Consider the following 113,858-nt stretch of genomic DNA (forward strand, 5'->3'; position numbering starts at 1 on the left):
CGGCGACCGCGTCCTTCTTTGCATGATCGGCAGTGAAACCTATGTCCTCGCCGTCCTTGAACGGGAGAGCCAGCACGCGGCCGAAATTTCCGTTCCGGGAGCTCGCAAGGTTACCATCAGCGCCGGCCAAACGTTGGAGCTGAACGCGCCCTCGATGAATCTTGCCGCGCGGCAGTTGACCCTGCTCGCGCGCAACATGGCGCATACCGGTCAGTTTCTGACCAGCAATTTCAAGACGATCGTCGAAACCGTCATCGACAAGACGATCGGCGCCCGCAGCCTGACGACGAAAGCGGACGTACGAACCGCTGTCATTACCGAGGTGGAGATGCTGAATGCCGGCACGCTGGTGCAAAACATCGACACGGTCGCCACGCAGAACAGCGAGATCGCCCTTGTCACAGCCCAGCGCGATGTCAGGCTGGATGCGGAGCGCGTCAGTGTCGGCTGATTTGCTTGTTACCGGCGGCAAAGCCGCTGCGCTGTTTTCGTGGAACTTACGTGGTGCTACGGAATGTTGCTGATAGACGAACGACTCTCCGCCGCCAGGGGCCATCGGTCCGCCGGGCGCAATGACGACGCCAGCTTGCTCTATGAGAGCGTGCTGGATGTCAGTCCTGCGAACATCCCTGCCCTCAAGGAACTCGCGGCAATCCGGCTGACGGAAGGCCGGCTGGCGGAGGCGATGGATCTTGCCGTGCGCGCTGCCTCACGGGCTAACAATGATTGCGAGGCATTCGCGCTGCTTGCAAAGGTGGCACTTCTGTCGGACCGTTCGGATGTCGCGGCAGTTGCCATCGAGCAGGGCCTGGCGCAGGATCCCCATCATCCGGAAATCAACAAGCTCAAAGCAAGCACATTGCTGCAAGGCGGCGATCAGAAGGCTGCCGAACGGTTGCTCATCGCAGCCTTGAGGCATCATCCTGATGATGCCGGGCTGTTGACCGCTCTGTCGCAGATGTATCTGGAGGACGGGCTGCCGGAGCCGGCGCTGACCTACAGCCGCAAGGCCCTCGCGCAGGATCCGGACAATGCCGACCTGCTCGCACTCGTCGGCTCGCAGCTCTCCGTCCTCGGCAGTCACGCCGAAGCCCTACCCTACCTGGAGCGTGCGCATCTGCGGCAGCCTGCGAATGTGCCTCTTCTGAGCTACCTCGCCGAAACGCTTCTCAGTGTCGGCCAACTGACGGAGGCACATCGCCTCGCAAAGCGGGTGGTCACGCTGATGCCACACCTGCTCTCCGGCTGGCAGACCTATGTGAAGGTCATGGCCTACCGCGGCGAGGCGGAAGCAGCGCTTGCCGAATTCGTAGCGATCGCCAAGCAGCACCCCGAAAAAATCGAGGCGGCGCTGACGCTTGCCGGCGCCTACAGAATTGCCGGCAATCCGGCCCAGGCGCTACGCTTACTGCAGCCGCTGGCGACCAAATTCGCGACGCTGACCCCGACGCGCAAGATGTTGGCCATGGCTCTGATTCGCGATTGCTGCCTGACGCTGGGGCTCTTCGACAAGGTGGCGGCCACATTCCCGCAGACGGACCTGCATGCCATGCTCGGCTTGACGCGACAGGGCGAGAAACACGGCGAAACCGATGAGCTGTCTGCGGCGCTAGCCGAAACTAACCTCGTCATAGACGGCAATCTTTCCAGCCTGGATGCGATGGTCTTGCTGCGCTTCGGCCTCCGCCCGCCACAAACAGGCCTTCCTACGAGAGTGCTCGGGCACTCAAGCCTTGCCGATATCGTCGCGCTGATGCCGAACAAGCGTTTCGCAGCGAATGACATGCCCGAGGCCGACGACCGGGATGACATCGTCCGCGCCCTGCCGCTCTCCTATGCCCTGGCACTTCCCGAGGGTATTCGTGGCACAATGACCTCCGCCCTGCCCTATGCCAGAGCACCCGAGGAGCGGCGGGAAATCTGGCACCGCTCGCTCGCCGGACTGCCACGGCCCTTAATCGCGCTGGCATGGGACGCAACGCGCCCGGGGCTGCTTCTCGACGATTACCGGGCCGCTTTCAGCGGCTTTCAAGGCACCCTCGTCAGCGTCATGTGGGACGAGTCGCGCCATCAGCTTGCCGATTGGCCTCTCGTGATCGATGCCGGCGTTCACTTCACGTCGATGGCGGATCTTGCTGCTGTTATCGCCGAGACGGACGGGATCATTGGCCCGAACGGAGTTCCCATGCACATGGCCGGCGCCATGGGTGCCAAAGCCCTGCTGCTGGCGCTGCCTAACTGGCCATGGTACTGGCATAACCAAGACGGCGTGTCATCCTGGTATCCTTCCGTGAAGGTCCTGCAGACCGGGGCCATCGGCAGCTGGGCCACGGGGATCGAGGAGATTGCGCCGGCGATCGGGGAATTCCGCCGCTCTCTGCGCAACCCGGCCCTCGCGTCGAACGGTCGTGATCAAAACAATCTTTCCGCAGCCGAGGGAGGCAAGCCATGACATCCTGGCGTCCGCCAACGCGTGAACCCGATGCGCTTCGCGCCGCCCTTCATGATTATCTTCGCAACCGCGCAGCACAGGTGTACCTCAACAAAGCCGCGACGCTGCAATCGCTGGGGCGCGCGGATGTTGTCATGAGCAATGGCCGCAAGCTCGCCATCGACCTTCGCATATCGCCCGTCGACATCACGAAATTCGCCAATCGCGCCACGATCGTTTTCGCCGTCGAGGGGCATGCCGCCGAGAATGGAACAGGCTACGAGGTCAACGGACGGATCGTCCTCGACCGCAAAACACTGGCCTACCTCTCGATCGAGGTCAGCCCTACGGTCGTCAATGGCAGCATGCGAGCCGGCTAAGTTTAGGCTCGCCCATCGAGAGAGCTTTGCCGTACGCGCGCTTTGGGGGCTGGCAGAGGGGCTCCATGAGCCGATGCCTTCCTTTCACGGTGCCGCTCTGATCGACTCCCCAACCATTGGCAAACGGTTTTCAGGCTGCAAGCCGCAAGTCGGGTACGAAGGCGTATTTTACGGTAGGCTACATGAAATCTTACTCACATAATGGCCGGTGCGTAGGGGCCGGTCCTGCAATTTGGCAAGCTGAGCTCCTGCGGACTACATAGTGTGCAATCGACATTCGCGCGCGATGCAAACGTGCCTTTGGTAGCATTACCGTAACATACTTCCGCGCGCCTTAGCTTTCGGGCAGCTTTTGCCGGCACGCCGATCCCGGCGGGCAGATCTCCATGGGGGCCAAGGATGTCGAGGAGAAGCAATCTTTTCGCGGCGGTGACACTTGCCTGCATTGCCTATAGCGGGCTCGTGCAGGCCGAGACCATGAGCTATGCGGATGCGATAACGAAACTTGCGGGCGACTGCGGTTCCGACATCGGCAAATTTTGCAAGGGTTTGAACCTCGGCGGCGGCCGCATCGCCGACTGTCTGCAGCAGAACGCCGCGAAGGTGTCGCCGACCTGCAAGGCCTCCGTCGCCAGCGTCGTCCAATCGATCAGCCTGCGCGAGCAGGCGCAAGCGGCCTATAGCGATGTCTGCAGGGGCGACATCGCCCAGCGCTGCAGAGGCATCAAGGGCGACGGCAATATTCTGGCCTGCCTGGTCAAGAACAAGCTCACCACCGACAAGTGCAGCCAGACGATCACCGATGCAGGCTGGAGATAAGACATGTCAGCACGTTCCTTTAAGACACTCGCAGTTCTCCTTGCCGTCTCGGTCCTGCCGGCAAGCCTCACCTTCGCTCAGCAGGTGTCTCAGCAACGGATCATTTCGGGGCTGGGCAAACTCAAGGCGAATGCCCAAGCCGTCGATATCGAACTGTTGCGCCAGGAGGCGATGAAAGGGCCAGGCCAGCAGATGTCGGCGCTGCCCAATTGGAGCAAGATTGGCAAGCTGCCGCAGATGGTCGTCGAGATCAATTTCGAAAATGACTCGGTGGCTATCAAGCCGGAGTCCTACCGAACCCTGGGGATGATCGCGGACGCCCTGCACCATCCCAATTTGTGGGCATACAAGTTCCTCGTGATCGGTCATGCCAGCTCGACCGGCGACGAAAAACACAATCTCGACCTCAGCGAGCAACGCGCCGTCGCGATCAAGGAAGCGCTGGCAACGACGTTCGCCGTCGATCCCCAGCGACTATACGCAGTCGGTGTTGGCGAGGCGTTCCCGATTGAAGGCTCCAAGACTGACGCCGCCAACAACAGGCGCGTGCAACTCGTCAATCTCGGCGTATTCACGCATAAGAAGTGATGCGAGAACCGTCCGACACTTGGAGGACATGGGAATGACGACGACCGTTGCCGAAGAACTGCGCAGGCGCGAACTCGAGCGTTACATTCTCGAAATGGAATGGGAAGAACAGATTAGGACGCGCGAAGCGGGGAAGCATGCGGAGCTTGTTAACGACCTGCTTCGCAGGCATCTCGGCGCGGCGGAGCGCATGACGATCAAGCAACTTATAACCGGAGCCGCCGCCAAAGGGCGATGCGAAGCCATGGTATACAGTTTTCCTGCCCAAAGTTGCACGGACGGTGGACGAGCCATCGCGAAAAATCTGCCTCATTGGCAGAAGACGCTCCAGGGCAATGCCAAAGAACTCTACCACATCTTCATGGAGGTTGCGAAACCGCAGCACTACGGGCTCCGAGCCGCGGTCGTCGGCTACGCAGAAGGGTTTCCGGCAGCGATCGGCTTTTTCGTCACCTGGGAACCACTCTTCTTCAGGTCGGACGAAAACATCTTTTAGCATCTGAGCGGCCGGACACGCATTCTTATTTCGTAATTCAGCCAGTTGGCAGGACTGTCCGCCGAAAGGACGTCACGATCGTCTCATCCGGCCGGAAATCTTGCGAACTATGGGTTTCGACGAGCGTGCGGTCCGCAGCGAGAGGTCGGGATGTCAGCTCAATTGCCCGCCTCCGCGGGCGTAAGCAGCATCTGCGTTGGAGGCCGACCATATGCGCCAATGGGTGGGGTGCACTTCCAGCACTTCTCCGGTCTTCGCGTTGATCCAGCCGGCCGGTATTCGTCGACACGGAAAGACCAAACTATGGACCCCTTCGTCGTCGATTACAGCGAGTTCGATATCCTCTGCAAAAGGGGCCTCGACGATGACCTGCCACATCGACTGATACCTCACAGTAAAGCCACTCTTGCGCTCACCACGACAGCGGCTCAGCCGGACGGCAGGTGTGCCGCCGGGTCACAAGAAATAGCGTATGGCAAGGCAGAATTCCTTGATTCGGATCACTTCAACGTGCGCTTTTTTTTGCTACCTAACATGCTTATAATATCCTGAGTTGAGGGGCATTATCGGATGCGCGTGGGGACCGAAAAACTTTCTCTGGGCGTTTTGTTCTCGGCTTGGTCAAAAGCCAGATGGGAACGGTTTTGGTATGCACGCGAGACCGACCTGCCGCCGAACTCCGCCGATGTTCTCGGCCCACCCACAGCGATCCCAGGAATGGATGCAGAGAGCCTGCGGCAGCAGCATATCAAGCAGATTTTCGACATCATGCCCGAAGCAGTTCTCCTTCTGGACAAGAGCCAAAAGGTGACAGCGTGTAACAGGACCGCATTGTCCATGTTCGGCTGCATGGAGCAGGAGATCATCGGCAACGATATCGGCCTCCTCTGGGCGCCCCATACGATCAATTCTCGATTGAACGGACTTTGGGCCACACGTGGTTGGATGCGTAAGGGCATCGCTATGAGAAAGGACGGCACAACGTTCCCGGCTGCCTTAACCATGGTGATGACGGACGAAACCACGACCGGGGCCCTGCCGACGGCGATCATCCAAGACCTCCGCGAAGGCGAGGGTGCGGAGCGTCAAGTCCAGCAGCTTCAGAGCGAGCTGGCACGTCTGGCTCGGCTGAATGAACTTGGGGAAATGGCGTCGACGCTCGCTCACGAACTTACGCAACCGCTCGCCGCGATCGCAAACTATTCGCAAGGATGCGCCAGGCTGTTGGCAAGCAAGCGCCCGCAAACGAGCGAACAGGTGCAAGATGTCCTGTCGGAGATCACACATCATGCACTTCGCGCCGGCGATATCATAAGACATCTCCGGGAATTCATCACCCGGGGCGGCGGCGAGAAGAGAACGGAACATGTCCAGGAACTGACCGAAGAGGCGATGAAACTCGCCCTTATGGGATCGCGTCTGGCCGGCATCACCACCGAATTTTGCTTCCAGGCGAGACGCGACGTCGTGCTGGTCGACAGGATCCAGATCGAGCAGGTGTTAACGAACCTCATTCGCAACGCCATCGAGGCCATGGATTCAATCGATAATCCGAGGCTGACGGTCACGACGAGAAACGAGACGGACGATAGCGTCATTGTGGAAGTCTCGGACACCGGCTCCGGTATAGCAGCAGAGGTAGAGGCAACGCTGTTTCGTCCGTTTGTCAGCAGTAAGCCCCGGGGCCTCGGCATAGGGCTGGCCATGTCGAAGCGCATTATAGAAGCGCACGGAGGCCGCATAACCGCCCGGCGCAGGGCCTCCGGAGGCTCTACTTTCGCATTCTCGTTGCCTTTGATCGAGGGAGCGCCCGATGCCAAGTGATCTGACAGTTCACGTCGTCGACGACGAGGAGCCATTCCGAAAATCCCTGACCTTTCTGCTGGCTTCGGCTGGCTTTGCCGTGCGCGCCCACGAGTCCGCCTCTGCATTCCTGGCTCTGATGCCGCTGCCCCAAAGGGCCTGTCTCGTAACCGATCTTCGAATGCCGCATATGGACGGGGTCGAACTGTTGAAGCGGTTGCGAGGGATGAATATCGATATCCCGACCATTGTCATTACCGGCCTCGGCGACGTGGCGATGGCCGTTCAAGCCATGAAGGCCGGCGCCGCCGATTTCATCGAAAAGCCTTTCAAGGATGAGGTTCTGATAGCGGCAATCAAAGAGGCGGCAGGCCAGGACGAACCAACGGCAACCGACGAAAATGTCGCCGCCATCATGGCCCGCCTCAACCTGCTGACGGAACGCGAGCACCAGGTCCTGGACGGGATTGTCGACGGGCTTCAGAACAAAGTAATCGCCTTCAATCTGGGCATCAGTTCCAGGACCGTGGAAGTCCATCGCGCCAACGTAATGGCCAAGATGGACGCCCGTAATCTTGCTGAACTTGTCCGGATGGTCATGGCCCACGACTCGCTGTCGAGGCACCGTATTAGTACTTAGGGGTTGTTCCGAATTTTGCCGCTTCTCCCAATTTCGTATTGGTTTGAAAGTAAGCGGAGGAGATTCATATGACGACCCTGAACCAAGCCGTCGATCGCCATCTGCCTGCGTCTATGGGCATGGACTTTCCGGAGCAGCGAAAACTTGCTTCAAGCACTACCCTTGAGCTGCGGGCCGGCCAGGGTATCTACCGCGAAGGCCAGCGCGCGGCTGCAATCTATCAGGTCCAGTCGGGCGCCGTTCGTGTCTATCGGCTCATGCAAAACGGCCATCGCCACATCCTATCCTTTTATGGGCCAAATGAATGGTTTGGTCTGCAGGATGGGTTGTTCCATGACGATTTCGCGGAAGCGATTTGCGCGAGCCAGTTGCGGTCGTTTTCCATCAGCGGCCTACCAACACTGCCGGTGAATTTGCTGGGCATCGCACTGAACAGCCTTGCCTACGCGAATTCACGCCAACTCATGATCGTCCGCCAGAGCGCGCTTGAGCGTGTCGCCGTCTTCGTGAAGGAAATGGCTGACCGCCGTCCCGGCATAAGCGAGTTCGAGCTGATGATGTCGCGCGCCGATATTGCCGATTATTTGGGGCTGACAGTCGAGTCAGTCGCGCGCTCGTTTACCAAACTGCGGACGAGCGGTATTATCCGCCTTCACGGACGAGGCCAACGCTATGTTCGTATCGTCAATCCAGAGGCTCTTGCGGCGCTTAGCATGTAGGATTCGAGCCGGCCCGCCCGACGCCGCATCGAACCGCGATATCGATCCAGGCAAGTCCCGCGTCGCCACCCGTAATGCGAATGCGCAGGGCAGTGAAGCAGACGACGCCCTGTTGCAGGGGGCGGCGGCACAACAAGTTGCACAAAGAGCAGAGGCAGATCCCGAAGCCCGGAAGATATACGAGGAACTCGACCAAATCTTCGGAAGTATCGAATTTCAGGCATTAGATCGCGGTCGCAAATTCCTGGAATATGTTGTCGAGGAAACACTCGCAGGACGGCAGGAATCTCTCGACGCTCACAGCATTGCGCGGGCGGCCTTTGGTAGAGATGCGTCCTTCGACGCCGAAAGCGACCCAGTTGTTCGCATCGTGGCGGCCCGCACTCGGTTTGCGCTGCAGCGTTATTATCTGGCGGCCGGCCAAGATGACCCCGTGCAAATTATCATCCCAAGAAATGGATATATCCCGCACTTTCTTCAAAATAACTTGGCTGGTCCGTCGCAAGAAGACGAAGATCCGCGTAGCGCCCCACCTGCTCAGGTCCCACAAGCTCCGGAAGACAAACCACTCACCTATAACGACCTGCTATTGCCGATCGGCGTGCCCCTCGGTTTGGTCGTGATCATTATCCTTGGGCTTGTCCGGCCATTGGAATCCTATTTTTTGGAAACTGACCAATCCCCCGGATCTTCAGTTTCAAACAGCAACGAAAACAGGCTGAGGGTTATCGTCGAGCCTTTTGCAAACGCAACTGCTGGAAGCAGCGCACCCAATACCGCCCGAATGTTCACCGACGGAATCATCGGACAGCTCAACAAGATCAAGGGAATCGTCGTTGCTACGCCGGATGAGACATCAGCAATCCCGGCATTCAATGGACCACAAATCGTCATGCGGGGCACTTTTGGAGCGGAAGACGGCAGAATTCGCCTTCATGTGCGCCTGGTCAATCCTCTCGATGGAACGGTGACTTGGGCTGGCCAATACGAAAGCGATACTCGCGCTGAGAGTATAGTTGACACTGAAGATAAAGTTGCCCGGCAGATCGCCAATGTATTGGCAACGCGATATGCGAGGTGGAAAGCTAATACCGTCACCCGCTAGTTTGTCGTTCCCTGAAGGATCCAGCGTACTCTTCCTACGTGGAATTGCGTAGTGATTCATCACAATTTGCAGCAACCGGAAAGCGACATATCACTTCACCTGGGACGAAAACGTTTCGTTTTCGCTCAAACCTGTCCGTCACGCCCGTCCGCAAGCGTTTTTGGCCAGTTTGCTCGGCGGGGAGATTTTCCGCAGCATGGGGCGCGCGCAATCCTTGCGCTCGCGCACCCGCGCCCTTCTTTGGAGGTGACTTTTGATGGCTTGCCCGTCTATACTCAGAGCGCCCAAACTGGCGGCCGTAATGGTGGCCGCGACCTGCCTATCGCTTAATCTGTCGGTTTCGGCTGCCTATGCCCAGCACAGCCCGTTCGACGATTTCCCGATCGTCATCACCTGTGAACAGAAGGGCACGCAGCACGCCTATTATCTCTCGAGGGTAACGCAAGACGGCACAGCGACCTACGTCGCCTCAGAGAGAATTGCGGGAACTATTTCGCTCGGCGGTCACGCAAAGGCCGTCGGAGGCCCGGCGGCGGGGAGCTGCGTGGGCAAAACCCTTGAGGAACTCCGTGCCTCGGGGCAGGCACATGATCTTCGGCGCTAGCCGCTCCATCGAGCGGCCCGCATCATAGACGTATGTCAGCTGATCGAGTTCATGGGGGCCGTCGGTGAACAGGCTGGCGCTGCCCATGCCTGCGCCGTTCGACCATTTCCGCGAGAATCGACAGCGCGATCTCCTCCGGCGTGATCGCGCCGAGATCAAGCCCGGCCGGGGCCTTGATCTTAGCCAGCACGGCTGCGTCGATGCCGTCGGCGGCAAGCTTTTCCTTGAGCGCCGCTATTTTCCGCCGGCTGCCGACGAAGCCGAGATAGGCGGCATCGGCCTTCAGTGCGGCTCTCAACGCCGCTTCGTCGCCTTTGCCCTGTGTCGAAATGACGATGTAGCAGTTTGCGGGATGTGTCTCCGGAATAGCGAATCCGTCAAGAAGCAGATCGGCGTTCGGTCTCTCGGTAAAATCGGCAGGCGGGGCTGCTGCGGTTATGTGAAATCCAAACTGCCGGGCAAGGTCGGCCAATGCGATCGCAACGGGGCTCGCCCCCAGGATCACCAGGGACGGACGCGGCAGTACCGGTTCGACGAAGATGTCCATCGTACCCTTGCTCGGGCAAGTATTCTTGGCGAAGCGGATGCCCTCGCGACTTTCGCCCGGCTGAACGCCCAATTCGGCGAGAAGATTTTCAGGCTGGACAGAAACAAGCCGCGACTCGCCATCGAGAAGCGCATCCTGTGCAGCCCGCAGAACCGCGCCGCGGGCGCAGCCACCGCCGATCCATCCAGCCACAATCGTACCATCGGGCCGGATCACCGCCTTGGCTCCGGCTTTCGCGGCGGTCACCGAAACCGTGCGGACGACGGTCGCAAGCACGAAGGCTTCGTCCGCGGAGCGCATCCTTGATGCCAACTCCATCACATCGACATGGGCGGTCATGACATCCCTCCCTCAGAGTTTGGCAAGATAGGGTTCGAGTGCGGCCAGGCTCGCCAATGAATGAGCAGGCGCATGCAGGTCCACGTAGGGCAATGCCGCCTTGATACCTGAGGCTTCCGGGGCGTAGCCGTCCCACCCGATCATCGGGTTGAGCCAGACGATTCGTCGGCAGCGACGCGCGAGCGCCGCCATTTCCCGGCCGAGCATCGCCGCATCGCCGGTTTCGTAGCCGTCGGAGACGATCATCACGCAGGTCCGCGAATGGATCGCTCGTTCGGCGTAGGCGCGATTGAAGGTTTGCAGGCATTCGCCGATCCGCGTGCCGCCGCCGGCGCCCTGCACCATCATCGTGAGCCGATCTAGCGCACGGGCGGCATCCCGCTCCTTCATCGCATCGGAGACATGGGCAAGCCGCGTGTGGAAAAGAAAGGCTTCCGCTTCGCGAAACGCATCGAGAACGCCGTGGATAAAACGCAGGAAGATGCCGGTATACATGCTCATCGAACCGGAAGCATCGAGCAGCATGATGAGCCGCAGCGGCTTCGACTTGTGCCGGCGTCGCACAGGATTGATCGGAACGCCGCCATGGCTGACGTTGCGATGGATGGTACGCCTGAGGTCCAGGCGATACCCCTTGCGGCGCGCCACATCCCGGCGGGTCAAGCGGACCCGCATAGCAGCGGCAAGTCGGGCCGCGATCACATGTGCTCTTTCCATATCGACCGGATCGGACAGTTTGCGGAAATCCGTTTGCTCAAGGCTTTCGGCTCGCGATGCGCCTTCCATGCGGCCCTCGCTCCCCCCTGCCCGATCGTCCGTCCCGTCCGATTTCGGCAACTGGTCGCCAACGGCCGAGCCGCCCCTGGCATCATCGGCTGCCGCTAGAGCTCTTGGCCCAGTGGAAGGCTTGGAAGTGCCCGAGACGGTGCTACGGGAGCGCACATGCTTGCCAAGCCAGAAGGCGTCGAACACCCCGTCGAACCGGTCCCAATCGGCTTTGCGGGCACAAAAGAGATGCTTGAAAGCCGAACGCAGCAGGTCGGGCCTGGTCGCCATCTCCGTCTGCATCAGCGACGCGGCGTCCTGACCTTCCTTCAATCCGACGGCGAATGCATTATCCCGAAGCGTTCGCAGGAAAGCGGCGAGCCTCTTCGCAACGAGGCGCGAAAACTCGTTCATGTCGTCAGTCGTCAGAAGCGTATCGCAGCAGCTCATGCGACCCTCCCGAGCAGCCGCTCCGTCACCTCGCGGCTAATCCGCACCTTGTCCTCCCGCGTCTTCAAAAGACACATCAGCGTCTCATGGACCGCCTCCGGCTCCGCATGCAGATCGACAATATCAAGGCCGACAAGAACGGCCGCCCAGTCAAGCGTTTCAGCCACGCCGGGCACTTTCCGCAGGTCCTCCTTGCGGATCTTTTCGACCAAACGGGCAACCTGCAACGCCAGCGATGCCCCGGCACCGGCGACCCGCGCCATGATGATGCGCGCCTCACGATCGACGTCGGGATAGTCGACATAGTGATAGAGGCAGCGCCGCCGCAGCGCATCGGAAAGCTCGCGTGTACCGTTCGAGGTCAGGACCACATGCGGTATGGACATGGCCTGCACCGTTCCGAGCTCCGGAATGGAGATCTGGAAATCGGACAGCAATTCCAACAGGAAAGCTTCGAACTCCTCATCGGCGCGATCGATCTCGTCGACAAGCAGGACAGGCGCGCGCGGGCGCCGGATCGCCGCCAGCAGCGGTCTTTCGAGGAGATAGTCCTCAGAAAATATCCCCCGCTCGATCTCGGCTGCGTCCACGCCCTGCCGCGCCTGGATGGCCAGCAACTGCCGCTGATAGTTCCATTCATAGAGCGCCGCGGACTGGTCGAGGCCTTCATAACATTGCAGACGGATGAGCTCGGTGCCATGAGCGGTCGCGAGCGCCTTGGCCACCTCCGTCTTGCCGACACCGGCCTCTCCTTCCAACAGCAAAGGCCGGCCGAGCATCTGCATCAAGGCGATAGCAGTCGCAAGATCGCGGTCAGCGATGTATCCGGCCGCAACAAGCCGCTCGGTGATTACATGGCGCTGCAAAACCTCGCCACGTCCTGCCCCCTCTTCTTTTGCGGAGAGGGGGCTGTTCTTATCATGCGAAGCAGATTGAGTGGAGGACATGAGCCGAGGTTCCGATCAGGCGATCACCCCAAGATTTTTCGCCGCCTGCCAGTTGCGCCAGAAATCATGCGGCATCTGGATATGCGTCGAGCCGAGAAACGAGAAGGCATCGTTGACCGCGTTCGAAAAGGCGGGAACCCCGCCGACGTTCGGGCTTTCGCCGACACCCTTGGCGCCGATCGGGTGATGTGGCGAAGGCGTCACGGTAAAATCCGTTTCCCAATGCGGGGTTTCGACGGCCGTTGGCATGAAGAAATCCATGAAGGAGCCCGTGACGACGTTGCCGTCATTGTCGTAGCGGATCTCCTGGCCCATCGCGATCGCGAAGGCTTCGGTCAGCCCGCCATGCACTTGTCCTTCGATGATCATCGGATTGATGCGAGTGCCGCAATCGTCCAGAGCATAGAAGCGGCGAACCTTATAGACGCCGGTATCGACATCAATGTCCATGACGCAGAGATAGGCGCCGAAAGGATAGGTCATATTCGGCGGGTCGTAATAGCTGACGGCCTCAAGCCCGGGCTCCATTCCCGGCGGCGGTGCGTTATATGCGGCCCAGCAGAGGTCCTTCATCGACTTGAACTTCTCCGGCAGGCCCTTCACCCGGAAGCCGTCGATATCCCATTCGAGATCGTCCTCGTGAACTTCGAGCATATAGGCGGCGATCATCTGCGCCTTGGCCTTCACCTTACGTGCCGCCATGGCAATCGCGGCCCCCGCGACGGGGGTCGAGCGGGAACCATAGGTACCGAGGCCGTAGGGCGCTGTATCGGTATTGCCTTCCTCGACCATGATATCGTCGGCCGGGATGCCGAGTTCCGTGGCGATGATCTGCGCCCAGGTCGTCTCATGGCCCTGGCCCTGGCTCTTCGTTCCCATGCGGGCGATGCCGGCGCCGGTCGGATGCAGGCGGATTTCGCAACTGTCGAACATCGCAATGCCGAGAATATCGCAATTCTTGGATGGTCCCGCGCCCACGATTTCGGTGAAGAACGAAACGCCGAGACCCATGATCTCGCGGGTTTCGCCGCGCCTGAAGGCGTCGCGTTTTTCGGCCTGTTCGCGACGGAGGCCAGCATAGTCGACCGTCTCCATCATCTTCTGCATCGCCGTGTGGTAATCCCCGGAATCATATTCCCACCCGAGCGCCGAGTGATAGGGAAACTGCTCGGGCCGAATGAAGTTCTTCAGCCTGAGTTCCACCGGATCCATGCCGAGCTTCTGAGCGAGGATGTTCATCCCCCTCTCGATGCAATAGGCCGCCTCGGTTACCCGGAAAGAGCAGCGATAAGCGACGCCGCCAGGAGCCTTATTGGTATAGACGCCGTCGACGGCCAGATGCGCCGTCGGGAAGTCATAGGAGCCGGTGACGATGTTGAAGAAGCCGGCCGGCCATTTGGACGGATCGGCGCAGGCGTCGAAAGCGCCGTGATCGGCAAGCACATGCACGCGCAGACCGGTGACCTTCCCCTCCTTCGTCGCGGCGATTTCGGTGGTCATGTGATAATCGCGGGCAAAGGAGGTGCTGGTCAGGTTCTCGATTCGGTCTTCGACCCATTTCACCGGCTTTCCGGTGACGATCGAGGCGACGGCCGAGCAGATATAGCCCGGATACGCGCCGACTTTGTTGCCGAAGCCCCCGCCGATATCGGGGGAGATGATATGGATCTTATGTTCCGGGATCTTGGCGATCAGCGCCACCACCGTACGGATGACATGCGGCGCCTGGAATGTGCCCCATATCGTCAGCTCGCCTTTGACCTTGTCGAAGGAGCAAACGCACTGGCAGGTTTCGAGCGGCGACGGATGCGTGCGGTGGTAGGAGATCAGCTCCTTGATCGTTACTTCCGCCTTACGAAATGCCGCGTCTGTCAGATCCTTGTCGCCGACCGTCCATTCGAAGATGTGGTTGGGATGCTTGCGCGGCCCGTGCGCGCCGTCTTTCTTGTCCTTGATGTCTTCGCGCAGAACCGGCGCATCCGGGTCCATCGAATGGAAGGGATCGATGAGAACCGGCAATGCCTCATATTCCACTTCGACGGCATTGATGCCGTCGTCCGCGGCGTAACGGTCGGTTGCGACGACGAAAGCGACCTCCTGGTTCTGAAACAGCACCTTGCCGTCGGCAAGTACCATCTGGACGTCGCCCGCCAGCGTTGGCATCCAGGCGAGATTGACGCCCTTGAGGTCTTCCGCCGTCAGCACGGCGAGAACGCCCGGCACCTTCAGCGCCTTGTCCTTGTCGATCGATTTGATGCGCGCATGCGGATGCGGCGAGCGGACGAAATCCCCGTGCAGCATGCCCGCCAGCTTGACGTCGTCGACGTAATTGCCCTTGCCCTGGGTGAAGCGAATGTCCTCCACCCGCTTGCGCTTGCAGCCCATGCCCTCGAGCTTCGCTTCGCGCTCTTCGCGCGTGACCGTCATCTCGTTCATTCTGCGGCCTCCTTGAATTCAACGCCGTTGATTTTTGCGGCGGCGTATTGGATGGCCTTGACGATGTTCTGGTAACCCGTGCAGCGACAGAGATTGCCGGAGATACCAAAGCGGATTTCGTCCTCGGTGGGGTTCGGATTTTCCTGCAGCAGCCGGTGGGCACGCACGATCATGCCCGGCGTGCAGAAGCCGCATTGCAGGCCGTGCATCTGGCGAAAGCCCTCCTGTAGTGCCGACAGCGTGCCGTCGGGATTGGCCATCCCTTCGATCGTGGTGATCTCCGACCCTTGCGCCTGCACCGCAAAGATGGTGCAGCTCTTGACCGACATGCCGTCGAGATCGACGGTGCACGCGCCGCAATGGGTGGTCTCGCAGCCGATATGGGTGCCGGTCAGGCCCAAGGTCTCGCGGATGAAATGGACGAGAAGCGTTCGCGGCTCCACCAGGCCATCCACCTCGGTACCGTTCACCGTCATTGTCACATGTGTCTTCGCCATTGTTGCCTCCTCACACGGCGCGGGCTGCGGCGCGCTTCAACGCCCGCATGACCATGATGCCGCCCACATGTTTGCGGTACTCGACAGGTCCTCGCCCGTCCGCGGCCGGCTGCATGATCTGCTGCGCGAGCCCGGAAGCTTTCTGCAGTGTTGCTTCATCGAGGCTCGTCCCGATCACGGCGGCGGCAGCGTCTTCGGCCAGCAAAGCCGTTTCCGATAGATTGGTCAGGCCGATGCGGCAGCTTTCGATCTTGCCGCCGGAGATGGTGAGCATCACAGAGGCAGCCGCGGTCGCATAGTCCCCGACCTTGCGCTTCAGCTTCTCGTAGGCATAGCCGTGACCTTGGACGGGTTGCGGAATGACGATCTCGGTCAGCAATTCGCCGGGCTCCAGAGCGGTGAAATAGGCACCCTGATAGAAGTCGGTCGCGGGGATTTCGCGCATGCCGTTCGGCCCTTCGAGGCGGTAACGCGCATCCAGGGTCAACATGAGAGCCGGCATGTCGTTGCCGGGATCGCCATTAGCGACGTTGCCGCCGATCGTACCGCGATAGCGAACCTGCGGATCGGCGATCAGCAGCGCCGTCTCCTTGAGGATAGGCAGGGCCGTCGCGATTTCCGGCGAAACCACAAGGTCGTGCTGCGTGGTCATCACACCGATGACGATGTTGTCGCCCTCGTGCCTGATGCCTCTAAGGCTCGCAATGCCGTGAAGGTCGATTAGATGCTCGGGCGAAGCAAGCCTCAGCTTCATCATCGGGATAAGGCTGTGTCCGCCCGCAAGAGGCCTTGCTTCGTCTCCAAGCGTGGAGAGAAGTTTGATCGCATCGGCGACCGTGTTCGGCCGATAGAAATCGAATGCGCCCGGTATCATGATCTTCCTCCCGTTCGATCGGAACACGACGCTTTAGGGAAGAATTTCGTCGGTCGTCGGCGCTGGCAAGCTGACCGGCGGAACATCAATCACCAAGGGCGGAGTTTCGCACGAAAGGCGGTATTCGGCGCACGATTTGCGTCAATCTCGCTGACTTATCTGGCCGCTTTCGCAGCCTCGCCCTTCGCCAGTCCGAGGCGGACTTTCAGCTCCGCGATCTTGGCACGACTCACAGGCACCAGATGAGGCGCGGGGCCATCCAACTCCACCACGGCGCCGTCACCTTCCCTGCGCATGAAGGTTATATGCGGGACCGCCACGATATGGCTGCGGTGGACGCGCATGAAGATGTCGGGACAGAGCTGCGATTCCGCTTCCGAAATCGGCCAGGAGCACATGCGCTCGCGCTGGCCATCGTGAACGAGCGTATAGTGAGCATCGGCGCGAACGCTGCGAATCTCCGCCACATCGATGAACTGCGTACCGTTTGCCGCCTCGATCGGCACGCGCGTCGCCATTGGCCGCGATGGCGGCTGACCAAGACCCGCGAGCGGAGCTGCCCTCGTCCGCGCCCGGGCGGCGACCGCCGCGACGCGCCCCCCTGCTTCGGCCCCGCCGGCCGGAAGATCGGCGACTGGGTCCGAGACGAGCACATTCGGACGCTGGCGTGCATCTGGGACGAGAAACAGCAAGAAGCCCACGGCGACCAGGAAACACAGCAAAGCCACGATCAGCGCCAGCACCTGTGACGAGGCGGCAAGCCCATCCATTTCCATGGTATGATCCATGCCTCCCCCGGCACCAAAATGCATACCGTACATCGCCGTATAATGCATGCCGGAAACCGCGATACCGAAGGCTACCGCACTAAAAGCAAGCCGGAAACCGCCATGGCCTGCCAGAAAGATCCGAAGCCCGCCATAGGCGGCAACGACGGCAATCAGCACCGAGAGCAGCACCATGCCAGGATCATGCTCGATACTGAAATGACCGGCGAGGCCATGAATGCCGACATAGTGCATCGAGGCAATGCCGAGCCCAAGAAGCAGTGCCGAAGCAAGGATGCGTGAGCTGGACTGTTCGCCAATGCTGACGAAGAACAATGAAATGCCGACCACCAGCGCACAAATGAGGAAAGACACGACAGTCGGTAGCACAAGATAGACAGCGTCAGAGGGAATCGGCGCGGCAAGCATGCCGATAAAATGCATGGTCCAGATGCCAATAGCCAAAAAAGCCGCCGCACCGGCAAGCAGCAGCCTGCGGCTGGCCCCAGGCGAACTGCGGATGCGCGCGGCCAGGCCGAAGCCGGTGTAGCCGCCCATGATCGCAACCGCCACTGAGAGCGCTACGAGAAACGGATCGTGCTCAGCGAACATGCTGTCTATGGTCGCGTCCTTTCCTCCACGAACGCGACCTCTCCTCAAGAGAAGTTATATCCGCGATCGCCATATTGACAAGCGAGGATCACAAAAGGTCCGCTGCCGCCGGCAAGCAACCATCCTCAAGCAGGGCCGGGTTAATCCCGCCAGACTTGTTACTCCCGCTCCCGGCCGACCTGATCCTAGTCTTCCTGCGATCATCAGAGATCCTTCTGATGGCATGGTCAGCCCATAGGAGCACGTCTTGAATACCGAAAACAAAACGGTCCTGATTACCGGAGCCAATCGCGGCATCGGCCGAGCCCTCGTTGATGAAATGTTGAGGCGCGGCGCAAAACGCATCTATGCCGGTACACGCAGCGATCAGCATCATGATGACGAACGTGTCATCTTCATCAAACTGGATGTCACAAATGAAGGCGACATTCGGCGCGCAGCTGAGAAAATTGAAGGTCTCGATATCCTGATCAACAATGCCGGGATCTTCGCGCCAGATGATTTCAGCGATTTCGAAGTCATCAACCGTCACCTGGCTGTCAACTTCTTCGGCATGCTGAGGGTAACTCAGGCGTTTTTGCCGATGCTGGTGCGGTCGAAAGGAGTCATCGTCAACAATCTCTCTTTGTCGGCGCTCGTGCCGGTCGCCTCGACGCCCGCCTACTCGATTTCGAAAGCTGCGGCCCACAATGCTGCGCAGGCTTTCAGAGCCCTTCTGGCTGCTCGTGGTGTCAAGGTGCACACCTGCTTCACGGGGCCGGTCGACACTGACATGACGCGCGATTTCGACGTTCCGAAATCGGAGGTCAGCCTAGTGGCGGCGGGAATCGTCGGTGGGTTGGAAAGAGGCGAAGAGGACATCTTTCCCGATCCCTTCTCCGCACAGATTGCCGATGGCTGGCGAGCCGGCGTCGTAAAGGAACTGGAGCAGCAATTCGCCGCTTTCGTGCCGCCGCCGGCTTTGGACGAAGGGGGATGTTGCCACCATTGACGTCTGGCATTGCGAGCGAACGGCTCGGCAACGCCGTTTGCCGTCGGGATGAAGCGAAGGATCGTTGGTGACGTGATCTGCCAACGATCCGGGCTCTGCGGGAGGCAACCTTGACGACTTGATACCCAGGCACATGTTTCCGGCAAGTAACCTTTACCTATCTTTCCATTCACCTTATTCAATCGATCAAGAGTAGCCACCGGCCGCCGGAACGGCAGCCCCCACCGGAAAGCTCCCAAATGTCATCTCCGATCTTCATTCCCGAGTCGCTGAAATCGCTCCGTGTCGAGCCGCTCTTCGCCGTTGAAATGAACATCACATCCGCCCAAAAAGTGGGAGCTGAAGCCGGCCCCAGCGTGGTCGGCATCGTGGGCGGCGGGCGTTTTGAGGGGGAGCGGCTGAAGGGCCGTATCCTCGAAGGAGGCAGCGACTGGCAGCAGGTGCTCGCCGACGGAACCGTGCGACTGGACTGCCGCGTCGTGTTGGAAACGAACGATGGTGCCCTCATTGGCATGACATACCAGGGAATTCGCGCCGGGCCGGCAGACGTGCTCGCACGTCTTGCGCAAGGCGCGCCGGTGGAGGCCGACGAGTACTATTTTCGCATCAACCCGATCTTCCAGACGCGTTCAGACGACTACGGTTGGTTGAATCGCATCGTGGCGATCGGCGCCGGCTATCGACCGCCGACCGGGCCGATCTACAATATCTTCCAGATCCTTTGACGGAGGGGAGGCACAAAACCACAAGATTTTCACACCAGCGTCGGGTTACTTTTCGTCTGCTGGTGAACGATCATGCGCAGGCAGCGTTCCTCCGCCGTGTCGAGGCTGGTCAACCCAACGACGAGGAAGCAGCGCCGGTCGCGGGCTGGATTTCTCCTCGCTGTCGACATTGCATCCGCTCTGAGCCATCCCGGCTTCCGCCAGCCAATCGCGGAACTTCTCCCAAGTAAGACCTTCAAATCCCTTCATTGCGCCTCCTCCCAAAAGCGGCTGTCCATTGCCGACCTCTGTCGTGCCTCCAAGGTAGATGGAAAGTGCAACCCGGAGGCGGTACATCACGCCGTCGCGGCGTCGACCGATCCGGCATCTTTGATTGTTGGAGTCCACTGATAAATACTGACATCCGCATATACGCCGTGGATCACAAATGGATCCTGTGCACTAAACTGCCGCATCTCATCAAGCGAACCGACCTCGGCAACGACGATGCCACCGCTTGCGTCTCCGACTTCGTCCAGAATAGGTCCCGACTGTCTAATGCGAAGCAGACCAGATCGAAGGTAGTTCCTGTGATCTTCGAGATAGCGTGCACGAGCAGAGGCTTTCCCGGGATCCGAAAGTGCGACGCGTATTGCAAGCATCCTTTTGAACTCCTCAATGCAATTGAACGCTTATTTGAACGTCGTCATCGTCACCTCGGCGCCGGCGCATCGCCGCGATAGGCCAGCTCGAGCAATTCGCTCAGCGCTTTCTTTTCGAGCGCGCGCGGATTCCAGTAGGCATTCGACATGGCCTGTTCGACCGCGTCGCCGACACTGTTGGCGGGCATGCCGAGATCCTGCAGCGACATGACAGCCCCCAATCGCTTCGCGAGATCGTAGAGAGCCAAAGCAGGCTCGCCTCCACCAAGCGCCCGGCTGATACGTGCCATGGAGGCGGGGGCCGCTTTGCTGTTGTAAGCTACGGCATGGGGCAGGACCGCCGTGTGCATCGGCGCATGCGGGAGATTGAACATGCCGCCCAGCGTGTGGCAAAGCTTGTGATGCAGCGCCATTCCGACCGAGCCGAGGCAGACGCCGCAAAGCCAGGCTCCATAGAGAGCATCGGCACGGGCGCCCCTGTCCTGCGGGTTTGCCTGGATAAGCGGCAGAGCGCGGGCGATCGCCGCAATCCCCTCCTCCGCCATCATCGAGACGATGGGATTTGCTTCCCTGGCGTAGAGCGCCTCGACGGCATGGGCAATGGCGTTGATGCCGCTTGTCACCGATAACGCAACGGGCAGGCTCAACGTCAGATCGACGTCGTAGACGATGACCTCTGGAAGGATCCGTGGATCGGACTTGGTGACCTTGCGGCCACCTTCCGTTTCGCCGAGAATGGGAGTGGCCTCCGATCCCGCATAGGTCGTCGGCACGACAATCTGCGGCAGATCCGTGCGGTAGGCGATCGCCTTGCCGAGACCCGTTGTCGACCCGCCGCCGATCGACACAAGCGCATCGGCGTCAAGCCGCTCGACGGTCCGCATCGCGTCAGATGTCACGTCCACCGGCGTGTGCATTTGCGCTTTGGAATAAATGCCGGCGACGCGCGAGCCCAGATGGCGCGCAATGTCTTCCGCTTGGCCCGCCTGCTCCGGCGTGGAGAGAACCAGAACGCACTTTGCGCCCAGCCTCTCGGCTTCCTCCCCGAGGCGGGAAATCGTGCCGCTGCCAAAAATGACGCGGCCGGGGTTTGCGTTGTAGACGAAATTTTCCAATTGCTTCTCCTAGACCTTTTCCGGCCGCGCGAGGACGAAATCGAAATCCGAGCGCCAGAGCGTATTGCCGTGCTCGAGACGTTCAAAGGGCGCGACAAGTGTCCTCTTGACCCCGAAGACCGTGTCCGATTCGAGATAATGGTCCCCGCCGACGAAGGTGTGGGTCACGAGTTTCTGAAAGCCGTCTGCGCGGACCATGTAGTGCATGTGCGCCGGCCGATATGGATGCCGTCCCAGAGCAGCGAGCATCTTCCCCACCGGCCCGTCATCAGGGATCGGATAGGAAACCGGCTTGATGCCCACAAAACTGTACCGCCCATCCGGGCCGGTGATGAAGACGCCTCTGTTGTTCCATTTCGGTTGGATGCCAGGCTGCTGCACGTCATAGTAGCCTTCCGCATTGTCCGACCAGACGTCGATGCGGGCTCCTTCCACAGGATTGCCGTCGAGATCGAGCACGCGGCCGACAAACAGGCAGCTTTCTCCCTTGCCATCCAGGCAGATCTGGTCGCCCATCTGGCGCACAGGAGCACCCTCGACATGGAAGGGACCAAAGACGGTGTTCTCGGTCGCCCCTTCCGGCCTTCGATTGTTGATGGCGTCGACCAGCATGGAAAGGCCGAGCGTATCGGACAGGAGGATGAATTCCTGTCGTTCCTGCGTGCAGATCTGACCTGTCCGGGTCAGAAAATCGACACCGAACTCCCATTCCTCCTGCGTGAGGTTGATCTCGCGCGCGAAGCTATGGAGATGTTTTACAAGGCAGGCCATCACCTCGGCAAGACGTGGGCTGACGTCTTTTCCCATTCGGGCGTTGACGGTCTCGATGGAATTCTCTTCCGTGAAATAGCCGATTGACGTCGTCGTTTTAACGGTGTCCTTACTCATCCGATTCCTCCTTTGCTTCACGGAACGATGCGATCCGCCCGCAGGCGGTCAAAGGCATCGGTGAAGGATTGGGTTGTGTCCTGATAATCCAAGAAGCACAGTTTCCGGCTTCGCCCCATGTCGTTGAACGTCTCGACCTGTCGTCCAAGATCGGCGTCCGAATGCCAAAAGGAAGCGACGCGCGAGAGGGCATTGGGCTGAAGTCCGTATTTCTTGACCATGCCATCCCAGATCGGCGCGGCATCGTCCATCTGGCTTTCGAGAGGGTTCGGTTCTCCCGGGTACGCCGCAGCCTCGATACCAAAATAGCTCGCCAGCCGCGGCCAGAGCCACTTCCATCGGAAGACCTCGCCGTTGACCACGTTGAAAGCAAGATTGGCGGCGGTGTCGGTGGTCGACGCCCATTCGAGATGCCTTGCGAGCAGCCGGGTGTCCGTGACGTCGGTCGCGGCCTGCCATTGCTGCGGCGAACCGGGAAAGACGAATGGCCGGCCGGTCTCCTTGCAGATCGATGCATAGACGCCGAGGGTGGCGGCCATGTTCATCGCATTTCCGACGGCATAGCCGATCAGTGTATGTGGCCGATGAACGGACCAGGTAAAGCCATCGCGCGCTGCCGCGGCGAAGACCTCGTCTTCCTGGACGTAATAGAAGTTCTCTCCCGGTAGGCGCTTCTGCTCTTCGCGGAACGGCGTTTCCGGCTGCGTCTTGGCATAGGATTCGAACGGGCCGAGATAGTGCTTGGTGCCGGTCGTCAGAGCGACGTGTTTGACGCCGCGTCCTTTTAACGCATCGAGCACATTGCGGACGATGGCGCCGTTGACCTCGCAGTTCTTCGCCTCCGTTTCCTGGCGGGACCAGGCAGTAATGAAGACATGGGTGGGTTTCGCATCCGCCAGCGCTATCTGCACCGAACGCGCATCGACCAAATCGCATCGAAACGTCTCGACACCAGGGATCGGGCTCTGCGAGCGCGACAGTCCCGAAATGGTCCAGCCATTCTTCGAGAGAAGGTGTTCGGCGAGATTGCTTCCGGTAATGCCGGTGGCGCCGACGATCAAGGCGTGTTTATTCATGGGTTTAGCCGTTCAACAGGGTGATTTTGATGCTCTTTGTCGGATCCTGGCCGAAGGCGAAAGCCTGAACCGCATCGGTCAGATCAAAATCATGTGTCTGGATTGGCGACAGATCGATGCCGGTTCTTTCCAGGAACCGGATGGCTGCCGGCCAGACGCCTGGCGATCCGATGCAGCCGCGCACCGTCAGGTTCTTCATCTGGATCTGCCCGAGAACCGCCGGCACCTTACGGCCGATATTGATGCCGACCATCGACATGCGACCATCCTCGCGCGCATAGTCGAAGGCGGCAGCCAGCGATGCGTCGTGCCCGGATGCTTCGATGACAAGATCCGCGCCATTGCCGTCCGTGAGCTCGCGGATTTTTTCGGCCGCGCCGCCGCCCGTGGGATCGATCGCGACATCGGCCCCGAGCCTTTTCGCGACTTCGCGGCGCGAAGCCAGCGGGTCGACCACGATAACGCGAGCGCCCATGCCGATCGCCGCGGCCGCCGAGACCAACCCGATGGTGCCGCCGCCGGAGACCACGACGGTTTCGCTGGCATTCGTACCGCCCGAACGCAACACTGCGTAGAAGCCGCAGGTGAAGGGTTCGATCAGCGCCGCCTTCTTGTCGTCGACCGCATCGGGAAGTTTGTGCAGCCACTCGGGATTGACGGCGAAAAACTCGCGATCCGCCCCGCTCAGCGAGAAGCCGAAATGATGCAAGCGCTCGGGAGTGCGCACCACGCATTCGCCGACAACGCGATCACCTTTGTGGAATCCCGTCACGTTGCGTCCGACTTCGACGATCTCGCCGCTCCATTCATGGCCCGGCGTCACGGGATAGGAGATCGGGATGATGTAACGCCCTGCCAGCAATTCATAGTCGGAGTGGCAGATACCGACCGCCCGTGTGCGGACCAGCACCTCGTTCGGGGAGATTTCCGGCATGGCCGTATCCACGATAACAGGCTTTTCCGGTGCATCGAAAACCAGGGCCTTCATGTCTTCCTCCTCAAACCTGTTCCAGGGCGCCCGTTCGGGCCGAACGCACGATCGCCTCCAGCAAGGCGATGTTGTTGATCATGTCATCGCCGGTGATCGGGTAGTCCTGTTTACCGCGCACGGCTCGGGCAAAGGCTCGCAGGTTGTCGCGGACCGGTTCGGCGGGTGCGACTTCGCGCACTGTGATCGGCTTGTCCTTCCAGCCTTCCGTCACCACCCAGCCATCAGGCGCTTCGACATGCGCCTTGTCGCGGACTTCGATCCACCCTTGCGTGCCGTAGACGGCGTAACGGGAGATGAAGGGAGTAGCGAGCGTGGCGGCGACATAGGCTGACCCGCCGTTTCCGAAGCGGATGTGCGCACTCATCGTGTCGCCCTGCGGAATTTCGGAAGCGAGGTTTTCGCAAATCACCCTAACGTCCTTTGCCGGTCCCATCAGCTTGACGGCAAGATCTGTCAGATGAATTCCGGTCGCCGTCATGCCGCCGGCCGGTGCCTGGTCGGCCTTCAGCCGCCAGTTGGACCGATCGAGATTGAGAAACTTGTCGTGGCTGAAATTCGCCTCGATCTGCAGCAGGCGGCCAAGCCTTCCCTCCGCCGCCACTTTCAGTATCTCGGCGACCGGCGGCTCGAAACGGCGTTCGTGCCCCATTCCGAGGACTACGCCCGCCTTCCTGCAAAGCGCCACCGAAGCCTCTGCACCGGCGCGCGTCAGATCCAGCGGCTTTTCGCAGAAGACATGTTTGCCGGCCGCGACGACCTGAGCAATCTGCTGCCGATGCAGCGAATGCGGCGTGGCAAGCACGACAGCCTCGACGTTCGGATCAACGAGCGCCTCAGCGAGATCCGTGGAAAACTGCAGGCCGGCCTCCCTTGCGAAGGCTTCCGCTTCGAGGTTGGCATCTACGCCCCGAATGAAGTGCATTTCCACTCCGCCGGCATTGACGAGGCCCGCCATCTTCTTGCCCCACCAGCCGAGGCCGACCAAGGCAGCGATGACCGGCCTTTCCTCAATCACGGTCATCGATTATCCACCCGCTTGCTGAAGGGATGGATATTGACGGTCTTCCAGACACCCGCCTTCGTGAAGGGATCGGCCCTGTTGAACGCGACGACTTCGTCCTTGCTATCGGCCTCGAGAAGGAAGAGGGAGCCGATCATCGTCTCATTATCATCCGCCAGAAGCGGTCCGGAGATGACGGTCTTGGTCGCGGCGCTGGAAAGATACGCCTTGTGGGCATCGTAATTAGCCAGCCGCTTTTCGACGGCGCCTTCGTGATCGAGGCAGTGAACGATATAATGCATTGAATTTCCTTTCCAAAAATCAGGCGATTGAATAGCCGCCATCGACCATCAGCAGATGTCCGGTGACGCCGCTTGCCGCATCGGACAGAAGGAACGCTGCGGCTGAGGCGATTTCCTCCGGTTTGATCAGGCGGCCGACGGGAGTGTCGTCCAACCATTGTTTCATGACCGCGGGCTGGGTTCGGCCGACCTCGGCCAGCATGACGGTATCTGTGTAGCCAGGGCCGACGGCATTGACGCGAACGCCCGATTTTGCCCATTCGGCGGCAAGGACCCGGCACATATGGGCAACGCCGGCTTTGGAGACGTCGTAGCCGACGTGCAGCTCTGGCCGTACCGCCTTCACGCCGGCAATGGAGGCCGTCATCACAATCGCGCCCTTTCCCGCCTCCAGCATCGATCGGCCGAAGGCCTGGACGGTCCAGAACACGCCGTCGAGATTCACCGACATGACCGTGCGCCAATCCGCCTCGCTATGGTCCAGGGCGGGCCGTTCATAGGACATGCCGGCATTGGCGAATATCCCGTCCAAAGCCCCGAAGCTACGTTGCACGGCGGCAGCCGCCTCTTGGACGGAGTTCCTGTCGGCGACATTGAAGACGACACTCTCGGCCTTGCCTCCGCTGCTGCGGATATCGTCGCGAATCCTTTCGACCGAGGCGTCACGGTCGGCCGCAATGACCGTCGCGCCGAGCGAGGCCAGATAGCGGCAGGCGGCGCTGCCGATGCCGCCGGCGGCGCCCGTGACCAGTATCTTGCGTCCACTGATGTCCATCGGGTTCCGCATGATCAGGCCTTCATGTTCACGAGGATCTTCATGTGCGACGCCTTGGGATCGAGCAGTGCTTCAAAGCCCTTTTCCACCACATCTTCCGGTGCGATTTCGGCCGTTACGATCTTTTCGACCGGGAAAATGCCCGCTCCGATCATCGCGGCGATGCGTGGCCAGATCTGCACCGGATAGCACCAGGTTGCTTCCACGGTGATATCCTTAAGTGCCCATAGCATGGCGTCGATCGCCGCAGGCTTCACATGCAGGCCCACCTGAACGACGGTGCCTTGCCGGCGGACGGCCTTGGCGCAGAGATTGAGCGAGGCCTCGGCGCCAACGCACTCCAGCGCGACGTCGACACCGACGCCCTCCTCTGTCTGGTCGCGGAAGAGCTTTTCCGTATCCGTTTCGCGAGGATCGAAAACGATCGCTTCGGGAACGAGCTTTTGCGCCAGCGCGCGTCGGTTGGGATTGAGCTCGGACACGAAGATCTTCGCGGCGCCGGCAGCCTTGGCTGCCAGCAGGACCAGCGCGCCGATCGGACCGACACCCGAGACCAGAACGGTGCTGCCGCTGGTCACGCCACCGCGGTCGACGCCATAGAGGGCCACCGCTGCGGGCTCGATCATCGCGGCCTGAATATCGGAAACGGAATCGGGTACGGGGAAGACGTTGTAGCCGTTGACGACGGCGCGCTCGCCCATGCCGCCCCAATCCCACGACAGACCCACGCAGGCCATTTTTTCGCTGAGATGGAAGAGACCGCGGCGGCCGTAATAATCGTCCCGCGGCGAAATCAGCGGCTGGATGGAAACGCGCGAACCCGGCTGGACATGCGTGACGTTCTTGCCGACTTCGAGCACGCGCGCCGAAAACTCGTGGCCGAGGATCTGCGGCAAGGTCGCGCCGGAATATACATGCGGCGTGGCCGGAGTGACGATCGGGCCTGCAATATATTCGTGCAGGTCCGTTCCGCAGATGCCGCAGACCAGGGGCTCGATCAGAACCATGTCCTCCCCGAGCGGCCCGCTCGGCGCGGGTACGTCCTCAACGCGGATGTCTTTCTTCGAGTAGTATCGTACAGCCTTCATTGTCATGCCTTTCTCAGTTATTGCGCTGTGTAGCCGCCATCGCAGACCAAGCTGCTGCCCGTTACGAAACGGGCTTCATCGGAGGCCAGGAAGAGGACGCAATTGGCGACATCGATTGGCTCGCCAAGCGTCAGCGGATGCTTCGACTTCATCATTTCGAGATAGTGATCGAGGCCGCCGGGATAGGTTTCGCCAGCCTTCATGAACAAGGGCGTCTTCGTCGAGCCGGGATGAACGGCATTCACGCGAATTCCATGCGGCGCATAGCAGACGGCATCGGTCTTCGTCATCGCAAGGACCGCGCCCTTGGTCGCGTGGTAGGGAGGAAGGTCGTCATTGCCGATCAAGCCATAGATCGACGAGAAATTGACGATCGAGCCGGCCCTCGCCGTCATCATCGTTTTGACCGCGTGCTTGGTGCAGAGAAAAACACCGCGCACGTTGATGGCGAAGATGCGATCCCACTCGTCGACCGCCACCTCATGGGCGAGCTTATTGACGCCGGTGACGGCGGCATTGTTGACGAGGATGTCGAGCTTGCCCCACGCACGCACGACCTCCGCCACCGCCGGCGCGACCTCATCCTCGTTGGAGACGTCGACACGACGGAATACGGCCTCGCCGCCCTTTTCCTCTATTGCCCGTGCGACCCGTGCGCCCTGCTCGGCGCTGACGTCGAAGATCGCGACCTTTGCGCCCTCCTCTGCGAAACGATAGCAGGTTGCCTCGCCGATGCCGGTGCTCCCGCCGGTGATAACAGCGACTTTGTTGGCCAAGCGTACCATTGGTTCTCCTCCCTCATGCCTCTCTTAAATCAAGACCATGCCGCCATCGACCATAACGGTTTGGCCCGTGATGTAGTCCGAGGCGTCGGACGCCAGGAATGTCGTCACGCCGGCGATGTCCTTCGGAACGGATACGCGGCCGAGTAGAATCGACTGCGAGAACTCGTTGATCGCCTGCTCCGGCTTCGAGGTCAGCCCATGCTCCATGAATTCGCGGTCCAGTTGCTGCCACAGCTCGGTCGCCACGACGCCGGGGCCAAAGGAATTGACGGTGATCTTGTGCTCCGCAAGCGCACGGGCGGCAGCCTGCGTGATGGCCACAACGGCGAATTTCGAGGCACAATAATGCGCGAACAAGGGATAGCCCTGCTTGCCGGCGATCGAAGCCGTGTTGATGATCTTGCCGCCGTTGCCCTGCTTGATCATCTGCTTGGCCGCTTCCTGGGTGCCGATCAGGACGCCGAGGCCATTGATCTTCATGATCCGATCGAAGTCGGCTTCGGTCACTTCCAAAAACGGGCACGTCTGGCTGATACCCGCATTGTTGAACATGACATCCAGCCGGCCGAAACGGGACACGGTTTCACCGATGAGGGCCTGAACACTCTCGCGGTCGGAGACATCGACCGAGAGCGCGACAGCGTTTCCGCTGTCCGAGACAATTTTCGCGGCGGTCTGCTGCGCCGCCTCGGCATTCAGATCGGCGATGACGACCTTGGCGCCCTTTGCGGCCAGGTCGGCGGCGATACCTGCGCCGATGCCGCGGCCGGAACCGGTGACGATGACGACCTTGTTGTTGACTGATCCGCTCATTGGACCTCCCTTTCCCATTTTACTATCGAACGGTGCGAACGTAGAGGCTCGCTGCCACGATGATGACGACGCCCTTGACGATGATTTGCAGCTGGACGGGCATGCCGACCATGACCACCGCGTTTGAAAGGACAACCAGGATCGCTGCACCAGCGAGCGCCCCGGGGATCGTACCCCTTCCTCCCGAAAGGGCGACACCGCCCATGACCGCTGCGACGATCGAGTCGAGCTCAAAACCGCGTCCGACAAAGTTGTCGACGACCCCGACGAACCCGGAGAGGACGAGCCCCGCCACTGCTGCTAGGACGCCGCAAATCATGTAGCAAATGATCGTCACACGATCGGCCGCGATGCCGACCAGGCGCGCCGTGATCGGGTTCCCGCCGGTGATATAGACGCGACGGCCGAAAGCGGCGCGATGAAGCAGGACCGCAAAGATGATCGCCAGCACGACCATGACCATGAGGTTGTAAGGCACGCCGGAAAGCGTTGCGGAACCAATCAGTCGATAAATCGGCGGAACATTGCCGGAAGGCGCTCCTTGCGTCGCCGCGAAGCGAAAGCCCTGAAGGACGATCATGGTTGCGAGCGTTGCCAGGAACGGGGAGACGTTGCGTTTCGTCACCAACAGGCCGTTGGCAAGGCCGGTTGCCGCGCCCATTCCGATGCAGGCGAGCAAGATCAGCGCTGCGTCGCTGTTCTGGCCGTTGAAGCTGGTCGCAATGACCGCAGCCGTCGCCATGACGGACGCCACGGAAAGATCGAGCCCCCTCACGAGAATGACGAAGGTCTGGCCGATCACGACGATCGCCAGCGGCGCGAGCTGCATCAGCATGTTCGAGACATTGGCCGGGCTGAGGAAGGTCGGGCTTACGGCCGTGGTCACCAGGATGGCGACAAGGAGAAACAGATAGATTCCGTATTTCTTACCGATATCTCCTGCTCGCATCCCCGCGGAACTTGACGCGCTGACCGCCGCGTTGGCTTTCGCAATTGCCATCAGGCTATCCTCCTCTTTTCCACGTAGACGGAGACGGCGGCGATGATGACCAATCCTTGCGCGACGAGCTGGATGTGCGTCGAGACGCCGAGGAAGTTCAACAGGTTATTAAGAACCGACACGAGATAGACACCGAGCAGCGTGCCAAGTACGCCACCGCGGCCGCCCGCCAGTACGGTGCCGCCGATAACAACTGGCGTGATGGACGCAAGCGTATAGTTGGCGCCGGTATAGGGCTGGCCGACACCGAACCGGCTGACCAGGTAGACGCCAGTCAGGGCGGCAAACAGTCCCGATAGAGTGTAGACGAGCAAGATAATCCGTGTCTTGGGCAGACCCATCAAGGTTGCCGCCTGAGGGTCGTCGCCGACGGCATAAATGTGGCGTCCGGTCCGTGTTCTCGCGAGCAGAAACGCCGCCAGGATGAAGAGAAGCACAGTGACGGTGGCGCCGATGGAAAGGCCGCCGGCCAAGCGGCCGTAGGCGAAGTAATCGAAGCCTTTCGGAACCTTCCCGATAGGTCCGAGCGCGTAGAGCAAGGCGACACCCTGGATGACCGCCCCGGTGCCGAGCGTGACGATCAACGGATGCACGCCCGTCAGGATGATGACACCGCCATTCGCGGCGCCGATGACGATACCGAGAAGGAGAACGCCTGCGATCACCGGCACGACCGTGGCCTGGTCGCCATTGATCTGTCCCGACGTGAGCATCGAAGTGAGGCTAATGATCGAACCGACCGAAAGATCGATGCCACCAGTCAGAACCGCAAGCGTCTGGCCGAGGCTGACAAGTGCCAGGCCGGTCGATTGCTCGTAGATGTTGAGAATGTTTCTTGACGTACCGAACCGGTCCGAGACCAGGACGCCCGTCGCGAGGAGGACGACCAACAGGGCGATCACGACGATGATGCCGGCGCGCGAACTGCTGAAAATCGATCCGAGTTTGATGGTAGTGCCGTTCATCTTCCGCCTCACGCCGCCAGTTGATGGGTTGCAAGGGCGATCACGCTTTCTTCGGTGATCGCGTCCGCTTCGAGTGAACCGGTGATTTCGCCTTCCCGCATCACGAAGACATGATCCGACAGGCCGACGATTTCCGGCAATTCCGACGAGATCATCAGGATCGCGATGTCACGATCAGCGAGCTCCTGGATGATGCGGTAGATCTCCGTCTTGGCGCCGACGTCGACGCCGCGCGTCGGCTCGTCGAGAATGAGAACGCGCGTACTCGTGCGCGCCCAGCGCGCCAGGATGACCTTCTGCTGGTTGCCGCCCGACATCAGGGAGACAGCGGTTGATGGTCCGCGACAGGCTATGCGGTAGTTGTTGATCTCGCTTTTGGCGATTTCGTCTTCCTGCCTGCGGTCGACCAGCCCATACCGTGTCACGCTCGCTAACGTCGAAGCCGTGATATTCGCAGCGATATCAAGCTGCATGGCCAGCCCCTGACCCTTGCGGTCTTCCGTGACGAGGCCGATGCCCTCGGCAATTGCGTGCGCCGGCGTAATCCTGGAAATATCCTTGCCGTCCAGGATGACCTCACCGGACGACGTCTCCAGTGCGCCGAATATGGCGAATGCGAGTTCGGAACGACCAGCGCCGACCATGCCCGCGAGCCCGGTGATTTCACCAGCACGCAAGGTGATCGATGCATTGCGCACCCGACCGGGAACCGAGACGTTCTTCACGTCGAGGACCACCGGGCGATCGGCCAGCAATTGACGGCGGGGCGGAAAGAGCTCCACAAGCGAACGGCCGACCATCAGGGAAATCAGCTCGTCGCGATTGACGTCGGCGATATCGCGCGTCGCGACATATCGGCCGTCCTTCAACACGGTGACGCGATTGCAAAGCGCGAAGATCTCCTCCAGCCGATGCGAGATATAGATGATCGCGACACCGGCGTCGCGCAGCGACCGAAGACGGGCAAAGAGCACCTCGACTTCGTGTCCTGAAATGACGGCGGTAGGTTCGTCGAGGATCAGCAGCTTGACCTCGTGGACAAGCGCCTTGGCGATTTCGACCATCTGCTGGTCGGCAACGGACAGGTCTTTTACCAGCGCCTTCGGATCCAGATCCAGGCCGAAACGGGCAAGCAGTTCCCGAGCGTCGGCAGCCGCCTTGCGGTGATCAATCAGACCTAGGCGGTTGCGGCGTTCATGACCGATGAAGATGTTCTCGGCGACGCTCAGATGCGGGAAGAGGACGAATTCCTGATATATGACATGGATGCCGGCCTGCTTGGCCTCTCCGGGCTTGGCCCATTTGACCGCCTTGCCGTCAAAGGTGATGGTGCCTGTGTCGGGCTGGTGAACCCCGGCGATGACGCGCGTCAGCGTTGATTTGCCGGCGCCGTTTTCGCCCACGAGCGCATGAATCTCGCCGGCGTGAACATCGAGCCCCATGTCCGTGAGCGCATTGACGCCCGGAAAGGATTTGCAGATTCCCGTCAGTGACAACATATCCCGTCCTCGCAACTGTGAAGTCGGCGGGGCACCATTGCCCCGCCGTGTCCTGGGAGGACTTATTGCGGGTAGTCGATCTTGAAGGTCGACGGATTGTAGTCGGCGCCCATGCCGCCTGTGACCAGTGCGTCGGCGGGCGCGTTCGGCATCACCATGTCCTTGATGTGCAGGTCAGGGTGAATGGAGACCGTCTCATCACCGTCGGTCGTTGCGATCTGGGCATTGATTTCATAGGTGCAGGGCACCTTGGCGCCGGAAAGGACTTTCAGTGCAACGTCGATCGCGGTGCCGCCCATGGCCGGAGGATAGCCGACTTCAAGCATCGGCACCTTGTACTTGAGCGCCATCTGCATCGGGCCGTTGACGTCAGAGGTGGTGTGCGGCGGAATCTCGCCAGGCTTGAAACCGGCTTCGAGGAAAGCTTCGATGGAGCCCGGCGTCTGCAGACCATGGGTGGAGAGGACGGCATTGATGTTCTTGCCGTATTTGGCGATTACAGCTTGCATGACCTGCTTGCCCTTGACCGGGCTCCAGTCCGAATAGACCGTGTCGAGGATCTTGATATCGGGGTATTGGTCGAGAACCTGCATCGCGGCCTTGACGCGCGATTCATTCGGGCTCGAACCGGCCTGGCCGCCGAGGATCACGATATTGCCCTTGCCGTGAAGCTTCTCGACGATCCACTGGGCGAACAGCCGCCCCATCATGGCATCGGATGCTGTCACGAAGGTGACGAAGTTATCGGAGGAAACGCGCCGGTCGACCATGACAACCGGAATACCCTGCTCCATGGCCCGCGACACCGCCGGATCGACCGCCTGCTCGGTATTGGCACTGACGATCAGCAAATCGACACCCTGCGAAATCAGGTCCTGGATATCGGACACCTGTTTGGCGTCGTCATGACCGGCATCGGTAATGAGCAGATGCTTGATCTGATCCTTGTGCTCGGCGGCCGCCTTTTCCATGGCGTGCAGCATCACGACGCGCCAGCTGTCACCCAGACCGGCATTCGAGAACCCGATCGTGTAAGGTCCGGCTTTCTTGTACTGCGCGGTGTCCTTGAAGCAAACATCCAGCGACGGGTTGAACAGGAATGTTCTCGGCACGCCGGTGTAGGTATCCGCGAATGTCGTAACAGTGCTGGAGAGCAGAGCCAATGAAGCGATAATGCCAATAGCTTTGGTTTTCATTCTAAAATCCTCCTCCGTTAAATCGACTTAATCGCTCCGCAACAAAGTATCGTTCACGGAAAACGCTGCTTTCCGCGGCAATTCTGTTTTGCTGACGACTATATTCCTCCCGAGGGAACCGTCGTGCGATCCAAAAATGAGGCTAAAGGATGAACCTATGCTTCGACAAACCATTAATTATCCAAAATGGATATTTTAAATGCAGTAATCCGACTCCGATCGAAGATAGTATTCAACCGGGAGGATAGTGCGCATGCACGCAAACGAAGTCTTTGTTTGTCGTGCGGTCGGCCTTCCTCCCTGAGATAGCGGCATTGAAAATTTTCTGGCCGGCGATCGGTTGGCGGGAAAGGAAGGGTGTGTATGAGCGAGACACTGAGAGTGGGATGGGCCGGAATCGGAAAGATGGGTACGCCGATGAGCCGCCGCGTCCTGGAGAATGGATATGCGTTGTCGGTTTATGAGCCGCTTCCTGAAAATCGGGCTTCCATTGTAGCGCAAGGCGCCAATGTCGCGCATTCGCTTGAGGATCTTGCCGAAGCCGCCGACGTGATCATGCTGACCATTCCCAACGATATGGTCCTTCGCGAGCTGACTTTGTCGCCGGGAGCTCTTGCCGAACTGATGAAGCCCGGACAGATCCTCGTCGAAATGAGTACCGTCTCACCGGAACTGTCCGCCGAGGTCAATTCCGCCCTCAGCAGCAAAGGCATCTCCTACCTGCGTGCGCCCGTGTCCGGGAGTACGGTCACCGCCTCATCCGGCATGCTGTCTGTAATGGTTTCGGGGCCGGAAGAGGCCTATCGGAAGGTCGAGCCCATTTTGGCCTGCTTCTCTTCCCGCCGCTTTTATCTCGGCGCGGGTGAGGAAGCCCGCTATCTGAAGCTCGTGCTGAACGCCCTTGTTGGTGCGACGGCCGCCCTCCTTGGCGAAGCGCTAACCCTTGGGCTGAAGGGGAATCTCTCCGTCGAGACGATGCTCAACGTCATTTGCGAAAGCGCGGTGGCTTCACCGCTGATCGCCTACAAGCGAGACTTGCTCGTCAATCGCAATTTCGATCCGGCGTTCTCGGTCTCGCAGATGATGAAGGATTTTGACCTCATACTGGGTGCAGCCAAGTCAGATCATGTGCCAATGTACCTCGCATCGATGATCAGGCAGCAATATGAGGCTGCATTCGCGGACGGCTTGGCTGAAAAGGACTTCTTCGTTCTTTTCGAGCAGTACGAACGTCTGGCCGGCCTGACGCGAAATGGCATTGCCGGATCCCGTGATCTGAAGGCTGTCTGAGCATGCTGGCAAAGTTGGAATTTGCCGGCTAACCTGATCTTCGGCAGCGCGACGGTTGGGAGGTGCCGACGTGAACGAATATGAAATGCTGCGCGTCATCGACTTTATCGAGAAAACGCGCAGCCCCTTCAGGGAGGTTGTTGAGCCGGCAGATGATGACGCCGTCTGGCGCGTCGTCACCTACCTCATCAAATCCCATATCCTCAGCCAAACCGTTTCCATCTCGGCCCTGGGGCAAGAGTCCGGCTTGGCCTATGCGACGTCCATGCGATTGATAAACCGCCTTATCGATGGCGGCTATATCCAGAAAGTGGCCAAGGGCACCACCGGAAAAAGCTTCGCCTTGCAGCCTAGCGAGCAGCTTTTACAGTCATTCGAATCCTATGCGCGCAAGACCAAGTCGCTGCTGGCCCAGACGCTGGGCTTGCGTGCTGGCGAGCAGGAAGACGAGTATTATTTTGGCGGCACGCCGCTTGGATCGCAGATCATTCCGCCGATGCGCCTCGTGCAGAAGCGCGCGGAATCGCAGATCGAACTGCGCTTCCTCTTGAACGATGACAATTATTTCTCGGCGATGCGCAACATGTGGGCGGACTTCCGCAACAATCTCGCCTCGCGGAAGAATTTCGACCTGCTGCCGCTTCCGGAACTTTACCGGCGTGCCCGCGAGAACGGCGCTCTGCCGGTTTCCAAATACGATGTCATCGCCATCAATATGCCCTGGCTCGGGGAGTTCGCCGAAAGCGGCATCATCCGGCCCATCGACACTTACATCCAGACAACCGGCATCAACCCGCTCGATTTCCATCCTTCCATTTGGTCCACCGCGACATGGGAGGGAAAAGATTATGGCGTGCCCGGCTATTGCACGGTCGAGCTTCTCGCAGCCAGAAAAGACCTGTTCTCAGAGGCAGGACTTCCCTTTCCCAGGACCTTCGACGACGTGATCGCAGCCGGTCGCCGTTTCCATGCGCCGGATGACGGTATGTTCGGGGCGGTGTGGGACGGCGCGCGCGGCATGCCGATCGCATCCAGCTTCATGTTTTTCCTCGGAGCTTGCGGACAGCCGGCGATATCGCTGCGCAGAACGCGCTCGGGCTTCACCCTGGATGGGACCGACCTCGACGAACTGAGTTGCACGATCCTCTCGGATGCCGGCTTTGCCGCGCTTGAATATATGCGCCGGTTGATCGAAATCTCGCCGCCAAAGATCCTTGAAATGGCCTGGGATCAGACCCTCGAAGTATTCCTCAAGGGAAGGGCGAGCCTCGGCTATTTCTGGACGATGCGCACCGCCCGCTTCGAATACGACGTTCAATCCGTCGTGAAGCGGCGTGTGGAATATTTGCCGCAGCCGTCCGGCCCAGGCGGCACTCGTGCGTCGCCCATTGGCGGCTTCCTGTTCTGCATCCCGACCAACCTGCCGGAAGAGCGGGTGGAATTGGCGGCAGATGCGATTGCCTGGATGGCCTCGCGGGAAGCGATGAAGGCGCATGTCAAGAACGGGTTCCCGGTCGCCCCGCGCTTTTCGGTCAGCGCGGATCCGGAAGCGGCGGCTAGCTCGCCGATCGTCCGTTTCGTCGATCAGCTCGCGAAAAAGAACCTTCTGCATACGTGGCCGCGGCCGAATATCCCGCAGTACACGATGATCGAGAAAATACTGGGCGCGGAGATTCACAATGCGCTCACAGGTGACAAGCCGCCGCGACTTGCCCTCGAAGATGCTGCGCAGCAGATCGAATTCAGCTTGAAATCCGCTCGTGGACGGCGGGCCAGGCAGGGCGTGGTTTAGACGCCAATTTGGCGGCATTTCCGTTGGGCGACCTGAGCCACGGTCTGCTGCCTAAGGTTGCCGCGGCACTCAGCCAGGAGGCGCCATCATTTGATGATGCCGAGCTTGCTGCGGTCGGTCGTCAGGGCGACTGCCACCAGCGCCGTCAACCCGAATACGATGTTCTGGGCCGTGGGCTGCACGCCGATGATGACCGTGACGATCCTGAGCCAGGAGGTGATCAATCCCCCCACGACCGCCGGCAGCAGTCCGCCCACGCCGCCCGATATTGCCGTACCGCCCAGAACGACACCGACGATCGAGAGAAGCAGCAGATTGCCGGCAAGCGTCGGCGAGCTGAACGTCGTTACGGATATCAGGAACAATCCGGCAATCGACGCGCAACCGGCGGAAACGGCGAAGATGGTCGTACGCACGGCGATCACGTTGACCGCCGACATGATTGCGGCGCGCTCGCCGGTCCCCAGAGCATAGATGTCTCGCCCGAGGCGCAGATATCGCAGCAAAGTCCCCAAGACAGCGACGATGACGATAAGCGCGATCACGGTATTGGGAATTTGCGCAGTGTTGTCTGCAAGCCAGGTCACAAACAGATCATTGTCGGGGATCGGCTCTGCCGTGGCGTTCGAGAGAAGCAGCGCCAGACCGGACAGTATGCTGAGCGTCCCCAAGGTCACGATGAAAGAGGGCAGTTGCAGCCATGCATGGAACCATCCTTGCGCGGCCCCGAAACACATCGCGATCAGGACGACGGTAATCGACGTCCACGGGCCGAAGATCGGATTGAGGACGACGACCAGGACTCCGGTCAGGGATGCAACGCCGGCAACGGATAGGTCGATGCTGCCCGCCAGAATCGGCAACGTTCCGCCGATGACGAGAGCGATGACCGGCGCGGCGTCCGAAAGGAAACTCACCAAAGAATCCGTTTCCAGGACTCCCGGCGCGATTATGGCGCTCGCCAGCACGAGCGCAATCAATACGAGCATTGGGCCGAGAGCCCGCAAGATCGTCGACTGCTGCCCGCCAAGAGCACGGATAAGCGTGGTGTCGAGTGCGTTTTGCATCGTGGTGTTTCCCTGTGAAATTCAGTGTAGCGGCCCGTGCGACAGATGTCAGACCATGGCCGCCACGACATCCTCTTCCTTAGGCAAGTCGCCGGCTGTCAGATCGAAATGGGCGGTGATTTCTCCGTCACGCATGACGACGATACGGTCGGAAAGCTCCAGAAGCTCCGAAATCGTATCTCCGACGAAGATGATCGAAAGACCGTTTTGGGCCTGTTGCCGGATGACGGCGAACAGGTCGTCTCTCGCACCTGGATCGAGGCCCCTGCTTGGATGATCGAGCAGCAGAACCTTGAGGTCTTTCGCCATGAGCCATTTTGCCAGTATGGTTTTCTGCTGATTGCCACCACTGAGGCTGGAAATCGGAGCGAAAGGCGTGTGCATCTTCACTTTCAGGCGCCGCATCCAATCAAGCGCGACAGGCCGCTCCTTGCTTCGTCGCAGCATGAGCGAGCGCCAGCCATAATCAAGACCGAATGTCAGAACGGCGTTTTCGAAGAGAGAACGACTGGCCAACATGCCCTCCGAGCGCCGGTCGGCCGGAAGATAGCCTATGCCCTGGCGGACGGCCGTGCGAGGACTGCCCGGCGCGACAGCTTTGCCGCTCAAGGAAATCCTGCCGGTATCGACGCGCTCTGCGCCGAACACTGCCCGGCAAACTTCTTCAGCACCGGAGCCGAGAACCCCAGCTACCCCCAAGATCTCGCCGCGGCTGACTTCAAGGCTGACATTGCGGAAGTGTGTGCCACTGCTCAGCCGTTCCAGCTTAAGGACCGCCTTTGCATCCTGTTTCGCCAAACCACGGTCTCCACGGGGCTCCGTCACGCGTTGCCGCCCGACCATCAGTTCGTAGAGCTCGTTGCGGTCGACTGACCGGCTTTCCCTCTCCGCCACCTTTCGACCATCCGTCATGACGACGACACGGTCGCTGATTTCCAACACTTCCTCCAGCCGGTGCGAGACGAAGACGATCGTCGCATTTCCACGCAACCTGTTGATCTGCTTAAACAACAACTTGATCTCGTCGGGGGTGAGTACCGAAGTGGGCTCGTCGAAGAGGATGATGGGCGGTCGATCGACAAGCTCCTCGATTGCGAGCACCTTGGCGAGTTCGACCTGCTGGCGTTCCGCAAACCGCAAATCTTCCACCGGGATGTGGGTCGGCAGATCGACGGAAATCTTGTGCAACTGCGCGCGTGCCGCTTTGTTCAGCGCGGACCATCTATAGAGCCCGTTTCGCTTGGCAGGATGCGGCTTGTCCAGAAAGATGTTCTCGGCGACGGTCAGGTTCGGAATGAGCGACTGTTCCTGGTGAACCATCCCAATTCCATGGCTGCCCGCCGCGGCGGCGGAGCCCAGGACGATCGGCTTTCCGTCAAGCAGCAGCTGACCCTGGTCTGGCGTCGTGAGCCCCGCCAAAATCTTCAGCAAGGTCGACTTTCCGGAGCCGTTCTGGCCGATCAGGCCAAGGACTTGCCCGGCGGGAATCTGCAAATCTATGCCTTCGAGCGCAACAACGCTGCCATACGTTTTGCGTATGCCTTGGAGAACGAGCGAACCGATCATTTTACCACCCTCAATTTGCGGCGGCGATGCCATCCGCCGGCAGCAACCGCGACGACGATGACCGCGCCGCTGATGATGTGACGTGTATAGGGACCCGCCCCAATCTGTATCAGGCCGTTATTGAGAACCTCCAGGATCAAGGCGCCCAAGGCGGACTGTACTGCCCCGCCCCGACCGCCGGTCAGGACCGTTCCACCGAGCACCGAAGCGCTGATCGCCGGAAACAGCAGGCCGTTGCCGATATTGGCATTGCCGGTGCTGAGCTGGGCGGACAGCAGCACGCCGCATAGCCCTGCCAGCAGTCCACAGATCGAGAAGGCCGCTATCTTGATGTGCCGGACACGCAAGCCCGAAGCGACCAGCAGACCTTCGTCACCGCCGATCGCGTAGATCATCCGCCCAAGCCTCGTGTAGTTGAGGACAAGCTGGCTGACGACGATGATCGCCAGCGCAATATAGACGACCAGGCTCAAGTCGAAGATCCGCAGCCTTGCCAGGTTCAGGACAAGTGGATCGTTGATCTGCGGCACGCGCTCGGGAAAAAGCACGGCCGCAATCCCCAATCCGACAAACCAGGTGCCGAGGGTGACGATCAACGATGGCATCCGCAAGATTGCGTTGAGCACCGCGTTGAACAGACCGAAGGCGAGACCTGCCGCAAGCGCGGCAAGCAAGCCCACTAGTCCGTAATCATTGCCATTGACGCCATTGGCGACCAACAGGGCAACGATCATGCTCGTCGCGGCCATGATGCCCTCCAGCGACAGGTCGATGGAGCCCATGATGACCACGAAACTGATGGCAGCGGCGAGTATGGCCGGGACCGCCGCTGCCTCGACGACGGATTTGAGGTTGTCGATCGTGAAGAAGCTTCCGCTGACCAGCTGGAAGCCAACCGACAGCACGATGAGTGCCGCGATAGGGCCAGCGAACTGGGTCCAAGGCAACTTGCTTCTGATCTCTTCGAGAAACGTCGGCGAGCGTGCGACCGTTTTGGAGTTCATGCTGGTAGCGGCTTCCATCGACTCCTCCTTCCGATTAGTTGTTCTGGTTTGCGCCTTCAGGAATCTGACCGGCGGAATCCTTCCAGAAGTCCTGCTTGATTTGGGCGTAGGTGTATTTCGGCGCGTTCTTCTTGAGATCCAGGTACTTGTCGACGTTATCCTTCGTCACCACGTCCTGCTTCAGATAAAAGTCGCGCTGCGCATGCGACAGCTTCTCCGGATCGACGTCGCCGATCGCGGCTGCGTAGGCGAGCGACATGGAGACTGCGCCCTGCAGGACCGGGTCGTTCCAGACAGTGGCAAGCATGTCGCCGTTCTTGACCATCTCCAGACCGATATTCGATCCATCCGATCCGGTAACCAGTACCTTACCGTTCAGGCCCTTTTCCTTCAGCGCTGCGACCGCTCCGCGGCCCATTGCATCGTTGGATGCAAAAATGCCCTGCAGTTGATCGCCGTAACGCGCCAGCCAGGTACGGGTGATGTTCTGCGCCTTGGTTTCCTGCCAATCGCCGACTTGGGTGTCGACCAACTCCAGGCCGGGGCATTCCTTCAGCCCTTTCTTCAGGCCAGCGATACGCTGATAGGCCGGCGGTGTCGACGGGACACCCTCGATCGCAGCAATCTTGCCCTTGCCGTTCAGCGCCTTGCAAAGCGCCATGGCCTGATAGTAGCCGGACATCACGCCATCGAAAGACGTGTGGGCGACCCAGTATTTCGAATCCGTGTCCCAAGGATGGATGTCCTCGGGCCGGTTCCAGATCGTGACCACATGCACCTTCGACTTGGCCGACCTGTTGACCACAGCCTTCACAAAGGCATTGGACGACGGGTCAGTGGCAAGCGCGCATTGATTGCAGCCGGCCGCATAAGTCGCACCGAGCTGCGCGAGCAACTGGTCTCCCTGATAGTTGCTCGTAAGAACGGCCGGGTCCTTACCGAGCGACTCGGCGATATCCTTCACGCCCTGAAGATATTCAGACCAATATTCCGAAGCCGTCTCGTCGATACCTACGATCAAACGGCCGCCCTTGGCTTCGGCGGCGGTCGCCTGGGTCGTCGGGAGCGCAATGCCTGCACAGACGGTGGCGGTTGTCAGCAGCCACCCGGCGAACAGGCCGAATTTCAAATGCGATTTCATGTCATTCTCCTCCTCAGGTTAAATGCATATCGATAGGTGCGCCGTGCTCTCCGCGCGGTCATCGGCGGTCGGCAATGGCCTCATAGGCTTCGATCAGAAGCTTGGAGTTTTCTGGATGCGCCTCGAGCCTCCCGGCCTCGATGTCGAAGGCCATCTCCAAGACGCGCTGATTGATCGGAGCGGACTGGCCGTGCGTTCGCAGCATATCCACGACCCAACCGTTGACTTCCTGTATCTCCGCGCGCCGACCTTTGCGCCAGTCCTGGAGGGAAGTCGTCAGCGTGTCCGCCTGCGAAAACGTCGTCAGCACTTCCTCGAAAATGCGGTCGACATACCGCTCGGGATGATTGGTCGTGATCGGCGGCATGCCGATAATCGGGATGATTTTTGCGCCGTCGGCGAGCGCTGCCTGCATCGCCTCGTATCCGGCAGTCCGCATCACTTCGAGCATGCCGGGAGCGCGGGTGGCATCCGCCAGCGGCAGATTGACGATCGCCGACGGGATCAATTCGGCCGCGTTGACGACAAGCTTCATCCACTTGGCGGAACGAATATCGTCGACGACCTCCACCGTGCCGGAGTTGCGCAGCAGATCGGCAACGTCCTCGACCCGTTCCTGCGTCTTGGGATCAAGCGCGCCGAGGGCGAACCATGACGTGTCATGGTCGTTCTGCCGGTTGGTTATGCCCGGTACGAACATGTTGGAGGCGATTTCGATAACGGCGCCAATCGTGCGCTCCCGGCCGACGATGGCGGCAATGTCCTCATGCGTCATGCCGTTCTGAAGGCCGACAACCAGGCCGTCCGGAGCCAGGTACGGCTCGATCAGCTGACATGCCCACTTGGTGTCGTAGGCCTTGACGACGAGAAAAACGACATCGAATGGCTCCTTGATCTCCGCGACCTGGCAGAGATGGAGCGCCGGAACCTTGGTGTTGATGGTGCGTGTCGGCAAATTCACGGTGATACCGTGTTCACGTATCGCCATTACATGCTCGGGCCATTGTTCGATGAAGGTCACATCGAGACCGGCCAAGGCAAAGTCCGCGCCGATCGATGCCCCCTGCGCGCCGGTTCCGACGAATGCGATCCTCGGGCCGCGCGTTTTATCCCAAGTCATGTAGCTCTCCTTTGCAAATTGCGCGCCCTGCACGCGCGGTTCGAACATTTTCACCAGCTCAGCTGGTCTGCCTGGATTCCTCTTCCGTAGCGCAATGCGGATACATTCCTCATGTCCCCCGCCCGACGAGAAGCGAACTGTTCGAGGGCTCTGCCGGTAGAGCGCCTTTTTCGATCGCAAGCGCGACCTCCACGATCCTGCTGTTGACGGGGGCAGCCTGACCGGCCTTCTCCAGCGTCTTCACGACCTGCCCGTTGATATCGAGAACCTCGCCGCGCCGGCCTTTTCGCCAGTCCTGCAGGACGGTCGCCAGCGTATCGGGCATCATGAATGTCTTGAGAACCTCGTCGAAAATCTCATCGACATATCGCTCGGGGTCGTTTGCCTTTGTCGGCGGCATTCCGAGGATCGGAACGATTTTTGCCCCGTCGATCTGGGCAGCCCGCATCGCTTCATAACCGGCAGCTCGCATGACACCCATCATGCCAGGCATTCGCACCGCCTCGGCAAATGGAAGGTTCAGAATGGCCGACGGGACGAGCTGGGCGGCATTGACGATCAGTTTCATCCATTTGGCCGATCGGATGTCGTCGGAGACGTCCACACGACCGCTGTGGCGCAGCAGTTCGGCAATTCGCTCGACACGTTGCCGGTTTCTCGCATCGACGGCGCCGAGCGCGAACCAGGACGTATCGTGATCGTTCTGACGGTTGGTGACGCCGGGCGTGAACATGTTGGAGGCCATGTCGAATACGGCGCCTACACAGCGCTCATCACCGACCACGGAAGCGATGTCGTCGAGCGTCATTCCGTTCTGGAGCCCTACGACCAACCCGTCAGGCGCCAGAATGGGTTCGATCAACTGGCATGTCCAACGGGTGTCGTATGCCTTGACGACGAGAAAGACGATGTCGAAGGTTTCCCGAAGTTCGGCAACCTGACACAGATGCAGTGTGCGAACGTTTGCATTGATCGACCGCGAAGGCAGATTGACCGTTATCCCCCTCTCCCGCATGGCGAAGACATGCTCCGGCCACTGCTCGATGAAGGTCACATCCAGGCCGGCGATGATGAAATCGGCACCGATCGAGGCGCCCTGAGCGCCTGTCCCGACGAACGCGATCTTCAAATCACTCCCCGTATCCCAGGTCATCGCGTGTTCCTCTCTATGTCCCGCCGGGACCCGATGTTTGCCGCCACCGAACGCAGAGATAAAAGGCAATAACGGTCAGAGTCAAGGGCAAACGTTTGCTCTCATTTGTCTTGGATTTTTGCACATCTCATCCACAATGTGCCTAAAATGCTGCAAATCAAGGAAGACTTGACAATCCTCTGGACGCGCAACCGTTTGCTTTCAATCTAAAAATAAGGATGAGATATGCCACGAAAGGATCAAAACGCTGTCGGAAATGCCTGCTTGTCTCAGATGTCAAAAAACTCAGCGGCGCTCCAAGCAGGCGCCATTTTCAAAACGAAATGGTCGGTCGAGCCGCCTGGGACGGGCCGGAGTTGCCAAGATTTTCATTTTGATGCCTCGCTTTTGGCCTCACGGCAATCCGTGCTTTCAAATAGGCTCGCTTGTGCGCAAAGGTTTGATCGCTTATTTTCCCTAGACTGAATCACTATGATGCGGCTGGGGTAAGATGAGTGACACTATTCACGAAGATCAGAAGAAGCGTTCGCGCGTCACCATTGTCGACGTCGCAAATAGTGCGGGTGTGCACGTTTCGACCGCGTCACGGGCACTTAACCCGAAGGCAAGCCATCGGATTTCCAGCAAGGTCGTCCGGAAGATCGAAAAGGTCGCGGAGCAGCTCGGCTACAGACCCAACACGCTGGCCTCCAGCCTGCGCACGCAGAAAACCGGCACGATCGGACTTGTCGTCCCCAATCTGAGCGACCCGCTATTCTCGCCGATTATCGCGGCCATTGAAGAGCGCGTCGCGGAGGAAGGCTACGTGACTTTCGTCGCGAACTCGGACTACAGCCCCGCAAAGCTGCGCTCGATTATCGAGCGGATGTCCAGTCAGTTTGTCGCCGGCCTAATCGTGGCGAGCTTCGAACTCAACGACCCGTCGGCCGACCTGTGCCTGCAGCTTGGGATCCCGACGGTTGCTGTCCTGCGTGATCCCCGGCACAACCGCATCTCCTCCGTCTCGATGGATGATGCCGTCGGGGTTCAAGCGCTCGTCGAACATGTGCTCGACCTCGGGCATCGGGACATTACCTATGTAACGCCCCCATTGGCCGCATCGACGGCGCAAAACAGGCTCATGGGCTTTAACGCAGGAGCGCGATTGGAAAAAGCTGCCGGCTGTCGCTTCGACGTGATCGAGGCACGAGCCTACGACGTGGCGGAGGGCGAACGCATCATGGGACAAATGCTCGCGAACGGGCTGTCGAGCACCGCCGTGCTCGCCTTCAATGACCTTCTGGCAGTGGGGTGCCTCATGGCTCTTAGATCCGCCGGAGTCGCTTGCCCTGAACAGATTTCGATCTCCGGCGTCAACGATCTACCGTTCATGAACATGCTCTCGCCGCCCTTGACGACCTTGCACAATGCGGGCCGCGATCTTGGATCCGAAAGCGCGGAGCTCTTGATGAGCCTGATCAATAATCTCCATCAGCCGGTGAAACGCATTCTGCTCACACCGCACGTGGTCGTGCGCGGGTCAACGGGGCCAGCACGCAAGCCGAAAACGCATTCGCCTTCAAAGGAGAGGATGCGGGCCGGCTAGGTGCCCGAACCTATTATTTCCGCTTGGAGAGCATGGTCATAAGCCGAACGTCCGGATCAAGGGCGAGCAACTCGTCCTTTCGTGCGACCAACTCCTTCAGATATGGCGTCTCCATATGCCTGTCCAAGGCTGCCTGGCTGGTCCAATTCTCATAAAACGAAAACTGCGCCGGATTGTCGTCGCTTTGGTGCAGGTCGTAATCGACGCATCCGTTCTCCGCCCGGGTCCGCACTATCAACGACATCAGAAATGCCTTCGTCTCATCGATCTTTTCGGGCCGAGCCACCAGATGTGCCATCACCGTTACCTGATCCGACATTTGCGCGTTTTCCTCCTTGGATGGGTGTGCCAATAGAGCGGTTCAGCATTTCACGGAATCTCAAAACCGCTCTATCCTTTTGATTCTTTGCAATTTTCCTGAAATTGCTTTAGGTGAATCGGCAGCCGCCGTTGACGTCGAGAGTGGCGCCAACAAAATAGCTGGAATCCTCCGTGGAGAGGAAATGGATGGCGGAGGCAATTTCCGCTGTTTCCGCCGGCCGCCGCATCGGGATCTTGCCCCATTCGATGGAGCGCATTTCGTCTGGAGTGATGCCGCGTTGCGCAGCCTCGACGGCGAGCGCATTGAAATGCATCGGGGTGTTGATGTTCCCGGGCGCCACGCAATTGACCCTGATATCGGGCGCCAGCTCGGCCGCAACGCTTTGCGTCAGGGAAATAAGGGCCGCCTTCGAGGCGCAATAGGGGCTGAAATACGCATGCCCCTCTCGCCCCCAGAAGCTCGAAACAGTCGCGATGGACGCGTTTCCGGATTTCCGCAGCAACGGCACGCAGGCGCTGATGAATTTGACGTTTGCCCGCAGATTGACGTTCTGGACCTTATCCCAAACGCTCATATCCATCTGTTCTATGCTGACGGCAGGATGATTGATCGCGGCGATCAGTCCGAGAAAGCGCAACGGGATTCCCGTGTCCGCGGCCTTCCTGGCTACGGCATCGACCTCATCATCCCTGGTCAAATCCATCCGAATTCCGATGCACCGGGGTCCGAATTCGGCCGAAAGGCCGTCCGCCAACTTCTCGACATCGTCGGTCCTGTCACAGAGGATCAACGACCAGCCGCTTTCGGCGAATCTTCGCGCCGTTGCCCGACCGACCTCACCGGCAGCGCCAGTGAGAATGCAAAGTCTCGAGTCCATCTTGGCCTCCTCCCGACCATTTAACGGAAGGCATGCTACGAATAATTATCGAGCCGAGAAGAGAATAATTATCCATTCCGGACTTCCGGCTTTGGACCTGGCAGCCTCGGCGTACGCAAGAGACTCGTCCGTAGCCTCCGCGGGTTTGCGAGGCCAGGCGTTTGCCAAGCCGTCAAAAGCCTGAAGACGGAGGGATTTTGAAACAAGGCACTGGCGCCGGCGGAACTCAATAGAAGCCGGTCGCGATCGAGGCTACGGGATACGAGCCGCATGCCGGAGTACGAGCTGCCACCGACCATCCTTTCACACCCAGCCGAACACGACCTGCACATGCAGGGTCGTGTTCATATCGACCTCGCCGCTCATAAGGCGAAATCGCCGAAGACCTGGATGAGGCCGCCGGGCCGCGGCACAATACTTTCATAGCGATAGCGATTGGCCGCGACGCTCGCGAGATAGGTCGGAGGATCCTCCACCAGCGCCGTCGATTGCACGACGATAAGGTCCTCATGGAGCTGGCCTCAAGGGTGGCGGTGTCCTTGGGCACCATCGCGGCATGAAGCGCACCTTCGGCTTCGCGGAGTTCCGATTCAACTGTCATGGGATAGGGACCTCATTTCACGTGGATGTTCTGTTTGGCGGCGATCTGATTCCACTGATCGACTTCGTGCTGCATCAGGTCCGTCGTCTCTTTGGGCGATGTCACCCCGGGCACGAAGCCGGCGCTGTCGCTGACCTGAGCATATTCCGGCGAATTGACCACGGCCTAGGGGCTGGCGCGGTCGACACGGCTACTCGGAGCGGCTCGTCTATCATCGTCCGAATGCTTTACGGAATTGTAAGCTTCCGATCAGGACCTCGCAAAGATTCAGACCGATAGTGCGGGCGGCTTCGATTGGATTGATCATGCATCCCCGACAAATCGCCTTCCTGGCAGCCGTGTCCAACAGTAACCAGCAGATCGCGCCGGGCGTTGAGACTGCACTCCCCGTGGATAACGCACCGCGCGCCGAAGCCGAGGTGCAGTCAATCAATCCGTGGAAAGTTGCCATCCTGCTATTGGCGGCGTTGACGCTCTACAGGTTCGGCGTGCTCGCGCAGATCGGCCTTCATCCTGACGAGGCCTACTATTGGCTTTGGTCCCGGGTGCCGTCGGCTGGCTACCATGACCATGCGCCGATGATCGCCTGGTGGATTTGGCTCTCGACGCAGCTTCTCGGTGATAACTCTCTCGGCGTTCGCCTGTTTCCCATCCTGTCCGTATTGATCGCTTCGGGGGCCACCATCGCTATTTCATGGGAGCTCTATCGTGATCGCCGGGTCGCCGTAAGAGCAGGGGTGTGGCTAAATGCGATGCCGCTGGTTGGTTTTGCAACACTGTTCGCTACGCCTGATGCGCCGTCGATGCTATTCTGGACGTTGACGGTATGGGCCTTGGTGTGGCTGCGCCGTAGCGGAGACAGGCGCATATGGTTGCTTGTCGGCTTGCTGGCGGGTCTCGGTTGTCTGTCCAAATACACCAATCTGTTTCTCGGCCTTGGCATCCTTGTCTGGATGATCCTGGATTCCGAAGCGCGCAAACGTCTCTATGGCCCTTACATGTTCATTGGAGGCGCGATCGCTCTTGCGGTCTTCTCGCCCACCATCGTCTGGAATTTCGAACACCATTGGGTGTCGTTTGCCAAGCAGTTCGGCCGCATCGACAATGGGCAGCCGCCCTCCTGGCATACGCTGGAGTTCCTGGCTGGGCAGTTCGGGCTTGCCAATCCGGCAATCGTTATCTTCGCCGCCATCGCCGTCACTACCGTCTGGAAACAGCGGCGCGCCGGCGACTTCTCATCGACCGCATTTCTGCTTGTGCTATCGGCACCCCTGCTCATCTACATGTTGCTTCATTCGTTCCACAGTCGCGTCCAGGGCAATTGGCCGGTGCCTGTCTACCCGACAATGGCGATTATGTCCGCTGAGGCGGCGCGGCATTGCGCCGGTTCACGCCACCTGAGCCGCATGACGAAATGGGCCGCGCCCGCCGGTATAGGTCTGATCGCTGCTACTTTTTATTATTTCGCTTCGCCGCTCGGACAGCAGGCATCTTTTTCGTCGCCGGCGGACAAACTCATCGGTTGGAATGAACTGTCGACGGACATCGCACACTACAAGCTGCTCCGTGGTGCAGGGTGGGTCGGAACGATCGATTATGGCGTGACGGGCGAGCTTGCTTTCAACACGGATGATCCGCAACATGTGCAGGAAATTATCAGCCGGACACGCTATTCCTTCGAAACCGTCGATCCGAAACTCGTTGAACAACCGGGCCTCCTGGTCATTCCCTCCGCCAGTGGAATACTTGAGCGGCTCAGAAGCTGCCTGCCACAGATGGAGCCTGTCGGCGAAGTTGCGCGTCGGGCCGGCAAACGCGTGCTGGAGCGCTACACGATCTTCAAAATTAAGCAAGCGCCTCAGGATATCTTCAGTACCGGATGCGTCTTGTAACCGGTAACGATGGATCCGCCGGTTAGGATGACGCCACATGACCGGCATTCTGCATGGATGGAGAACGCAACCATCCTGATCAACGGCGCGCCATTGCTGGTGTTTCCGGCCCCTGATCTGGATCAATTCGTCGTCTTTGGCGGCCTAATTCCGTCCTAATTTTTGCGGTTTAGTTTCGGCCCGAAACGTCTGACCCACGTCAGACCATCGCCAGCAATGGCGAAGGGGTATCGTTTTGCCCGTTTCGCCATGATCGTTGGAACAGGAACTTTTGTATGTATGATTTCGATGTTGCCGCAACGCAGTGGATTAATGCCTGGTCGGGTCAAAGCGCGGTGCTGGATGCGGCGATGATTTGGGTTTCGGCCGTCGGCGTGCCCTTGATGATACTGGGAGTTGCCGGCCAATGGTGGCTGCAGGCTGACAAAAGGCATACGCGCCACGTTCTTGTAGCGTCTGGAATAGCTTTTCTGTTAGGCCTCGCGATCAACCAGATCGTGTTGCTGTTCATTCACCGAATGCGTCCCTACGAAAACGGCCTCACTCATCTCCTTATCTCCAGGAGCGCCGATTTCTCGTTCCCGTCCGATCACGCGACTGCCACCTTCGCAATCGCGTCGACCTTCCTGCTTTACGGGATGCGCCGCGGATATATCTTCCTCGCGGCGGCTCTGATCGTGACTATTTCGCGGGTATATGTCGGAACACACTACATCAGCGATGTCGTGGGCGGCGCGGTGACGGCTTTGATCGCGGTCATTGCGGTTCGGGCAATATATCGCGAAGATACCCGGATCGATCGCTTCATCACCGGAATATTGTAGGAAACGCTTGTTTGACATTGTTTCCCCAGAACGCATCCATGACTTGATCCAGGTCTATGGCCTTTGGGTCCTGTTCGCGCTTGTCATGGCGGAAAGCATGGGAGTGCCGCTCCCGGGGGAGACTGCCTTGGTGACAACGGCGCTCTATGCCGGTTCGACTCATATGATCAGTCTGCAGGCGGTCGTGGCTACGACAAGCATAGCTGCCATCATCGGCGACAATATCGGCTACCTACTGGGCCGATCGATTGGTCTTCGATTGATATTGCGTTACGGCGACCGCTTTCATTTGAGCAGCGACAGGCTCAAAATCGGCCAATATTTCTTCATGAGGCACGGCGGCAAGGTTGTCTTTTTCGGGCGATTTATTGCCCTGCTCCGTACTTTCGCCGCTCTCCTTGCAGGCGCAAACCGCATGCGCTGGTGGTATTTCCTATTGATGAATGCGTGCGGCGGCGTGTGCTGGGCAATTGTCTTCGGTGGCGCGGCCTATCTGTTCGGCAACCAGGTTGAACACGTGAAGGGGCCGATCGGCCTGTTGCTTTTCGTGATTGCTATTGGATTCGTCGTCGCTGGCATGGTGTTCTTCCGCCACCACGAAAAGGAATTGGAAAAACGGGCGAAGGCGGCGCTTGGCGATCCCTGACTGCCGGCTTCATGTCGAGAGTTGGATATCGCGATCTATCTGGATTAGGCGGAAGAGCCGGCAGGGTCCGGCGATGGCGGGAATGACAGGATCGCGCTGAATCCCTGACAATCCTTGCGGTTCGACAGCCGAAGATCCAGATCGTGGCGCTGTGCGATCGTTCGGGCGATCGCAAGTCCGAGCCCGCTGCCCTCTTCATTCGATTGGTGGGCGCGGAAAAAGCGCTCGGTGAGTCGCGGCAACATGTCGTCTGGAACGCCGGGCCCGCTGTCGCTGACGGAAAGTTCGATGCGGCCGGCACGTTCGGCGATGGCGACATCGACGATCCCGCCTGACGGCGTATATCGGACGGCATTGTCGATAAGGATCTCCAGCAAGGCGCGCAGGTCGGCGTTCGAGCCGGTCACATTGGCCGTCGTCATCGCGCCGAAGCCGAGATCGACGCCCCGTTGATCGGCGAGCGGGATCAGGCCTGACACGACATCCATCGTCAATTCGTCCAGGCGGATCGCTTCACGTTCTGTCGGCGCGTCCATGCTTTCATAGCGCGCCATCCGCAGGAGCTGCGATGCGAGCGCCGAAGCGCGTCTGGCGCCGGCCTGCAATTCGGCCAATCGTGCATCGAGCTCGGAATTGTTTTCCGCCTGCCTGATATTGCCGATCTGGATAGTCAGAGCCGTAAGCGGTGTCCTGAGCTCGTGGGCAGCGTCCGAGAGAAATTCCCTTTGGCGCGCCATTGCGCGTTTCAGGCGAGACAGGAGGTCGTTGATGGCCGTGATGAGCGGCAGGATTTCGCGGGGGACTTTCGCCATTTCGATCGGCGACTGATCCGTCGCTTCGCGCCCCGCAATATCATCGGCCAGTCGCTCCAGTCGGCGAAATGTACGCCCGACAACGAGTGTGACGACCAACCATGAAACCGGAATAGCGACGACAAAGGGCAGGATGGCGCGAACGGCAGCATCGGCCGCTATCTCCTTCCTGACAAAGGTTTGCTGGGCTACTTGCACTGTCCGCTCCGGCGTCACGAGCGAAAATACGCGCCAGTGGCCGATAGCGTTGTCAAACTCCGAAAACCCGGTGGACGGCTGATCGGGAATGACAATCGCTTCATTGGAGCTGCGCTGTGGTCGGCCGTCCGTGTAGCTTACCTCGATGACATAATCGTCCTCTGTATCGTGGGGAGGCAAGGAGACCTCGCCAGGCGCGACGAAAGTGAGATCGCCAACATAGCGGGCGATCTGGCGCTGCTGCAGGTCCAGGAATTCGTTGCCTTCCTTGCGTGCGACGATATAGGAGGCGGCTCCGCCGAGCACCGCCAGGACGGAAAAAACGGCCGCCAATATCAATGTCGTGGCCCAGCGCAGCGAGATCACGATTTCATCACCAGCCAGCCGGCACCACGAACATTGCGGATAATGTCCTTGCCGAAACGACGCCGGATATAGTGAATCAGGACGTCGACGGCATTGCTCTCAACCTCTTGGCCCCAACCGTACACACGATCTTCGATCTGCGATCGCGACAAGATCGTACCGGGGCGCTCCGCGAGCGCCCGCATGAGCGCAAATTCGCGCGCTGGCAGCATTTCCGTCTGCCCACGATAACTCAGCTCGTGCGAGGCCAGGTCGAGCACAATCTCGGATGTGCCGATGCGGGACGTCGCGTGGCCGGCGTGACGGCGCAGGACGGCACGGATGCGCGCGAGAATTTCCGGCACTTCGAAAGGCTTCACCACAAAATCATCACCGCCCGAGTCCAGTCCCTTGACGCGGGTGTCGAGATCGTCACGCGCCGTGATCACGACAATCGGTGTGCCTATGCCGTGGCGGCGGACGTTCTCCAAAACACTGATACCGTCGGAACCGGGCAGACCAAGATCCAAAAGGGCGACCGCATGGCCGCCGGCCAACAATGCCTCTTCGCCAGCACGGCCATCGGCAACCCAATCCACACTCATGCCGGCATCCGCCAGGGCCTGGCTCAGGCTGCGGCCAACCATCGGATCGTCTTCAATAAGAAGAATACGCATACCTCTCCCGCCGAGCCCTTGCGTTGCGATATGATCGAATAATTAAGGGGAACTTAGGGCACACGCTGCGGTCCAATTGCTCGGGCACTTATCGCTAGCATCATTCGGTTTCAGTCTCTCCATTTGATTCTTACGGTCAGCCGCAACATAGACAATAGTGGACGCATTGTCCGCCCGTTCGCACCCAGCCTCGAGCTTACAAAAGCGTAAGACCCCAGCGAAACATGGGTAAGTCTGTCGTGTCAAAATCACTTATCGGCGACCATGTGTTGGGAGGAGATATCTCATGCCTTCAACAGAGTTCTATAGGGCGGCGCTGGTATCGGCTATGCTGTTGTCGTCGCCGGCGCTATTGCCGGCGATCGATCAAGGCGCGCTCGCCGCCGAAGCACCGGCAGCAGCGGAGAAAAATCCGCCCGGCGACATACCGGACAATCAGGTTTTCATCAGCTACGTCTCACCGCTCGGCTTTTCGCTGAAGGTGCCGGAGGGCTGGGCGCGCACCGACCTCGCGAATGGCGCAAGTTTTATCGACAAGCTTGACGGGGTCATCGTCAAACAGTCCGACATGGCCAATGCGCCGACCGCAGAGGGAATTCGGAAGGATTATATTCCCGGACTGGAGAAAGAAGCGCGGACTGTCAGCATTGGTAGCGTCAAAGCCGTGAAATTGCCGGCAGGCAACGCCATCCGCATCAATTACACCTCGAATTCAGAACCCAACGCAGTGACGAACAAGCAGGTTCGCCTTGAAAACCAGCGCTTTCTCTTCTTCAGGAACGGCAAACTGGTTGCGTTGGAGCTTTACGCGCCGCTCGGCGCCGACAATGCCGACCAATGGAAGCTGATGTCGGAATCGTTTCAGTGGCATTGATCATGAACGTCTTGGAGGCGCACGAGCTCTATCGATTCTTTCACATCGGCGATGATGAGATTGCTGCCCTGCGTGGTGTGAGCCTCACTCTTGCCGAAGGTGAATTGGTTGCCGTCGTTGGCCCGTCGGGAAGTGGCAAGTCGACCTTGCTGTCATGCCTAACGGGACTTGACGAGCCGGATGGCGGTTATGTGATTGCTTGCGGTCGGCGCGTGACACGCCGCTCCGAAGCACGTCGAGCGGCCATTCGGGCAGAGAGCTTTGGCATCCTGCAGCAGTCGAACAACCTTCTCCGTCACCTTACTGTCGCAGAAAATATCAGGCTCCCGATGCTTCTGAGGGGCAGAACGGATGAGGAGCGGATTGCTGAATTGCTGAAGCTTGTCGGCCTCTTACATCGTGCCACGGCCTATCCGGCGACGCTCTCCGGCGGCGAGACGGCCCGTGCGGGCCTGGCGGTCGCGCTTGCCGCCGATCCTCCCATTCTGGTCGCTGACGAACCGACCGCTGAGATCGACCGGCATGCCGAGGCGAGTTTGATGGTCCATTTCGACGCGCGGCGAACGGCCGGCAAGACAACGCTGTTGGCCACGCATAGTGCGGCATTAGCGGCCAAGGCGGATCGGATTCTTCTATTAAGGGATGGAAGGCTCGATGATGGGTGATCCGCTCGCCGAGACACACGGCCTTTGCCGCAGTTTCGCGGATGGCAACCGGGCGCGCCTGCCGGTCCTCTTCGACATAAACTGCCATATCGACGCGCGCGACCACATTGCGCTTGTCGGCGTGTCCGGTAGCGGAAAAACCACCTTACTGCATATTCTCGGCGGCTTGGATGTGCCAACGACCGGCACCGTAGCTTGGCCTGCTCTGGGGCAGCGCGAAACGCTTCGTCCCGCAAAGGTGGCCTTTGTATTTCAGAGACCGAGCCTGTTTCCCGCTCTGTCCGTTGTCCAGAACGTGGCGTTGCCGGTTCTCCTGCTGGATGGGCGCGGCGATGCCGTAGCCGCGGCGCTGGATCTTCTTGATCAATTCGGCCTGCTTGATCTTGCCGAGAAACTTCCAGAAGAGATTTCCGGCGGCCAGGCCCAACGCGTCGCGATGGCGCGAGCGCTTATCACCAAGCCGCGGCTAATTTTGGCGGATGAACCAACGGGTCAATTGGACAGTGCGGGCGCCCACCACCTGCTGGACATCGCGCTCTATCTCGTTGGCGAAAGCGGTGCTGCTTTTGTGTTGGCAACCCATGACGAGGCGGTTGCGGCGCGGCTTCATATCAGGTGGTCGCTGGATGCGGGACGGTTGAGCACCGATGTCCTGCCGCGGGAGGCGCACCAATGATCAGGCTTTGGTTAAAAGCATTGCTGCGACGCCGCTTCGCTCGGATCACCGGCACGGCAATGGGGGTCGCCATCACCGTGGCGCTGATCACCCTGCTCTTCCTATTCCTGACCGATAGCAGCGCGTCCATGACGCGCCGCTCCGTCTCGGCCGTGCCGATAGATTGGCAGGTGGAGGTTTCGCCAGGCGCAGACCTTGCGACGGTAAGCGATGCGATCGGTAAGGCCGCGCCAATCTCGGCTGAGCGGCAAGTGTCTTATGCGGTGATCGGCGGTCTGGAGGCAAGCGCGCACGGCACCGTGCAAACAACCGGCCCGGGCAAGGCCATCGCCTTCGACAAAGGCTATCTCAAGGACTTTCCCAAGGAGATGCGCCTGCTCTCGGGTCGCGCCGACGGTATTCTAGTGGCGCAGCAGACGGCGGCCAATCTCGCTATCGTTCCCGGCGACACGATCTCCATTGCGGGGATCGGTTTGCCGCCCCAGACCGTGAAAGTTGACGGCGTCGTCGATCTTCCAGACGCCGACGCGCTGTTTCAGGCAGTCGGTTTGCCACCGCAAGCGGCGCCGCAAGCGCCGCCGGACAATGTGGTGATATTGCCATCGGAGACCTGGCAGGCCCTGTTCGGACCGCAGCAGGCTGAGCGACCGGATACGACACGCACGCAATTTCATGTTCGCCTTGATCATACTTCTTTGCCGGCAGGTCCCGTCGATGCCTGGGCGCAGGTCAACGGTGCCGGCAAAAATCTGGAAGCGCGCATCGCGGGACAGGCATTGCTTGCCAATAACCTCGCCGCACGCCTCGACGCTGTCAGGGGCGATTCCCTTTATGCGACCGTGCTGTTCGTCTTTCTCGGCCTGCCGGGGGTCGCATTGGCGTGTCTTTTGACCTTTGCGATTGCATCGGCGGGCGGTGGCCAACGTCGAATGGAGCAGGCCTTGTTGAGGATGCGTGGCGCGGACATGCGCCACATCCTGGCCTTGTCCGCGGCGGAGGCGATTGTGGTCGCGATGATCGGCACCGCCGCCGGGCTAATCGCCGCGATGCTGTTCGCAAGCTGGGAATTCGGCACCGAGACACGGCTCCGCACTACCCTGCTGGCTTTGAGCCTGTTGATGGGATTGACACTCTCCCTCGCAGCCTTTCTTGCCGCCGCATGGCGCAATGCGCGTTATCGGAGCGTGCATGTCGCTAGGCGCACCATCCGCAGACTTGAGAGTTCGTCTTGGCATTGGCTTTGGCTCGATATCATGTTGCTGGCCGCGTCGCTTCTGTTCTTCCTTCAATCGGCGAGCACCGGATATCAGATCGTGCTTGCGCCCGAGGGCGTGGCGGCAACCGCTGTCGATTACTACGCCTTCGTCGCGCCGGCGCTTTTTTGGATCGGTTCGGCATTGCTGATGCTCAGGCTTTCCGGCCTTATCATTGTCAGCAATGGCAAGATGCTGAATTGGCTGGTCGGCCCGGTAGCCGGACGGTTGACGCCCATTGTCTCGGCTGCGCTTTCGCATCAATCCGGTCGCATTGCCGTCGGCATTGCCATGACAGCGCTCGCCATCTCCTTCGCGACGTCGACTGCGATTTTCAACACGACCTATAACGCACAGGCGCTGGTCGATGCTGAATTGACCAACGGTGCCGATGTTACCGTTTTTGGAACAACGGCCAATCCTGCCGGTGAAAAACGCGATGCGCTGGCGGCCCTGCCCGGCGTCGAGGGAATTCAGCCGATGCAACATCGCTTCGCTTATGTCGGAAACGATCTGCAGGACCTTTATGGCATCGATCCGACGGCGATCGGCAAGGCCACCAGTCTCTCGGACGCTTATTTCTCCGGTGGAACAGCCGCCAAATTGCTTGCCGATCTAACGGCGACCCCGAACGGTGTCCTCGTTTCGGAGGAAACAGTACAGGACTTCCAACTGAAAATCGGCGACACCATCAATCTGCGGCTGGTCAACGGCGCGGACAACCAATATCACGCCGTTCCATTTGTGTTTCTGGGTGTCGCCCGCGAATTCCCCACGGCACCAAGAGATTCCTTTTTGATCGCCAACGCCGCCTATGTCGCAAGGATGACCGGTATAAAGACAAATGAATATCTGTTGATAAAGGCTGCGGCCGATCCGGCGGCGCTGGCGCGCACGGTCAGCCGTATTTTGTCCGGCGATCCAGCGCTTCAGATCAAGGACATCGGCTCCGCCGCCAATATCATCGGATCCAGCCTTACCGCCGTGGACCTTTCGGGGCTGACGGCGATCGAGCTCACATTCGCCTTCGGTCTCGCCATTTCGGCTGCGGGCCTGATGTTGTGGCTGGGTTTTGCTGACCGGCGCCGTGACTTTGCAATTCTCATTGCCATCGGCGCCAAGCCAGGACAGATGGCTGCGTTTTTGTGGGGCGAAGGTATTTTGATCGCCACCGGCGGCCTCGTCTTCGGCCTATCGTCCGGTGTCCTGCTGGCCTGGATGCTAGTCAAGCTGTTGACCGGTGTCTTCGATCCGCCGCCCGACACGCTGTCAATTCCATTTGTCTATCTTGCGCTGGTAATCGTCTTGCTACTCGCTTCGATTGCCGCAGCGATCTTTTCAATGAAGATCGACGACTGGGGAGAGACTGCGGATTATATGCGTGATATCTAACGCTCGTCACTTGGTGCTGACTACGCGCATGGGGAATCACTAAACCAGCATTTTAGTTATTTTCTGATATCCAATTCAGGCGTGTGTCAGCATTTCATAGCATCTGTCGTGCAGGTCCGAATATGGGGGCGACCGTGCGAATATTGCTCGTTGAGGATGACGCGATCTTGGGGGATGCGTTACGCGATCATGTCGCGGCCGACGGCTGGGATGTCGATTGGGTGGTCGACCTGCAAGCGGCGAAGCGGGCGCTGGACACAGCCTGTTATTCCTTGATCCTTCTCGACCCCGGTCTGCCGGACGGCAGCGGCTTGGAGCTGCTGACACTTTTATCGGCGCGATCGCCCGCCACGCCCGCGATCATCATCTCCGCAGACGATCAAGTTACCGACAGGCAAAGAAGCCTCCAGCTCGGCGCGGCCGATTGTCTTGTCAAGCCGTTCAGCCTCAGCACGCTGAGTGCGCGCATCAGAAATGTGCTCAGCGCTCCCGGCCGCGTCTCGGGGACGAGCGTTGTCCCGAACCGATCGGGGGATGCGATTGGGGACCGTCCCGTGTTGTCGGGAGATGCTGATGCTCCGCAGAGGGGGGAAGGAAAAGTGGCAATGGTGAGGTGGCTATCGACGCGATCACGCAAGATGAAACTCGCAGGCGCTTTGGCGGCAATGCTTGCCCTGCCAGTCCTGGGGATCGGCACATACCTCGCCGCGGTGAACCTGGGTGACAATTTTCACCCCGTGATCCCCGGAGAGCTCTATCGCTCCGCTCAGCTCACGCCGAGACAGCTCGAGACTTACGTGCGCGACAACGGCATCCGCACGATCGTCAATTTGCGCGGCGAGAACAAAAATCGGACTTGGTACGATCAAGAAATCGACGCGGCACGACGTTTGGGCGTCGAGCATATCGACTTCAAGATGTCCGCATCCCAAATATTGACGGCGGACAGGGCCGATCAACTGGTCAGCATTCTGCGTTCTGCGCCAAAGCCTATCCTCATACATTGTCAAGCAGGAGCGGACAGAACCGGTCTTGTTGCCGTTATCTACAGCCAGCAAATCGCCGGTATCGACCAGAAAACGGCTGAACGCCAGCTTTCCATCGTCTATGGCCACGTCGGAATTCCCTATCTGTCGGGCGCATTCGCAATGGACGAAAGCCTGCAGAATTTGGAGAAACATTTCAGCCGCGTCCAGTAGATGCCCTACCCCGCTCGCGTGCGGCGGCGTATCGACATCGGTAATCCTGCCCTGTTCAACCTGTGAGTAAAGTCGAGCTCACGCGGCCGTGGGCTTCATTGCAGGTGGCCAGCTATGCGTCTCCGTCTTGCGCCGCGAAGCCCAGGCATAAAGCGCGTCGTAGATGACGAAGCCATGCTTAAGCACCTCCTGGTCATCAGGCGTCACATCCCGAAGCCCCATGGAGATCGCAAGCAGCCCGGCAGATTGCGGTGTGAGGTCGTGCCGGTCCGTATCCGCGCCACGAACGATGGCGGCGATGGTCACGATTGCCGCGTCGGTGTCGAGGCCATGTTTTGAGACGAAGGCGTCGAAGCTGCAGCCCTCGCCCACATGGGTGTATTCGACGCCAGGAACATCGTAGGGGATGGCTCCGGTCTCCTCCGCCACCTTGATCACCTGGTCCGGCGGCGCGAAGAGGAATTCCGGCTCCTTGTCGATGAACCGTGCGACGAGCCAGGGGCAGGCAATGCGGTCGATGACCGGACGTTCGCGAGTAACCCACTTCATGATGAGATTCTCCTCTCGGTAGTTGTGAACGGCACCGTCGGTCCGCCGTTCGCATGCCAGGCGGCAATTCCGCCGGAAAGCGCGCGTGCGTTCAGGCCGCGGCGACGGAGCTCGTCAACGGCATCGCCGCTCACTTGGAAGCCGTAGACACAATAGACGACGATCGGCTTTTCTCGCGGCAGTTCATCGGCCCACTTAGCGATCTTCTCGGGAGCGCGGAGGAAGGCACCCGGCAGCATGTCGCTGCGCAGCGGCAAGTCCTCGGTCAGACAGACATCGAGCACGACGATATCGTCCTGGCGCTGAAGGCAAACGAGCAGATCCTCCGGCGCGACGTCTTGGTCGCGCGCCATCGTTTCGGCCGGGGTGGCGTCGGCCAGCCGTTCGATCACCCGGTGGAAGCGGTCGCCAACGCGTTCCCAGTGGATGTTCTTCATGAAGGCGTCGACGTAGGCGCCCGCCTTGGCCCCGAAGTCGAGGTGATAGGCATGCTCGTACATGTCGAGCGCAAGGATCGGCACGCTGCCGGCAAGGCAGTTGGTGTGGTCCGCCGCCCATTGGATCATGAGGCGCTGATGGCGCTCTGACCATGTCAGCAGCGTCCAGCCCGAGCCACCCGCCTGCGCCTTGGCGCAAGCCGTAAAACGCGCCCGCCAGCCGGCAACACTGCCAAAATCGCTTTCCAGTGCTTCGGCGAGATCGCCGGCCGCATCTCCTGATCCACCAAGCCCGTCGAAATAGATCTCGTGGAGGATGGCGGAGTTGGCCGCGACAAGTTCCTCCCGCTTCAGGCCGTTGATGTCGAAGACCGAAGCCGCGCTCCAGTCAAGCTCATCGAGCCGACGTTCGATCGCATGCAAGCGGCGGACGGCGCCTCCATAATTGTTCTCGTAATGGCTCGCTAGAAGCCGCTCGGAGAGTCCGACGAGCCGGGGCGGCTTGAAGGGTAATGGCATGATCCGGTGCATGGCGCCCTCACTCAGGCCAACAAAACTGAGACTCAAGCTACGCCGGAATATAAAATGATACAAGTGTTGCTTTTTAAGGTTTTGATGATACGGTGTGTATATGAGCGACGATACGACGCCGGCGGAGCGACGCTGGCTGCTTTTGATCCACCAACTGCCTAGCAAGCCAGCCTACTTCCGGGTGAAGATATGGCGCCGCCTGCAGCGCATCGGCGCCGTCGCTGTCAAGAGCACGGTCTATGCGTTGCCAGCGAATGCCGAGACGCAGGAAGATTTTGAATGGCTCCTCAGGGAGATCATCGAAGGCGGTGGTGAAGCCATGGTGTGCGAAGCGCGCCTGATCGACGGCCTCTCCGACACTCAGGCGCACGCACTATTCGATGCGGCTCGCGACGAGGACTACGAGGCGATCGCCAACGAGGCACGGACACTTTCAGCACGGCTGGAGGCGCTTGCGACAGCGGAGGAACGGGCAGAGGTCCGCGCGCAAACCGGGCGCTTGCGCAAGCGGCTTGCCGACGTCGCCACGATCGATTTCTTCGAAGCGACCGGCCGGCTCTCGGCGGAGAGCTTGATTGCGGAACTGGAGCACAGGCTGACAGAGGACGCGCGCATGGTTGAAGAACACCCGAAGACTCCCCCGCTCAAGGCGGCTGATCTGAAAGGGCGCATCTGGGTCACCCGCAACGGTGTGCATGTCGATCGTATCGCCTGCAGTTGGCTCATCCGTCGCTTCATCGATCCGGACGCCGTTATTCGCTTCGTGCCGGGCAAAGGCTACGTCCCGAATCCGGGCGAAATACGCTTCGACATGTTCGAAGGCGAGATAACTCATGAGGGCGAATGCTGCAGTTTCGAGACCCTGATTGCCAGGGCCGGCATGGCCGATCCCGCATTGCAGGCCATTGCCGAGATCGTCCACGACATCGATTTGAAGGACATGAAGTTCGGGCGCGAGGAGGCGAGCGGCATCGCCAGCCTGATTACCGGAATCTGTGCAGCCAATCCGCAGGACGAACAACGCATCGTCCAGGGCGGGCCGGTCTTCGACAATCTCTACCAATATTTCCGCGCGAAGCGTGGCTGATACGGACGCCCGACGATGAACGAGATCGAGAGTCTCAACGCTACCGGGGTACGGCGTACTGATCCGCCCTCCCATGGTATTTCATTTGGCGAAGCAGTCCGCGTCTGGGCGCGCGTAGCCGCCCTAAGCTTCGGCGGCCCGGCCGGTCAAATTGCTGTCATGCATCGGATCATTGTCGAGGAGAAGCGCTGGATCGGCGAAACGCGTTTCCTGCATGCCCTGAATTACTGCACGTTGCTGCCTGGACCGGAGGCGCAGCAGCTTGCGATCTATATCGGCTGGCTTCTGCACAAGACCAAGGGCGGGTTGGTGGCGGGGACTTTGTTCGTGCTACCCGGCGTCGTCGCCATCATGGCGTTGAGCTGGATCTATGCCATCTTCGGCAATGTCGGAGCCGTCCAGGCGCTCTTCTTCGGATTGAAGGCCGCGGTCCTGGCGATCGTGCTCGAGGCTGTTCTCCGGATTGGCCGGCGGGCCCTCAGGAACAACGTGATGGTAGGCCTTGCCGCCGCGGCCTTCGTCGCTCTCTTCCTGTTCCACGCCCCCTTCCCGCTCGTCGTGCTGGCTGCCGGTGTCATCGGCTACGTCGGCGGCCGGGCCGGCTGGGTAGCGTTTCGCGCGGGCAACGGCCACGGCAAGGTCGGCGGCAAACAGGTCGCCGACGCCGACAGCGTTCTCGGCGAAGAGATTCCGGACCACGCCCGCCCGCCGGTCAGTTGGTCGCTCAAGGTCGCCGCGGTCGGGCTGTTGCTTTGGGGCGGGCCGGTCCTGGCGCTGTTAATATTTCTCGGACAGGGCAACGTCTTCACGGACATCTCGATCTTCTTTTCCAAGATGGCCATGGTCACGTTTGGCGGTGCGTACGCCGTCTTGTCCTATGTCGCTCAACAGGCGGTGGACCACTATCATTGGCTGAAGCCCGGCGAGATGCTGGACGGCCTCGGCATGGCGGAAACCACGCCCGGCCCCCTGATAATGGTGACGCAATTCGTCGGCTTCATGGGCGCCTATCGCGCGCCGGGCGTGCTGAATCCATTGCTTGCCGGCACGCTGGGCGGCCTGCTGACGACCTGGGTGACCTTCGTCCCCTGCTTTCTCTGGATCTTCCTCGGCGCGCCATTCATGGAGACCATGCGCAACAACAAGGCGCTCTCGGCGGCGCTGGCAGCAATCACTGCGGCCGTCGTCGGGGTGATCTTGAACCTCGCGATATGGTTCGCGCTGCATGTGTTGTTCCGTGAACTCCAGGAAGCGCGCGGCCTCGGCATGGCCGTCGATCTCCCGGTGCTGAGCTCCGTCAACGTCCCGTCACTGATCCTGACACTGGGCGCCATCGTTGCGGTGTTCCGCTTCAAAGTCGGAATGCTGGCGGTGCTCGCCGCCTGCTCGATCCTTGGGTTGCTCTACGGAACGCTCATGGGATGGATCTAGCGCTAGCAGATCGAACTCGGCGTCGGAACAAGAACCGCCACATCCGGCCTCTCGAAAGCCACGCGTAATCGAAAGCGATGAAATGCAGGGTATTCAGCCAGTCACATACGTTTTCGCGGCGCGCGCCCTACGTGACTTCGCCGACGGCTTCGTCGCGATCCTGCTGCCGGTCTATCTGCTCGCCCTGGGATTTTCACCGCTGCAGGTGGGTGTGATCGCCACGGCGTCGCTCTTCGGTTCTGCGCTTCTGACAATCGTGATCGGCTTTCTTGGTGCCCATTTCGATCTTCGCGGACTGCTTCTGACCGCTGCCGGCCTGATGGTCGCAACCGGTGCCGCCATGTCCGCCGTCAACGATTATCTACCACTGCTGGCGGTCGCATTTGCAGGCACGATGAACCCGTCGGCCGGCAGTGTAAGCGTCTTCGTGCCCCTTGAGCACGCGATGCTCGCCCGCGAGTCATCCGATCTTCAGCGCACCAGCATGTTCGCCCGCTACAATCTTGTCGGGGCGCTTGCCGGCGCCGTTGGCGCGCTCGCAGCAGCCACGCCGGACGTCATGACGAGACTGGGGCTGGAGCAATTGACCGCCATCAAGCTAATGTTCGTTCTCTACGCCGCCGTGGGCGTTCTTGGAGGCCTTGTCTACGTTCGCATCCCGCCACGCCCGGCAAGCCCCGAACTTCAGAAGTCGACTCCTCTGGGTCCGTCGCGTGCCATCGTCATCAAGCTGGCCGCCCTGTTCAGCCTCGACGCATTTGCCGGAGGATTCGTCGTCCAGTCGCTGCTCGCCCTCTGGCTCTTCGAGCGTTTCGACCTCTCGCTCTCTCAAGCGGGAGTGTTCTTCTTCTGGACGGGTGTGCTTTCCGCCTTCTCATTCCCCGTCGCCGCCTGGCTGTCAAAACGGGCAGGCCTTGTCAACACAATGGTCTTCACGCACATTCCATCCAGCATTGCTCTAGGCCTCGCAGCCTTCGCACCAACCTTACCGTTGGTGCTCGTCCTCCTGCTCGTCCGGGCCGCGCTCTCTCAGATGGACGTGCCGACACGTTCTTCCTATGTGATGGCAGTCGTAACGGAGGCGGAGCGCACTGCCGCCGCAAGTTTCACGTCCGTGCCGCGCAGCCTCGCATCAGCGGCCAGCCCTGCGCTCGCAGGTGCCCTCTTAGCTGCGTCCTATCGGGCTTGGCCGCTCCTAATTTGCGCCGGACTGAAAATCGCCTACGACCTGCTATTGCTGTTGCAGTTCCGGCACCTCAAGCCACCTGAGGAATGCTGAGCCCGGCATCGCTCAGCCGCCGAAACGTCCAGGCGCCGTTCGCGCCAAATGTCGTTAATCACGAATCCCGACAGCAAACGGACAGGTTCGTCGTTCTATCGATTTGCCCGTCGCCCATAAGGGCAATAGCAAAGGGTAAAATCATGAAGCTGAAACTTATCGCCGCGCTCGCAATCATATCTGTCATCCCGGCATTGGCACTTGCGAGCCCAAGCTGCACCGGCGAACCGAAGTCCAAATGGATGTCCGAGGACGCCATGAAAGCGAAGATCGACGCGATGGGCTACAAGGTCAAAACGTTCCAGATCACCGGCAATTGCTATGAAATCTACGGCAAGGACAAGAGTGGCAGTCGCGCCGAGGTCTATTTCAACCCGGTCTCCGGTGACATCGTTCAGATGGGCGACTGACCGATGACGGCGATCTCATCGAAAAAGGAGGGCGCCCAGCCCTCCACCGCCACCTTGCGCATGATCAAGGTATGGGATCCGGTCGTAAGGCTGTTTCATTGGACTATTGTAACGGCTTGCGTCCTCAACCTCTTCATCCTTGATGAAGGCAAATACTGGCACCGCGTCACAGGATACGCTGTTGCCGCCGCTATCGCCCTCCGTTTCATCTGGGGTTTCGTTGGCACGAAACACGCGCGGTTCACTGACTTCCTGCCGACACCGGCAAAGGTCATGAACCAGATCCTTAGTATTCTGGATGGCGACGAGAAACGGTACGTTGGCCACAATCCTCTGGCATCGGTGATGATGCTCTGCCTGATGATGCTTCTCGCGGCGACGGCGCTGACCGGCTGGATGACAACGCTCGATGCCTTCTGGGGCGAAAAATGGCTGGAAGAATTGCACGGCATCATTGCCAACGGCATTATGGTGCTCGCTTTTGTTCATGCCGGTGCGGCCGTCATCGAAAGCTGGAGGCACAGGGAAAATCTCGTCTGGTCCATGGTCACGGGTCGAAAGAAGGCATGAGGATACTGCTCATCGAGGACAGCGCCCGGCTTCGCGAACTGCTTTGCGAGACCATCCGAGATGCCGGGTGGAAAATCGATGCCTTCGCGACCGCGCAGGAAGGGCGGCTTACGCTCGAAAGAGCGGATTACGATCTCCTTCTTCTCGACCTCGGTCTGCCTGACGAAGACGGGATTGCCATGTTGAAATCACTCCGGTCGGCAAAGGTTCAAATGCCAGTTCTCGTGCTGACGGCACGCGGGGCGATCGACGAACGCATCATCGGTCTGGATGCGGGTGCGGACGACTATCTCGCAAAGCCATTTCATAATGGCGAGTTGATTGCGCGCATTCGCGCCCTGATGCGGCGGGCGCCGGTAACGGCCATGCCGACATTGGAGTTCGCGGCCATTCAATATGAGGTGGCTCGGAGCCGCGTAACCTGTGCCGGGAGTGAGATTGCACTCACTCCGTCCGAGAAGGGACTGCTCGAACTGTTGCTGCGCAACGGCGGCACGGTGGTGCCCAAGCCAAAGATCGAGCATGCCCTTTCCGAATTCGGCGATGAGAAAAGCAGCAATGCCATCGAACTGGCCATTTCCAGACTGCGCAAGAAGCTGGAAGGACATCCGACCGGAGCCGTGATCGAAACCATCAGGGGCGTGGGATACATGATGCGCGAGGTACGCGGTTGAGCCGGTCACGTCCAACGCTGGGCACCATTCTGACGCGACGGGTCGCATTCTTTGCCGTGCTGGCAATGATCCTGCAGCTCGCCGTCATCGTCTTCGACTATTACTGGAATGTCGGCGAGCTCTCGCGGCTGTTCGTCGAACAGGAAACCGAGAGGCTCGCGGCCGGCATCGCCGCGACGGATGGAGGTGTCCGCTATGAGCTTCCCGAAAATGTGCGCCAACGCTACCAGCATTCGCAAACCGGCTATGTGGCCCGAATTCGGGACACCAAAGGTACGCTGGTTTTTGAATCCTGCGACGATGCGTGTGAAAGCCGGTTTCTTCCCCCGGAGGTCAACGCGCCGGACTTCTGGCTAAGATCGCTGAAATCAGGCCGGCCGCTGACGCTGGTCGGCGGCCGCGCATTCATCGTAGGAAATCAACGCTTCATCGTCGACGTGGCCACGATTGGTGATCCACAAAATGTCGTCTCGGATGTCCTCTGGAACGAAATCATCGAACATATGATCGTACCGATGAGCATTCTCCTGGTGCTCGTTCTTGGTGCGACCTTGCTTTCCGTGCGCCAGGCGCTCAAACCTGTGCGGGCGGCGGCTGATGCGGCGGACCAGATCGACCCGATGAATTCGCGCTCGCACCTGCAGTTTCAGGAGATGCCGCGCGAGATTGCGCATCTTGCGATTGCCGTGAACCGCGCCTTCGAGCGTGTCGGGGAGCTTATGAAGTCCCAGAAGGTTCTGACGTCCGGGATCGCACACGAAGTCCGCACCCCGCTTGCGGCAATCAAGCTGGAACTCGGCCGCATTGATCATCCACGGGCGAGAAAGGCGGAAGCTGATCTTGACGATCTCGTGCGTTTCGTCGGACAGCTGACGACGCTCGCTCGGCTCGACACGTTCGATCATGCGATGTTCGAAAAGGTCGATCTCGTCGAACTGTCTTCAAGTGTCGTCGCGCAGCTTGCTCCATGGGTTTACGAGAGCAAACGTTCGCTCGAGCTTTCCGCTCAAATCGACATGCCAATCGTTCAGGGTGTTGCGGCCCTCCTGAGAGATGCTCTGCGCAATCTCATCGAAAATGCCGTACGCCACACGCCTGACCATACCAATATCGTCGTGCGGGTGGGCAGCCGTACGGTTCAGGTCGAGGATCGATTTCCGGAGGGCTGTCGGCGAAATGCCGATATTAGCCATCACCCCGACAGCCTTGGCATAGGCCTGAAAATCGTGGAGCGCATTGCCGAAATACACGGAGGCTCGCTCCGTCGCTCTTCGTCCAAGCATGGCCACGTCTTTGAATTGGAAATTGGCCCCGCGTAAAATTCTTAGATGCCATCATGCACTTCGATATCATCGAAGGCGTCCGGTGCATGTTTCTTCAAACTGGGCAGAAAAATATCGTTGATCAGTTCAAGCGCGGTCTGCTGTATCCGCTTGGCGATCACAGCGCCTTCGTCTTCCCGAGCAACGATCGAAATCGTTCGCCGGATTGGAACGCCTGGAAAGCGCATGGACGTTATCCGGTCTCCGCGTTCAATAAGGCGGAAGAATGCAAGCGGAGGCAGGAGGCTCCAACCAAGACCCGAAGCGACCATCTGGGCCGCCCCCTCGACCGTATCGAGATGATAGCGGGCGATGGTCTCGACGCCGGCCGCAGCAAGCCAGTGATCGATGCGAGACAACATGTGGGGATCGCGTCCAAACCGGATCATGCTCATGCCGGCGATACGTTCGAGAGCGGATTTATCTGCCGCCTCGGGTTCCAAGGGCAGGATGATTCGATAAGACTCGGAGAAGATGGGTAAGGCGATGAGTCCCGGCGGGGGAGAAGCCTCGTCAGCCGTTATGACGAAATCGCAGCGACGGTCGAGAAGAGCAATGATTCTTGAGGCTTCGTAGCCGGTGTCCACGAACCATTGTACCGCCGTTTCCTGAAGGCTTTTGATGATAAACGGTCCAAGGGTCGTGGCAAAGCTGTTGAGCATGCCAACGCGCAATATGGGCAGTTGCGCCGTCTTTTCGAAACGAAGGCCGCTTTGAAGCCGTCGAACGCTTTCCACGACATCGGAGGCGTGTTTGAAGAACGTCGCGCCCTTCAGCGTTAGCACCGGCGGGCGGATGGAGCGGTCGAAAAGATCAATTCCGCTTGCTTCTTCGAGTTTTGCGATTGCCTGCGAAACGGCCGATTGAGAAAGGCCGAATTTCTCGGCCGCAGCACTCATGCTGCCGGTCTCCGCAACCGAAACGAAGATCTCCAGCCGATGCAAATTGATCTTGTCGCCAAACAGCCCATCCGCCGATGTAGAGCGTTGTATTTTGGGGGTGAGCAATGTGGGGCCTCTCCATTCTCGGCATGTCCAGTGCGGCAAGCCCTCTGCCTATCGCACTGGATCTCTTCATATTTCAACCGATTTAGGATACGTTGAAGTCTCGCTTACTTCAACTTGCGCTGGAGATCCTGCGGAAGAAAACTTTGGTCGACATAGTCGCGCCAGTCCACTTTTTCCTTCAGGTCGCCGGTCTTCTGGGCAATGTCGACAAGCGCGTCGAGCCCTTTCGGGTTGATGTCGCCGTCGCCAAAAAAGGCTGAGCCATCAGACGAAGGATGATCGACGAGTTCGGCCAGAACGGCCTTCACGACCTCGGGATCCATCTTGTAGACTTTGGCAATGATGGCCACCGATTCATCACGATTGGTCCGGATGAAATCCACGGCTCGCCGACGTGCTTGGATAATGCCCTTGAGCATGTCGGGATGCTCTTTGATCGTCTTTGCGGAGGTTACGCCGACGGAGCTGTTGATCGCCGAAAAAAGGTCTCGTGACCAGAAGAGCGGTTTGAACGTGCTCTTGTTCATCGTGTAGGTCGGTTCGGACACCAGCGCCAGGTCCACACCGTCGTTTTGCAGCGCCGTGAGCGCCGCGCCATAGGCGCCGGTCGAAATCAGCTTCACATCCCCGGGCTTCAGGCCGGCCTTTTCGATCAGCAGAAAATCCAGCGACTGGCTGGTGCTGAGCGGCGTCGTGAAGGAAATGCGCTTCCCCTTGAGGTCGGCAAGGGTCTTGATCTGAGAATCGGGCTTGACCAGCCAGACGAACTGGGCCGACGTGTGGGTATTGTCGCTGATGATCTTGAGGTCGGAGCCGTTCTTGATCGCCTTTAGCGTCGGGATCAGCGCGCTGTCGGCATAGGGCAGATCACCCGCGATCAGGTTGCGCACCTCCGTGCTGCCGCCAGGCGAACCGATGACGGCGCTGACATCGACACCGGCGTCCTTGAAGAAGCCTTTCTCCACCGCGATCGTCCAGGGCATCCCGATGACGGAACTGCCGTAGTTCGTGGCAGCAATCTCCGCACTTCGCGCCGGTGCGCTCATTGCGCCGAAGATCAAGGCCGCGGCAGCTGCCATCGACAAAAGCCCGCGCCGCCCAGTATTCATCCTCATTCTCATTCCTCCATTTAGATGATTTGATTGACTAAATTCGCCGATGCAGGCGCTCGTCGATCACCATCAGCGCCGCACTGAGGACAGCGGCGACGACGATCAGAATGAGCGTGATGGCAGAAATATCGGCGACGACATTGTTCGCCATGGCGTTCATCAGGCGGAAGCCGACGCCCTTGCTGGAGCCGAACATCTCGCAGAGGATAACGCCGATCAACGCCCCCGAAATCCCGATGCGAAGACCCGTGAATATCTCCGGGACGGTCGCCGGCAGGGCGATCGTGAACAAGGTCTGCGTCGTCGAAAGGCCCATCGTACGAGCGCTCTTGAGATAGACGGGTTTGATGTTGCGCACTGCACTCATCGTGAAAAGGATGATGGGTATGATCCCGTGCAAGACGCCGAAGGCCACTTCCGAACTCATGCCGATCCCGAAGAACAGCGTGATCATCGGGAAGAACATCAGTTTCGGGATCGAATAGAGGCCGGCGATCATCGGTTCGACGACATCGCCGGTCATCCGCCGCAGACCCAGTATCGCACCGAGCAAAATACCGAGGATTGCCTCTATGACGACCGAAGAAGCGAAGGCGGAAAAGGTCGCGCGGATGTCGACCCAAAAATCCGCCGAGGTCAGCATGGCGATCGCGGTACGTGTCGCCTGCAGCGGCGAGGCCAGCGCAACCGCTCCGCCGATCAGGAAAAAGACCTGCCAGACCGCCACGACCACAATGGCCAGCAGCAGCAGATCGAAGGAACGCTGATGCCGTTTCCATATCGAGGATCTCTCAACGACCTCGATTGGCTTGTAACTGTCGATGCTGGTCATGCGAGCCCCCTGCGTTGACGCAAGCGGCGCTCCCAGCCGAGAAGCACGGCATTGACGATCGAGACGATGATCAGCACCAGCAGGACGATGGCGTACATGGTGCGATTATCGAAGTCATGGAACGCATAGAAGATCTGGTAGCCGAGGCCGCCCGTCGACAAGATGAATTCGGCACCAAGCACACCGACGAACGCCTGTGCGATCGCAAGCTTGACGCCATTGAAGATATGCGGGGCGGCCGACGGCAGGATGATATGCCAGACAGTGCCCCATTTGCTCAGTTTAAATATTCGGGCCGTCTTGCGCATGACCTTGGGAACGCGATCGAGCCCGTTAAGGGTACTGGCGATCATGGTGACAACGGCAAGCAGGAAGCCCAGAAGCACCTTCGGCGTGTCCGTCAGCCCGAAAATGACGATAAACAGCGGGTAGAACACGAACATCGGGATCGAGTAATAGATCGACAGCACCGGATCTATGGCGCGCCGCAAACGCGGCAGGGCGTGCAATACTACCGCTCCCAAAATGCCGAAGATAATGGCGCCGACGATCGCGATGAGAACGGCGCTCAGGGTCGCGACGATCTCTCCTGTCAGGCTGCCGTCTCGCAGCAACTGAAAGAGTGCCACCGCCATCTCGCTAGGCGGAATAAGCGTATAGTCGCTGATCAGGCCCGTGCGACAGATGACCTCGAGGGCGACAACGCAGAGCACAACGACGAGCAGTCTGATCTGTCCAAGCGTCATCATCCGGCCTTCGCATATTGGCTGGCGCGGATAGACTCCTCGCGCAGCAGGGACCAAAGATGTGCCGTCAGAGTGCCGAACTCCTCCGATGATGCGATCCGGCTGTCGCGATCGCGACCCCAGCCCGTTTCGATGATTTCGATAAAGCGGCCGGGCCGTGCGGACATCACGCCGACGCGGTCCGACAGCATGGCCGCCTCATCGAGCGCGTGGGTGATCAGAACGACGGTTGCCCCCGTGGCCCGCCAGAGGTTGAGGACCTCGTCGCCCATCAGCAGCCGCGTCTGCTGATCGAGTGCGGCAAAGGGCTCATCGAGGAGGATCAGCCTTGGCTCCATGACAAGCGTGCGTGCAATGCAGACACGCTGGCGCATGCCGCCGGACAGCTGTGCCGGATAAGAGTCACGAAACGCCGTCAAGCCGGTCAGTGCCAAGGCCCGCTCCGCCCGTTCCTTGATAATCTTCTGATCGACCCCATTTCGCTTCAGCCCGAACGTGATGTTCTTCCACACGGTCAGCCAAGGGAAACTCGCATCCTCCTGAAAAACGACGCCCACGCCATCAGGGATGCCGCCCTGGACGCGTTTACCGTCCATCAGCACCTCACCACCGGTCGGGGTCGTCAAGCCGGCAAGAACCTCCAGAAACGTGGATTTTCCACAGCCGGACGGACCAACGATCGAGAAGAATTCGCCTTGGCGAAGATCCAACGTGATCGGACCCATCGCATGGACGGCAGGCGCGCCGGCTCGAGACGGAAACGTCTGGCTGACGCCCTGCAGTGTCACGATGGCTGAATGCGCTTGCGCAGAAGCGGGATTGTTATTCGTATGCAAACAGGATCTCCTCCCTATCGCAAACCCGTAGCCACCGTATCACGCCACCACAGGAAAGCTAATACTAAATATAAGTTTTTTCCGACCTCATTCCGATGTCGGCAGCCAGGGCATGCTGCCCCGACGCGTCGTTTCGAAGGCCTCGATGGCCGAGAGATAACCGAGGGTGACGTCGATATCGTCCACGCCCTCCACCAGTCGCTGCTTGCGCAGGGCATTGATATCGAATTTGAAAACCGAGCCGTCAGGCGCGGTGACGGACTGTTCGGGCAAGTCGATCGTTATCGTCGAACCCGGCGTCTGGCGGAGCTGCCGCCACAGAGAGTGGATGGCCTCATAGGGGAGAACGATCGGCAGAATGCCATTTTGAAGACAGTTTGCATAGAAGATGTCTCCGAAACTCGGCCCGATCAGAGCCCGCAAGCCGAAATCGAGGACGGCATATGCCGCACCCTCGCGCGACGAGCCGCAGCCGAAATCGGCATCCGTGACCAGGATCTCGCAGCCCACATAGGCTTGCTGATTGAGCGAGAATTCGGCACGCGGTTGCTCTTTTTCATCGAAACGAAGGTCATGCAGAAAGGCTTCGCTGTAGTCATGGCCGGGACGGCGGTGCTGGCGCATGTAACGTCCGGGCAGGATCATGCCGGTATCGATCTTGGCAATCTCCACCGGGGCCGCGATCGCTGTCAGAGTCACGAACGGCTTCATTATGCGATCTCCCGTTCTGCCAGGCTGCGAACATCGGTCAGGTGGCCAGCGACGGCGGCGGCGGCGACCATCACTGGGCTCATGATATGGGTTCGGGCGTTGCGGCCTTGCCGGCCCTCGAAATTGCGGTTCGTCGTCGATGCGGCACGCTCGCCGGGCGCAACCAGCTCACCGTTGGAACCATTGCACATGGAGCAGCCGGAATCGCGCCATTCGAGGCCGGCCGCCATGAAGATGACATCGAGCCCTTCGCTCTCGGCCTGACGCTTGACCGACGAGGAGCCCGGAGAAACCATGCCCGGCACGGCGGAGCGGCGGCCGTTCAAAATCGCGGCGGCGCTGCGCAAATCCTCGATGCGGCTATTGGTGCAGGAACCGATGAAGACGCGATCGATGCGGATGTCCTTGAGCGGCGTCGACGGTGCGAGATCGAGATATTCCAGCGCACGCTCGACATGACGGCGACGGTCGCTATCGGGAATCATTGCCGGGTCGGGGACCGTTCCGTTAATCGGCGAACAGTCCTCCGGGCTGGTGCCCCAACTGACCATCGGCGCGAGTTCGGACACATCGATGTGCAGCTCGCGGGCGAAGGTCGCTCCGTCGTCGCTGTGAAGCGTGCGCCAATAGTCCAGCGCCCTGGTCCAGGCTTCGCCCTTCGGGCTCTTGGGACGATCGGAAAGGTAGGCGAATGTGGTTTCGTCGGGCGCGATCACACCGATCTTCGCGCCGGCCTCGACGGACATGTTGCAAATCGTCATGCGTCCTTCCATCGACATCGCACGGATCGTCGATCCGGCATATTCGATGGCATGCCCGACGGCGCCACCGACGCCGATACGTGCGATAACGCTGAGGATGATGTCCTTCGGCGTCACGCCATCAGGCAACTCGCCGTCGATGACGATGCGCATCGGCTTCGGGCGGCTCATCCACACCGTTTGGGTGGCGATGACATGCCGAAGCTGATTGGATGCCCCGATCGGCGACGCCAGCAGACCGAAGGCGCCATTCGTTGCCGTATGGGAATCGTTGCACGTGATCATCATGCCCGGCTGCGCAATACCGAGTTCCGGAGCGATCACATGGACAATGCCCTGCATGCGATGATGCATGTCGATATGGGGCAAGGCGAAATCCCGGGCGTTTTCCGCCTGCATTTCGACAACGCGGCGGATTTCAGGATTCGCGATGCCGGGCGTTCCGGCGCCACGGTTGATCGTCGGAAGATAATGGTCGGTGACGGCCATCTGCTGCATTGGCTGGCGAGCCTTGCGCCCCTCCAGCCGAAGCTGGTCGAATGCCAGGAACGCTCCGCCCTCGTTGATCATATTAAGATCGACATAGAGAAGGTCCTCGCCATGCGGCGATGTGACGACCACGTGGCTGTTCCACAATTTCTCGAACAGGGTCAGCGGCCCGGTCCTATCCATGGGGCGGCCGTCCATCATGCCGAGGCCTCTTTGACCATCGCGCGCGCATGAGCAGCAAGCATTTGGATATCGCCGGCGACAGAAACGAATTGGCAGCCCATATCCAGCCATTTTCGGCCGGCGGTGCCGTCGCCCGCCGACATGCCGGCAAAGGCCCCTGCGGCGCGGATTTTCGGAATTGCATCGGCAATGGCATTCGTTACGTCTGCGTGATTGGAGGCCCGCGCATATCCCAGATCCGCGGCGAGATCGGCCGGCCCTATCAGAACGCCGTGCACGCCATCGACCGCCGCTATTTCTTCGATACGGCTCAGAGCGGCCTTCGTCTCGATCATGACAATCAGGCAGACCCGGCCGTCGATTTCATCGAAATAATCATTGCCTGCGGCATAGCCGTTGCCGCGATGCACCTTGGCGACGCTGCGCACGCCGTCGGGCGGATAACGCGTCGCGGCAACCGCCGTTTGCGCCTCTTCTACCGTCTCCACCATCGGCACGACGATGTTCTCGATGCCGAGGTCCAGAAGCTGCTGGATCAGCAGCGAATCCAACCTCGGAAGCCGAACGAGGACATGTGCCGGCGTGCCCGCAATGGCTTGAGCTTGCTGCAACACCGACATCAGATCGTTGGGGGAATGCTCCATGTCGATATAGACATAGTCGCAGCCGCTCAGACCGAGGGCCTCCGCCGCTATCGGGCTGCACAGCTGGGAGCGCAAGCCGATCTGCTGGCGACCGGCTCGCATTTCACCGATAAAGGATTGTTTTTTCTGTTGTACTCTCGTCATGGTCTTATCTCGCGCCGAGCAAATAAATACTTATACTAAATATAAGCACACGAAAAAGCGACAAGCTCGTCCGGATGTTTGTCGCCGCTTGAAAAATTGTCAGTAAGCCGCCTCGTAGATCGTAAGAATGTCGTCACGCGACATATCGCGAGGATTGTTGTCGAGCAGCCGGCGGATGGCATGGGCCTCATCCGCCATGGCCGGAAGGTCGCTACGTGGAACGGCGAATTGCGAAAGCTTCATCTCACAGCCAAGCCCGTGGCAGAAATCATAGGCTGCATCGAAGACCGAGGTATGCCAAGGCGCGTTCAAGGCAGACAGAATCTCCGCCGTCTTCTCCGGCACCGCCGGGGCGTTGAACGCCAGCGTGTGAGGGAAGATCAGGGCGTTGGCCGCGCCGTGTGCGATATGATGACGTGTGCCGAGGGGATAGGCGACGGCGTGTCCCGAAGTCGTATTAACCGGGCCGAGACAGTAGCCGCCATAGAGCGACGCCAGCGACAATCCTGAGCGAGCCTCCATATCGGAACCGTCTACGACCGCCCGCTTCAGGTATTTCCCGACAAGGCGCACACCCTCTATCGCATACATGTCGATGCTGACATGCGCGCGCCGGCTTGTGAACGCCTCCACACAATGGGCCATGGCATCGACGCCGGTTGCGGCGGTGACTTGCGCAGGAAGCGTAAGGGTGAGTTCCGGATCGATGACGGCCAGGTCGGCCAGCATATGGCTGCTCTGCACCGCAAGCTTGTTTTTCGTGACCGGATCCGTCACCAGGGCACGCGTTCCCGCTTCACTGCCGGTCCCGGACGTCGTCGGCACCTGAACGAGGGCGGCCTGCTTGGCCGGCACCCGCTCGACGCCAACCACGTCGGTGATGCGACAGCCGCTACCGGGCAGGACCGCGGCAAGCTTGGCCAGATCCATGGCGCTTCCGCCCCCGAAGCCGATGACGAGGTCCGGGTCCGCAGCCTCCGCAACAGCGAGCAAAGCTTCCAGATTGGGAATATCCGGTTCCGGACGAACCTCTGCAAAAATCGTGACCTTCCCACTCAGACCGAGCAGATCGACACGCTTCGAATTGAAGGCATCGGCAACCACCAGGATGCGCTGAAAACGGCCTGCCATCCACTCTCCTACCTTCGAAACGGAGCCTGGTCCGAACTCGATTGCCCGTGGTCGGATCAGGGTGATGGACGATGACGATGTTAGCATTGGCGCAATTTCCCACGAAAATACATAGGGATATGCGGACCCATGGCCAGTCGGATCACCTGGCGTTCCTCACCCCTAAAATGCTTATACTAAATATAAGTTTTTATGCGCAAGTGATTTTTTTGGCGTTCCGTGGATTTCCGGCCGACGTCAGCACACCGTTGTCCGGGCGACCCTGCATGCCGATCAGGCCGGAAAACGCGCCCCACCCACGATTTCGCTTAGGACGTCCTCACCACCGAAACCTCCGGATTTGGTGATCAGATGTACGGCTCTGCCCCAGAGGTTGAAGGAGGAGATCGGCAGGCTTGCCTCGATTTCGCCGATCGGGTGCAACGTATCGACGCCGGCAGCCCGCAGAATGGCGGCAGCGGTATCGCCGCCCGATGCGATCAAAGTGCGCGGCATTTGGCGCTGCATCAACGCAGCGATTCCTTCTCCGAAGCGGCCGGCAACGGTCGCGCTATTTTCGGCGGATCGGGCCTCTATGCACCGCACCAGCGTCACGGGGGAATGCTGCGTCGCAATTGGAGGAACCTCTCCATTTGGAGCGGCGACATCCATCACGCCGGCACGGACACGCGTCAGATGCACCATTTGACGGATGGTGATGGGATCACGCGAGCCCACGGCGATCAGCAGGGGAAACTCGAACGCGGCCGGGACGACGCAATCGGTTCCTTTCGCTAAGTGTTCCGCCAGCGCCTGCCCCAGGCCTCTTGCTCCGATGGCAAGTACATGAGGATCGGCCAAAATCCCTGCGGCGACGGCCGCGAGATCGGCCTGAGTTGCAATGTCGGGGGCATGAACGTCGATTGAAGTGGGGAAGGCCGGCAGTGGGATCGGTTGATCGACGCCCATGCCCGTCACGTGCCCCGCCAGTTGCAAACGCCCCTGTTCGGGAATGGCCGGGACGATGACGATCTGATCGCGCTGCAGACCCTGCAGCATGGCGACGGATTCCGCGACGACATTTCCCTTCAATCGACTGTCGATTTTCTTGAAATAGACCTTTGGCGAGAACTGCCGAAGCAGATCGGTCGTGCGGAGCAGACATGCTTGCGCTTCGGCCTCGCTCATATGCCGCGTACCGGTTGCAACGGTCAGCACGGCTGGATCCGCCGCCATTGCCCTGTCCAAATGATCCGGGCTGAGAGCGACTGCGACCGACATTCCACATTGCGCGAACGGCGTCGCCGTATCGATGGCGCCGGTCAGATCATCGGCGATGATGGCGATTTCCAGGGGCATGGCTGTCCTTCACGATGAACGGTTCACTCAGATTGCTAGCGGAGAAAGGGCCAAAACGTCAAACAAAATGATCGAATCAATCATTTCTGGAATATTTGATTGAAAAGATCAGAGAGATGCGGTTTCATGATGCTCAACGGCGTATCCCCCGATCGCAGACATTTCCGAGGACGGACCAATGACGAAACCAGTTATAGCAATCACCATGGGCGACCCTTCCGGCATCGGACCGGAGATCATCGCCAAGGCGCTTTCCTTGCCGACAGTACGGGAGATTTGCCGCCCTGTGGTCGTGGGTGATTTGGACAGGATGCAGAAGGCCGCCGCCATTGTCCAAACAACGGCGGCGATCCGGCCGATCGCCGCGGTTGGCGATGCCGGCGAGGAGATCGGAATAGACATTCTCCAGACGGGCAACCTCCCGTCCGACCTGCCCTTCGGCGTCGTCAGCCGCGAGGGCGGTGAAGCCGCTTATCAATTCATCGTCTCGGCCGTTGAGCTTGCCCAATCCAGGCAGATCGATGCCATCTGCACGGCGCCCCTGAGCAAGGAAGCGCTGCATCTTGCGGGACATCGCTATCCCGGGCACACCGAACTCATCGCGCACCTGACCAACACCAACGAAGTCTCGATGATGCTGGCTTCGCCGAAGTTGCGCGTCGTCCATGTGACGACTCACATCGGCCTCATCGACGCCATCGCGAAGATCGAGCCGGGGCTGGTTCTCAGGACGATCGAGCGCGGGCGCGCGGCGCTCATCGGCATGATGGACCGTGAGCCCCGCATCGGCGTCTGCGCCATCAACCCGCATGCCGGCGAAAACGGGCTCTTCGGGCATGATGAGGAAGCGATCAAGATCGCACCGGCCGTCGCCGAAGCAGTCGGGAAAGGCTATGACGTGTCCGGGCCACTCGCCGCGGACACCCTCTTCTTCCGCGCCGTGCGGGGCGATTTCGATCTCGTCGTGGCCATGTACCACGATCAGGGACACGGGCCCGTAAAGGTGCTCGGCATCGAGGAAGGCGTCAACGTTACCGTGGGTCTGCCGATCGTTCGCACGTCGGTCGATCACGGAACCGCATTCGATATCGCCGGCCAGGGCAAGGCCGATGAGCGCAGCCTGATCTATGCGTTGCGCCAAGCTGCTATTCTGTCCGGCAAGGCGGTTTGATCATGCTATTGGCCCGTCGGCGAGTTTGCCGGTCCGCCGAATTCCGTCGTGTGGCCGGCTTGGATCGAATGGTCGCGAGGGGGTCATCATGAGCGGTTTTAACCAGAGAAAGGACGCGCTGCTGCGGCTGCTCCAGATAGGGGCGCCCACTGTCCAGGCCTTGAGCGCCGCGCTTGGCGTTTCGGTCGCGACGGTGAGGCGCGATCTGGCAGCCCTTGCGGACGAGGGTGTGATTGCCCGCACCTATGGAGGCGCGACGTTGCTGCAACGAGCCGAGCCGACCTTCGATTTCCGTATGCGGGTCGCCGCGGCCGCAAAGCGCAGGATCGCCGAAGCGGCTTTCGAGGCACTCGACGGGGCCTCTACGATCTTTCTGGATGCCGGCACGACCGTCGGCGCCTTCGCGGAAAAACTCGCCCTCATGCAAGACAGCCTGAACGGTCTCGTCGTCGTCACACAGTCGCACCGCGTCGCCGCCATTCTGGCGAATATCGCCTCCATCGAACTTTTCCTGCTCGGGGGCCGCTACCGTGCCAATTCGGAAGGCGTGTTCGGCCCGCTTGCGGAGCGCACCATCGAGGCCTTTCGCTTCGAAAAAATCTTTCTTGGGGCAGATTCGGTTTCCGCCGAGTTCGGTCTCGGCGAAACAACGCTGGAACAGGTCCGCCTGAAAGAAGTCGCCATGCAACGGACCAAGGCGACCATCGTGCTGGCCGACGCGACCAAATTTCAGGATCAGACGCTACCTTTTTGGACAAGGCTGCCAAAGGGCGCAAGATTGCTGACTGATGAAGCAAGCGAACACATGCGGCAGCAATATCGTGAGGCGGGTTTTACGATTAGCGCATGAATTGCGCCGTTTCAGCGTAATCGCACATTGGAAAACGAGATTTTAACCTGATAACACCCGTTTTGCTGTTACGCGAGCGCTGCCAAGGCCGTCAACTGAGACCAGAAGGGTTGCTCGGAACGTTCGCCGGACGGATCGACCAACCGGATCGCGGTCACCTCGAGATCACAACTCGGCAACCGATCCGAAAGATCGACCAGGGTCCCATCTGAGATCCTTGCATGCGCCAGTGAGGATGGGACCCAGGCTACCGCGAAGCCCGCGGCTGCCATTTCCAGCGCCGCCATGGTGAGGGCGGTTTCGGCTTTCGCCACGACCTGACACTCGTCTCTTAACTTCGACAGGATGTTTCTTTCCATGACCTCCCCGAAGAAAACCTCGGCGGGATAGGCGATATAGGGGAGATCCTTCTCCATGATCTTGTCGCGCACCCATGCGGCGTGAGGAGCTCCAATTGTGGGAACGAGGCGTTCCGTCCCAATCATCACGGTTTCAACGAAATCCGGTCTGACGGGATGCTGCCAACCTGGATTGCGGTACAGGAGGGCAAAATCCACCTGCCGCGACAGGAGCAGGGAGAAACATTCATCGAGATTGGCTGAACGGACCTTCACGAAAGTATGCGGGTCGCGCGCCTGGGCGCTTTCTATGATCGATGGAGCGAGGATAGCCGTTAGAGAATGCTGACTTGCGATTATGATGCGATTGGCCGAGGTCTTATCACCGCGCCTGAGGTCAAGAACAAGCTGCCGTAACTGCCCCACCAGAAGCGCGATCGTCTCACGCTGGCTCTCGGTGGTGGGGCGCAGGCGAATTGGTTTGGACCGGCGATCGAAGAGCTCGACACCCACATGGTCCTCGATCTGCTGGATCCGTCGGGAGAATGCGGATTGTGTCAGTCGACGCCGCTCCGCCGCTTCCGTGAACGAACCGGTTTCGGCTACCGCGAGAATGTCTTCGAGCCAATCTAGTCGCATAGTTCTATGTTGCAAATTTTGCATATTGATTCAAGTATTTCGAATTTGAACGGCGGCAAATGATCTGAGAAAGTCCCAAAACGCAAGTTTGGAGACAATTTCATGCATCTGGCTCGTTTTCCCCGCATTCACCTCGCTCACCTGCCGACGCCGCTCGAGCGATTGGACCGCCTGTCTCACGAACTGGGGGGACCGGAAATCTGGATAAAGCGCGATGACTGCACCGGGCTCTCGACGGGCGGCAACAAGACGCGCAAGCTTGAGTTCCTGATGGCAGAGGCCCTCGCACAGGGCGCCGACACGGTGATCACGCAAGGGGCAACCCAATCTAACCATGCGCGCCAGACTGCCGCCGCCGCCGCAAAACTCGGAATGACCTGCCGCATCCTGCTGGAGGATCGCACCGGGTCCAATGATCCAAACTACAACTACAACGGCAACGTCCTGCTGGATCATCTCCACGGCGCTACGACCGATAAGCGGCCGGGTGGCAGCGACATGCAGGCCGAAATGGAAAAGCTTGCCGACAAGCTTCGCTCTGAAGGCCGCAACGTCTACGTCATACCGGGCGGTGGCTCGAACCCGACGGGCGCCCTCGGTTACGTCAATTGCGCCTTCGAGCTGGTCGCGCAAGCCGACGACCGCGGACTGGTTATCGATCATATCGTGACGGCGACCGGCAGTGCCGGAACGCACGCTGGGCTGATTACCGGATTGAAGGCGATCAATGCGCCGATCCCCTTGTTAGGAATGGGTGTGCGCGCTCCGAAGGAGAAGCAGGAAGAGAGCGTCTTCAATCTTGCGGTTCGAACGGCTGAGAAGCTCGGATGCCCTGGCGTCGTGCGGCGCGAGGATGTGGTTGCCGACTGCAACTACGTCGGAGCAGGATATGGCGTGCCGGGCACCGACACACTCGAGGCGATTGCGATGTTCGCCAAGTACGAGGCGATCTTGCTTGATCCCGTCTATTCCGGAAAGGCTGCGGCTGGATTGATCGACTACTGCCGCAAGGGACGTTTCAAGGCGGGTGAGCGGATCGTCTTCCTGCATACCGGCGGATCAGCTGCTCTCTTCGGCTACGACTCAATCCTTTCGCCAGCCACCGGGCGCTGAGGAGGTAACGGAGATGGTTCTTCGCCGGGTTGGCATTCTGGGGGGCATGGGACCAGAGGCGACGGTTCTTCTCATGCAGAAGGTATTGGCCGCGGTCAAAGCCAATGACGACGCTGACCATATTCCGTTGCTCGTTGACCAGAACCCGCAGGTCCCCTCGCGCCTGCAGCGCTTGATAGAGGGGACCGGCGAAGACCCCGGCCCTGTCTTGGCGGATATGGCGCGCCGCCTGCAGGCTGCCGGAGCCGAGGCTTTGGCTATGCCCTGCAACACGGCACACCATTTCGTCCCGGCCATTTCTGCCGCGACCAGTGTGCCGTTCCTTAACATGGTGGAGCTTTCGGTCCGACGAGCCCGACAACTGGCAGCGCCTGGCGGAAGGGTCGGCATTCTGGCCTCACCCGCCGTGCGTCGCATCAAGCTCTTCGAGAGCGCGCTCGCGGCGGCGGAGCTGCAACCGGTCTATCACGACGACGAGGCCGCGCTTTTGTGGATGATCCGCCGTTTGAAAGCGGAGGGGCCAAATGAAGAGGTCAGGGCCAGGCTGATGGCGGCCTCGGAGGCCCTTCTTGCCCAAGGTGCCGATGTCCAGATGATTGCGTGCACTGAATATTCGCTGATAGCCGATGCGGTCGCGAGCGATGCGAAGGTCTTCGACACGCTTGATTGCCTCACCGAGGCGATCGTTCACTTTTCGACAACGGATCAAACGCAATAAGCCACGCACTTGGGGGGTGTAGGTCGATAGATAGAAGGAGGAGAGTATGAGTATTTCGTCGACAGAGAGCAATCAACCCTGGCTCTGGGATGAGGCCGTATGGCGCCAGAAGGTCGATCACGTCAGAGCTGGGCGCTCTCTGAAACCGGATCGCTGGAAGAGCGATGCGCGATTGGCTGTGGCGCTGTCGTTCGACAGCGATCATGAGACGATGGAGCTCAAGAACGGCGGAACATCGTTCGGTACGATGAGCCGCGGGCAATATGGCGCTCGGCGCGGCATCCATCGTATCCTCCGAATCCTTGAGAAACATTCCGTGCCAGCCTCCTTCTTCATGCCGGCCGTCTCGGCAATGATCAACGAGGAAGAGGTCAAGACCGTCGTTTCGGCCGGGCACGAGCTTGGAATCCACAGCTGGATCCACGAGTTCAATTCCCGCCTCGACGAGGAGACCGAGCGCGATCTGGCGCTCCGTGCTGCTGACGTGCTGGAAAAAATGTCCGGCGCACGTCCCGTGGGCATGCGGACGGCCTCCTGGGATTTCAGCCCCCATACGCTGAAGATTGCCCGCGAGATGGGGCTTCTCTACGATTCATCTCTGATGGCGGACGAGGAGCCCTACGAGCTTCTGGAGGATGGCGAGCCCACGGGTGTTGTCGAGATCCCCGTCGAATGGATCCGTGATGACGCGCCCTATGTGGCGATGGACCGGATGACCGGCGCCCGCCCCTATGGCGGGCCGGCAATGATGCTCGACATCTTCAGCCGTGAACTAGAGGTCGCCTACGAGGAAGGTGGACTGTTCCAACTCACCATGCACCCACATCATATCGGCCACCGCTCACGCATCTTCATCGTCGAAGAAATCATCCGCCTTGCGAAGTCGAAAGGTGACGTCTGGTTCTGCACTCATGCGGAACTGGCGCGCTACTGTGCCGAGAAAGCAGGCCTGAAGACCGCTGAAAAGGCGGCTTGAACGAATGCTCGAATGCAGCAACCAAGGAAAACAAGGGAACGAACAATGCCTGCAAAATTTGCTTCCATATCTGTCTTGCTACTGGCGCTTTCCGCGTCGACCGCGCTGGCCCAGACCAAGGACACGCTGACCATCGATCTGCCAAATGATGCAGCGACGCTCGACCCGCATCTGCAGTGGAATACCGACAGCTACATCATCTATCGAAACATCTTCGACAACCTTCTGACGCGCGACTCCAAGGGCGAGATCGTTCCGCAGATCGCCAAGTCCTGGAAGTATCTCGACGACAAGACGATCGAGTTCCAGATCCGCGACGACGTGACCTTCCAGGACGGCACGAAGCTGACTGCGGACGACGTAGCGTTCTCGATCAACCGCATCATCGATCCGAAGCTGAAAAGCCCGCAGCTCTCGCAGTTCGACCAGATCGCCAAGGCCGAGACGACGAGCCCGACGGTCGTCAAGATGACCACTAAGTCCGCTTATCCGGCGCTGCTGGCCCAGCTCGTCAAGCTGTCCATCGTGCCGAAAGCCTATGTCGAGAAGGTCGGCGACCAGGAATTCAACCAGAAGCCCATGGGCTCCGGCCCTTACAAGATGACCAATTGGCAGAAGGGCGTTGAGACCGACCTGGAAGCCTATTCGAACTACTGGCGCGCCAAGCCACCGTTCCAGCATGTCGTTTTCCGCGCTGTGCCCGACGTCTCAACCCGCATCGCCGATTTGAAGACCGGCAAGGCGGATCTCATTCGCGACGTGCAGCCGGATCAGGCATCCAGCCTCAAGGAAGACCCTAATACGCAGTTGCTTTCCGGCCCTACCGAACGGATTGGCTATCTCTACATCAACGCTGAAGCCGGTCCTACGAAGGACCTTCGCGTCCGTCAGGCGATAGCCTATGCCATCGACAAGCAGGGTCTAGTCGATGCCCTGCTCGAGGGTTACGGCAAGCCGGTGGATGTCGTTGGAGCGGAGCCGGTTTTCGGGTTTACCGATGAAGTCAAGGGCTATCCCTATGATCCCGCCAAGGCAGCCGAATTGATCAAGCAAGCCGGCGCGGAAGGCCAGACGATCGAATTTCTGACGTCGCCTTCGTATAGCCGCGCTCTTGTCGAGGCCATTCAGCAGATGATCAGTGAAGCCGGGCTGAAGGTCGAGATTTCCTCCAGCGATCAGGCTACATTCCTGAAGCGACGTCAAGGCGATCCGGCCAATGCCGGCGGACTTGCCTTCGGCGCGTGGTCCTGTGCCTGCCAGGATGCCGACGGCATCATCTTTCCGCTTTTCCGCAGTGGCGGCATTTGGGCAAAGTACAAGAACGACAAGTATGACACCCTCGTGGACCAGGCGCGCTCTACGCTTGACCAGGAAAAGCGCAAGGATCTGTACAAGCAGGCCTATCAAATCCTTCAGCAGGATGTCCCTGGACTGGGGCTTTATCAGATCTATGCGCTCTACGGGGCGAACAAGAAGCTGAAGTGGGAGCCGACTGCCAATGAAGCCATGTTCGTCATGGACATGAGCTGGCAACAGTAAGGCGAGATAACGGCCATGTTGAACTACGCCGTCCAGCGGTTGCTACAAGCTGTCGTCGCGATCTTTGGCGTTCTTACCATCGTCTTCGTCGTCATGCATCTCTCGGGGGATCCGACCTTGCTCCTCGTCCCCCAGGATGCTTCGGCGGAAATGATTGCGCAACTGCGCCATCAGCTTGGCTTCGACCAGCCGATCTGGGTACAATATCTGGAATATCTGAAGGGGTTGCTGCAGCTGGATTTCGGCAGTTCAGTCGTCCAGCGAGCCCCCGCCCTCGATATTGTTCTTTCCCGCGTGCCCTACACCGTCATGCTTGCCGCAGGGGCGCTGGTGGTCGCGATCGGCATGGGCATTCCGGCCGGCGTCATCATGGCGACGCGCCGCGGCAGCGCCATCGAACGGCTGCTGACCGGCATCGTGGTCACTGGTCAGAGCGTCCCCACCTTTCTCTCCGGCATCGTGCTGATCTTCGTCTTCGGCGTGACGCTGCGCTGGTTGCCGACCTCCGGCTCCGGCGACTTCGCCTCGCTGATCATGCCCTCGATAGCGCTTGGCGCGATCTCCATGTCCACCTTCGCCCGCATGACCCGCATCTCGGTCATTGACGAACTCGGCAAGGACTATGTCCGCGCCGGGCGCGCCCGCGGCCTGTCGCTCGGCTCCGTGGTCGTCCGGCACGTATTGCGCAATGCAGCCATCCCGGTCATCACCATTGCCGCACTCGAAATCGGCAACCTGCTCGCCGGCGCCGTCATCATTGAGACAGTCTTTGCCTGGCCGGGCATAGGCCAGCTTGCCATCCAATCCATCCAGTCGCGCGACTTCCTGGTCGTCCAGGTCATCGTCCTTCTGATCTCCTTCGTTTATGTGCTGACCAGCGTGCTCGCCGACTTCGTCTACGCGCTCGTCGATCCGCGCATCCGCCTGATCCGCTGAGGAGGCCGCCATGACCTTCGCCGCCCTCACCATTGGAAACCGCCTTCGGCGCGTACCTCTTTCGGTCCTGTTGGTCGCATTCATTCTTCTGGTAATCGTTCTGCTCGCAGCCTTTGCTCCCTGGGTGGCTCCAGCTGATCCGAATAAGCAGACACTGCTCGCGCGCCTGAAGCCGCCAGGCTTCGAGTTACGCGGCTTCACCTATTGGCTCGGGACGGACGATCTGGGGCGCGACCTGCTTTCACGCACGCTTTACGGCGCCCGAGTATCGCTTTCCGTAGCGGTGCTGTCCGTTGTCGTCTCGACGCTGGTCGGCGTAACACTCGGCATGCTGGCCGGCTGGTTCCGCGGCAAGGTCGAGATCGCCATCATGCGGCTTGTCGATATCATGATGTCGATCCCGGCCATTCTTCTGGCAGTGCTCACCGTCGCCGTCCTTGGTCCCGGCTTCCTGAAGCTCGTGCTGGTACTCGGCCTTACCCGTTGGCCGCGTTATACGCGTGTCACTTATGCGCAGACATTGCAGGTTGCCAACCTGCCGTTCATCAAGGCATCCGAGCTTGCCGGTGCCGGGGCGGCGCGCATCCTCTTCCACCACGTCCTGCCGAACATCGCCGGACCAATCCTGATCGTTGCGACCGCCGAATTCGGCCTCATGATCCTGATGGAAGCCGGCCTTTCCTTCCTCGGCCTCGGCATCCAGCCGCCCGCGGCAAGCTGGGGCTCCATCATGAGCGTCGGCCGCGAATATCTCGAACGCGCCTGGTGGATGGTGGCTTTTCCCGGCGCCTGCCTTTTTCTGCTGGTCTTCTCCGTTAACGTATTGGGCGACTGGTTGCGTGACGAGATTGATCCTCGATCCCGCGTCCGTTGATCTCTGAGGTTTTTGCCATGGAATTTGAAAACAAGACTATCGTCATCACCGGCGCCGCCGGCATTTTCGGCCGCTGGATCGCTGCCTATTTCGCCAAGGAAGGCGCTAGGCTCTGCCTCAGCGATATCCGGATGGACGGGTTGGAAAGGGCGGTCGCGGAACTTGATCTGGATCGCTCGCAGGTTCTGCTGCACGCCACTGAGCTCACCAGCGACGCGTCCATGCTCGAACTCGTCGACCTCGTAAAGCGTGAATGGAGGGCCCCGGACATTCTCGTGAACAATGCCGGCATCTATACCCGCTTCAGCTTGCTCGACATGGAATTCTCTGACTGGGACCGCGTTTTCGGCGTAAATCTGCGCGCCCCTTTCGTTCTGTCGCGCGAATTCGCCAAACTGATGATCGCCGAAGGAAAGGCCGGGTCGATCATCAACATCTCCTCGGGCGCCGCCCGCAAGATGAACCAGAATTCGGTGCCCTACTGCACCTCGAAGACCGCAATTGAGCGGTTGACCAAGGGCTTCGCGATGGAGCTTGCCGAATACGGCATCCGAGTCAATGTCGTCGAACCGGGCTTCGCGCCGGGCAGCGAGGTGAGCGAGCTTTCCGATGAATACGTCACCAACATGCTGAAGAACATCCCGCTCGGCCGCGCCAGCGGGCCGCAAGATGCGCCGGGCGCGATCGCCTATCTTTGCTCCGACAAGGCCGCCTTCATCACCGGCGCCGTTCTATCCGTCGACGGCGGCAATTCGATCGGCAACTACAAGCGCCCCGAACGCATAAAATCCGCAGGGGATTGAGCCATGAATTCTGTCGCAAATCCGCTGCTCACAGTTGAGGGGCTGACCATTAACATCGGGCAGGCCAAAGTCGTCGACGATGTCTCCTTTACCGTCGCGCCGGGCAAGGTCTTGGCGTTGGTGGGCGAGTCGGGTTGCGGCAAGTCGCTGACATCCTATGCCATGCTCGGCCTTTTGCCGCCCGCCGCCCGCCGCAGCAGTGGCCGGATCGTGCTGGGAGACACTGACCTCGCAGCCATGTCGGAACGGCAGTTCCGAAAGGCACGCGGCAAGGATATTTCCATCATTTTCCAGGAGCCGAGCGCATCCCTCGATCCGCTGACCACCGTCGGCGCGCAGATCGCCGAGGCGTACTCGGTTCATCACGGCGTCTCGAAGACCGAGGCTTATGAGAAGGCTCGGCAGATGCTGATCGATGTCGGCATTCCTGATCCGACCAGGCGGCTCGATCAATATCCCTTCGAGCTTTCCGGCGGCATGTGCCAGCGCATCATGATCTCGATCGCCCTGATCAACGGCCCGCGCCTTCTTGTCGCCGACGAGCCGACCACAGCGCTCGATGTGACCATCCAGGCGCAAATCCTCGACCTCATGAAGAAGCTGGTTGCCGAACGCGGCACGGCGATCGTGCTGATCACCCATGACATGGGTGTGGTCGCCGACATCGCCGACGAGGTGGCGGTGATGTATGCCGGCCGTATCGCAGAGATCGCGCCCGTCCATGCCCTGTTCCGCGAGCCCAAGCACCCATACACCGCGCTTCTGCTTGCCAGCGTTCCGAAACTTGATGACGCGCCGAAGGCGGATCTGGCGACCATCGAGGGGACAGTGCCGACGCCAAACGAATTCGGCGCCGGTTGTCGTTTCGCGGACCGTTGTCCGCTTGTGACCGACAAGTGTTGGACGGAACAGCCGCCGTTGATCGCTTGTGGGGACAAGAGGCATCGTTCCGCCTGCTGGCATGTCGATCGCATGGCCGAAATCAGCGGGGTGGCGGCATGAGCGGCGCACATAAAGTTCTGGAAATCCGTGATATCGCCGTTCATTTCGGCGGTCGCGGCGGCTTCCTGTCGAAGCCTGGCCCCGTCGTGAAGGCCGTCAACGGCGTCGACCTGGAGATCGGCCGCGCCGAGACTGTTGCACTGGTCGGTGAATCCGGCTGCGGCAAGTCCACGCTGTCCAACACGATCGTCGGCCTGCAGGCACCGGTCTCCGGCAGCATCAAGGTCAGCGGCGAGGAAGTCGTGGCTGCCGACCGCAAAAAGCTCAATGACATCCGCCGCAAAGTGCAGATGATTTTTCAAGATCCGGCGCTGTCTCTCGACCCGCGCTCGACGGTGGGTGCTACGATCGCCGAACCGCTGATCGTCCGCGGCGTTGCCAAGGGCAAGGAGCTGAAAGCACGCGTCGCGACGCTGCTCCAGCAAGTGGGCCTCAGGGCTGAACATGCGGACCGCTATCCGCATCAGTTCTCCGGTGGCCAGCGCCAGCGCGTGGTCATTGCCCGCGCGCTGGCGCTCGAGCCGGACCTCGTCATCTGTGACGAGCCGGTCTCGGCGCTCGATGTCTCGGTGCGGGCGCAGATCCTGAACCTGCTGGTCGCCCTGCAGAAGCGCACCGGCGTTTCCTATCTTTTCGTGTCTCACGATCTCGGTGTGGTGCGGCATATCTGCGACCGCGTCGTCGTTATGTATCTCGGCCGTTTCGTGGAGATGGCAGACCGGGATACGTTCTTCGCCAACCCCAAACACCCCTACACGAAGGCGTTGATGTCGGCTGTGCCGGAGGCCGATCCTGTCGTTCAGCGTTCGAAGGAACGGATCATCCTCGGCGGCGACCTCCCAAGTCCGGCGAACATCCCCTCGGGCTGCGCCTTCCACACACGTTGCCCGCTGGCGACCGAGATCTGCACAAAAACGCGACCGGAACTTACTTCTCGCCCCGATGGGGCGCGTGTCGCCTGTCACCACGCGTAGCCGCAACCACACGAAAAGAATGCCACGATGAACGATGCCCCAATGACCGTCACGCTCCAAGTCCCCGGCCTCGATGCCGAGGCTGAGATCCGCATCGATCGCTGGGGCATTCCCCACATCAGAGCGGCGACCGAGAAGGATCTGTTTTTCGCGCAAGGCTTCAATGCCGCCCGGGACCGGCTGTGGCAGCTCGATCTCTGGCGCAAGCGCGGCCTCGGCTTGCTGGCCGCCGATTTCGGCCCCGGTTATCTGGCGCAGGACCATGCCGCCCGGCATTTCCTCTATCGCGGTGACATGTCGCCGGAATGGAGGGCTTACGCACCGGATACGGAAGCTATCTGCACTGCCTTCACCGCCGGCATCAACGCCTATATCGCGCTCTGCGAGGCCGAACCCGACCGCCTGCCTCCGGAGTTCGCCGTCTTCGCCACCAGGCCCGCCCGCTGGCAGCCGTCCGACGTCGTGCGCGTCCGAAGCCATGCGCTCACCCGCAACGGGCTCTCCGAAATCCTGCGCGCCAACATCATGGCGCTCGCCGACGCAGAGACCGATCTGCTTCGTTACGAGATCGAACCGCCGGTCGAACCGAAGCCGGCCGATGGCATCGTGCTCGCCGATATTCCGCTCGAGGCGACCCGCATGTTCAAACTGGCCACAGCCCCCGTCACCTTCGATAGGGCCCGCCTTGCCGCCACCCTGGACGACGTCTGGAAGTGGACGGAGGTGACCGATTTGGGCGACATAATCCAGCGTGTCGCGGAAGAAGGCTCCAACAACTGGGCCGTCCACGGCTCACGTACGGAAACCGGCCGCCCGATCCTCGCAAGCGACCCGCACCGGGCACATGCCGTGCCGTCGTTGCGTTACCTCGTGCATCTCCAGGCGGCAGGCTTCAACGCCATCGGCACGGGCGAGCCCACCGCTCCGGGCATTTCGCTCGGCCATAATGAAAAGATTGCCTTTGGTCTCACCATCTTCGGTGCCGACCAGGAAGACGTCTATGTCTACGAGACGAAGGACGGCGATCCGGAGCAATATCGCTACGGCGATGGCTGGGACACCATCGACCGCGTTTCTGAAACCTTCGAAGTCAAGGGCTATGACGACCAGACACTGGTTCTGTCCTTCACCCGCCATGGTCCGATCCTGCATGAGGATCGGACAAAGCGTCTGGCGATTGCCATGCGCTCCGTCTGGCTGTCACCCGGCTCGGCCGCCTATCTCGGCAGCCTGTCCTATATGCGCACCAATACCGTGACGGCCTTTTCAGAGAGCCTTTCTCATTGGGGAACGCCTTCGGTCAACCATGTCAGCGCTGACGTGAATGGAAATATCGGCTGGTTCACCGCGGGTTTCACGCCCGTGCGGCGCAATTGGGAAGGCCTGTTGCCGGTACCCGGCCATGGGTCCCATGAATGGGATGGCTTCCTGCCGGCCGATCAGCTTCCGCGCAAATACAATCCGGCCGAAGGTTTCGTGGCCTCCGCCAACGAAATGAACCTCCCCGCCGATCGCGATCCGAAGGCGCCGTCTGTCGGTCACGAATGGGCGGAGGTCAGCCGCGCGCAACGGATCAGATCCGTCCTGAGCGCCGACCCGAAGCACTCGCTGAAAGCCTCGATGGCACTGCAGACGGACGTGTATTCCCGTCCCGCCGCCACGATATGCGGCTTGCTCGCGAAGATTTCCGGACGTGAGTCCCTCAACGCCCAACAGAAACGGTCGGTGGATCTGTTCAAGAACTGGGATCACCGCCTCGAGGCGACGAGCGCACCAGCAGCCTTGTTCGAGGTTTGGTGGATGAAACACCTGCGGCCGGCGCTGCTTGCGAAATTTGCCCCGAATGCGACCGTTCGGCAGCTGCTCCTGCCGGGTGATGTCGATCGGATGCTCTCTTTTCTGACCGCGCCTGGCGAACGCTGGAGCGCCACTGAGCGGGACGAGATGTTGCTTTCGACGCTTTCTGCTGGCTTTGCCGATTGCGAAAAACGTCTCGGCGCCGATCCGGTGGCCTGGGCATGGGGGAGCCTGCATAAGGCGCTCTTCGAGCACGCGACCAGTCGCGTGAAGACGGAAAACGCAGCCGAATGGAATGTCGGCCCACTGTCGCTCGGCGGGAGCCGCTCGACGCCGATGCATGCCGGCTATCGGATGAGCGATTTCGGTGTCAATGCCGGAGCATCCGTGCGTCTCGTCATGGATGTGGGTGATTGGGACAACAGCGTCTGCGTCAACACGCCCGGCCAGTCCGGTGACCCGCGCTCGCCCCATTACGACGACCTCGCGGAGCCCTGGTCGAAAGGCGAATACGTGCCGCTTGCGTTCAGTCGGCCTCAAGTCGACGCCATGACCGCCACCTTGATACGGCTCGTCCCCGTTTCAGACGAAGTCTGACTTGCATGAAGCTGCCCGTTCAGATTGCCGACGCCAATGTGAGCGCCCTTCTCGGCACATTGCGCGAAGGCTTGTTTGCGACGTGGGCGATGCGGACGTCATAGATCATTGAATGGTTGCCGACGCCATCGGTGTATCGAGCGTCAGGCTCGCGCTCTCCATCAAGGTTTGGCTCAGCAGATTGACCAGCGGCCGAATGACGTGCTGGAGCTCCGGCACGTCTCCTATGACGGAGACTTCCGTCGCCGGCAGCGGCGGCCATTGATCCGATGGTCGCAGGACCTGTACTCCCGGCTGCACGAAAGACTTTCCAAGAACCGTGACCCCGAGGCCGCCGGCAACGGCAGCTCGCGTACCGATCAGGTTGCTTGCCGTGCAGGCGGTGACCCATTCACGGCCGATCGCATCAAGGGTCTCGGTCATAATGGCTCGATACATGCAAGGCGGACGCATCATGACGAGACGCGCCGGCGCCTTTGCATCGGGTTGATAGTCCGGGCCAGCAATCCAGACGAGGGGTTCGCGCCAGATCACCTGACCAGCGTGGGATGAGCTCTCTTCTCGAGTCTTGGCAATGACGACGTCGAGGCGCCCGGCATCGTACTCGGCAAATAGCTCCTCGCTTGTCGTCGTATTCAGCTCAAGCTCGATGCCGGGAAACTCGCGGCAGAACCGCGCCAGGACGGCGGGCAGCTGGGTATGAACCAAATTTTCGGAGATGCCGAGCCGTAACAGCGAAACTGGTGCCGGACTGCGCATCTCGTCAATAAAGGCCTCGTATTGGGCCAGCAGACGCTTACCGGCGAGGAGCAGCCGTTCCCCGCTGCGCGTCAAGCTGATCGACCGGCTCGTGCGGTTGAGGACACGCATCTGCAGCACTTCTTCGAGGCGCAGAACTTTCTGGCTTACGGCGGACTGAGACCGGCCAACGACCTCGGCGGCTGCCGTGAAGCTTCCCGCTTCCGCAACAGCGATGAATGCCCGCAGCAGGTCGAGTTCAAGATCGGGCGGTGTGTCCATCTATTCGATTTTCAACTAGATTGAATTAGTACTATTCGTTTGAATTCTATATGCGCCGCTCGCACAATGCAATCACGGTTCACGCGATGGCGACTCCGAATGCAGGCAGCATCGCGGCTTCGCAGAAGGGAAATAGGAAATGGCAAATCACGATCCGGTTGCGACCGTGGAAAATTTCTGGCGACAGGTCTGGCAGTCGAAGAACCCGGACGCCATCGACGATCTGGTAGCGGACGACTTCGGTGTTACCTCAGGCGGCGTGGAAATCCGCTCCCGGGAGAAATTCAAGAGCTGGGTTGCCGCATTCCTCTCAAAGATCGACGATTTCGAATTCGAGGTCTTGGAGATCTTTCAGAACATGTCTGGCGACCGCGTCGTGACGCGTTGGCGGGTGACGGGCAAGAACAATGGCTTCATGGGCTTGCCCGCCTGCGGCTCGCCGATCGACATGACGGGAACCGCCGTGATCCATGTCCGCGAAGACGGGCTTCTGCAGCACAACTGGGTGGAGCGCAATGCGCTCGAGGTTCACCGCAGCTTGGCCGGCATTCAACACGTGGCGTGATAGCGTGTTGAACGCCCGAAAGGGGTCTCGCCCTCAATTCACGCGGAAGCGCTTGACCATATCCCAATCGAGTTCGATGCCGAAACCAGGGCCTTGGGGAATTTGTATGATGCCGTTCTTCGGGTTAGGCCGGTTGGCAATGAGCCCGGCCCAGATCGGATCGCGTGCAGGCTCGAAACATTCGACGCAGACGCCGTTCGGGATCGCGGCGATCATCTGCATGGCAATCTGTGACTCCTCGTGGTGACCGACCCGCACGTCATAAAGCGCACACATGGCGGCCGCTCTGCGCCATTCTGTAATGCCCCCGGCTTCCGAGGCGTCAAAATTGACGATGTCGATAGCCTCTTCGGAGAGCAGGCGGCGGACACCAGCCGCACTGACCTCGCTTTGGCCAGCATCGATCGGGATGATCGTGGAGCGGCGTACCTGGGCCATCATCCGCGCATCATCGTACCAATGGCAGGGTTCCTCGAACCAGGCGATATTGTACTTCTCGATCAGCCGGGCAAAGGTTACGGCTTCGGAAACGGACCAACCGCGATTGGCATCGACCGCGATCCAGAAATCATCGCCGGCACCGTCGCGGGCCGCCTCGACACGCTTGGCGTCCTCTTCCGGCGAGCGCCCCCCGACTTTCACCTTACAGCCGGCAAGACCGGCCTCGCGAAGGCGTTCCATTTCCTTGGCGAGGTCGGGCAGCGTCTTTCCTTCCTCATAGTAGCCGCCAATACAGATGATCGGGATTTCCTGGCGGTAGCCGCCAAGCAGCCGGCAGACATTGACGCCAGCCGCCTTGCCGATCAGATCCCAGATGGCGCTGTCCATGCAGGCGATCGCTTCCATGACCAGCTTGCGATCACGGTTCCATTCCGCCGCCTTGAACATCTTCTTCCAGAGACGCTCGACGGCAAAGATCTCCTCGCCGATCAGCATCGGCGCGAGCTCGTTTTCGATTATGTCCACAACATCACGCATGTGGTCGCGGTTGTCGCCGTTGTAGATTTCGCTGATCAGACCTGTATCGGTTTCCATGCGCGTGATGATCGTACAGCGCTTGGTGACATTATATCGGCTGCCGCCGAAATTGCGTTCGAGGGGAATTTCGATGGCAATGACCGATACATTTTTGATCTTCATTGGTTCACTCGCTTATTAGAATTCGAAAGTGAGGCGACTATTGATCGACGAAAGACCCATCCTCGTGAGGTCGAATTGAGATTGGCCGATCAACTTTCGGAAAGGCATGGAGCGCATTTTCGGCAAGCTGGATTCCGAGCCCGGGCGCGGTCGGTATGGAGATGAACCCGGCGCTCGGCTTCGGAAGGCCAGCGAAAATCTCTTCGCCCGGCAGTTCGGTGGATCCATGCAGGGCTGACGACAGCATTGGATATTCCTGCAAGGCGACGTTTGGCACCGCTCCAACCAGCTGAAGTTCCGCGGCAAGGTTCAGCGGCGAAAGAGGATTGTGCGGTATGATGTCCATATCGTAAGCCTCTCCTAACGCAGCGATTTTCTTCGCGCCGGTTATTCCGCCGCACAGCCCGATCGAGGGTCGCAGGAACTGCACGCCACGTCGGGCCGCCAGAGTTTGGAATTGGTGCAGGCTGAAATACCGTTCACCGGTCGCAATCGGCACCGGCACGTGATCTGCGACCCAAGCCATTGCATCCACCGCGCTCGGCTTCAGCGGGTCCTCGATGAACATCGGATTGAAAGGTTCGACCTTGCGCGCGAATGTCACAGCCTCCGCGACGGTCAATCGCCTGTGCAGCTCAATGCACAAATCAACCGTGGGGCCGAGGCTTTCGCGCAGCGCGGCGACAAGCGCCACGGCATCGTCGATTTTCTGGCTGTGCGGCTTGAAGTAGCTGTCATAATCTTCGTCGAGAAACGGATTGAGATGCCCGAGGGCGGTGAACCCCTGACGCTTTTTGAGCAAGGCCTCCTCGACCATTTTCTGGGGAGTCTTCGCCTTGACGTGGGCGTAGACACGAACCTTGTTGCGCACCGCACCGCCCAGCAACTCAAATACGGGCACGCCGAGAGCCTGGCCCTTGATGTCCCACAATGCGATATCAATCGCAGAGACCGCCCCCATTATTGCCGCACCGGTAAAATGGCTCGCTCTTTGCAGAGCATTCCAGTGATGCTCGATGGCAAACGCATCTTTCCCGCGGAGATATTCTCCACACTTGAGAATGGCGGCAGCGCTGGCTTCCAGATGGCCCCAGGCGCCGGATTCACCTATTCCCACGTATCCGTCAGAGGTTTTCACGCGAGCAATAAGATATTTATCAACAAAAATTGCCTCTACTGAAGTAATTTTCATAACTGACCCCGTTTTCATCATCGATATGATGAATAAAAAGCGAGCACCATTCAATTGATCATTGAGAAAATCAGCTTTTCCCAGCCACGAACGCTTGCGGATTCAGCATGAATTCCTTGAATTTCTTCGCGGAAGTACTGAGACCATCTTCCCTGTATAGTACTTGAATGTCCCGATCAGCCCAAGGCTCTTCGATCGGGAGGCAAACGGTTCTCAGGGTCTCGGCGTATGGCTCCGCCATCAACGAGGACAGTATACCGATACCAAGGCGAGCCGAAATCATGCTCCGCATCGCATCGAATGATTTGACGCTGTGGTAGCGAAAGACCCTTCCCCGATCCGCTGCCTGTTGGACGCACAGAGCGCATAAGGTGCTTTTGGGCCCGAGGGTGACATGCTCGAATTCCAGCATCTCGTCGAAATTGACCCGGCGTTGACGCGCGAGTGGATGGTCTTCCGGAACCATCGCGACGAGACGGACAGGCTTGAATGCCTGTACGGAGAAGCCAATTGGCACGTCGACCACTGAAAGGGTCAACCCAAGGTCCGCCCGACCTGCCGTTATCTCCGAGATGACCGACCAGCCATTGACCTCTATGAGATCGATTTTGATGTCCGGCTTGGCGACCCTGTATTTCGACACAAGCTCGGCAAGGCCGCCGGCTATCGAGGATTGGGTCGCAACCACTCGGATCTGACCCCGCGTGCCGTTCGCAAACTCCTTCATCGCCTGGTCAGCGACCGCCAGGCGATGCGTGATATGCCGCATGTGGCCGGCCAACTCGTCGCCGGCGGGAGTGGCGACGACTCCCCGCGCGTGACGCTCGAAAAGCGTGACGCCGAACCTGTGCTCCAGGTCCTGAATCCGCTTCGTCACCGCAGAGACTGCATAATTCGTCTTCTCTGCCGCGCGAGTTAAGCTCCCCTCCTCATAGGCAATCAGAAAAAGTCGAGCCGATTCCAGGTCAATACTGCGCATCTAGATACCCGTTTGAGATCGCCGCTTACATTAGGCGCCCTTTACGCCCCCGTCGGTCGCGCCGACGACGAGGTTTCGTTGAGCGATCAGGTAAAATATCATGACGGGCAGCGTTACCAACACACCGGCCGCGAGCAGCATTCCCCAAGAGTACATATCATTCTCGCCGATCCATGTTGAAAGCCCGAGCGGGAGGACCTTGACGTCTTCAGAAGACGTGAAAACCAGCGCGAAGAGAAACTCATTCCAGGCGTGGTTGAACGAAAAGACCGAGACGGAAAGAAGCCCGGGCAAAGCCAGGGGAAGCACGACGCGACGCAAGGCGCCAAAGCGGCTGCACCCATCGATCATGGCGCTTTCCTCCAAATTGACCGGGATCGAGAGGAAATATGAGCGCATGAACCAGACCGCCAGTGGCAGGGTGAAGGCCGTATTCGAGATGATGAGGGCGAACAACGTGTCCTGAAGCCCGGCATTGACGATGATCGAATACATCGGGATCACGATCAGAACTTCGGGCAACATGTACAGAAGAAGGACCGATCGCGATATGGTGGGCAATCCCCAGAACCGGAACCGCGTCACGCTATAGGCCGCCAAGGATCCGACCGCGATCGAAAAGACAGTTGTTCCGACCCCAACGATGATGCTGTTCAGGAAATATGTTCCGAACTTCGTCTGGATAAACAGATCGACATAGTTTTCCAACGTCCACTGCGTTGGCCAGAAGGTCGGGGGCGACGCATAAAGCTCCGTACGTCCCTTGAAAGAACAGAGCAGCATCCAAAACAGCGGGAACCCGACGACGCAGGCGCCTGCATAGCCAATCATGTAGACCGCCATTTTCTTCCAGATCAGATCGAAATGCAGATACTGAAATGGCGCGACCTCGTTTCGGACATTTCTTGTCAACGAAGGCTCTTCAATCTGGCTCATTGGTTTCTCTCCGCTTTGCGCATCAAGAGCATGTAGAGAACCATAAGCGCAGTCATGATCAGGAACGTGATCACGGCGACCGCTGCAGCCTGACCGAAGTCAAAATCGACGAACGCCTTGAGGTAAACCATCACCGGTAGGGTGGTCGTCGCATTGAGAGGACCGCCGCCGGTCAGAAGGTAAATGATATCGAATTTATTGAACGCCCAGATGGTGCGCAAAAGCGCGGTCAGCAGGAACACCGGCAGGATATGCGGAAGTGTTATCCGCCAGAATATTTGCCAGGAGCCCGCTCCATCGATCTGGGCGGCCTCGTACTGCTCCTGCGGGATCGTCTGCAGGATCGCGAGGATGGCAAGGCAGGAAAACGGGAAAAACTTCCACACGCCGATCATGATGACGGAAATCATCGCCGTCGACGGGCTGTTCAGCCACAGGATGGGGCCGGCGATCAAATGAACCGACTCCAATGCATAGTTCAAAATGCCGACGATGTCGTGAAACATGAAGCGCCAGGTCAGGACTGCAACCACGGTCGGGATGAGATATGGCACAAGGATGACCGTTCGAATGATGCTCCGCAGAAAGAATTTCTGGTGGAGGACGAGGGCAAAACCGAGCCCCAGGGTCAATTCCAGCGCGACGCTTCCGAACACCCAAACGGCGGTATTCCATAGCGTCAAACGAAACATCGGATCCGCGATCACCGATGCAAAATTATCGAAACCGGCAAATTCGGTACTGTCTCCGAACGTCGAAACCCGCTGAACGCTGATTGCGAAAACCGAAATCGCCGGGACGGCAACCAGGCAAAGCATGGTGGCTAGCATCGGCGAAACCGCGGCATATGCCACCAGCCGATCGCCTTTTATTCCCGTCTCCTGCCTAGGCATTGTAGCGGACCTCCATTGCTTTTTTCGATGCGGGATCGAAAAACCGCAGCTGAGTGTCGGCGACATGAAAACGCGCCAGCTCGCCCGCCGACTGAGGCAGCGCGACATCCGAAGGCAGTCGAATGATGACGTCCGGATCTCCTGAATGCTGATCGAGTTTGCCGTAGACGAGCTGCTCACCGCCTAGATACTCCCGCCGGACGATGCGAACCGGAAGCGATTTGCAATTGGCCGGCAGACCTTGGCGCCCCGAGACGGCGGCATTCTCTGGCCGAAAGCCAAGCAGGCGATCACCGATATCCACGATGTTCATCGGCGGACTTCCGATGAAGGTTGCAACGAAGGTGTCGGCGGGGCTCTCATAAATGTCGCGCGGTGTCCCGATTTGTCGGATTTCACCGCGATCCATGACGACGATCCGCTGGCCGAGCCCCATGGCTTCGACTTGATCGTGGGTCACATAGACGGAGGTAAGGCCCACCCTCTCCTGGAACAACCGAAGCTCTTCCCGGGCAGTGTGGCGCAACTTGGCATCAAGATTGGAAAGCGGCTCGTCCAGGAGAAAGACGGCCGGCTCGCGCACCAGCGATCGCGCCAAGGCAGTTCGCTGCCGCTCCCCGCCGGACATCTGGCGGGGCTTTCTTGAAAGATGTCGCTCAATCTCGACGATTTGCGCTGCCCATCTCACCTTCTTTTCGATTGCGGCCCTTTCCTCTCCCCGAACACGCAGAGGAAAAGCGATGTTTTCAAAGACACTGAGATGCGGATAGAGAGCGTAGTTTTGAAACACCATTGCGATGTTCCGATCTTTTGGCGGCAGCCGCGTTGCGTCGGTGCCGCCAATATAGATCTGGCCGCTTGAAGGGTTATCGAGGCCCGCAATCATTCTAAGAAGCGTGCTCTTTCCGCAACCGGATGGTCCGAGCAACACCAGAAATTCATGATCGCGCACTTCGAGATTGATCCTGGTCAGAACAACCTGCTCGTCAAACTTCTTTTGGACGTTCTTGATATTGACAGATGACATGGTACTTCACGCGGCTCCCAGCTAATCGGCCTTCTAGTTTTTCGCTTTGAGTTCGCGAACGACGGCTTCCATCTGCTGGGCTCCCCACGCGGCAGCCGATTCCGGGCTCTCGTTGTTTACGAGGACGCGCTGCAATACCAGTGCCGGGATCCCGCGTGCGACCACAGCCCCGGCATAGGGGTTGATCTTGCCCGAGCGGACGATCTTGCCATCCACGATCTTGGCTCCGGCCTCGTTGTTGAAGTCCATGCCGTTGGAAATATCGAAGCTCAACTTCGCGAATTCGTCATGGCCTCCCATCGAGTCGGATCCAGCAGCGATCAAACCAGGCTGGACGCTCTTCAGCGGCGGAATGAAATGCGGGAAGGCCGTGAGCGAAAATGCCGTCAGCTGATCCTTGCTCATCAGGAATTTCAGAAATTTCTTCGCCGCCTCAATGTGCTTTGCGCCACCCTTTGCGCTGGCAATGGCATAGGAGTTGCCGCTGACAAATTCCGCCGCCACGCCTGCCGGGCCCTTCGGCGCGGCCGCCGCTCCCATTTTCGGAAGGAGGTCGCGATTGTTGACCGCAACGTTTCCAGGCACTCTTGCCGCGTAGACTTCCATAGCGACCTTGCCGGACAGGAAGACGTTAACCATGTCGCCGGCCGAATATGATGCGTAGCCCGGCGGGGAAAACGCCGCGATCTTCTTCATATATTCAAGCGCTTTGATCGTTCCGGGATTGTTGAACGTGACATTGAAATCGCTGTCGAAGAAGGTACCGCCAGCCGACCACATGAGGGCGGCGAACACCTGGCTGGTCTGCCGGTTCTGACCGCCGGGAAATGCGTAACCGAAAATGCCGTCCTTCGTCAGCTTCTGCGCGGCTGCAAGCGTCTCATCCCAGTTGGTCGGAGCAGCGAGGCCAGCTTGCTTCAGAAGATCGTTTCGATACCAGAGAACGCTGAAATTGCCGAGCGTATAGGGGACGTCATAGACTTTCCCGTTGACCGGAACCAATAGCCCGTCCAGAAAGTCGGATCTCCCAATGCTGTCAACAATATCGTCGATCGGCTCGAGATAGCCGTTCGTGGCGAGTTGATCGCGCTCTTCCGGAAGGATCTTGATGACGTCGGGCATGGTATGAGCGCGGACGGCGGCCGTCAGCTTTTGCAAGCGTGCGTCCGTGCCGGCAGCTTCCATCTCCACTTGAATGTCCGGATTTTGTTTTTCGAAATCGGCAATTGCCTTGTTATAGTATTCAATGCTCGGAGGATCGGTCTCATTATGCAAAAACCTGATCGTCTCAGCCGCAAAAGCAGGATACGACCACAAACTACAAATAGAAATGGCAATACCTAAGTGTGCATACCATGATTTTTTCATGCTTTCCTCCCAAATATACATGAAAATTTTTGCAAAATTGCTGCAACATTCGAGAAAATATCACGAATTTTCCCATTGTTTTGTCAGTACACGATGAATTTTGCATCGTGACAAGCGATGACTCCCGAAGACTGCCTTCGCGAATCGCGAATGCTAACGGAGGAGTGCCGATCGATTTCACAAAGCTTGATTGTTTTGCCGTTGTGCAGGGACCAGATGCTTGAAGCGCAAGGAGAGCGGCTGGTGCCGCAAATTCATCGTCGTCGCGACCACAGCGGGTCATCGGGCGCTGTGACCTGACTATGCAGGATTCCTCTTCATCGGCGCCATTGGGCTAACAAAGCCATGCGGGCGCCGCCGGGGCGCTAAGAACTATATAAGCTAAACGCCGTAGGGGGCTGGAAATGGCGCCCCCGGTTGCGCATCAGACAAAACTTATCCGCATTTGTTGCTTTCTAATCAGGTCGATCGCCTACTTCTTCCAATACTTGTCGACGTACTTCTGGATTTCGGTGCGCATGAAGCGACCGGAAGCGTCGGCCCGGTCTTCCCAGCCGAAAACGCAAGCGGTCACAATCCCATCGAAGCCGACCTCGGCGAGCGAGGAGAAGAAGACGTCCCAGTTGATCTCGCCCTGCCCCATGTCCATGTGCTGGTGGATGGTCACTTTGGCACCGGGCGGGTTGATGATGTAGCGCAGGCCGGATGATGCCCGGTGGTTATAGGTGTCTGCCACATGCACATGGGCGATCAGCGATCCGGCATCCCGGATCATCTTCGCCATGTCGTCTCCAAAATAGAAGGTGTGAGGCGCGCAGTAGAGGAACCTGACGTTCTTCGATCCGATCGTCTTCAGCATGTCGATCGCCGGATGCAGCGTTTCGCACCAGTCTTCCGGATGCGGCTCCATGTTGAGGGTTACCCCCTCCTTTTCGAAGACCGGCACGAGCTCCTCAATGGAGCGCCACCAGGCCGCCTCGCTGTGCTCGTGCGTGAAATGACCGCCACAGCAGTTGGAGCGATGGCCGCGATCGGGCGACGGGCCGCGTCCGAACTCGGAATTCATCGTATCGACGCCGAGTTCGACGGCGAGGTGGATTGCTTCTTTCCAGTAAGAGACAGCAGCCTGCCGCTCGTCCTCATGCGGGCTTGCCCAGCGATACATGGGCAGCAGCGAAGCGACCTGAACGCCATGATCCTTGAGCGCCTTCTTGAATTCCTTGATCCGCTCCTTGTGCGCGCGCGGCCGCACCCACCATGGAAGAAGGTCGTCTCGTGGAGAAACCTCGATATATTCGTAGCCAAGCTCGGCCGCCTTCCGGCAAAGCTCGTTGAGCGGCAGATGCCGATGCATATGGGGATCGAGTGCGATCTTCATTGTTTCCTCCTCCTTGACAGGTCGTCACGCGGCGGGTTTGAGGGCGCGCGGCGCGTAGAACGACGGCCGCTCCCCGATCTTGATCGGGACAATCCGACCTGAATGCTTGGCCTCGACGCAGGCGTCGGCGGTGACGGACGCAAAATAGCCGTCCCAGGCCGTCGGTCCGCTCACCACGCCCATCTTGATGGAATCGATCCACTCCTGGAGTTCGACGTCGTAGCTGTCGATGAAGCGCAGTTTCCAGTCCCGCAGGATCTCGTGGCTGAGCTTCGCGTCCTTGCGCAGCAGCACGCTCATCGGTTCAGGCAGGTAGCCGATGCCGTCCTCGCCGACGACCTGGCACTGGATGTCGTAACCGTAGGGGCAGTTCACGAAGACTTCTACGTCGATCCGGATGCCTTTCTTCGTTTCGAGAAGGATCATGTGCGGATCGTCGAGATCCTTGCGGGCATACTTCGTTTTTCTCGGCATGATGACCTGCGCGGAGACGTAATCGTCGTCGAGCAGCCAGCGAAGTACATCGATCTCGTGCGGGAAGGAATCGGTAATGGCCATGTCGCCGCCGTAGACTTCCGGAACGCTGGGATTGCGATGGGCGCAATGGACCATCAACGGCTCGCCGAGATTGCCGCTGGTGATCTGCTGCTTCAGCAGGCGATAGCTCCTGTCATAGCGGCGCATGAAACCGACCTGCACAAGATGGCGGCCGCTTGCGATTTCGGCGTTGACGATGTTGAGGCACGCTTGCGCCGTCGTTGCGAGCGGCTTCTCGCAGAAGACGGGCGTGCCGGCGGCGATCGATGCGAGCACGAATTCCTCATGCGTCGGTCCCCAGGAGGTCACCACCACCGCATCGACGCTAGTGTCCGCGATAAGGTCATGGCCGCTTTCGAAAACGCGGGCAGCAGGCGTTAGCCGCCGGGCGACCTCTTCAGCTTGCGTTTTGTTGATGTCGTTGACGGCGACGACTGTCGAACCGACAAGCTTGTTGTGAAGCCGCTCGATATGTTCCTGGCCGATCGCGCCGGTACCGATAACACCGATCTTGAGCATGTTTCTATTTCCTTTGATGGGGTCAGTCGAAGTCGCGTGGGAGAGCGAGCTTCAGCGTGGTCAGCGATTTCTTGACACCGGTGAGCGGTTCCATTCCGGCATCCTCCATCTCGAGGCTGACGGGGCCGTCGTAACCAACGAAGCGGGCGACAGCGAAGAACTCCTTCCACCACTGGACATCGTGCCCGTGGCCGAGAGCCACGTAGTTCCAGGACCGCTTCGCGATGTCGTTGATCCAGTAAGTGTCGATCAGCCCGTTGGCCTCGGCAAGCGTCCGCTCGAGGCGCACATCCTTGGCATGCATGTAATGAATGGCGTCGCCGAGCAACCGCACGGCCGCGATCGGATCGCCGCCCATCCACATGTGATGGCTCGGATCGAAGTTCATGCCGATGACGGGATCGACATGCTCGCGCAACCGCAGCATGTTTGCGGGGTTGTGGATTATGGTCGCACCGAGGTTCTCGATGGCGACCCGGATGCCGCATTCCTTGGCAAGCCGTCCGGCCCGCTGGAAGTACGGGATGAGAACGTCGTTCCACTGATAGTCCAGCGCCTTCTCGTGCTCGGGAAGAATGACATGGGTGATCCAGTTCGGAAGCTCGTCCTTCGGCGTGCCGCCTGGGCAGCCGGACATCATCACGACCGTCTTGACGCCGAGCTTTTCCGCCAGCCGGAAAGTCTTGTCGACGACGGCGCGATGCTCTTCGCCGCTCGGGCCCGGGTGGAGCTGGTTCCCGGAGCAATTGAGCGCGGCAATCGAGAGGCCGCGACGATCGAGAGCTGCGAGGAAGTCCTTCCGCGCAAGCTCGCTCGACAGCAGTTCATCGAGCTTCAGATGCGGCGCCTTGGACCAGTTGCCGCAGCCCAGTTCCAGTGCCTCAAATCCAAGCGTGGAAACGGTGTCTAGCATCTCCTCGAACGGGAGGTGACCGAGGATGTCGGTCACGAGGCTAAGTTGCATCATATCGATTGGCTCCAAATTGGTCGTATGCGGGTGCGCGCCGGGGACAGGCTCCCGCCCCCGACGCGCTGCTCGGGAGGATTACTTCTTCATGTACTGGTCGACGTTGTCCTTGGTGATGGACTCGAACGGGACGAGCTTTTCGGCCGGTGGCTGGTCGCCCTTCTTGATGCCTTCCACGACTTCGAAGGCGGCCCTCGCCTGCCCGCCGGCGTTCTGGAAGATCGTCTGCGACATCTCGCCGGCCTTGATGGCGTTGAGCGCGTCCGGAACGCCGTCGACACCGGCGATCATCACGCCCTTCAGGCGGTCGGCACTCTGCAGCGCCTGGAGAGCGCCGAGCGCCATCTGGTCGTTCGCGGCAACGATGGCGTCGAATTTCGGGAAGCTCTGGACCCAGTCCTCGGTGACCTTCATTCCTTCGGCGCGGTCGTAATTTCCGGTCAGGCTGGCAAGGATCTTCACGTCCGGACGACCGAGGGACTCCTCGAAGCCCTTCTTGCGCTCCTGGGAATGGTAGAGGCCTGGCGTGCCTTCGAGATAAAGGATCTTCGCACCTTTCGGCAGATGCTCCTTCATGTATTCGGCCTGCATCTTGCCGGCGTCGATGTTCTTCGAGCCGACGAAGGTATACTTGCCGCCGGCCGACTGGATGCCGAGTGCTACGACCGGAATGCCCGCCGCGTTCGCCTTCTCGACACCCGGAACGATGCCCTGATAGTCGACTGGCACGACGACGATAGCGTTAACCTTCTCGGCGATGAAATTGTCGATCTGGTCGAGCTGCTTGCTGGCGTCGTTGTTGGCATCGGCGAACTTGATGTCGACGTTCGGATCGGACTTGGCGGCATCGATGAAGGCCGTCTTGCGTGCCATCACGAAGACGTCGGTGTCGGCCATGTTGGCGTAGCCGACCACGAACTTGTCGGCGGCGAATGCGCCGTGCGCCGAGAGCGCAGCGATGGAAACGGCAGCTGCCAGTGCAAGCTTGGTCATGAGTCTCATTAGGGTCTCCTCCCCATTAGGTGTTTGAAACTGACGTTCTTTCCGGCGCGTGTTATCGCGCCGACACACAGGTGGTCCTCCGCGCGAGCGGTTCTTGAGCTTCGCGGGAACTTTTCGATCAGGCCTTCTTCTTGGTCCGGGCCGATTTCGTCCAAACATCAAGGATGACCGCGATCGCGATGATCAGGCCCTTGATGATTTGCTGCCAGTACGAGCTGACATTCATTAGATTGAGGATGTTGTTGATGACGCCGATGATCATCGATCCTATGATGGTTCCGGTGATCGTTCCGGTGCCTCCCATCAGGCTGGTGCCGCCGACGACGACAGCGGTGATCGCGTCGAACTCGTAACCGACACCGCCTGCCGGCTGTCCGGAATTGATGCGGGACATCAGGACGATGCCGGCGATCGCGCACAGGATGCCGTTGTAGATGAAAGCCTTCACGACGATGCTGTCAGGATTGATGCCGGAGGCGCGCGCCGCGCGGTCGTTGCCGCCGACCGCGTAGACGTAGCGGCCGAACTTGGTCTTGTTGAGCAGGATCCACGAGATCACGACGAAGACGGCGAGGATCAGCACCGAGATTGGGACTGGGCCGACGGAGCCTTGGCCGATGACCTTGAACTCGCCGAGGCCGGAAACAGGCGCGCCGCCGGTATAGAGCAGCACCGCGCCGCGTGCGACCGTGGTCATTGCCAGCGTCATGATGAACGACGGGATGCGGAAGAACGTGATGACGAAGCCATTGATGGTGCCCGTCACTATGCCCATCGCCACACCCGCGAGCACGGCGAGCGTAATGCTACCGGTCGTCGCCATCACGCTCGTCGCGATGACGCCGCAGAGCGCCAGGACCGATCCCAGCGAGACGTCGATTTGGCCGAGAATGATGATGAAGGTGACGCCGCAGGCCAGCAAGCTGACGACAACGACCTGGCGCAGGACGTTCGTCAGATTCGCTTCCGTGAGGAAGGTTGGGCTCAAAAGCGACGCAAGGATACAGATGCCGACGAAGATCAGGATGGTGCCGTACTTGCGGTAGATCCGAGCGAAGTCGATTCCGCCCTGCTTCGTCAGGGATTTCGCTGTCGCGCCTTTCGCGACCACGGCCATCGGTTCGGTGTTCATCAGTGTCCTCCCGTTGCGAGGCGCATGATGCTTTCCTGATTGGCCTCGCTTCTTGTCAGTTCGCCGGCGACCCGGCCTTCGCTCATCACGACGACGCGGTCGCTCATCCCCAAGATTTCCGGCAGTTCGGAGGAGATCATGAGGATCGCCAGCCCCTGCCGGGCAAAATCGGTCATCAACCTGTGGATTTCGGATTTCGATCCAACGTCGATGCCGCGGGTCGGCTCGTCCAGGATGAGCAGTTTGAGATCGCCGAGCAGCCATTTGGCGAGCACGATCTTCTGCTGGTTGCCGCCGCTCAGGTTCTCGACGATCATCGCCGTGTCGGGCGTCTTGATCTGCAGCATCCTGATCATGCGCTGGGCGGCGGATTCCTCCTGCCGCTCGCTGATAAAAAGGCCGCCAGCGAATTTCTTGAGGTTGGCGAGCGAGATGTTCTCGCCGACCGAACGACACAGCACGAGTCCTTCCGCCTTCCTGTCCTCGGACACCATCGCAATGCCCTGCGAGATCGCATGCTTCGGCGACTTCAGCTTCAGCGCGGCGCCGTTCAGCCGGACCGTTCCGCCATCGGCCTCGTCGAGACCGAAGATCACGCGCGCGACCTCGGTGCGGCCGGCGCCAATCAAGCCGGACAGGCCGACGATTTCGCCGGCGCGGACTGTGAAGCTCACCTCCTCGAAGGCGCCGATGCGGGTCAGGTTCTCAACAGACAGGACGACGTCGCCGATCGGCACTTCTTCTTTTGGGAAGATGCTCGAGATTGTACGTCCGACCATCTGGGAGATGAGCTTCGACGGATCGTATTCACTGGCGGGTGCCGCGGCGATGAACTGGCCGTCGCGCATGACGGTGATGTCGTCGGCTATCTGGAAGATCTCGTCCATCTTGTGGGTGATGTAGATGATGGCGACGCCGTTTGCCTTGAGGTCGACGATCTGGCGGAACAGCATCGCGACCTCGGTGTCGCTGATTGCCGAGGTCGGCTCGTCCATGATGACGAGAGACGCCTGGCGAGAGATCGCCTTGACGATCTCGATGAGCTGCATGGCGGCGATCGAAAGATCGCGCATCTTCGTTTCCGGGTGATATTTGAGACCGAGCCTGTCGAGGAGCACCTTGGTCTCGGCATTCATCCTGGCGAAATCGACGAAGCGCGACAGGACGCCCTTGTCGGACATTGCCGGCTCACGGCCGAGGAAGATGTTTTCGGCGATCGTCATGTCCAGAACCGGGCTGAGTTCCTGATGGATCATGGAGATCCCGCGCTCCAGCGCAGCCGCGGTGTCCTGTCCGGCTAGCGCCTCGCCCTTGAAGAGGATCTCGCCACCGTCGATCGTATAAGTGCCGCTCAGGATCTTCATCAGCGTCGACTTGCCGGCTCCGTTCTCACCGACCAGGACGTGGACCGTGCCGGCCCGAACCTTGAGATTCATTCCGTCGAGGGCGAGCACGCCGGGAAATGCCTTGACGATGTTGCGCATCTCGAGAACGACGCCGCCCTGCGATGAATGCCCGCTGGCGCGTTCGTCGAGACGCGCCGATCCCATGGCCGCAGACATGTCTGCCTCCTCCCTAACTCCGCCGTTTCGGCGTTCTTTTCGATGACTGAATGCTTCCTCCAGCGGCGCTAAGAGCACCACATTTCTCCCATTTCTGTCAATTTGGCGCTGGACGATTCTCCCAAAATCTCCCATACTTTCTTTCATTTCCTGGGAGACGGCGATGTCGAGACCAACCATCAACGACCTGGCAAAGGCCGCAAACGTAGGCGTTTCCACGGTTGATCGCGTTCTCAACGGGCGCGATCCGGTGCGCCAGCAGACAGCGGAACGCGTGCTGGAAGCGGCAGAGCGCATCGGCTTCCATGGAGTGACGGCCATCAAGCGCCGAATGGAGAAAGAAAAGCCGGTCATCAAGTTCGGCTTCTTGCTGAAGCAATCCCACCGGAAGCTCTATCAAATGTGGGGAGAGGTTCTGACGAAGGCGGTCGAAGCCTATCCGGACGCCCACGGCAGGGCCATCGTTCGCTTCGACGACGAGCTCGCTCCGGAGAACACCGCTGACGCGATGCTGGCGCTGAGCCGTGACGTCGATGCGATCAGCGTCATCACCTCCGACCACCCGCAGGTCAACCAAGCGGTCGATGGTCTTGAGGCCGAAGGAATTCCGGTTTTCACGATGATTTCCGACCTGACTGCGCCTGGGCGGGCCGGCTATGTCGGCAACGACTGCGTCAAGAAGGGACGAACAGCGGCCTGGTTCATCGACAACGTCAACCCCTCCCCCGGCAAGGTCGCAGTCTTCGTCGGAAGCCATCGCTACCTGTCGCAGGAACTGTGCGAAATGGGCTTTCGTTCGTATTTCCGGGAGAGCGCTTCCGAGTTCCAGATGATGGAAACGCTTGGGACGCAGGAAGAGCCTGATATCGCCTACGAGCTCACACGCAATCTGTTGAAGAAAGAGGAGAACTGGGTTGGTTTATACGTGGCCGGCGGTGGCGTGACCGGCGTCATGCGGGCATTGCGCGAGGACGGCGGGCCGGCAGCCAAGCGCCTCGTGGTCATCGCCCACGAGCTGACCAACGAGACGCGCGCGGGCTTGGCCGAAGGCCTGATCAAGGTCGTGCTGTCTCATCCGGCCCGCATGCTGGCCGACACTCTTGTGCGCGCAATGGCGGAAGCGGTGGACGCTCACCGCACGCCGACGGTATCCCAATATATTCTGCCCTTCGAGATATATACGGCTGCGAATATCTGAGCTGTCGTGGAACAGCTTATCAATGGTCTCCGTCACGGTGACCGACGCGCAAACCGATCTTTTCCAGAACTTGGACAAGGCGACCTTCGGCGGCGGCCTCCGCGCCTGGCGCACGCCATGCGACGAAGCCGTCGGGACGAATGAGCGCGGCGCCGCCCTCGCCTACGCCATAGGCACGGGGCCAGCGTCCTTCGCGATCACCGAGATCACCGGACGGGCCAAGGACATAACAGGTGATCGGGATGCGACGTTCGTCGCGCAAGCGATCCGCCACAGCGCGCCAGTTCGCATCATCTGCAAGCAGCACGAAGCCGTGCCCGAACAGATCGAGCGTCGAGCATTTTGTGCCGCCATGCTCGACGACCAGATGCGGCGCGCGGGTGCCGGGTTCGCCCGAGAGTTCCGCAATCGGTTCGAATGGCCGGTCGCGGGCGGCATCTTCGAACACGAACGCGCCAGCGTCGTAACGCTGTCCGAACACGACGTCGTAGTCGTTTACGATGGCGACAAGGGGCGGGAGCCGACCGGCGGGATCCTTGAACCATTGCTGCAGGCGAGCCAGCGCCTGCGCTAGTGTGGCGGCGATCACCCGCCGGCGCTCCGCGTCGTAGCTCTCGAGCAAGTTGGCATCCGCCTCGCCGCGGAGAACCATGGCGAGCTTCCAGACGAGGTTGTGCGCATCGTGGATGCCCGAATTGCCACCGAAACCGCCGGTTGGCGGCATAAGGTGCGCGGCATCGCCGATGAGGAAACAGCGGCGCGCGCGGAAGCGGTCCGCCAGAAATGCCGCCATCTCCCAGGAGCGCGCATCGACCAGTTCCGCCTTGACGCCGGACCGGCCGGCCGCCCGTTCGACGAGATCCCGGCAACGGCCACGGTCGAAGTCCTCCGGTCGCTCGCCTTTTTCCGGAAAATACTGCAGTGCCAGCAGCCAGCGCCCGCCGGGACGCGGTACGATGGCGGCATTGAGGTCGCTGACGAAGCAGGAGGTAAGCCGCCTGCCACCGATCTCGGAAGGCAGGTCGGTGTCGAAGATGATGTTCATCCAGTGCTGCAGCACGCCGGGACCGCCGCGACCGATACCGAGCTTTTCGCGCAGCGTGCCGCCAGCGCCGTCGGCGGCAATCAGATAGTCGGCGGCGACCGCTTCCTCCTCGCCCGTCTCCCGATGGCGAATGACTGCGCGAACACCCGCATCGTCCTGCTCAAAGGACAGAAATTCGGTGTGGAAGCGGATGTCAGCGCCGAGCCGCTCCGCGCAGTTCCGAAGGATCGGCTCGAGCACATGCTGGTCACAAGTCGCGGGCTGTGCCGGGCTGTAGGAGCTGGCGTCGGGCCATGCCGGGCCACCCCACTGGATGTCCGGATCGGCAAGGTTCCTCGCCCGCGCGATCCCCCCACCCTGCTGGTCGCCGGTGCGTTTGGCGCGGATTTCCTCCTCCAGCCCGAGGCCGCGGAAGATTTCCATGCTGCTGCGTGGGGAGATGCCGGCGAACTTATATTGGATCGATGTGTCCGCATGGCGCTCCACCACCATGCAGCCGATGCCCTGATGGGCCAGCAGTGCGGCGGCGGCCAGGCCGTTCAGGCCGCCGCCAACGATCAGAACGGACGTATGTGTGCTCATGAGCTTCTCCTGCGCTTTGGACACAAACGGTTTCGTTCCCGGCAGAACCGGGTTGCAAGTCGCCAACATTTATTTTGATTGACAAAACTATTTGATTAATCAAAGTATGTCAACCTGCTGAAGTAGACTGGAACCACACCATGCCAACACTGCCCCCCGACGAGCCCGTCCGCGCCGCCGAAGCTTGGCGGCTGATGTTCGACTTCCTGATGCGCTCGGCGCCGCAGCGTCTGGAGGCGCAGCAGAAGCACGAGCTGACACCGAACGATTCCCGCGCGCTCTTCTTGCTCGACGCCGACGGCAAGCCGATCGGGGCACTGGCGCGCGAATGGGGCTGCGATCCCTCGACCGCCACATGGCTGGTCGATCGGCTGGAGCGGTCCGGTCTTGCCGATCGCGTTCCGTCGCCCAGCGATCGACGCGTGAAGCTCGTGCGGGCGACCGAAAAAGGAATCGCTACAAAGAACGATTTGCTGGCGGCCTATCACCGACCGCCGCCCGAAATCGAAAATTTGCCCCGTGGCGATCTGGACGCGCTCATCCGCATTTGTCGGAAGCTGCAAGCGTGATGGCGGCTAGTCAGTGGCGATAGATATTGAGTTGAACGCTGCAAGCGTCACACGCTTCGCGGCAGCCGGTGGGGAAGTCCCGAGCAGCTAAAGGTGACCACTGTCAGCGATTTTGGAGCGTTGGTCCGCTACGGTTCAGGCGGCGAGCCAGAGGCGCCGCGTAAGCTACCGTAAAATACGTTGGTGCGGCGACACAGCATGCCTATGCTGCAACTGCTAAGAGCACACGTGGCTGATAGCGTCGCCCTACGTTCACAGAGCGGACGCAGAATTAGAATATTATAATCCAAGCATAAGTCTTTGAGCTCACGCCAAGAGCGGTGGAACGAGGAGTTTTGCAATGCGGTACCCTCCCTATCTCCCCACAACCGATTTTGCCACGCAGTTTGGTCCGGCTGGTTTCGCATTCGACTATGCCGTGGATGCCGCCCAGCGCAGCATTCTGTTCTGGGATGTGATGCGACAGCGCGGCAATCAATCTCAGGCCCACGCTAAAGCGACAGCGCCGCATGTACTGAGCTTCTCCCACGACCTGTTGCTTGACGGACGGACGCTGGAGAGGCCCGTCAACTACGGGCTCGTTCGAATCGTGCCGCCGAAGGGGGTGGAGGTTGACGAAACGCGCCGGCCTTTCGTGGTTGTCGACCCGAGGGCCGGACATGGACCGGGGATCGGCGGCTTCAAGGCGGACAGCGAAATCGGCGTCGCACTGAAGGCTGGGCACCCCTGCTATTTCATCGGCTTCCTTCCGGAGCCGGTGCCAGGCCAGACGATCGAAGACATTGGGCGGGCCGAAGCGATCTTTCTGGAAAAAGTGATTTCGCTGCATCCGCAGGCTGATGCCAAACCCTGCGTGATCGGGAACTGCCAAGCCGGTTGGGCCGTCATGATGCTGGCGGCCATACGGCCCGAACTGTTCGGCTCGATCATCATTGCCGGTGCACCACTTTCTTACTGGGCGGGTGAACGCGGCAAGTATCCGATGCGCTATTCGGGCGGGCTGCTTGGCGGCACCTGGCTTACCGCGCTCGCCAGCGATCTCGGGAACGGGCAGTTCGACGGCGCGTTGCTCGTGCAGAACTTCGAGAACCAGAACCCGGCCAATACACTCTGGACGAAGCAATATAATCTCTACTCGAAGATCGACACCGAGGCACCGCGCTATCTTGGTTTCGAGCAGTGGTGGGGCGCCCACGTCAGCCTCAACGCGGAGGAGATCCAGTTCATCGTCGACGAGCTTTTCGTGGGCAACAACCTCGCCGCGGGCCGCGTCAAAACTTCGAAGGGCGAGGCAATCGATCTCCGCAACATTCGCGCTCCAATCGTCGTCTTCTGCTCGAAGGGAGACAACATCACGCCGCCGGCGCAGGCGCTCGGCTGGATACTGGACCTCTATGAGGATGTGAACGAGATCCGTTCGCATGGGCAGACGATCGTCTACACGGTGCACGAAACGATCGGCCATCTCGGGATTTTCGTGTCTGCAAGCGTTGCCCGCAAGGAGCACGGAGAATTCTCGAGCAATATCGACCTGATCGACGCGCTGCCACCCGGGCTCTACGAGGCAATTTTCGAAGCCAAGACTGATGAGACCGTCGGCGGGGACCTCGTCGAGGGCGATTGGATCATGCGCTGCGAAGCAAGAACGCTGGATGACATCCGCGCGCTCGGTTGCAATGACCGTGCCGATGATCGGCGTTTTGCGACTGTCGCGAAGGTGTCGGATATCAACCTTTCGCTTTACCGGACTTTCCTTCAGCCTTTCGTCCGCGCGATGGTTCCGGAAGGGGCGGCTCGGCAACTGCGCGAGATGCATCCGCTCCGGCTGCAGTATGAACTGTTTTCCAACGTCAATCCCTGGATGGCGCTGATTGCGGATCTCGCCGACGATGTGGCGAAAGAACGTCGTCCTGTTCCTGCGGACAATCCCTTCGTGGCTTTGGAGAAAGCGTTCTCAGGCCAAGTCGTAGCGGGGTTAGAGGCGTGGCGCCAGGGAATCGAGGCGCTGAGCGAGGCGACCTTCCTCTCCCTCTATGGATCACCGTTCCTGCAGGCGGCAGTCGGCATCGATGCGTCGGATACCAAGCCGCAGCGGCGTGCAAGCAAGACCGCACTGCATGCGCAGGCGCTCAAGACGAGGATCGAGGAACTCAGGGCGCAAATGAGCAATGGCGGACTTCGGGAAGGGCTCGCGCGCAGTCTGCTCTACGTCGCCATCGCAAGCGGCGCGGCGGACGAACGGGGGTTCGCGGCCATTCGGCGAATGCGACGTTCGGAGAACGGAATGCCGGCGATGACCCTGGCCGAGTTCAAGGCCTTGATCCGCGACCAATTCCTTATGCTGCTGATCGACGAGGAGACCGCCGTCAAGGCAATCCCGCGTTTGTTGCCTGCTGACCAGGGTATTCGTCGCGAAGCCCTGTCCTCCCTTGGTGACGTCTTGAATGCACGTGGTGCGCTTTCTGGCGAGGCCGAACAGCGCTGGCAGAGGATCGTCGAACTCTTCGGCGTTTCCGAAGAGCCGATCGCCGCATCGGTACCGGTGTCGCCGCCAAAGCCTGCGCCGGTGAAGCCTGTCCGGCGTGCAAGCTGACTGACAAAGGCCTTAAGCCGAGAGCCTGAATGCGTCTTTCAACAGGGGGAGCATACGCAGATGCCGGATCTGGAAAACGTTGGGGAAGCCGGGCGACATGAGAAATATGAGCGCCTGATAGCCAGAGCCAAGCAAGCACCGGCGATGACGACAGTCGTCGCTCATCCCTGCGACGAGACGTCACTGCGCGGGGCAGTCGAGGCGGCCGAGGTCGGGCTGATGCGCCCGATCCTTGTCGGGCCCGCGGAAAAAGTGCGCGCCGTCGCCAAAGAGAACAACATTGATATCTCGCCCTACGAGCTGGTCGACGCGCCGCACAGCGACGCAGCCGCGGCAAAGGCCGTGGAAATCGTCCGCGAGGGCCGTGCCGACCTTTTGATGAAGGGAAGCTTGCACACGGATGAACTCATGCGGGCCGTAACGTCGTCCGCTACGGGGCTGAGGACGGCACGACGGATCAGCC

Annotated in this window: 112 protein-coding genes (2 of these 112 running past the window's edge); 48 read left to right on the forward strand and 64 right to left on the reverse strand. The window is 59.8% G+C overall.

The genetic code is table 11. From position 1 onward, the window contains the following. The 6 genes from PY649_RS08080 to PY649_RS08105 all read left to right on the forward strand — a co-directional run. Positions 1-451, forward strand: partial view of a DUF3540 domain-containing protein gene (locus tag PY649_RS08080; RefSeq protein ID WP_285867726.1) — the 3' portion only. Its footprint begins 194 nt before the window's first position; 451 of the gene's 645 nt are visible here — the last part of the coding sequence; its start codon lies off the left edge, out of view; its stop codon occupies positions 449-451. A gap of 63 nt (positions 452-514) precedes the next feature. Next, entirely contained in the window at positions 515-2,452 is a 1,938-nt protein-coding gene (locus tag PY649_RS08085; RefSeq protein ID WP_285867727.1) for a tetratricopeptide repeat protein, read from the forward strand. Further along, positions 2,449-2,811: a hypothetical protein gene (locus PY649_RS08090; RefSeq protein WP_285867728.1), complete on the forward strand. Its 363-nt coding sequence runs from the start codon at positions 2,449-2,451 to the stop codon at positions 2,809-2,811. Before PY649_RS08085 ends, PY649_RS08090 begins: the two co-directional genes overlap by 4 nt. Positions 2,812-3,210: 399 nt before the next feature. Next, positions 3,211-3,630 (forward strand): hypothetical protein, encoded by a 420-nt coding sequence (locus PY649_RS08095; protein WP_285867730.1) that lies wholly within the window; start codon positions 3,211-3,213, stop codon positions 3,628-3,630. A gap of 3 nt (positions 3,631-3,633) precedes the next feature. Further along, positions 3,634-4,218 (forward strand): OmpA family protein, encoded by a 585-nt coding sequence (locus tag PY649_RS08100; protein ID WP_285867731.1) that lies wholly within the window; start codon positions 3,634-3,636, stop codon positions 4,216-4,218. 34 nt (positions 4,219-4,252) lie between these two features. Further along, on the forward strand, positions 4,253-4,714 hold the full coding sequence (locus PY649_RS08105) for a hypothetical protein (RefSeq protein WP_285867732.1): 462 nt from the start codon (positions 4,253-4,255) through the stop codon (positions 4,712-4,714). Between the two features lie 153 nt (positions 4,715-4,867). Here the strand turns inward: PY649_RS08105 and PY649_RS08110 are convergent, their stop codons facing one another. Beyond that, on the reverse strand, positions 4,868-5,092 hold the full coding sequence (locus PY649_RS08110) for a hypothetical protein (protein ID WP_285867733.1): 225 nt from the start codon (positions 5,090-5,092) through the stop codon (positions 4,868-4,870). A gap of 339 nt (positions 5,093-5,431) precedes the next feature. Here PY649_RS08110 and PY649_RS08115 point away from each other — a divergent pair, with 339 nt between their 5' ends. The 5 genes from PY649_RS08115 (at position 5,432) to PY649_RS08135 (ending at position 9,585) form a co-directional block, all read left to right on the forward strand. Further along, a complete protein-coding gene (locus PY649_RS08115; protein WP_285867734.1) occupies positions 5,432-6,538 on the forward strand; it encodes a PAS domain-containing sensor histidine kinase in 1,107 nt (368 codons plus the stop codon). Further along, positions 6,528-7,157, forward strand: coding sequence for a response regulator FixJ (fixJ, locus tag PY649_RS08120; protein ID WP_285867735.1), 630 nt, complete (start codon positions 6,528-6,530; stop codon positions 7,155-7,157). Before PY649_RS08115 ends, fixJ begins: the two co-directional genes overlap by 11 nt. A 68-nt stretch (positions 7,158-7,225) precedes the next feature. Beyond that, positions 7,226-7,876: a helix-turn-helix domain-containing protein gene (locus tag PY649_RS08125; protein WP_285867736.1), complete on the forward strand. Its 651-nt coding sequence runs from the start codon at positions 7,226-7,228 to the stop codon at positions 7,874-7,876. Further along, positions 7,830-8,981, forward strand: coding sequence for a hypothetical protein (locus PY649_RS08130; RefSeq protein ID WP_285867737.1), 1,152 nt, complete (start codon positions 7,830-7,832; stop codon positions 8,979-8,981). Before PY649_RS08125 ends, PY649_RS08130 begins: the two co-directional genes overlap by 47 nt. Positions 8,982-9,282: 301 nt before the next feature. Beyond that, complete coding sequence (locus PY649_RS08135) at positions 9,283-9,585, forward strand: hypothetical protein (RefSeq protein ID WP_285867738.1); 303 nt, start codon at positions 9,283-9,285, stop codon at positions 9,583-9,585. A 49-nt stretch (positions 9,586-9,634) separates the two neighbouring features. Here the strand turns inward: PY649_RS08135 and PY649_RS08140 are convergent, their stop codons facing one another. The 7 genes from PY649_RS08140 to PY649_RS08170 all read right to left on the reverse strand — a co-directional run bounded on the left by PY649_RS08140 (position 9,635) and on the right by PY649_RS08170 (position 17,819). Further along, the gene (locus PY649_RS08140) at positions 9,635-10,471 is read right to left on the reverse strand and encodes an XdhC family protein (protein ID WP_285867739.1); all 837 of its coding nucleotides are present in this window, start codon (positions 10,469-10,471) and stop codon (positions 9,635-9,637) included. Positions 10,472-10,483: 12 nt separating this feature from the next. Further along, complete coding sequence (locus tag PY649_RS08145) at positions 10,484-11,686, reverse strand: vWA domain-containing protein (protein WP_285867740.1); 1,203 nt, start codon at positions 11,684-11,686, stop codon at positions 10,484-10,486. After that, complete coding sequence (locus tag PY649_RS08150) at positions 11,683-12,633, reverse strand: AAA family ATPase (RefSeq protein WP_285867742.1); 951 nt, start codon at positions 12,631-12,633, stop codon at positions 11,683-11,685. The genes PY649_RS08145 and PY649_RS08150 overlap by 4 nt, the downstream gene beginning before the upstream one ends. Before the next feature lie 15 nt (positions 12,634-12,648). Further along, positions 12,649-15,069 (reverse strand): aerobic carbon-monoxide dehydrogenase large subunit, encoded by a 2,421-nt coding sequence (locus PY649_RS08155; protein ID WP_285867743.1) that lies wholly within the window; start codon positions 15,067-15,069, stop codon positions 12,649-12,651. Then, a complete protein-coding gene (locus PY649_RS08160) occupies positions 15,066-15,566 on the reverse strand; it encodes a (2Fe-2S)-binding protein (RefSeq protein WP_285867744.1) in 501 nt (166 codons plus the stop codon). The genes PY649_RS08155 and PY649_RS08160 overlap by 4 nt, the downstream gene beginning before the upstream one ends. Before the next feature lie 10 nt (positions 15,567-15,576). Beyond that, a complete protein-coding gene (locus tag PY649_RS08165; protein ID WP_285867745.1) occupies positions 15,577-16,440 on the reverse strand; it encodes an FAD binding domain-containing protein in 864 nt (287 codons plus the stop codon). Between the two features lie 155 nt (positions 16,441-16,595). Continuing rightward, a complete protein-coding gene (locus tag PY649_RS08170) occupies positions 16,596-17,819 on the reverse strand; it encodes an MHYT domain-containing protein (protein WP_285867746.1) in 1,224 nt (407 codons plus the stop codon). Positions 17,820-18,066: 247 nt separating this feature from the next. On the opposite strand from PY649_RS08170, the gene PY649_RS08175 reads away from it, so the two are divergent. Then, positions 18,067-18,810 (forward strand): SDR family NAD(P)-dependent oxidoreductase, encoded by a 744-nt coding sequence (locus PY649_RS08175; protein WP_285867747.1) that lies wholly within the window; start codon positions 18,067-18,069, stop codon positions 18,808-18,810. 239 nt (positions 18,811-19,049) lie between these two features. Continuing rightward, positions 19,050-19,535 carry a DUF3237 domain-containing protein gene (locus PY649_RS08180; RefSeq protein WP_285867748.1) on the forward strand — a complete coding sequence of 162 codons (486 nt, stop codon included), beginning with the start codon at positions 19,050-19,052 and terminating at the stop codon, positions 19,533-19,535. A gap of 29 nt (positions 19,536-19,564) precedes the next feature. Here the strand turns inward: PY649_RS08180 and PY649_RS08185 are convergent, their stop codons facing one another. The 16 genes from PY649_RS08185 to PY649_RS08260 form a co-directional block, all read right to left on the reverse strand. After that, positions 19,565-19,705 carry a hypothetical protein gene (locus PY649_RS08185; RefSeq protein ID WP_285867749.1) on the reverse strand — a complete coding sequence of 47 codons (141 nt, stop codon included), beginning with the start codon at positions 19,703-19,705 and terminating at the stop codon, positions 19,565-19,567. A 165-nt stretch (positions 19,706-19,870) separates the two neighbouring features. Beyond that, positions 19,871-20,176, reverse strand: coding sequence for a YciI family protein (locus PY649_RS08190; protein WP_285867750.1), 306 nt, complete (start codon positions 20,174-20,176; stop codon positions 19,871-19,873). Positions 20,177-20,226: 50 nt separating this feature from the next. Further along, positions 20,227-21,291 carry a maleylacetate reductase gene (locus PY649_RS08195; protein WP_285867751.1) on the reverse strand — a complete coding sequence of 355 codons (1,065 nt, stop codon included), beginning with the start codon at positions 21,289-21,291 and terminating at the stop codon, positions 20,227-20,229. 9 nt (positions 21,292-21,300) lie between these two features. Next, positions 21,301-22,179: an intradiol ring-cleavage dioxygenase gene (locus tag PY649_RS08200; RefSeq protein ID WP_285867752.1), complete on the reverse strand. Its 879-nt coding sequence runs from the start codon at positions 22,177-22,179 to the stop codon at positions 21,301-21,303. Positions 22,180-22,196: 17 nt separating this feature from the next. Further along, positions 22,197-23,255, reverse strand: a complete 1,059-nt coding sequence (locus tag PY649_RS08205; protein ID WP_285867753.1) for an SDR family oxidoreductase — start codon at positions 23,253-23,255, stop codon at positions 22,197-22,199. A 4-nt stretch (positions 23,256-23,259) separates the two neighbouring features. Next, the gene (locus tag PY649_RS08210) at positions 23,260-24,243 is read right to left on the reverse strand and encodes a zinc-dependent alcohol dehydrogenase (protein WP_285867754.1); all 984 of its coding nucleotides are present in this window, start codon (positions 24,241-24,243) and stop codon (positions 23,260-23,262) included. A 10-nt stretch (positions 24,244-24,253) separates the two neighbouring features. Then, positions 24,254-25,267, reverse strand: coding sequence for a Gfo/Idh/MocA family protein (locus PY649_RS08215; protein ID WP_285867755.1), 1,014 nt, complete (start codon positions 25,265-25,267; stop codon positions 24,254-24,256). Then, positions 25,264-25,548, reverse strand: coding sequence for a YciI family protein (locus tag PY649_RS08220; RefSeq protein ID WP_285867756.1), 285 nt, complete (start codon positions 25,546-25,548; stop codon positions 25,264-25,266). Before PY649_RS08220 ends, PY649_RS08215 begins: the two co-directional genes overlap by 4 nt. 19 nt (positions 25,549-25,567) lie before the next feature. Further along, positions 25,568-26,335 (reverse strand): SDR family NAD(P)-dependent oxidoreductase, encoded by a 768-nt coding sequence (locus tag PY649_RS08225; protein WP_285867757.1) that lies wholly within the window; start codon positions 26,333-26,335, stop codon positions 25,568-25,570. Between the two features lie 2 nt (positions 26,336-26,337). Next, positions 26,338-27,417, reverse strand: coding sequence for a zinc-binding dehydrogenase (locus tag PY649_RS08230; protein WP_349644416.1), 1,080 nt, complete (start codon positions 27,415-27,417; stop codon positions 26,338-26,340). A gap of 11 nt (positions 27,418-27,428) precedes the next feature. Further along, complete coding sequence (locus PY649_RS08235) at positions 27,429-28,196, reverse strand: SDR family NAD(P)-dependent oxidoreductase (protein WP_285867759.1); 768 nt, start codon at positions 28,194-28,196, stop codon at positions 27,429-27,431. Positions 28,197-28,220: 24 nt separating this feature from the next. Next, a complete protein-coding gene (locus PY649_RS08240; protein WP_285867760.1) occupies positions 28,221-29,009 on the reverse strand; it encodes a glucose 1-dehydrogenase in 789 nt (262 codons plus the stop codon). Between the two features lie 22 nt (positions 29,010-29,031). Beyond that, positions 29,032-30,009 (reverse strand): ABC transporter permease, encoded by a 978-nt coding sequence (locus PY649_RS08245; protein WP_285867761.1) that lies wholly within the window; start codon positions 30,007-30,009, stop codon positions 29,032-29,034. After that, positions 30,009-30,974 (reverse strand): ABC transporter permease, encoded by a 966-nt coding sequence (locus tag PY649_RS08250; RefSeq protein WP_285867762.1) that lies wholly within the window; start codon positions 30,972-30,974, stop codon positions 30,009-30,011. The genes PY649_RS08245 and PY649_RS08250 overlap by 1 nt, the downstream gene beginning before the upstream one ends. 8 nt (positions 30,975-30,982) lie before the next feature. Then, positions 30,983-32,473, reverse strand: a complete 1,491-nt coding sequence (locus tag PY649_RS08255; RefSeq protein WP_285867763.1) for a sugar ABC transporter ATP-binding protein — start codon at positions 32,471-32,473, stop codon at positions 30,983-30,985. 62 nt (positions 32,474-32,535) lie between these two features. Further along, a complete protein-coding gene (locus PY649_RS08260) occupies positions 32,536-33,669 on the reverse strand; it encodes an ABC transporter substrate-binding protein (RefSeq protein WP_285867764.1) in 1,134 nt (377 codons plus the stop codon). A gap of 363 nt (positions 33,670-34,032) precedes the next feature. On the opposite strand from PY649_RS08260, the gene PY649_RS08265 reads away from it, so the two are divergent. Together PY649_RS08265 and PY649_RS08270 are read left to right on the forward strand one after the other, a co-directional pair. Beyond that, a complete protein-coding gene (locus PY649_RS08265; protein ID WP_285867765.1) occupies positions 34,033-34,959 on the forward strand; it encodes an NAD(P)-dependent oxidoreductase in 927 nt (308 codons plus the stop codon). Between the two features lie 70 nt (positions 34,960-35,029). Beyond that, positions 35,030-36,751 carry an extracellular solute-binding protein gene (locus tag PY649_RS08270; RefSeq protein WP_285867766.1) on the forward strand — a complete coding sequence of 574 codons (1,722 nt, stop codon included), beginning with the start codon at positions 35,030-35,032 and terminating at the stop codon, positions 36,749-36,751. Between the two features lie 86 nt (positions 36,752-36,837). On the opposite strand, the gene PY649_RS08275 is transcribed toward PY649_RS08270, so the two are convergent. The 6 genes from PY649_RS08275 to PY649_RS08300 form a co-directional block, all read right to left on the reverse strand. Continuing rightward, positions 36,838-37,818, reverse strand: a complete 981-nt coding sequence (locus PY649_RS08275; RefSeq protein WP_285867767.1) for an ABC transporter permease — start codon at positions 37,816-37,818, stop codon at positions 36,838-36,840. 48 nt (positions 37,819-37,866) lie between these two features. Continuing rightward, positions 37,867-39,384, reverse strand: coding sequence for a sugar ABC transporter ATP-binding protein (locus tag PY649_RS08280; RefSeq protein WP_285867769.1), 1,518 nt, complete (start codon positions 39,382-39,384; stop codon positions 37,867-37,869). Further along, the gene (locus tag PY649_RS08285; RefSeq protein WP_285867770.1) at positions 39,381-40,406 is read right to left on the reverse strand and encodes an ABC transporter permease; all 1,026 of its coding nucleotides are present in this window, start codon (positions 40,404-40,406) and stop codon (positions 39,381-39,383) included. Before PY649_RS08285 ends, PY649_RS08280 begins: the two co-directional genes overlap by 4 nt. Before the next feature lie 16 nt (positions 40,407-40,422). After that, positions 40,423-41,529 carry a sugar ABC transporter substrate-binding protein gene (locus tag PY649_RS08290; protein ID WP_285867771.1) on the reverse strand — a complete coding sequence of 369 codons (1,107 nt, stop codon included), beginning with the start codon at positions 41,527-41,529 and terminating at the stop codon, positions 40,423-40,425. Positions 41,530-41,587: 58 nt separating this feature from the next. Continuing rightward, the gene (locus PY649_RS08295) at positions 41,588-42,649 is read right to left on the reverse strand and encodes a ketopantoate reductase family protein (RefSeq protein WP_285867772.1); all 1,062 of its coding nucleotides are present in this window, start codon (positions 42,647-42,649) and stop codon (positions 41,588-41,590) included. A gap of 109 nt (positions 42,650-42,758) precedes the next feature. Then, positions 42,759-43,802, reverse strand: a complete 1,044-nt coding sequence (locus PY649_RS08300) for a ketopantoate reductase family protein (protein ID WP_285867773.1) — start codon at positions 43,800-43,802, stop codon at positions 42,759-42,761. Positions 43,803-44,292: 490 nt separating this feature from the next. On the opposite strand from PY649_RS08300, the gene PY649_RS08305 reads away from it, so the two are divergent. Beyond that, on the forward strand, positions 44,293-45,387 hold the full coding sequence (locus tag PY649_RS08305; RefSeq protein WP_285867774.1) for a LacI family DNA-binding transcriptional regulator: 1,095 nt from the start codon (positions 44,293-44,295) through the stop codon (positions 45,385-45,387). Between the two features lie 13 nt (positions 45,388-45,400). On the opposite strand, the gene PY649_RS08310 is transcribed toward PY649_RS08305, so the two are convergent. The 4 genes from PY649_RS08310 to PY649_RS08325 form a co-directional block, all read right to left on the reverse strand. Beyond that, entirely contained in the window at positions 45,401-45,706 is a 306-nt protein-coding gene (locus PY649_RS08310) for a putative quinol monooxygenase (RefSeq protein ID WP_285867776.1), read from the reverse strand. Between the two features lie 109 nt (positions 45,707-45,815). Next, entirely contained in the window at positions 45,816-46,586 is a 771-nt protein-coding gene (locus PY649_RS08315) for an SDR family NAD(P)-dependent oxidoreductase (protein WP_285867778.1), read from the reverse strand. Between the two features lie 362 nt (positions 46,587-46,948). Then, a complete protein-coding gene (locus PY649_RS08320; RefSeq protein WP_285867780.1) occupies positions 46,949-47,080 on the reverse strand; it encodes a hypothetical protein in 132 nt (43 codons plus the stop codon). Positions 47,081-47,199: 119 nt separating this feature from the next. After that, positions 47,200-47,349, reverse strand: coding sequence for a hypothetical protein (locus tag PY649_RS08325; protein WP_285867781.1), 150 nt, complete (start codon positions 47,347-47,349; stop codon positions 47,200-47,202). A 143-nt stretch (positions 47,350-47,492) separates the two neighbouring features. Between PY649_RS08325 and PY649_RS08330 the strand changes: the two genes are divergently transcribed. The 3 genes from PY649_RS08330 (at position 47,493) to PY649_RS08340 (ending at position 50,549) form a co-directional block, all read left to right on the forward strand. Next, the gene (locus tag PY649_RS08330; protein ID WP_285867782.1) at positions 47,493-49,079 is read left to right on the forward strand and encodes an ArnT family glycosyltransferase; all 1,587 of its coding nucleotides are present in this window, start codon (positions 47,493-47,495) and stop codon (positions 49,077-49,079) included. 275 nt (positions 49,080-49,354) lie between these two features. After that, positions 49,355-49,903: a phosphatase PAP2 family protein gene (locus PY649_RS08335; protein WP_285867783.1), complete on the forward strand. Its 549-nt coding sequence runs from the start codon at positions 49,355-49,357 to the stop codon at positions 49,901-49,903. Positions 49,904-49,910: 7 nt separating this feature from the next. Continuing rightward, positions 49,911-50,549, forward strand: a complete 639-nt coding sequence (locus PY649_RS08340) for a DedA family protein (protein WP_285867785.1) — start codon at positions 49,911-49,913, stop codon at positions 50,547-50,549. Positions 50,550-50,593: 44 nt separating this feature from the next. Here the strand turns inward: PY649_RS08340 and PY649_RS08345 are convergent, their stop codons facing one another. Beyond that, positions 50,594-51,925: an ATP-binding protein gene (locus tag PY649_RS08345; protein ID WP_285867786.1), complete on the reverse strand. Its 1,332-nt coding sequence runs from the start codon at positions 51,923-51,925 to the stop codon at positions 50,594-50,596. Beyond that, positions 51,922-52,581 (reverse strand): response regulator transcription factor, encoded by a 660-nt coding sequence (locus PY649_RS08350; protein ID WP_285867789.1) that lies wholly within the window; start codon positions 52,579-52,581, stop codon positions 51,922-51,924. Before PY649_RS08350 ends, PY649_RS08345 begins: the two co-directional genes overlap by 4 nt. A gap of 286 nt (positions 52,582-52,867) precedes the next feature. Here PY649_RS08350 and PY649_RS08355 point away from each other — a divergent pair, with 286 nt between their 5' ends. The 5 genes from PY649_RS08355 (at position 52,868) to PY649_RS35045 (ending at position 58,640) form a co-directional block, all read left to right on the forward strand. Beyond that, a complete protein-coding gene (locus PY649_RS08355; RefSeq protein WP_285867790.1) occupies positions 52,868-53,455 on the forward strand; it encodes a P-loop NTPase family protein in 588 nt (195 codons plus the stop codon). A 2-nt stretch (positions 53,456-53,457) separates the two neighbouring features. Continuing rightward, positions 53,458-54,120, forward strand: a complete 663-nt coding sequence (locus PY649_RS08360) for an ABC transporter ATP-binding protein (RefSeq protein WP_285867792.1) — start codon at positions 53,458-53,460, stop codon at positions 54,118-54,120. Then, on the forward strand, positions 54,110-54,796 hold the full coding sequence (locus PY649_RS08365; RefSeq protein WP_285867794.1) for an ABC transporter ATP-binding protein: 687 nt from the start codon (positions 54,110-54,112) through the stop codon (positions 54,794-54,796). Before PY649_RS08360 ends, PY649_RS08365 begins: the two co-directional genes overlap by 11 nt. Continuing rightward, complete coding sequence (locus PY649_RS08370) at positions 54,793-57,441, forward strand: ABC transporter permease (RefSeq protein ID WP_285867795.1); 2,649 nt, start codon at positions 54,793-54,795, stop codon at positions 57,439-57,441. The genes PY649_RS08365 and PY649_RS08370 overlap by 4 nt, the downstream gene beginning before the upstream one ends. A 122-nt stretch (positions 57,442-57,563) precedes the next feature. After that, positions 57,564-58,640: a response regulator gene (locus PY649_RS35045; protein WP_349644417.1), complete on the forward strand. Its 1,077-nt coding sequence runs from the start codon at positions 57,564-57,566 to the stop codon at positions 58,638-58,640. Positions 58,641-58,718: 78 nt separating this feature from the next. Here the strand turns inward: PY649_RS35045 and PY649_RS08385 are convergent, their stop codons facing one another. Both PY649_RS08385 and PY649_RS08390 read right to left on the reverse strand, forming a co-directional pair. Further along, positions 58,719-59,189: a chromate resistance protein ChrB domain-containing protein gene (locus PY649_RS08385; protein ID WP_285867796.1), complete on the reverse strand. Its 471-nt coding sequence runs from the start codon at positions 59,187-59,189 to the stop codon at positions 58,719-58,721. Then, on the reverse strand, positions 59,186-60,157 hold the full coding sequence (locus PY649_RS08390) for a Fe-Mn family superoxide dismutase (RefSeq protein ID WP_285867797.1): 972 nt from the start codon (positions 60,155-60,157) through the stop codon (positions 59,186-59,188). The genes PY649_RS08385 and PY649_RS08390 overlap by 4 nt, the downstream gene beginning before the upstream one ends. A 100-nt stretch (positions 60,158-60,257) precedes the next feature. Between PY649_RS08390 and PY649_RS08395 the strand changes: the two genes are divergently transcribed. The 7 genes from PY649_RS08395 to PY649_RS08425 all read left to right on the forward strand — a co-directional run bounded on the left by PY649_RS08395 (position 60,258) and on the right by PY649_RS08425 (position 66,927). Continuing rightward, the gene (locus tag PY649_RS08395) at positions 60,258-61,244 is read left to right on the forward strand and encodes a chromate resistance protein ChrB domain-containing protein (protein WP_285867798.1); all 987 of its coding nucleotides are present in this window, start codon (positions 60,258-60,260) and stop codon (positions 61,242-61,244) included. A 15-nt stretch (positions 61,245-61,259) separates the two neighbouring features. Further along, entirely contained in the window at positions 61,260-62,675 is a 1,416-nt protein-coding gene (gene chrA, locus PY649_RS08400) for a chromate efflux transporter (protein ID WP_285867799.1), read from the forward strand. A gap of 82 nt (positions 62,676-62,757) precedes the next feature. Further along, entirely contained in the window at positions 62,758-63,954 is a 1,197-nt protein-coding gene (locus PY649_RS08405) for an MFS transporter (RefSeq protein WP_285867800.1), read from the forward strand. Positions 63,955-64,097: 143 nt separating this feature from the next. After that, entirely contained in the window at positions 64,098-64,364 is a 267-nt protein-coding gene (locus tag PY649_RS08410; protein WP_285867802.1) for a PepSY domain-containing protein, read from the forward strand. A 3-nt stretch (positions 64,365-64,367) separates the two neighbouring features. Then, a complete protein-coding gene (locus PY649_RS08415) occupies positions 64,368-64,934 on the forward strand; it encodes a cytochrome b/b6 domain-containing protein (RefSeq protein ID WP_285867803.1) in 567 nt (188 codons plus the stop codon). After that, complete coding sequence (locus PY649_RS08420; protein ID WP_285867804.1) at positions 64,931-65,608, forward strand: response regulator transcription factor; 678 nt, start codon at positions 64,931-64,933, stop codon at positions 65,606-65,608. The genes PY649_RS08415 and PY649_RS08420 overlap by 4 nt, the downstream gene beginning before the upstream one ends. Continuing rightward, a complete protein-coding gene (locus tag PY649_RS08425; protein WP_285867805.1) occupies positions 65,605-66,927 on the forward strand; it encodes a sensor histidine kinase in 1,323 nt (440 codons plus the stop codon). The genes PY649_RS08420 and PY649_RS08425 overlap by 4 nt, the downstream gene beginning before the upstream one ends. 5 nt (positions 66,928-66,932) lie before the next feature. Here the strand turns inward: PY649_RS08425 and PY649_RS08430 are convergent, their stop codons facing one another. The 10 genes from PY649_RS08430 to PY649_RS08475 all read right to left on the reverse strand — a co-directional run bounded on the left by PY649_RS08430 (position 66,933) and on the right by PY649_RS08475 (position 76,864). Next, complete coding sequence (locus PY649_RS08430; RefSeq protein ID WP_285867806.1) at positions 66,933-67,937, reverse strand: LysR family transcriptional regulator; 1,005 nt, start codon at positions 67,935-67,937, stop codon at positions 66,933-66,935. Positions 67,938-68,041: 104 nt separating this feature from the next. Next, a complete protein-coding gene (locus PY649_RS08435; protein WP_285867807.1) occupies positions 68,042-69,052 on the reverse strand; it encodes an ABC transporter substrate-binding protein in 1,011 nt (336 codons plus the stop codon). Between the two features lie 31 nt (positions 69,053-69,083). Continuing rightward, complete coding sequence (locus PY649_RS08440; RefSeq protein ID WP_285867808.1) at positions 69,084-69,881, reverse strand: ABC transporter permease; 798 nt, start codon at positions 69,879-69,881, stop codon at positions 69,084-69,086. Then, positions 69,878-70,627, reverse strand: a complete 750-nt coding sequence (locus PY649_RS08445) for an ABC transporter permease (RefSeq protein ID WP_285867809.1) — start codon at positions 70,625-70,627, stop codon at positions 69,878-69,880. Before PY649_RS08445 ends, PY649_RS08440 begins: the two co-directional genes overlap by 4 nt. Continuing rightward, positions 70,627-71,463 (reverse strand): ABC transporter ATP-binding protein, encoded by an 837-nt coding sequence (locus PY649_RS08450; RefSeq protein WP_285867810.1) that lies wholly within the window; start codon positions 71,461-71,463, stop codon positions 70,627-70,629. The genes PY649_RS08445 and PY649_RS08450 overlap by 1 nt, the downstream gene beginning before the upstream one ends. Before the next feature lie 87 nt (positions 71,464-71,550). Further along, positions 71,551-72,174 carry a 3-isopropylmalate dehydratase small subunit gene (gene leuD, locus PY649_RS08455; RefSeq protein WP_285867811.1) on the reverse strand — a complete coding sequence of 208 codons (624 nt, stop codon included), beginning with the start codon at positions 72,172-72,174 and terminating at the stop codon, positions 71,551-71,553. After that, on the reverse strand, positions 72,174-73,625 hold the full coding sequence (leuC, locus tag PY649_RS08460) for a 3-isopropylmalate dehydratase large subunit (RefSeq protein WP_285867812.1): 1,452 nt from the start codon (positions 73,623-73,625) through the stop codon (positions 72,174-72,176). The genes leuD and leuC overlap by 1 nt, the downstream gene beginning before the upstream one ends. Beyond that, a complete protein-coding gene (locus tag PY649_RS08465; RefSeq protein WP_285867813.1) occupies positions 73,622-74,395 on the reverse strand; it encodes an HpcH/HpaI aldolase family protein in 774 nt (257 codons plus the stop codon). Before PY649_RS08465 ends, leuC begins: the two co-directional genes overlap by 4 nt. A gap of 99 nt (positions 74,396-74,494) precedes the next feature. Then, a complete protein-coding gene (locus PY649_RS08470; RefSeq protein WP_285867814.1) occupies positions 74,495-75,613 on the reverse strand; it encodes an iron-containing alcohol dehydrogenase in 1,119 nt (372 codons plus the stop codon). 186 nt (positions 75,614-75,799) lie between these two features. Continuing rightward, positions 75,800-76,864: a four-carbon acid sugar kinase family protein gene (locus PY649_RS08475; protein WP_285867816.1), complete on the reverse strand. Its 1,065-nt coding sequence runs from the start codon at positions 76,862-76,864 to the stop codon at positions 75,800-75,802. A gap of 178 nt (positions 76,865-77,042) precedes the next feature. Here PY649_RS08475 and pdxA point away from each other — a divergent pair, with 178 nt between their 5' ends. Next, positions 77,043-78,035 carry a 4-hydroxythreonine-4-phosphate dehydrogenase PdxA gene (pdxA, locus tag PY649_RS08480; RefSeq protein WP_285867817.1) on the forward strand — a complete coding sequence of 331 codons (993 nt, stop codon included), beginning with the start codon at positions 77,043-77,045 and terminating at the stop codon, positions 78,033-78,035. A gap of 88 nt (positions 78,036-78,123) precedes the next feature. Continuing rightward, positions 78,124-78,885, forward strand: a complete 762-nt coding sequence (locus tag PY649_RS08485) for a DeoR/GlpR family DNA-binding transcription regulator (RefSeq protein ID WP_285867818.1) — start codon at positions 78,124-78,126, stop codon at positions 78,883-78,885. Positions 78,886-78,953: 68 nt separating this feature from the next. Here PY649_RS08485 and PY649_RS08490 read toward each other — a convergent pair whose 3' ends face one another. Then, the gene (locus PY649_RS08490) at positions 78,954-79,862 is read right to left on the reverse strand and encodes a LysR family transcriptional regulator (RefSeq protein WP_285867819.1); all 909 of its coding nucleotides are present in this window, start codon (positions 79,860-79,862) and stop codon (positions 78,954-78,956) included. 102 nt (positions 79,863-79,964) lie between these two features. Here PY649_RS08490 and cuyA point away from each other — a divergent pair, with 102 nt between their 5' ends. The 10 genes from cuyA to PY649_RS08540 are packed head-to-tail and all read left to right on the forward strand — an operon-like array spanning position 79,965 to position 91,191. Then, on the forward strand, positions 79,965-80,975 hold the full coding sequence (gene cuyA / locus PY649_RS08495) for a D-cysteate sulfo-lyase (protein WP_285867820.1): 1,011 nt from the start codon (positions 79,965-79,967) through the stop codon (positions 80,973-80,975). 13 nt (positions 80,976-80,988) lie between these two features. After that, positions 80,989-81,693, forward strand: a complete 705-nt coding sequence (gene cuyB, locus PY649_RS08500; protein ID WP_285867821.1) for a cysteate racemase — start codon at positions 80,989-80,991, stop codon at positions 81,691-81,693. A gap of 46 nt (positions 81,694-81,739) precedes the next feature. Continuing rightward, positions 81,740-82,669, forward strand: a complete 930-nt coding sequence (locus PY649_RS08505) for a polysaccharide deacetylase family protein (protein ID WP_285867823.1) — start codon at positions 81,740-81,742, stop codon at positions 82,667-82,669. Between the two features lie 45 nt (positions 82,670-82,714). Then, positions 82,715-84,208, forward strand: coding sequence for an ABC transporter substrate-binding protein (locus PY649_RS08510; RefSeq protein ID WP_285867824.1), 1,494 nt, complete (start codon positions 82,715-82,717; stop codon positions 84,206-84,208). Between the two features lie 15 nt (positions 84,209-84,223). Continuing rightward, positions 84,224-85,144: an ABC transporter permease gene (locus tag PY649_RS08515; protein WP_285867825.1), complete on the forward strand. Its 921-nt coding sequence runs from the start codon at positions 84,224-84,226 to the stop codon at positions 85,142-85,144. Positions 85,145-85,154: 10 nt separating this feature from the next. Further along, positions 85,155-86,018, forward strand: coding sequence for an ABC transporter permease (locus PY649_RS08520; protein ID WP_285867826.1), 864 nt, complete (start codon positions 85,155-85,157; stop codon positions 86,016-86,018). 17 nt (positions 86,019-86,035) lie between these two features. Further along, the gene (locus tag PY649_RS08525; protein ID WP_285867827.1) at positions 86,036-86,821 is read left to right on the forward strand and encodes an SDR family NAD(P)-dependent oxidoreductase; all 786 of its coding nucleotides are present in this window, start codon (positions 86,036-86,038) and stop codon (positions 86,819-86,821) included. 3 nt (positions 86,822-86,824) lie between these two features. Continuing rightward, positions 86,825-87,823 carry an ABC transporter ATP-binding protein gene (locus PY649_RS08530; protein ID WP_285867828.1) on the forward strand — a complete coding sequence of 333 codons (999 nt, stop codon included), beginning with the start codon at positions 86,825-86,827 and terminating at the stop codon, positions 87,821-87,823. Then, positions 87,820-88,797 (forward strand): ABC transporter ATP-binding protein, encoded by a 978-nt coding sequence (locus PY649_RS08535; protein ID WP_285867829.1) that lies wholly within the window; start codon positions 87,820-87,822, stop codon positions 88,795-88,797. The genes PY649_RS08530 and PY649_RS08535 overlap by 4 nt, the downstream gene beginning before the upstream one ends. 27 nt (positions 88,798-88,824) lie before the next feature. Next, positions 88,825-91,191 (forward strand): penicillin acylase family protein, encoded by a 2,367-nt coding sequence (locus PY649_RS08540; RefSeq protein ID WP_285867830.1) that lies wholly within the window; start codon positions 88,825-88,827, stop codon positions 91,189-91,191. Between the two features lie 105 nt (positions 91,192-91,296). On the opposite strand, the gene PY649_RS08545 is transcribed toward PY649_RS08540, so the two are convergent. After that, positions 91,297-92,211, reverse strand: a complete 915-nt coding sequence (locus PY649_RS08545) for a LysR substrate-binding domain-containing protein (RefSeq protein WP_285867831.1) — start codon at positions 92,209-92,211, stop codon at positions 91,297-91,299. A gap of 139 nt (positions 92,212-92,350) precedes the next feature. Here PY649_RS08545 and PY649_RS08550 point away from each other — a divergent pair, with 139 nt between their 5' ends. Then, positions 92,351-92,776: an ester cyclase gene (locus tag PY649_RS08550; RefSeq protein WP_285867832.1), complete on the forward strand. Its 426-nt coding sequence runs from the start codon at positions 92,351-92,353 to the stop codon at positions 92,774-92,776. 33 nt (positions 92,777-92,809) lie between these two features. On the opposite strand, the gene PY649_RS08555 is transcribed toward PY649_RS08550, so the two are convergent. From PY649_RS08555 to PY649_RS08615, 13 genes are all read right to left on the reverse strand, one after another. Next, positions 92,810-93,916, reverse strand: a complete 1,107-nt coding sequence (locus PY649_RS08555; RefSeq protein ID WP_285867833.1) for a mandelate racemase/muconate lactonizing enzyme family protein — start codon at positions 93,914-93,916, stop codon at positions 92,810-92,812. A gap of 37 nt (positions 93,917-93,953) precedes the next feature. Next, complete coding sequence (locus tag PY649_RS08560) at positions 93,954-95,108, reverse strand: mandelate racemase/muconate lactonizing enzyme family protein (RefSeq protein ID WP_285867834.1); 1,155 nt, start codon at positions 95,106-95,108, stop codon at positions 93,954-93,956. 70 nt (positions 95,109-95,178) lie between these two features. Continuing rightward, complete coding sequence (locus tag PY649_RS08565; RefSeq protein WP_285867835.1) at positions 95,179-96,087, reverse strand: LysR family transcriptional regulator; 909 nt, start codon at positions 96,085-96,087, stop codon at positions 95,179-95,181. A 30-nt stretch (positions 96,088-96,117) separates the two neighbouring features. Beyond that, complete coding sequence (locus PY649_RS08570) at positions 96,118-97,023, reverse strand: carbohydrate ABC transporter permease (protein ID WP_285867837.1); 906 nt, start codon at positions 97,021-97,023, stop codon at positions 96,118-96,120. Next, positions 97,020-97,916, reverse strand: a complete 897-nt coding sequence (locus PY649_RS08575) for a carbohydrate ABC transporter permease (RefSeq protein WP_285867838.1) — start codon at positions 97,914-97,916, stop codon at positions 97,020-97,022. Before PY649_RS08575 ends, PY649_RS08570 begins: the two co-directional genes overlap by 4 nt. Continuing rightward, a complete protein-coding gene (locus PY649_RS08580) occupies positions 97,909-98,943 on the reverse strand; it encodes an ABC transporter ATP-binding protein (protein WP_285867839.1) in 1,035 nt (344 codons plus the stop codon). Before PY649_RS08580 ends, PY649_RS08575 begins: the two co-directional genes overlap by 8 nt. Positions 98,944-98,976: 33 nt before the next feature. Beyond that, positions 98,977-100,332 carry an ABC transporter substrate-binding protein gene (locus tag PY649_RS08585; RefSeq protein ID WP_349644418.1) on the reverse strand — a complete coding sequence of 452 codons (1,356 nt, stop codon included), beginning with the start codon at positions 100,330-100,332 and terminating at the stop codon, positions 98,977-98,979. A 451-nt stretch (positions 100,333-100,783) separates the two neighbouring features. Then, the gene (locus PY649_RS08590) at positions 100,784-101,689 is read right to left on the reverse strand and encodes a sugar phosphate isomerase/epimerase family protein (RefSeq protein ID WP_285867841.1); all 906 of its coding nucleotides are present in this window, start codon (positions 101,687-101,689) and stop codon (positions 100,784-100,786) included. A gap of 24 nt (positions 101,690-101,713) precedes the next feature. Beyond that, positions 101,714-102,745, reverse strand: coding sequence for a Gfo/Idh/MocA family protein (locus tag PY649_RS08595; RefSeq protein WP_285867842.1), 1,032 nt, complete (start codon positions 102,743-102,745; stop codon positions 101,714-101,716). Positions 102,746-102,767: 22 nt separating this feature from the next. Beyond that, the gene (locus tag PY649_RS08600) at positions 102,768-103,712 is read right to left on the reverse strand and encodes a sugar phosphate isomerase/epimerase family protein (RefSeq protein WP_285867843.1); all 945 of its coding nucleotides are present in this window, start codon (positions 103,710-103,712) and stop codon (positions 102,768-102,770) included. Between the two features lie 78 nt (positions 103,713-103,790). Continuing rightward, positions 103,791-104,714 carry a sugar ABC transporter substrate-binding protein gene (locus PY649_RS08605; RefSeq protein ID WP_285867844.1) on the reverse strand — a complete coding sequence of 308 codons (924 nt, stop codon included), beginning with the start codon at positions 104,712-104,714 and terminating at the stop codon, positions 103,791-103,793. Between the two features lie 118 nt (positions 104,715-104,832). Continuing rightward, positions 104,833-105,831, reverse strand: a complete 999-nt coding sequence (locus PY649_RS08610) for an ABC transporter permease (RefSeq protein WP_349644419.1) — start codon at positions 105,829-105,831, stop codon at positions 104,833-104,835. Positions 105,832-105,845: 14 nt separating this feature from the next. After that, a complete protein-coding gene (locus PY649_RS08615; RefSeq protein WP_432761338.1) occupies positions 105,846-107,396 on the reverse strand; it encodes a sugar ABC transporter ATP-binding protein in 1,551 nt (516 codons plus the stop codon). Positions 107,397-107,571: 175 nt separating this feature from the next. On the opposite strand from PY649_RS08615, the gene PY649_RS08620 reads away from it, so the two are divergent. After that, positions 107,572-108,606 (forward strand): LacI family DNA-binding transcriptional regulator, encoded by a 1,035-nt coding sequence (locus PY649_RS08620; protein ID WP_285867847.1) that lies wholly within the window; start codon positions 107,572-107,574, stop codon positions 108,604-108,606. Between the two features lie 19 nt (positions 108,607-108,625). On the opposite strand, the gene PY649_RS08625 is transcribed toward PY649_RS08620, so the two are convergent. Then, a complete protein-coding gene (locus tag PY649_RS08625) occupies positions 108,626-110,233 on the reverse strand; it encodes an FAD-dependent monooxygenase (protein ID WP_285867848.1) in 1,608 nt (535 codons plus the stop codon). A gap of 140 nt (positions 110,234-110,373) precedes the next feature. On the opposite strand from PY649_RS08625, the gene PY649_RS08630 reads away from it, so the two are divergent. The 3 genes from PY649_RS08630 to PY649_RS08640 form a co-directional block, all read left to right on the forward strand. Continuing rightward, positions 110,374-110,802: a MarR family winged helix-turn-helix transcriptional regulator gene (locus PY649_RS08630; protein WP_285867849.1), complete on the forward strand. Its 429-nt coding sequence runs from the start codon at positions 110,374-110,376 to the stop codon at positions 110,800-110,802. 340 nt (positions 110,803-111,142) lie between these two features. Further along, positions 111,143-113,395 (forward strand): DUF3141 domain-containing protein, encoded by a 2,253-nt coding sequence (locus PY649_RS08635; protein ID WP_285867851.1) that lies wholly within the window; start codon positions 111,143-111,145, stop codon positions 113,393-113,395. A gap of 60 nt (positions 113,396-113,455) precedes the next feature. After that, positions 113,456-113,858: the 5' portion of a phosphate acetyltransferase gene (locus PY649_RS08640; protein ID WP_285867852.1), read on the forward strand. The gene runs 563 nt beyond the window's last position; 403 of the gene's 966 nt are visible here — the first part of the coding sequence; the start codon lies at positions 113,456-113,458; the stop codon falls past the right edge of the window.

The organism is Rhizobium mayense, assembly GCF_030272705.1.
Taxonomy (GTDB): Bacteria; Pseudomonadota; Alphaproteobacteria; order Rhizobiales; family Rhizobiaceae; genus Rhizobium; species Rhizobium mayense.

What these genes read in the sequence shown, in the direction of transcription:
- PY649_RS08085 (WP_285867727.1), top strand. Translation starts at nt 515, where the DNA reads ATGTTGCTGATAGACGAACGACTCTCCGCCGCCAGGGGCCATCGGTCC.
- PY649_RS08090 (WP_285867728.1), top strand. Translation starts at nt 2,449, where the DNA reads ATGACATCCTGGCGTCCGCCAACGCGTGAACCCGATGCGCTTCGCGCC.
- PY649_RS08095 (WP_285867730.1), top strand. Translation starts at nt 3,211, where the DNA reads ATGTCGAGGAGAAGCAATCTTTTCGCGGCGGTGACACTTGCCTGCATT.
- PY649_RS08100 (WP_285867731.1), top strand. Translation starts at nt 3,634, where the DNA reads ATGTCAGCACGTTCCTTTAAGACACTCGCAGTTCTCCTTGCCGTCTCG.
- PY649_RS08105 (WP_285867732.1), top strand. Translation starts at nt 4,253, where the DNA reads ATGACGACGACCGTTGCCGAAGAACTGCGCAGGCGCGAACTCGAGCGT.
- PY649_RS08110 (WP_285867733.1), bottom strand. Translation starts at nt 5,092, where the DNA reads ATGTGGCAGGTCATCGTCGAGGCCCCTTTTGCAGAGGATATCGAACTC.
- PY649_RS08115 (WP_285867734.1), top strand. Translation starts at nt 5,432, where the DNA reads ATGGATGCAGAGAGCCTGCGGCAGCAGCATATCAAGCAGATTTTCGAC.
- fixJ (WP_285867735.1), top strand. Translation starts at nt 6,528, where the DNA reads ATGCCAAGTGATCTGACAGTTCACGTCGTCGACGACGAGGAGCCATTC.
- PY649_RS08125 (WP_285867736.1), top strand. Translation starts at nt 7,226, where the DNA reads ATGACGACCCTGAACCAAGCCGTCGATCGCCATCTGCCTGCGTCTATG.
- PY649_RS08130 (WP_285867737.1), top strand. Translation starts at nt 7,830, where the DNA reads ATGTTCGTATCGTCAATCCAGAGGCTCTTGCGGCGCTTAGCATGTAGG.
- PY649_RS08135 (WP_285867738.1), top strand. Translation starts at nt 9,283, where the DNA reads ATGGTGGCCGCGACCTGCCTATCGCTTAATCTGTCGGTTTCGGCTGCC.
- PY649_RS08140 (WP_285867739.1), bottom strand. Translation starts at nt 10,471, where the DNA reads ATGACCGCCCATGTCGATGTGATGGAGTTGGCATCAAGGATGCGCTCC.
- PY649_RS08145 (WP_285867740.1), bottom strand. Translation starts at nt 11,686, where the DNA reads ATGAGCTGCTGCGATACGCTTCTGACGACTGACGACATGAACGAGTTT.
- PY649_RS08150 (WP_285867742.1), bottom strand. Translation starts at nt 12,633, where the DNA reads ATGTCCTCCACTCAATCTGCTTCGCATGATAAGAACAGCCCCCTCTCC.
- PY649_RS08155 (WP_285867743.1), bottom strand. Translation starts at nt 15,069, where the DNA reads ATGAACGAGATGACGGTCACGCGCGAAGAGCGCGAAGCGAAGCTCGAG.
- PY649_RS08160 (WP_285867744.1), bottom strand. Translation starts at nt 15,566, where the DNA reads ATGGCGAAGACACATGTGACAATGACGGTGAACGGTACCGAGGTGGAT.
- PY649_RS08165 (WP_285867745.1), bottom strand. Translation starts at nt 16,440, where the DNA reads ATGATACCGGGCGCATTCGATTTCTATCGGCCGAACACGGTCGCCGAT.
- PY649_RS08170 (WP_285867746.1), bottom strand. Translation starts at nt 17,819, where the DNA reads ATGTTCGCTGAGCACGATCCGTTTCTCGTAGCGCTCTCAGTGGCGGTT.
- PY649_RS08180 (WP_285867748.1), top strand. Translation starts at nt 19,050, where the DNA reads ATGTCATCTCCGATCTTCATTCCCGAGTCGCTGAAATCGCTCCGTGTC.
- PY649_RS08185 (WP_285867749.1), bottom strand. Translation starts at nt 19,705, where the DNA reads ATGTCGACAGCGAGGAGAAATCCAGCCCGCGACCGGCGCTGCTTCCTC.
- PY649_RS08190 (WP_285867750.1), bottom strand. Translation starts at nt 20,176, where the DNA reads ATGCTTGCAATACGCGTCGCACTTTCGGATCCCGGGAAAGCCTCTGCT.
- PY649_RS08200 (WP_285867752.1), bottom strand. Translation starts at nt 22,179, where the DNA reads ATGAGTAAGGACACCGTTAAAACGACGACGTCAATCGGCTATTTCACG.
- PY649_RS08205 (WP_285867753.1), bottom strand. Translation starts at nt 23,255, where the DNA reads ATGAATAAACACGCCTTGATCGTCGGCGCCACCGGCATTACCGGAAGC.
- PY649_RS08210 (WP_285867754.1), bottom strand. Translation starts at nt 24,243, where the DNA reads ATGAAGGCCCTGGTTTTCGATGCACCGGAAAAGCCTGTTATCGTGGAT.
- PY649_RS08215 (WP_285867755.1), bottom strand. Translation starts at nt 25,267, where the DNA reads ATGACCGTGATTGAGGAAAGGCCGGTCATCGCTGCCTTGGTCGGCCTC.
- PY649_RS08220 (WP_285867756.1), bottom strand. Translation starts at nt 25,548, where the DNA reads ATGCATTATATCGTTCACTGCCTCGATCACGAAGGCGCCGTCGAAAAG.
- PY649_RS08225 (WP_285867757.1), bottom strand. Translation starts at nt 26,335, where the DNA reads ATGCGGAACCCGATGGACATCAGTGGACGCAAGATACTGGTCACGGGC.
- PY649_RS08230 (WP_349644416.1), bottom strand. Translation starts at nt 27,417, where the DNA reads ATGACAATGAAGGCTGTACGATACTACTCGAAGAAAGACATCCGCGTT.
- PY649_RS08235 (WP_285867759.1), bottom strand. Translation starts at nt 28,196, where the DNA reads ATGGTACGCTTGGCCAACAAAGTCGCTGTTATCACCGGCGGGAGCACC.
- PY649_RS08240 (WP_285867760.1), bottom strand. Translation starts at nt 29,009, where the DNA reads ATGAGCGGATCAGTCAACAACAAGGTCGTCATCGTCACCGGTTCCGGC.
- PY649_RS08245 (WP_285867761.1), bottom strand. Translation starts at nt 30,009, where the DNA reads ATGGCAATTGCGAAAGCCAACGCGGCGGTCAGCGCGTCAAGTTCCGCG.
- PY649_RS08250 (WP_285867762.1), bottom strand. Translation starts at nt 30,974, where the DNA reads ATGAACGGCACTACCATCAAACTCGGATCGATTTTCAGCAGTTCGCGC.
- PY649_RS08255 (WP_285867763.1), bottom strand. Translation starts at nt 32,473, where the DNA reads ATGTTGTCACTGACGGGAATCTGCAAATCCTTTCCGGGCGTCAATGCG.
- PY649_RS08260 (WP_285867764.1), bottom strand. Translation starts at nt 33,669, where the DNA reads ATGAAAACCAAAGCTATTGGCATTATCGCTTCATTGGCTCTGCTCTCC.
- PY649_RS08265 (WP_285867765.1), top strand. Translation starts at nt 34,033, where the DNA reads ATGAGCGAGACACTGAGAGTGGGATGGGCCGGAATCGGAAAGATGGGT.
- PY649_RS08275 (WP_285867767.1), bottom strand. Translation starts at nt 37,818, where the DNA reads ATGCAAAACGCACTCGACACCACGCTTATCCGTGCTCTTGGCGGGCAG.
- PY649_RS08280 (WP_285867769.1), bottom strand. Translation starts at nt 39,384, where the DNA reads ATGATCGGTTCGCTCGTTCTCCAAGGCATACGCAAAACGTATGGCAGC.
- PY649_RS08285 (WP_285867770.1), bottom strand. Translation starts at nt 40,406, where the DNA reads ATGGAAGCCGCTACCAGCATGAACTCCAAAACGGTCGCACGCTCGCCG.
- PY649_RS08290 (WP_285867771.1), bottom strand. Translation starts at nt 41,529, where the DNA reads ATGAAATCGCATTTGAAATTCGGCCTGTTCGCCGGGTGGCTGCTGACA.
- PY649_RS08295 (WP_285867772.1), bottom strand. Translation starts at nt 42,649, where the DNA reads ATGACTTGGGATAAAACGCGCGGCCCGAGGATCGCATTCGTCGGAACC.
- PY649_RS08300 (WP_285867773.1), bottom strand. Translation starts at nt 43,802, where the DNA reads ATGACCTGGGATACGGGGAGTGATTTGAAGATCGCGTTCGTCGGGACA.
- PY649_RS08305 (WP_285867774.1), top strand. Translation starts at nt 44,293, where the DNA reads ATGAGTGACACTATTCACGAAGATCAGAAGAAGCGTTCGCGCGTCACC.
- PY649_RS08310 (WP_285867776.1), bottom strand. Translation starts at nt 45,706, where the DNA reads ATGTCGGATCAGGTAACGGTGATGGCACATCTGGTGGCTCGGCCCGAA.
- PY649_RS08315 (WP_285867778.1), bottom strand. Translation starts at nt 46,586, where the DNA reads ATGGACTCGAGACTTTGCATTCTCACTGGCGCTGCCGGTGAGGTCGGT.
- PY649_RS08330 (WP_285867782.1), top strand. Translation starts at nt 47,493, where the DNA reads ATGCATCCCCGACAAATCGCCTTCCTGGCAGCCGTGTCCAACAGTAAC.
- PY649_RS08335 (WP_285867783.1), top strand. Translation starts at nt 49,355, where the DNA reads ATGTATGATTTCGATGTTGCCGCAACGCAGTGGATTAATGCCTGGTCG.
- PY649_RS08350 (WP_285867789.1), bottom strand. Translation starts at nt 52,581, where the DNA reads ATGCGTATTCTTCTTATTGAAGACGATCCGATGGTTGGCCGCAGCCTG.
- PY649_RS08355 (WP_285867790.1), top strand. Translation starts at nt 52,868, where the DNA reads ATGCCTTCAACAGAGTTCTATAGGGCGGCGCTGGTATCGGCTATGCTG.
- PY649_RS08360 (WP_285867792.1), top strand. Translation starts at nt 53,458, where the DNA reads ATGAACGTCTTGGAGGCGCACGAGCTCTATCGATTCTTTCACATCGGC.
- PY649_RS08365 (WP_285867794.1), top strand. Translation starts at nt 54,110, where the DNA reads ATGATGGGTGATCCGCTCGCCGAGACACACGGCCTTTGCCGCAGTTTC.
- PY649_RS08370 (WP_285867795.1), top strand. Translation starts at nt 54,793, where the DNA reads ATGATCAGGCTTTGGTTAAAAGCATTGCTGCGACGCCGCTTCGCTCGG.
- PY649_RS35045 (WP_349644417.1), top strand. Translation starts at nt 57,564, where the DNA reads ATGGGGGCGACCGTGCGAATATTGCTCGTTGAGGATGACGCGATCTTG.
- PY649_RS08385 (WP_285867796.1), bottom strand. Translation starts at nt 59,189, where the DNA reads ATGAAGTGGGTTACTCGCGAACGTCCGGTCATCGACCGCATTGCCTGC.
- PY649_RS08390 (WP_285867797.1), bottom strand. Translation starts at nt 60,157, where the DNA reads ATGCACCGGATCATGCCATTACCCTTCAAGCCGCCCCGGCTCGTCGGA.
- PY649_RS08395 (WP_285867798.1), top strand. Translation starts at nt 60,258, where the DNA reads ATGAGCGACGATACGACGCCGGCGGAGCGACGCTGGCTGCTTTTGATC.
- chrA (WP_285867799.1), top strand. Translation starts at nt 61,260, where the DNA reads ATGAACGAGATCGAGAGTCTCAACGCTACCGGGGTACGGCGTACTGAT.
- PY649_RS08405 (WP_285867800.1), top strand. Translation starts at nt 62,758, where the DNA reads ATGCAGGGTATTCAGCCAGTCACATACGTTTTCGCGGCGCGCGCCCTA.
- PY649_RS08410 (WP_285867802.1), top strand. Translation starts at nt 64,098, where the DNA reads ATGAAGCTGAAACTTATCGCCGCGCTCGCAATCATATCTGTCATCCCG.
- PY649_RS08415 (WP_285867803.1), top strand. Translation starts at nt 64,368, where the DNA reads ATGACGGCGATCTCATCGAAAAAGGAGGGCGCCCAGCCCTCCACCGCC.
- PY649_RS08420 (WP_285867804.1), top strand. Translation starts at nt 64,931, where the DNA reads ATGAGGATACTGCTCATCGAGGACAGCGCCCGGCTTCGCGAACTGCTT.
- PY649_RS08435 (WP_285867807.1), bottom strand. Translation starts at nt 69,052, where the DNA reads ATGAGGATGAATACTGGGCGGCGCGGGCTTTTGTCGATGGCAGCTGCC.
- PY649_RS08440 (WP_285867808.1), bottom strand. Translation starts at nt 69,881, where the DNA reads ATGACCAGCATCGACAGTTACAAGCCAATCGAGGTCGTTGAGAGATCC.
- PY649_RS08445 (WP_285867809.1), bottom strand. Translation starts at nt 70,627, where the DNA reads ATGACGCTTGGACAGATCAGACTGCTCGTCGTTGTGCTCTGCGTTGTC.
- leuD (WP_285867811.1), bottom strand. Translation starts at nt 72,174, where the DNA reads ATGAAGCCGTTCGTGACTCTGACAGCGATCGCGGCCCCGGTGGAGATT.
- leuC (WP_285867812.1), bottom strand. Translation starts at nt 73,625, where the DNA reads ATGATGGACGGCCGCCCCATGGATAGGACCGGGCCGCTGACCCTGTTC.
- PY649_RS08465 (WP_285867813.1), bottom strand. Translation starts at nt 74,395, where the DNA reads ATGACGAGAGTACAACAGAAAAAACAATCCTTTATCGGTGAAATGCGA.
- PY649_RS08470 (WP_285867814.1), bottom strand. Translation starts at nt 75,613, where the DNA reads ATGCTAACATCGTCATCGTCCATCACCCTGATCCGACCACGGGCAATC.
- PY649_RS08475 (WP_285867816.1), bottom strand. Translation starts at nt 76,864, where the DNA reads ATGCCCCTGGAAATCGCCATCATCGCCGATGATCTGACCGGCGCCATC.
- pdxA (WP_285867817.1), top strand. Translation starts at nt 77,043, where the DNA reads ATGACGAAACCAGTTATAGCAATCACCATGGGCGACCCTTCCGGCATC.
- PY649_RS08485 (WP_285867818.1), top strand. Translation starts at nt 78,124, where the DNA reads ATGAGCGGTTTTAACCAGAGAAAGGACGCGCTGCTGCGGCTGCTCCAG.
- PY649_RS08490 (WP_285867819.1), bottom strand. Translation starts at nt 79,862, where the DNA reads ATGCGACTAGATTGGCTCGAAGACATTCTCGCGGTAGCCGAAACCGGT.
- cuyA (WP_285867820.1), top strand. Translation starts at nt 79,965, where the DNA reads ATGCATCTGGCTCGTTTTCCCCGCATTCACCTCGCTCACCTGCCGACG.
- cuyB (WP_285867821.1), top strand. Translation starts at nt 80,989, where the DNA reads ATGGTTCTTCGCCGGGTTGGCATTCTGGGGGGCATGGGACCAGAGGCG.
- PY649_RS08505 (WP_285867823.1), top strand. Translation starts at nt 81,740, where the DNA reads ATGAGTATTTCGTCGACAGAGAGCAATCAACCCTGGCTCTGGGATGAG.
- PY649_RS08510 (WP_285867824.1), top strand. Translation starts at nt 82,715, where the DNA reads ATGCCTGCAAAATTTGCTTCCATATCTGTCTTGCTACTGGCGCTTTCC.
- PY649_RS08515 (WP_285867825.1), top strand. Translation starts at nt 84,224, where the DNA reads ATGTTGAACTACGCCGTCCAGCGGTTGCTACAAGCTGTCGTCGCGATC.
- PY649_RS08520 (WP_285867826.1), top strand. Translation starts at nt 85,155, where the DNA reads ATGACCTTCGCCGCCCTCACCATTGGAAACCGCCTTCGGCGCGTACCT.
- PY649_RS08525 (WP_285867827.1), top strand. Translation starts at nt 86,036, where the DNA reads ATGGAATTTGAAAACAAGACTATCGTCATCACCGGCGCCGCCGGCATT.
- PY649_RS08530 (WP_285867828.1), top strand. Translation starts at nt 86,825, where the DNA reads ATGAATTCTGTCGCAAATCCGCTGCTCACAGTTGAGGGGCTGACCATT.
- PY649_RS08535 (WP_285867829.1), top strand. Translation starts at nt 87,820, where the DNA reads ATGAGCGGCGCACATAAAGTTCTGGAAATCCGTGATATCGCCGTTCAT.
- PY649_RS08540 (WP_285867830.1), top strand. Translation starts at nt 88,825, where the DNA reads ATGAACGATGCCCCAATGACCGTCACGCTCCAAGTCCCCGGCCTCGAT.
- PY649_RS08545 (WP_285867831.1), bottom strand. Translation starts at nt 92,211, where the DNA reads ATGGACACACCGCCCGATCTTGAACTCGACCTGCTGCGGGCATTCATC.
- PY649_RS08550 (WP_285867832.1), top strand. Translation starts at nt 92,351, where the DNA reads ATGGCAAATCACGATCCGGTTGCGACCGTGGAAAATTTCTGGCGACAG.
- PY649_RS08555 (WP_285867833.1), bottom strand. Translation starts at nt 93,916, where the DNA reads ATGAAGATCAAAAATGTATCGGTCATTGCCATCGAAATTCCCCTCGAA.
- PY649_RS08560 (WP_285867834.1), bottom strand. Translation starts at nt 95,108, where the DNA reads ATGAAAATTACTTCAGTAGAGGCAATTTTTGTTGATAAATATCTTATT.
- PY649_RS08565 (WP_285867835.1), bottom strand. Translation starts at nt 96,087, where the DNA reads ATGCGCAGTATTGACCTGGAATCGGCTCGACTTTTTCTGATTGCCTAT.
- PY649_RS08570 (WP_285867837.1), bottom strand. Translation starts at nt 97,023, where the DNA reads ATGAGCCAGATTGAAGAGCCTTCGTTGACAAGAAATGTCCGAAACGAG.
- PY649_RS08575 (WP_285867838.1), bottom strand. Translation starts at nt 97,916, where the DNA reads ATGCCTAGGCAGGAGACGGGAATAAAAGGCGATCGGCTGGTGGCATAT.
- PY649_RS08580 (WP_285867839.1), bottom strand. Translation starts at nt 98,943, where the DNA reads ATGTCATCTGTCAATATCAAGAACGTCCAAAAGAAGTTTGACGAGCAG.
- PY649_RS08585 (WP_349644418.1), bottom strand. Translation starts at nt 100,332, where the DNA reads ATGTATATTTGGGAGGAAAGCATGAAAAAATCATGGTATGCACACTTA.
- PY649_RS08590 (WP_285867841.1), bottom strand. Translation starts at nt 101,689, where the DNA reads ATGAAGATCGCACTCGATCCCCATATGCATCGGCATCTGCCGCTCAAC.
- PY649_RS08595 (WP_285867842.1), bottom strand. Translation starts at nt 102,745, where the DNA reads ATGCTCAAGATCGGTGTTATCGGTACCGGCGCGATCGGCCAGGAACAT.
- PY649_RS08600 (WP_285867843.1), bottom strand. Translation starts at nt 103,712, where the DNA reads ATGATGCAACTTAGCCTCGTGACCGACATCCTCGGTCACCTCCCGTTC.
- PY649_RS08605 (WP_285867844.1), bottom strand. Translation starts at nt 104,714, where the DNA reads ATGAGACTCATGACCAAGCTTGCACTGGCAGCTGCCGTTTCCATCGCT.
- PY649_RS08610 (WP_349644419.1), bottom strand. Translation starts at nt 105,831, where the DNA reads ATGGCCGTGGTCGCGAAAGGCGCGACAGCGAAATCCCTGACGAAGCAG.
- PY649_RS08615 (WP_432761338.1), bottom strand. Translation starts at nt 107,396, where the DNA reads ATGGGATCGGCGCGTCTCGACGAACGCGCCAGCGGGCATTCATCGCAG.
- PY649_RS08620 (WP_285867847.1), top strand. Translation starts at nt 107,572, where the DNA reads ATGTCGAGACCAACCATCAACGACCTGGCAAAGGCCGCAAACGTAGGC.
- PY649_RS08625 (WP_285867848.1), bottom strand. Translation starts at nt 110,233, where the DNA reads ATGAGCACACATACGTCCGTTCTGATCGTTGGCGGCGGCCTGAACGGC.
- PY649_RS08630 (WP_285867849.1), top strand. Translation starts at nt 110,374, where the DNA reads ATGCCAACACTGCCCCCCGACGAGCCCGTCCGCGCCGCCGAAGCTTGG.
- PY649_RS08635 (WP_285867851.1), top strand. Translation starts at nt 111,143, where the DNA reads ATGCGGTACCCTCCCTATCTCCCCACAACCGATTTTGCCACGCAGTTT.